The sequence below is a fragment of the Erysipelatoclostridium sp. MSK.7.34 genome (assembly GCF_019041935.1).
Classification (GTDB): Bacteria; Bacillota_I; Bacilli_A; order Erysipelotrichales; family Coprobacillaceae; genus Thomasclavelia; species Thomasclavelia ramosa.
On the sequence record NZ_JAHPYJ010000001.1, the window covers coordinates 230,686 to 320,093 of the forward strand.

80 protein-coding genes and 1 tRNA gene (1 of these 81 running past the window's edge) are annotated in these 89,408 nt (G+C 31.8%); 16 read left to right on the forward strand and 65 right to left on the reverse strand.

The features are described from left to right. Together KTF99_RS01170 and KTF99_RS01175 are read left to right on the forward strand one after the other, a co-directional pair. A protein-coding gene (locus tag KTF99_RS01170) for a class D sortase (RefSeq protein ID WP_008791392.1) crosses the window boundary here: on the forward strand, positions 1-473 show its 3' portion. Its footprint begins 166 nt before the window's first position; the window shows 473 of its 639 coding nt (coding positions 167-639); its start codon lies beyond the left edge, outside the window; it ends in the stop codon at positions 471-473. A 1-nt stretch (position 474) separates the two neighbouring features. Then, entirely contained in the window at positions 475-1,302 is an 828-nt protein-coding gene (locus KTF99_RS01175) for a hypothetical protein (RefSeq protein WP_008791391.1), read from the forward strand. An 80-nt stretch (positions 1,303-1,382) separates the two neighbouring features. On the opposite strand, the gene KTF99_RS01180 is transcribed toward KTF99_RS01175, so the two are convergent. The 8 genes from KTF99_RS01180 to gpr all read right to left on the reverse strand — a co-directional run bounded on the left by KTF99_RS01180 (position 1,383) and on the right by gpr (position 7,327). Beyond that, a complete protein-coding gene (locus tag KTF99_RS01180) occupies positions 1,383-1,703 on the reverse strand; it encodes a helix-turn-helix domain-containing protein (RefSeq protein ID WP_008791390.1) in 321 nt (106 codons plus the stop codon). A gap of 27 nt (positions 1,704-1,730) precedes the next feature. Beyond that, positions 1,731-2,570: a Cof-type HAD-IIB family hydrolase gene (locus KTF99_RS01185; RefSeq protein ID WP_003536433.1), complete on the reverse strand. Its 840-nt coding sequence runs from the start codon at positions 2,568-2,570 to the stop codon at positions 1,731-1,733. 23 nt (positions 2,571-2,593) lie between these two features. Next, positions 2,594-3,895, reverse strand: coding sequence for a pyrimidine-nucleoside phosphorylase (locus KTF99_RS01190; protein WP_003536432.1), 1,302 nt, complete (start codon positions 3,893-3,895; stop codon positions 2,594-2,596). Positions 3,896-3,977: 82 nt separating this feature from the next. Further along, positions 3,978-4,238, reverse strand: coding sequence for a heavy metal-binding domain-containing protein (locus KTF99_RS01195; RefSeq protein WP_009300032.1), 261 nt, complete (start codon positions 4,236-4,238; stop codon positions 3,978-3,980). A gap of 70 nt (positions 4,239-4,308) precedes the next feature. Further along, positions 4,309-5,262 (reverse strand): methionyl-tRNA formyltransferase, encoded by a 954-nt coding sequence (fmt, locus tag KTF99_RS01200; protein WP_003536430.1) that lies wholly within the window; start codon positions 5,260-5,262, stop codon positions 4,309-4,311. A 22-nt stretch (positions 5,263-5,284) separates the two neighbouring features. Continuing rightward, positions 5,285-5,569: a hypothetical protein gene (locus tag KTF99_RS01205; protein ID WP_003536429.1), complete on the reverse strand. Its 285-nt coding sequence runs from the start codon at positions 5,567-5,569 to the stop codon at positions 5,285-5,287. Beyond that, positions 5,566-6,315: a stage II sporulation protein P gene (spoIIP, locus tag KTF99_RS01210; protein WP_008791386.1), complete on the reverse strand. Its 750-nt coding sequence runs from the start codon at positions 6,313-6,315 to the stop codon at positions 5,566-5,568. The genes KTF99_RS01205 and spoIIP overlap by 4 nt, the downstream gene beginning before the upstream one ends. A gap of 52 nt (positions 6,316-6,367) precedes the next feature. After that, entirely contained in the window at positions 6,368-7,327 is a 960-nt protein-coding gene (gene gpr, locus KTF99_RS01215) for a GPR endopeptidase (protein WP_009300030.1), read from the reverse strand. A gap of 144 nt (positions 7,328-7,471) precedes the next feature. Between gpr and rpsT the strand changes: the two genes are divergently transcribed. Further along, a complete protein-coding gene (gene rpsT / locus KTF99_RS01220) occupies positions 7,472-7,732 on the forward strand; it encodes a 30S ribosomal protein S20 (protein WP_003536425.1) in 261 nt (86 codons plus the stop codon). A 33-nt stretch (positions 7,733-7,765) separates the two neighbouring features. Beyond that, a complete protein-coding gene (gene pepF, locus KTF99_RS01225) occupies positions 7,766-9,541 on the forward strand; it encodes an oligoendopeptidase F (protein WP_029480529.1) in 1,776 nt (591 codons plus the stop codon). A 28-nt stretch (positions 9,542-9,569) separates the two neighbouring features. On the opposite strand, the gene KTF99_RS01230 is transcribed toward pepF, so the two are convergent. Further along, positions 9,570-10,976 (reverse strand): uracil-xanthine permease family protein, encoded by a 1,407-nt coding sequence (locus KTF99_RS01230; protein ID WP_009009206.1) that lies wholly within the window; start codon positions 10,974-10,976, stop codon positions 9,570-9,572. Between the two features lie 209 nt (positions 10,977-11,185). On the opposite strand from KTF99_RS01230, the gene ispG reads away from it, so the two are divergent. Both ispG and KTF99_RS01240 read left to right on the forward strand, forming a co-directional pair. Further along, entirely contained in the window at positions 11,186-12,241 is a 1,056-nt protein-coding gene (gene ispG, locus KTF99_RS01235) for a flavodoxin-dependent (E)-4-hydroxy-3-methylbut-2-enyl-diphosphate synthase (protein WP_003536420.1), read from the forward strand. A gap of 59 nt (positions 12,242-12,300) precedes the next feature. After that, complete coding sequence (locus KTF99_RS01240) at positions 12,301-12,570, forward strand: hypothetical protein (RefSeq protein WP_008791383.1); 270 nt, start codon at positions 12,301-12,303, stop codon at positions 12,568-12,570. Here the strand turns inward: KTF99_RS01240 and KTF99_RS01245 are convergent. Both KTF99_RS01245 and KTF99_RS01250 read right to left on the reverse strand, forming a co-directional pair. Then, positions 12,543-13,403: a deoxyribonuclease IV gene (locus KTF99_RS01245; RefSeq protein ID WP_003536418.1), complete on the reverse strand. Its 861-nt coding sequence runs from the start codon at positions 13,401-13,403 to the stop codon at positions 12,543-12,545. The genes KTF99_RS01240 and KTF99_RS01245 overlap by 28 nt on opposite strands. Beyond that, positions 13,403-14,773: a DEAD/DEAH box helicase gene (locus tag KTF99_RS01250; RefSeq protein ID WP_009300027.1), complete on the reverse strand. Its 1,371-nt coding sequence runs from the start codon at positions 14,771-14,773 to the stop codon at positions 13,403-13,405. Before KTF99_RS01250 ends, KTF99_RS01245 begins: the two co-directional genes overlap by 1 nt. 304 nt (positions 14,774-15,077) lie before the next feature. Here KTF99_RS01250 and KTF99_RS01255 point away from each other — a divergent pair, with 304 nt between their 5' ends. Further along, positions 15,078-15,431, forward strand: a complete 354-nt coding sequence (locus KTF99_RS01255) for a hypothetical protein (protein ID WP_003536416.1) — start codon at positions 15,078-15,080, stop codon at positions 15,429-15,431. A 15-nt stretch (positions 15,432-15,446) separates the two neighbouring features. Then, complete coding sequence (locus KTF99_RS01260) at positions 15,447-16,358, forward strand: 4-hydroxy-3-methylbut-2-enyl diphosphate reductase (protein ID WP_003536415.1); 912 nt, start codon at positions 15,447-15,449, stop codon at positions 16,356-16,358. 31 nt (positions 16,359-16,389) lie between these two features. Here the strand turns inward: KTF99_RS01260 and KTF99_RS01265 are convergent, their stop codons facing one another. After that, positions 16,390-17,727, reverse strand: a complete 1,338-nt coding sequence (locus tag KTF99_RS01265; protein ID WP_029480532.1) for an MATE family efflux transporter — start codon at positions 17,725-17,727, stop codon at positions 16,390-16,392. A 141-nt stretch (positions 17,728-17,868) separates the two neighbouring features. Between KTF99_RS01265 and KTF99_RS01270 the strand changes: the two genes are divergently transcribed. Further along, positions 17,869-18,660, forward strand: coding sequence for a Cof-type HAD-IIB family hydrolase (locus tag KTF99_RS01270; RefSeq protein WP_254210076.1), 792 nt, complete (start codon positions 17,869-17,871; stop codon positions 18,658-18,660). A 478-nt stretch (positions 18,661-19,138) separates the two neighbouring features. Here the strand turns inward: KTF99_RS01270 and KTF99_RS01275 are convergent, their stop codons facing one another. The 31 genes from KTF99_RS01275 to KTF99_RS16975 all read right to left on the reverse strand — a co-directional run bounded on the left by KTF99_RS01275 (position 19,139) and on the right by KTF99_RS16975 (position 60,331). Next, complete coding sequence (locus tag KTF99_RS01275) at positions 19,139-19,891, reverse strand: Nif3-like dinuclear metal center hexameric protein (protein WP_029480533.1); 753 nt, start codon at positions 19,889-19,891, stop codon at positions 19,139-19,141. Next, complete coding sequence (locus tag KTF99_RS01280) at positions 19,878-20,570, reverse strand: tRNA (adenine(22)-N(1))-methyltransferase (protein ID WP_009300026.1); 693 nt, start codon at positions 20,568-20,570, stop codon at positions 19,878-19,880. Before KTF99_RS01280 ends, KTF99_RS01275 begins: the two co-directional genes overlap by 14 nt. Position 20,571: 1 nt before the next feature. Beyond that, complete coding sequence (gene rpoD / locus KTF99_RS01285) at positions 20,572-21,825, reverse strand: RNA polymerase sigma factor RpoD (RefSeq protein WP_003536408.1); 1,254 nt, start codon at positions 21,823-21,825, stop codon at positions 20,572-20,574. A 3-nt stretch (positions 21,826-21,828) separates the two neighbouring features. Continuing rightward, positions 21,829-23,583: a DNA primase gene (gene dnaG, locus KTF99_RS01290; RefSeq protein WP_003536407.1), complete on the reverse strand. Its 1,755-nt coding sequence runs from the start codon at positions 23,581-23,583 to the stop codon at positions 21,829-21,831. A 15-nt stretch (positions 23,584-23,598) separates the two neighbouring features. Then, positions 23,599-24,972 carry a glycine--tRNA ligase gene (locus KTF99_RS01295; protein ID WP_009009201.1) on the reverse strand — a complete coding sequence of 458 codons (1,374 nt, stop codon included), beginning with the start codon at positions 24,970-24,972 and terminating at the stop codon, positions 23,599-23,601. 158 nt (positions 24,973-25,130) lie between these two features. Continuing rightward, on the reverse strand, positions 25,131-26,045 hold the full coding sequence (locus KTF99_RS01300) for an alpha/beta fold hydrolase (protein WP_003536403.1): 915 nt from the start codon (positions 26,043-26,045) through the stop codon (positions 25,131-25,133). Positions 26,046-26,047: 2 nt separating this feature from the next. Beyond that, entirely contained in the window at positions 26,048-27,892 is a 1,845-nt protein-coding gene (locus tag KTF99_RS01305) for a YgiQ family radical SAM protein (RefSeq protein WP_003536395.1), read from the reverse strand. Positions 27,893-27,986: 94 nt separating this feature from the next. Continuing rightward, positions 27,987-28,733, reverse strand: coding sequence for a DNA repair protein RecO (recO, locus tag KTF99_RS01310; RefSeq protein WP_003536393.1), 747 nt, complete (start codon positions 28,731-28,733; stop codon positions 27,987-27,989). Continuing rightward, entirely contained in the window at positions 28,723-29,613 is an 891-nt protein-coding gene (era, locus tag KTF99_RS01315; RefSeq protein WP_003536391.1) for a GTPase Era, read from the reverse strand. Before era ends, recO begins: the two co-directional genes overlap by 11 nt. Next, positions 29,592-30,008: a cytidine deaminase gene (cdd, locus tag KTF99_RS01320; RefSeq protein WP_003536389.1), complete on the reverse strand. Its 417-nt coding sequence runs from the start codon at positions 30,006-30,008 to the stop codon at positions 29,592-29,594. The genes era and cdd overlap by 22 nt, the downstream gene beginning before the upstream one ends. A gap of 77 nt (positions 30,009-30,085) precedes the next feature. Further along, entirely contained in the window at positions 30,086-30,547 is a 462-nt protein-coding gene (gene ybeY / locus KTF99_RS01325; RefSeq protein ID WP_003536388.1) for an rRNA maturation RNase YbeY, read from the reverse strand. Between the two features lie 13 nt (positions 30,548-30,560). After that, positions 30,561-32,603 (reverse strand): cysteine peptidase family C39 domain-containing protein, encoded by a 2,043-nt coding sequence (locus KTF99_RS01330; protein WP_003536385.1) that lies wholly within the window; start codon positions 32,601-32,603, stop codon positions 30,561-30,563. Between the two features lie 54 nt (positions 32,604-32,657). Next, positions 32,658-33,941: an AfsR/SARP family transcriptional regulator gene (locus KTF99_RS01335; protein WP_230321102.1), complete on the reverse strand. Its 1,284-nt coding sequence runs from the start codon at positions 33,939-33,941 to the stop codon at positions 32,658-32,660. Positions 33,942-34,112: 171 nt separating this feature from the next. Beyond that, the gene (locus tag KTF99_RS01340; protein ID WP_009009194.1) at positions 34,113-35,936 is read right to left on the reverse strand and encodes a hypothetical protein; all 1,824 of its coding nucleotides are present in this window, start codon (positions 35,934-35,936) and stop codon (positions 34,113-34,115) included. A 167-nt stretch (positions 35,937-36,103) separates the two neighbouring features. Then, positions 36,104-48,391 (reverse strand): SpaA isopeptide-forming pilin-related protein, encoded by a 12,288-nt coding sequence (locus KTF99_RS01345; protein ID WP_217215408.1) that lies wholly within the window; start codon positions 48,389-48,391, stop codon positions 36,104-36,106. A 22-nt stretch (positions 48,392-48,413) separates the two neighbouring features. Continuing rightward, complete coding sequence (locus KTF99_RS01350) at positions 48,414-49,595, reverse strand: AfsR/SARP family transcriptional regulator (protein WP_008791375.1); 1,182 nt, start codon at positions 49,593-49,595, stop codon at positions 48,414-48,416. 144 nt (positions 49,596-49,739) lie between these two features. Next, positions 49,740-50,795 (reverse strand): type IV pilus twitching motility protein PilT, encoded by a 1,056-nt coding sequence (locus tag KTF99_RS01355; RefSeq protein WP_003536378.1) that lies wholly within the window; start codon positions 50,793-50,795, stop codon positions 49,740-49,742. Position 50,796: 1 nt separating this feature from the next. Continuing rightward, positions 50,797-51,177 (reverse strand): hypothetical protein, encoded by a 381-nt coding sequence (locus tag KTF99_RS01360; RefSeq protein ID WP_003536377.1) that lies wholly within the window; start codon positions 51,175-51,177, stop codon positions 50,797-50,799. After that, positions 51,170-51,538 (reverse strand): hypothetical protein, encoded by a 369-nt coding sequence (locus tag KTF99_RS01365; RefSeq protein ID WP_008791374.1) that lies wholly within the window; start codon positions 51,536-51,538, stop codon positions 51,170-51,172. Before KTF99_RS01365 ends, KTF99_RS01360 begins: the two co-directional genes overlap by 8 nt. A gap of 9 nt (positions 51,539-51,547) precedes the next feature. Then, positions 51,548-51,997, reverse strand: a complete 450-nt coding sequence (locus tag KTF99_RS01370; RefSeq protein ID WP_003536375.1) for a DUF4860 domain-containing protein — start codon at positions 51,995-51,997, stop codon at positions 51,548-51,550. After that, positions 51,990-52,289, reverse strand: coding sequence for a hypothetical protein (locus KTF99_RS01375; protein ID WP_009009192.1), 300 nt, complete (start codon positions 52,287-52,289; stop codon positions 51,990-51,992). The genes KTF99_RS01370 and KTF99_RS01375 overlap by 8 nt, the downstream gene beginning before the upstream one ends. A gap of 10 nt (positions 52,290-52,299) precedes the next feature. After that, entirely contained in the window at positions 52,300-53,328 is a 1,029-nt protein-coding gene (locus KTF99_RS01380; protein WP_029480539.1) for a type II secretion system F family protein, read from the reverse strand. Between the two features lie 11 nt (positions 53,329-53,339). Next, positions 53,340-54,245 carry a transglutaminase-like domain-containing protein gene (locus tag KTF99_RS01385; protein WP_008791371.1) on the reverse strand — a complete coding sequence of 302 codons (906 nt, stop codon included), beginning with the start codon at positions 54,243-54,245 and terminating at the stop codon, positions 53,340-53,342. A gap of 84 nt (positions 54,246-54,329) precedes the next feature. Continuing rightward, complete coding sequence (locus KTF99_RS01390) at positions 54,330-54,890, reverse strand: chromate transporter (protein ID WP_008791370.1); 561 nt, start codon at positions 54,888-54,890, stop codon at positions 54,330-54,332. Further along, positions 54,887-55,450 (reverse strand): chromate transporter, encoded by a 564-nt coding sequence (locus tag KTF99_RS01395; RefSeq protein WP_009009190.1) that lies wholly within the window; start codon positions 55,448-55,450, stop codon positions 54,887-54,889. The genes KTF99_RS01390 and KTF99_RS01395 overlap by 4 nt, the downstream gene beginning before the upstream one ends. Positions 55,451-55,563: 113 nt before the next feature. Then, positions 55,564-56,751, reverse strand: a complete 1,188-nt coding sequence (locus KTF99_RS01400) for an aspartate aminotransferase family protein (RefSeq protein ID WP_003536362.1) — start codon at positions 56,749-56,751, stop codon at positions 55,564-55,566. A 2-nt stretch (positions 56,752-56,753) separates the two neighbouring features. Then, positions 56,754-57,884 carry a M20 metallopeptidase family protein gene (locus KTF99_RS01405; protein WP_029480553.1) on the reverse strand — a complete coding sequence of 377 codons (1,131 nt, stop codon included), beginning with the start codon at positions 57,882-57,884 and terminating at the stop codon, positions 56,754-56,756. Between the two features lie 10 nt (positions 57,885-57,894). Continuing rightward, positions 57,895-58,599, reverse strand: coding sequence for a 2,3,4,5-tetrahydropyridine-2,6-dicarboxylate N-acetyltransferase (gene dapD, locus KTF99_RS01410; protein ID WP_003536358.1), 705 nt, complete (start codon positions 58,597-58,599; stop codon positions 57,895-57,897). Positions 58,600-58,613: 14 nt separating this feature from the next. Beyond that, positions 58,614-59,447, reverse strand: coding sequence for a diaminopimelate epimerase (dapF, locus tag KTF99_RS01415; RefSeq protein WP_029480557.1), 834 nt, complete (start codon positions 59,445-59,447; stop codon positions 58,614-58,616). Positions 59,448-59,546: 99 nt separating this feature from the next. Further along, positions 59,547-59,939, reverse strand: coding sequence for an HAD family hydrolase (locus tag KTF99_RS16970; protein ID WP_254210077.1), 393 nt, complete (start codon positions 59,937-59,939; stop codon positions 59,547-59,549). Beyond that, complete coding sequence (locus tag KTF99_RS16975; RefSeq protein WP_254210078.1) at positions 59,936-60,331, reverse strand: HAD family hydrolase; 396 nt, start codon at positions 60,329-60,331, stop codon at positions 59,936-59,938. The genes KTF99_RS16970 and KTF99_RS16975 overlap by 4 nt, the downstream gene beginning before the upstream one ends. Positions 60,332-60,589: 258 nt before the next feature. Here KTF99_RS16975 and nrdD point away from each other — a divergent pair, with 258 nt between their 5' ends. Further along, positions 60,590-60,868 (forward strand): anaerobic ribonucleoside-triphosphate reductase, encoded by a 279-nt coding sequence (gene nrdD / locus KTF99_RS01425; protein WP_003536351.1) that lies wholly within the window; start codon positions 60,590-60,592, stop codon positions 60,866-60,868. 27 nt (positions 60,869-60,895) lie between these two features. On the opposite strand, the gene KTF99_RS01430 is transcribed toward nrdD, so the two are convergent. From KTF99_RS01430 to KTF99_RS01465, 8 genes are all read right to left on the reverse strand, one after another. Continuing rightward, a complete protein-coding gene (locus tag KTF99_RS01430) occupies positions 60,896-62,758 on the reverse strand; it encodes an ABC transporter ATP-binding protein (RefSeq protein ID WP_003536348.1) in 1,863 nt (620 codons plus the stop codon). Then, on the reverse strand, positions 62,751-64,484 hold the full coding sequence (locus KTF99_RS01435) for an ABC transporter ATP-binding protein (RefSeq protein WP_003536346.1): 1,734 nt from the start codon (positions 64,482-64,484) through the stop codon (positions 62,751-62,753). Before KTF99_RS01435 ends, KTF99_RS01430 begins: the two co-directional genes overlap by 8 nt. Positions 64,485-64,539: 55 nt before the next feature. After that, the gene (locus KTF99_RS01440) at positions 64,540-64,968 is read right to left on the reverse strand and encodes a MarR family winged helix-turn-helix transcriptional regulator (protein ID WP_003536344.1); all 429 of its coding nucleotides are present in this window, start codon (positions 64,966-64,968) and stop codon (positions 64,540-64,542) included. A 127-nt stretch (positions 64,969-65,095) separates the two neighbouring features. Then, complete coding sequence (locus KTF99_RS01445) at positions 65,096-65,857, reverse strand: nitroreductase family protein (protein WP_003536342.1); 762 nt, start codon at positions 65,855-65,857, stop codon at positions 65,096-65,098. A 63-nt stretch (positions 65,858-65,920) separates the two neighbouring features. Further along, positions 65,921-67,516, reverse strand: a complete 1,596-nt coding sequence (locus tag KTF99_RS01450; RefSeq protein ID WP_003536340.1) for an ABC-F family ATP-binding cassette domain-containing protein — start codon at positions 67,514-67,516, stop codon at positions 65,921-65,923. Positions 67,517-68,258: 742 nt separating this feature from the next. Next, entirely contained in the window at positions 68,259-68,873 is a 615-nt protein-coding gene (locus KTF99_RS01455) for a manganese catalase family protein (protein ID WP_008791366.1), read from the reverse strand. After that, positions 68,837-69,118, reverse strand: coding sequence for a spore coat protein CotJB (locus KTF99_RS01460; protein WP_003536321.1), 282 nt, complete (start codon positions 69,116-69,118; stop codon positions 68,837-68,839). The genes KTF99_RS01455 and KTF99_RS01460 overlap by 37 nt, the downstream gene beginning before the upstream one ends. After that, the gene (locus KTF99_RS01465; RefSeq protein WP_003536319.1) at positions 69,115-69,249 is read right to left on the reverse strand and encodes a spore coat associated protein CotJA; all 135 of its coding nucleotides are present in this window, start codon (positions 69,247-69,249) and stop codon (positions 69,115-69,117) included. The genes KTF99_RS01460 and KTF99_RS01465 overlap by 4 nt, the downstream gene beginning before the upstream one ends. 142 nt (positions 69,250-69,391) lie before the next feature. Between KTF99_RS01465 and KTF99_RS01470 the strand changes: the two genes are divergently transcribed. Beyond that, positions 69,392-69,465 (forward strand) — tRNA-Trp (locus KTF99_RS01470). Positions 69,466-69,587: 122 nt separating this feature from the next. Here KTF99_RS01470 and KTF99_RS01475 read toward each other — a convergent pair. The 4 genes from KTF99_RS01475 to KTF99_RS01490 form a co-directional block, all read right to left on the reverse strand. Further along, positions 69,588-70,880 (reverse strand): DUF2812 domain-containing protein, encoded by a 1,293-nt coding sequence (locus KTF99_RS01475; RefSeq protein WP_008791365.1) that lies wholly within the window; start codon positions 70,878-70,880, stop codon positions 69,588-69,590. Between the two features lie 355 nt (positions 70,881-71,235). After that, complete coding sequence (locus KTF99_RS01480; RefSeq protein WP_008791364.1) at positions 71,236-71,553, reverse strand: PadR family transcriptional regulator; 318 nt, start codon at positions 71,551-71,553, stop codon at positions 71,236-71,238. 105 nt (positions 71,554-71,658) lie between these two features. Then, a complete protein-coding gene (locus tag KTF99_RS01485; RefSeq protein WP_008791363.1) occupies positions 71,659-72,696 on the reverse strand; it encodes an NAD(P)H-dependent amine dehydrogenase family protein in 1,038 nt (345 codons plus the stop codon). Positions 72,697-72,768: 72 nt separating this feature from the next. Then, on the reverse strand, positions 72,769-73,599 hold the full coding sequence (locus KTF99_RS01490) for a MerR family transcriptional regulator (protein ID WP_003536311.1): 831 nt from the start codon (positions 73,597-73,599) through the stop codon (positions 72,769-72,771). Positions 73,600-73,716: 117 nt separating this feature from the next. On the opposite strand from KTF99_RS01490, the gene KTF99_RS01495 reads away from it, so the two are divergent. After that, on the forward strand, positions 73,717-75,474 hold the full coding sequence (locus tag KTF99_RS01495; RefSeq protein ID WP_003536309.1) for an ABC-F family ATP-binding cassette domain-containing protein: 1,758 nt from the start codon (positions 73,717-73,719) through the stop codon (positions 75,472-75,474). A 140-nt stretch (positions 75,475-75,614) separates the two neighbouring features. On the opposite strand, the gene KTF99_RS01500 is transcribed toward KTF99_RS01495, so the two are convergent. Genes KTF99_RS01500 through ftsE form a run of 5 tightly spaced genes read right to left on the reverse strand, consistent with a single transcriptional unit; the run spans position 75,615 to position 79,638 of the window. After that, positions 75,615-75,971, reverse strand: a complete 357-nt coding sequence (locus KTF99_RS01500) for a hypothetical protein (protein WP_336244581.1) — start codon at positions 75,969-75,971, stop codon at positions 75,615-75,617. Beyond that, on the reverse strand, positions 75,929-77,299 hold the full coding sequence (locus tag KTF99_RS01505; protein ID WP_008791362.1) for a transglutaminase-like domain-containing protein: 1,371 nt from the start codon (positions 77,297-77,299) through the stop codon (positions 75,929-75,931). The genes KTF99_RS01500 and KTF99_RS01505 overlap by 43 nt, the downstream gene beginning before the upstream one ends. Before the next feature lie 15 nt (positions 77,300-77,314). Continuing rightward, the gene (locus KTF99_RS01510; RefSeq protein ID WP_029480562.1) at positions 77,315-78,004 is read right to left on the reverse strand and encodes a GNAT family N-acetyltransferase; all 690 of its coding nucleotides are present in this window, start codon (positions 78,002-78,004) and stop codon (positions 77,315-77,317) included. Positions 78,005-78,043: 39 nt separating this feature from the next. Continuing rightward, positions 78,044-78,955, reverse strand: a complete 912-nt coding sequence (gene ftsX, locus KTF99_RS01515; RefSeq protein ID WP_008791360.1) for a permease-like cell division protein FtsX — start codon at positions 78,953-78,955, stop codon at positions 78,044-78,046. Then, complete coding sequence (gene ftsE / locus KTF99_RS01520) at positions 78,955-79,638, reverse strand: cell division ATP-binding protein FtsE (protein ID WP_003536299.1); 684 nt, start codon at positions 79,636-79,638, stop codon at positions 78,955-78,957. Before ftsE ends, ftsX begins: the two co-directional genes overlap by 1 nt. Positions 79,639-79,824: 186 nt before the next feature. On the opposite strand from ftsE, the gene KTF99_RS01525 reads away from it, so the two are divergent. Further along, entirely contained in the window at positions 79,825-80,040 is a 216-nt protein-coding gene (locus KTF99_RS01525) for a hypothetical protein (protein WP_003536298.1), read from the forward strand. 45 nt (positions 80,041-80,085) lie between these two features. Here KTF99_RS01525 and KTF99_RS01530 read toward each other — a convergent pair whose 3' ends face one another. From KTF99_RS01530 to KTF99_RS01545, 4 genes are all read right to left on the reverse strand, one after another. Beyond that, complete coding sequence (locus KTF99_RS01530; RefSeq protein ID WP_217215410.1) at positions 80,086-80,943, reverse strand: YitT family protein; 858 nt, start codon at positions 80,941-80,943, stop codon at positions 80,086-80,088. 13 nt (positions 80,944-80,956) lie between these two features. After that, a complete protein-coding gene (gene prfB / locus KTF99_RS01535) occupies positions 80,957-82,054 on the reverse strand; it encodes a peptide chain release factor 2 (RefSeq protein WP_003536296.1) in 1,098 nt (365 codons plus the stop codon). Then, positions 82,054-84,687 (reverse strand): preprotein translocase subunit SecA, encoded by a 2,634-nt coding sequence (gene secA, locus KTF99_RS01540; protein ID WP_003536295.1) that lies wholly within the window; start codon positions 84,685-84,687, stop codon positions 82,054-82,056. Before secA ends, prfB begins: the two co-directional genes overlap by 1 nt. Before the next feature lie 99 nt (positions 84,688-84,786). Continuing rightward, positions 84,787-84,984, reverse strand: a complete 198-nt coding sequence (locus KTF99_RS01545; protein ID WP_003536291.1) for a cold-shock protein — start codon at positions 84,982-84,984, stop codon at positions 84,787-84,789. A 270-nt stretch (positions 84,985-85,254) separates the two neighbouring features. On the opposite strand from KTF99_RS01545, the gene KTF99_RS01550 reads away from it, so the two are divergent. Together KTF99_RS01550 and KTF99_RS17495 are read left to right on the forward strand one after the other, a co-directional pair. Then, positions 85,255-86,358: a DEAD/DEAH box helicase gene (locus KTF99_RS01550; RefSeq protein ID WP_029480565.1), complete on the forward strand. Its 1,104-nt coding sequence runs from the start codon at positions 85,255-85,257 to the stop codon at positions 86,356-86,358. Continuing rightward, complete coding sequence (locus KTF99_RS17495) at positions 86,325-86,954, forward strand: ComF family protein (protein WP_008791358.1); 630 nt, start codon at positions 86,325-86,327, stop codon at positions 86,952-86,954. The genes KTF99_RS01550 and KTF99_RS17495 overlap by 34 nt, the downstream gene beginning before the upstream one ends. Positions 86,955-87,127: 173 nt before the next feature. Here KTF99_RS17495 and KTF99_RS01560 read toward each other — a convergent pair whose 3' ends face one another. Beyond that, positions 87,128-87,583, reverse strand: coding sequence for a MarR family winged helix-turn-helix transcriptional regulator (locus KTF99_RS01560; protein WP_008791357.1), 456 nt, complete (start codon positions 87,581-87,583; stop codon positions 87,128-87,130). A gap of 125 nt (positions 87,584-87,708) precedes the next feature. On the opposite strand from KTF99_RS01560, the gene KTF99_RS01565 reads away from it, so the two are divergent. Continuing rightward, entirely contained in the window at positions 87,709-89,268 is a 1,560-nt protein-coding gene (locus KTF99_RS01565; protein ID WP_003536281.1) for a ClC family H(+)/Cl(-) exchange transporter, read from the forward strand. Positions 89,269-89,408 lie beyond the last annotated feature (140 nt).

Consider the following 89,408-nt stretch of genomic DNA (forward strand, 5'->3'; position numbering starts at 1 on the left):
AACTAGTTAGTTCTGCTACTATTAAAGCTTCAGAAGTAGTAATGCCTTCTTATGGTGACCTATTTGGTAAAATAACCATTGATTCTGTCAACAAGACAATTAACCTATACTATGGTGATGGTAATGATCAGCTTCGTAAAGGCGCTGGATTATTCAACGGTTCATTTTTACCAGGATTTAACCGTACTTCATTAATTGCCGGTCACTCATTGCCTTACTTTGAATGTTTAGGTGATGTCAATGTTGGAGATATTATTAAAATATCTACCCATTATGGTGATTTTGAATATAAAATAACAGATACTAAAATTGGTAAAGCTACTGATGAATCAAATTACGATCTTGCCCAAAGCGAGAAAGAACAATTGATCTTATATACATGTTATCCATTCGAATTGATTGGTTACAAAGCTGACCGTTTATTTGTTTATGCAGATAAAATAAGTGGTCCAACGATCTTGGAGGGACAATAACATGGCAAGAAAAAAATCAAGTAGTCGAACTACATTATCGTATATTTTATCATTATTAATTGCAATCTTTCTAAGTATCTTAGTAGTTCTAACAGTAACTCGTTTTACTGTTATGTCTCCAAGTTTCTTAATTTCTAAAATGGATGGAGCTGATTTTTATAAACAATCAGTTGTATCATTAAATGAAGAAATCCAGCAAGAAACACAGTCAACAGGATTTCCTATAGAAATGTTTGAAAACTATGTTGATGAAGATACTGCTAAAACAGCAATGGAAAAATACATTAATAATGCCTTTGATGGTGGTGAAACCACTATTAACACAACTGAATTTGAAACAAAACTTACCCAGGATATAGATAACTATTTAACAACTAATAATATTATTATTAATAGTGAATCACAAGAAGCAATTAGCGTACTGAAAAGTAACTTGATTGATTTATACAAAAGCTATTTATCATTCCCTTATCTAGCCCTTGTTATTGATGTTATAAATACATATGATGGAATCTTTTTAATTGCGGCAGCAGCTTTAGTTGTTTTAATCGGATTAGCAAGTTTCTTATTATATCGCCTATATAGTCATTATCAAGGTAGAAGACGCTATTTCTCATATGCCCTATCGGCTTCTGGTTTAATGTGTTTCGCTTTACCATTCTTTATCTATATTGGTAAATTTATTGATAAAATCAGTTTATCACCTGCATATTTCTATAATTTCTTTACAAGTACCTTAAACTCTTACATGTTGACATTTGTAATCGTTGGTTTAGTAATGATTGTTTTAGCAAATATTGTAGCGTATATAAAATTTGAACGAAAATAATGCGCTTGTAATTAATACAAGCGTTTTATTTTGCTTATAAAGAAAAAAGGCTCTAACTTAAATTATAGGCCTTTTAACTGTTATGTGTAATTATCAAATATTTGTTCAGCGGTCTTAATTAAAGCTTTTGAAAAAGCCAGCTCAAATACTTCATAATCAAATGAACTTCGTGTAATTCGATTAAACAGTCGATAAAAATCATCATGATTGCTGATAAAATAAGGAATTCCTGCATCAATACCCAAATACTCACAATACTTAAGATAATTATTGGTGTCAATGTTTCCACCTTTTTCAAATCGATAGACAGTACTCTTACTGATTTTCAACACTTTAACAATTTCTTTTTGGGGAATCTGCTTTGTTTTTCTAATTCTTTTTAACACTTTCCCTAATGTCAAGATAAACCTCTTTTACATTACCCCAATTTAAATTAAACCTAATCGCTGCAGACACTTAAAGATTCCATCATCATCAGGCTCTTCAAATGTATCATCCGCAATTGCTTTCAACTTATCAGGAGCTAAATACGATACTACTCCATAAGCTGCCTCGCTAATCATTTGAAAATCATTCATACTGTCACCAAAAGCAATCGTATCTTTCATATCTCCACCTAGATATGCAACTGCTCGTTTCATTGCATCACCTTTAGTACAATTTTTTAAAATAATTTCACCATTAATAAAATCGTCTGTTTCCTTAGAAAAAATAACGATATTAAAAAACTCACTTAAATACTTTACACAATCATAAAATGCCAACTTATCTTCTGCAATAAAACATACTTTTGTTACTTTCGTTTGCAAAATGTTAAATTCACTGATTGGTAAACGTACTTCTTCATTTCTACGCTCTTCTAAAAAACGTGCTAATTCAAGATTTCCTTCAAGAATATTTGCTTGCTTCTTTTCAAAAAAATCTTGGACACCTGGTGTTTGATACAAAGCATCTTTAGTTTCTAAGCTAAATAAAATTTTAGCATTAGTAAATAAAAGCATTACTTCTGATAAAACATACTGGTTAATAAAATTCTCAAAGATGTATTTACCATCAATACTAACAAAACCACCGGCTGAAGAAATTATTCCGTCAAATCCAATATCCCGTATCGATTTCATTATCGACACCGGAGCACGTCCCGTACATAAAAATGTTTTATGACCATTTGCCCGTGCTTTCTTTATTCCTTCTTCAGTATTCTTAGTTACTCGTTTACTTGGACCAATTAAAGTTCCATCAATGTCAAAAAATAAATATTTACCCATCTTTATCCTCCGTTATGACTATATTATACAAGGATTTCATCAATTAGTATCGGTTTTTCAACAAAAAAATCAACAATTTTATAAGCTCCATATAATTCGTTAATTAATTCATCGCTTACTTCATTATTTGCATGGATATAAGCTAATACTTCTCCCACCTTACATTGATCTCCAACTTTTTTATTTAAGATAATCCCTACGCTATGGTCAATAACATCATCCTTAGTCTGACGACCACCGCCTAATTTCATTGAAACTATTCCTAATGTTTTAGCTTCAAGAGTTTGAATATACCCAGCTTGCTTAGCTTTAACCTCAATAATTAGTTTAGCTTTAGTAAACAACTCAGGATTACCAATATACTCATCATTTCCATGTTGATATTTAACCATTTCTTTAAATTTATCTAATGCTTGACCAGTATCAATTACCCGCTTAAGCATTTTTAAAGCGGACTCTTCATTTTTGCATTTTTTGGCCTGTACTAACATATGACTGCCAGCTTCAAGACAAAGATTTAAAAGATCCTCAGGACCACTTCCATTTAATGTATCAATCGCCTCAATTACCTCTAAAGAATTCCCGATTGCTTTTCCTAGCGGTTGATTCATGTTTGAAATAGCTGCTCGAGTATCTTTACCTAGATGTTGTCCAATTTCAATCATTGTTTGTGCCAAGCGCTTAGCTTCCTCTTTAGTTTGCATAAAAGCACCTTCCCCATATTTTACATCTAATAAAATAGTATCGCTGCCAGACGCTAATTTTTTTGACATGATCGATGAAGCAATCAAAGGGATACAATCAACAGTTGCAGTTACATCACGCAGTGCATACATTTTTTGATCAGCCGGTACTAGTGTAGCACTTTGTCCAATAATCGCGATACCGATTTCATTAACTTGTTTAATAAAATCATCTTTACTTATTTGAATTTGCAAACCCGGAATCGACTCTAATTTATCTAATGTTCCCCCTGTATGACCTAAACCACGCCCCGACATCTTAGCAACTTTAACCCCACAAGCTGCAACCATTGGTCCTAAAACTAAAGATGTTTTATCTCCAACACCACCTGTTGAATGTTTATCAACCTTTACACCTGCAATTTCACTTAGATCAATTATTTCCCCACTATGAAGCATTTCATCAGTTAAGATAGCCGTTTCATGTTTAGACAGCCCATTAAAACATATTGCCATTAAAAAAGCACTCATCTGATAATCTGGAATATTGCCATCATTATATCCTTTAATAATAAAATGGATTTGTTCTTTTGTTAACTCATGATTATTTTTCTTTAATTCAATTAAATCAACCATTCTCATACTTACACAACCTCCGTAGTTATATTGTACTACAAACAAAACAAAATATTAATCTAAACAATAATAAATAAAAGACTTAGAATTACTCTAAATCTTCTAAAACAACAGCTGTTCCCATTAAAACCGGTTTATTTGAATCACGCAAATCAAAGCAAACCCCCAATACAGCATTGGCACCTAATTTTTCAGCAGCTTTAGCTAAATTTTCTTGAGCTTTGACAATATATTCTTCCACTCCCATTGTTACTCGAAAAGCTCGTATAGCATCATCATAGCCGACTACTATGCCTAAGTCTTTAACTACTTTTTTATTAGGATAACTGCTTAAAGTTGAAATAATCATTTCTATTTCCTCCTTTGTATCTTCTCTAATTATATCTTTTAATTTATAAAAAAAGCAACCATTAGGCTGCTTATTCGAATTTACTATCAACTTCAAAAATATTATTTCCATTCAAATAATCTTTAACTAACATTCGCTTCTTTCCAGCTAGCTGTAATTCTGTAATTAAATATATTCCTTCACCAGTTTTAACCCCAATTGCATCTTTAAAGATCTTAACGATTGTTCCATTTTCTTGATGAGCGTGGTGCTTAAGGGCATTTTCACATACATGAATTTTACCGGCCCAGATCTTTACAACTTTACCTTGATAAGTGGTATAAGCACCTGGCCATGGATTCATTCCACGTACTTGATTATATACTCGAAGAGCACTCTTACTAAAATCTATTTTTTCTTGTTCATGACTAATTGTTGGTGAATATGTAACTAAACTTTCATCTTGGGCAATTGACTCATTTGTACCAGCAAGTACGCTCGGTAAGGTTTCTAGTAACAACTCTGCTCCAGCAATACTCAAACGCTCATATAATTCTCCCGTTGTTTCCTCTGCTCCAATTGGCACTTCGACTTGAGAAATAATATTTCCAGCATCCATTTTTTTGACCATATACATGATCGTTACCCCTGTAACTTCTTCACCCTCCATGATTGCATAATGTACTGGCGCGCCACCACGATATTTAGGTAATAATGAAGCATGAACATTGATACAACCTATTTTAGGAGCATTTAAAACTGCTTCTGGAACAATTTGTCCATAAGCTGCAGTAATAATTAAATCCGGCTCTAAGGCTATGATTTCCTGATATTCTTCCTTAATTTTTAAAGGCTGATAAACTGGTATCCCAGAAGCCAAAGCAACTTCTTTAACTTCAGGCATTGTTAACACCTTTTTACGACCAACAAAACGATCGGGCTGAGTTACTACAGCAACAACATTATAATTATTTTCCAACAATTTTTCTAAAACCTGTTTAGAAAAACTTGCTGTTCCCATAAATATTATTTTTGCATCTTTCATAATATACACCATCACTTTCTTACTATAAAAGTGTACTAATAATATTGGAAATAATCAATACTAATGTTTCAATAACTTTAATACAAACTTCACTAATCTGTTTAACTACTAATGATAATGTATTTTCTTCATTATCATTAGTAGTTCCATAATCGGTAGTAATTGGTTTTTGTTCTTTAACATCCTCTTCAAACTGAGTAATATTCTTGTCAAATACAGCTTTTTGGATTCCGTAGTCTCCAAATAAACCATTAATCATAAATAACAATAATCCAACTAAACAAAGATCAATTAAAAAATTTTTCATCCTAAATATTCTCCAATCGCTTTAGCAATAATTTCTACTGTCGCTTGAACTTCTTCTTTAGTATTACTTTGAGCGCCAACCTCTATTAGAACCATATTGTCACTAATTCCTTGATTATAGTGAGATTTTTTCACATAAACACCACGGCTGATTTTTGGAACTGTTGCATTAGCTAAATCTGACAGTTTTTGTGAAAGCTGATTAACCGCATCAAATTTACCACTGCTTTTACCTACAACAAACATGATTTTAGCATATGATTTTCCATCATGGCTAATGGTTGACAGCTCTTTAGAAATCGAATCGCGATGAAAATCAATAATTAAGTCATAACCACCACTAAGCTTTAAACTCTCTTCAAGATACATTTTAGATACCGTATATGATTTATTATAAGCTATTTTATGAACCGCTTTATAGCCTTCAAAATCATTTCCTTCAACATCGCACTGGTATCCTTTATTATTTAAACAATCTTTTAAATAATTAGCTCCTTCTACGACATTAAAACCATCATATTCTTCACCCTGGTGAGTATTATAAATATGAATCTTTTTATCTTTCGTGGGAACAAAACTAGTGTTGGTTGGATTGGTTGCCACTGGAGTAGTTGGATTATTTTGTTCATTATTAATTGCATTAATAACTTGGGCATTTGATCCGCTTACTTTAGTTGGAAGATAAACAATTAAACCTACAATAACCGCCAATTTCAATAAAATTAAAAACGTATTTTTAAGTCTCATCTGCATCACCTACTATACTATACAATACAATAGTATGCATGAATTGTAGGATTTAGTACCTTAACGCATTAATACTTTTACTTATTATTTTTGACATAATTTCACACTGTTCATCAATTTGCTTATCACTTAATACAAAATTACAATCAATCGGATTCAATATTTCATTAAATAACAGCTCTAATTCACTATCATCCAATTTTCCTAATTGTCCTAACATCATTTCTTTTTGCTGTTCATTTAAGCTCCCATGATAACGTTCACGCTTTCCTACTTTTAATTTACTTATTGGATTTAAACTATCACCAAAGTAATCTAGCGTATAATTTAAGACATCACTTACTAAACTGCTTGCATAAATAACAGTTGGTATACCAATTGCAATTACCTTAGCACCCACAGTCTCCTCGTTGATTGCCTGACGATAATTACCTATCCCACTACCAGGATTTATCCCTACATCGTTAATTTGGATTACATGAGCTAATTTATGATAATTTTTAGCACAGAGGGCATCTACAACGATTACAAGATCAATATCCTCTTTATCCACTAACGCTTTTACAATCGCTCCAGTTTCCATCCCTGTTTGCACCATCACCCCAGGAGCAATACCTAAAATATCATAATAGTGATTAATTAATTTGTCTTCATCATCAAGAAAATGAGTAATCCGCACATCCCTTAAAGTTCGTGGGCCAATCGCATCATTAGTTAAATATTGATTACCTAACCCTACCATCAAAATCTTAGGATAATCAATCTTATCAATTAATGGCTTTAAATTATTTACAACTTCCTTAATAATAGCAGTTTGTTCCAAATAGTCTTTAAAACTTATTTCGATATAAGTTCCAATCCCCTGATTAATACTTTGATGAGCCTGAAGGATCGAAACTTTTTCAACCTTAACACCATCATTAACATACTCTTCCTTTTGATAATGCTTACCAACTTCTAGTTGCTCTAGCGATTCGGTTGCTAAATCACTACGTATATTACTAAAATTCATCCTATCACCTATTATAAATATCACCAATTATGGAAATTTAATACATATTTGTCCAATAATATCGTATCAATTCAAAAAAAAGTTGCATTTATTGGATTATTTTTATATAATGTAAAAGCAAGAAATGAAGCGAGGTGAAAGATCATGGCAAATATGAAACAACAAATTAAACGGTATAAAAATGATAACCAAAAAAGAGCAAAAAATACTTCATATAAATCAGCATTAAAAACTGCAATCAAAAAAGTATTAGCTGAAGTTGAAGCTGGAAATAAAGATGAAGCAGTAAAAGCTTATAACGAAGTAGCTTCTAAATTAGATGCTTCTGTAGTTAAAGGAATTCATCATAGAAACTATGCTAGCAGACAAAAATCTAGATTAGCTAAATTAGTAAACTCTATCTAATGATAGGGTTTTTATTTTAAAGGAGAAAATTGTATGGAGAGAAAAGATATTGATATTAAAGATACATGGGACTTAAGTACTATCTATAATAGCCATGAAGCTTTCTATCAGGATTTAGAAAAAACTAAATCTTTAATTAATGATTTAATTACTTTCAAAGGTAAAATTTGTAATAGTATTGATAGCTTTTATAATTTTTTAACAACAAAAGATACGGTTGAACGATTAATGAATAAATTATATTGCTATGCTCATTTAAATTGTGATGTCGAACCAAAAAATCAGGAATATCAAACTATGATGGCCACTATAATGGTAGTTTTAGAAGCTTCGTCAGTACAAATATCATTTGTCGATAATGAAATCATTGAGGCTAAAGATAAAGTACTGGAATATTTAAAAGATCCAAAATTAGAAAAATATACTTACAAGATTAATTCATTATTATCATATGAAGCACATATTCTGCCCAAAGAACAAGAAGAATTATTAGCTAAAGTGGAAAGTATTGCTGATACTTCTAGTCAAGTATTCAATGCTCTTCGTCTTGAATATGAAGATGTTGAAGAAGATGGAAAGTTGAAAACATTAAATAATGCTACTTTAAACCAATTCCTAAAGAATAAAGATGAAAAAGTACGTAAACAAGCATATACTAATTTCTTTAAAGAGTATCAGCGCTATGAAAATGTCTTTGCTCAAACATTGGCCGGGGTAATGAAAAAGGATGCTTTTTATGCCGATGTACGTAAATTCAATAGTGCTCTTGAAGCTAGCGTTTTTGATGATGATGTTCCTAGTGAATTATTTTTTAAAGTTTTAGAAAGTGCAAACGTCAAATATCGACACTTATTTCATCGCTATAACCGACTAAAAAAAGAGCTTCTAAAGAAAGATGTTATTTATAATTATGATTTAAATATTCCACTAGTATCTTCAATCAACAAAAAGTATACGATTGATCAGTGTTTTGAAATTATTAATGAATGTCTTAGACCATTTGGTCAAGATTATTTGGACATTATTAATAAAGCTCGAAATGAACGCTGGATTGATTATTATCCTACACCAGGTAAACGAATTGGTGCTTATTCTAGTGGTAGTTATGACACTAATCCTTTTATCTTAATGAATTTTATTGGTGACTATAATTCTCTTTCTACTATGATCCATGAACTTGGTCATAGTGTTCATAGTTATTTATCTAATCATCATCAAGATGCAGTTAACGCTAATTATCGTATTTTTGTTGCTGAAGTTGCTTCAACTGTTAATGAAACGTTACTGATTAATTATATGATCAAAAATGCTAAAAATGATCAAGAAAAAGCATACTTTATTTATGAACAATTAGAAAACTGTGTTGGTTTGATTTTTAGACAGCCAATGTTTGCTGATTTTGAATATAAATTGCACACGATGGCAGAAAATAATGAACCATTATCATCAAAAGTTATTACTGATCTATATGCACGACTTAACCAAGAATATTATGGAAAAGATGTAACTATGGATGAACTAGTTGGCTGGTCATGTTATTATGTACCACATTTCTATTATGATTATTATGTATATAAATATACGTTAGGTATGACCGTTGCCTTAGCCATAGTTAATCGTATTTTAAAAGGTAATCAGCAGCAAGTAACTGACTATTTAAATTTCTTGAAATCTGGAGGCAGCAAAGCACCTGTTGAGCTTTTAAAACAAGCGGGTGTTGATCCTTTAGATGATCAAATTTATGAAGATGCATTTAAATATTTTGAAGAACTATTAAATCAATTTGAAACAATTAAAAAAAATGCTTAGAGAATCAATTATGATTCTTTAAGCATTTTTACTTTTTTGCTTCTTTCTTTTTCGGAAGCACCAAACTTAATAACAAAGATACAACAAATACACCTGCAACAGCATTACCATTAAATATATCTCCCACTACTGGTGGAAAAGCTGCAAAAAAATTACCCGAAGTTTGAGTTAATCCTACCCCAATACAAAAAGCTAATGAAACAATGATCATTGTGCGCTCATCAAACTCATTTTCTTTAAGCATTTTGATTCCTTCATACATGATTGAACCAAACATCATCACTGTACATCCACCTAAAACTGCTTGTGGTAAGGAATTAAAGAATGCTCCTAACGGTGGAAATAGGGATGCTAAAATTAAAATCAATGCCCCTACTAAAATGGTAAAACGATTAATAACTTTTGTCATCGTAACTAATCCCACATTTTGGCTGAAAGATGTTAAAGGAATACAACCAAAACACCCTGAAATTGCGCTAGAAAGGCCATCAACAGCAAGTGAACCTTGTAGTTCCTCCATCTTAATATCACGTTCTAAAGCACCGGTACACACTGCTGTAGTCGCTCCCGTTGTTTCTGCAGCAGATACCAAAAATACGATTACAATAGTGAAGAATGCTCCTAAATCAAAAACTGGTGTATGACTCGTAAAAAAAACTAACTTGGGAATACTAAAAAAACCTACTTCTTGTATTGTTTTTGTTATTCCTGAAAAATCCACCATCGGAGCAATATTTGCGACCGTAAAAATAACAGATAGTAAATATCCAAAAATAAGTCCCACTAAAATATTTAAATTTTTATAAACACCTTTCAGTAAATAACGTGATACTAAACAGACAACTAAAGTGAATGTACCAACTAATAAATGATACCATGACCCAAAATCAGCAGCACCATTTCCACCGCCCCATGAATCCATTCCAACTGATAAAAGTGAAAGTCCAATTGCAATTACTACACAAGCTGATACAACTGGAGTTAAAAAACGTTTCCAGTATTTTGCACTCAATCCGACAATTCCCTCAAAGATCCCACCTAAGATGACCGCTCCGATCATCCCTTCATATCCTAAGTCTGGGTTCGTACAAATTACTAATAAACTTCCTAAAAAAGTGAAACTAACACCCATAACAATAGGTAATTTCGAACCAATCTTCCAAACTGGATAAAGTTGCATGCAGGTTCCAATCCCAGCTACAAACATTGCACATTGCAGCAATTGCGTGATCTCAGCTGAAGTTAAATGTTCTCCTGTTCCTCTTACAAGTGCTGCACCACATACAATCAATACAGGTGCTAAATTCGAAACAAACATCGCTAAAACATGCTGCAACCCAAAAGGAATTGCTTTTTTTAAAGGAACTCTTCCATTTAGCTTGTAAATATTTTCTGTACTTACAGATGTAACCTTTTCTTCTTTACTATTTTCCATCATAATGACCCCTATTTTCTTTTATCTTCTTGAAGTTATAACTGCTATCTATCCAAACAATAATAACTATAAAAAACGATAGAATTTTACCATAAAAATAGACAAATATCTACTCCCTAGTAAGCCTTTTCTTTAATAAAGCCATATAATAGAACATTTATTTTTATTAATAAGGAAGGATATGTTATAATTCTAACGAGGTGAAATTCATGAAGAGAAATGAAACAAGAACTATCAAAGTGGGAAACCTTACTATTGGTGGTAATAACGAAGTAATTATCCAGTCAATGACAAATACTAAAACTAAAAACATTGAAGCAACTGTGAAACAAATAAATGCTCTAGCTGCAACTGGCTGTCAATTAGTGCGACTTGCAGTTTTAAATAATGATGACGCTCTAGCTATTAAAGAAATAAAAAAACATGTTAGTATTCCGCTAGTCGCTGATATTCATTTTGATTATCGTTTAGCATTACAGGCAATTGAATCAGGAATTGATAAAATTAGAATCAACCCTGGTAATATCGGTTCTCCAGAAAAGGTTGAAATGGTTGTAAATGCCTGTAAGAAACATCACGTTCCAATTCGAATCGGAGTCAATAGTGGTTCTTTAGAAAAAGATATTTTAGCTAAATATGGCAAACCTACTGCTGAGGGAATGATTGAAAGTGCGAAAAAGCATGTTGAAATATTAGAAAGCCTAGGTTTCTATGATATCTGTATTTCTTTAAAATCATCAAACACCTTACTTACGATTGCTGCATATCGACTAGCAAGTGAAACTTTTGATTACCCTTTACATATTGGTGTTACAGAAGCCGGTACAAAGCTTGGTGGAACAATTAAATCTAGTTTAGGGATTGGCACGATTCTATATCAAGGAATTGGTAATACAATTCGAGTTTCTTTAAGCGATAGTCCCTTAGAAGAAATCAAAGTAGCAAAAATACTTTTGAAAGAATTAGAGCTAATTGATAATGTCCCAACTCTTGTTTCTTGTCCAACCTGTGGAAGAATTCAGTATGATCTGATTCCCGTAGCCCAAGAAATTGAAGATTTTTTAAATACCATCAACGCTAATATTACCGTAGCTATTATGGGTTGTGCTGTAAATGGTCCCGGTGAAGCTAAACATGCTGATATCGGAATCGCTGGTGGTTTTAAAGAAGGTCTTCTGATCAAAAAAGGTGAGATCATTCGCAAGGTAAAACAAGAAGATATGGTTGAAGAATTAAAAAAAGAAATTTTATTAATGATTAAGTAGTACATTTTAGTACTACTTTTTTACTTTATGCATATAATTGAAAAAAAGGAGGAAACATGATGAGTAACACTAGTTACAATGAATTATTTAATTTAGATTTTAAGATGTTTAAGAAGCTTGTATATGAGCAGGATATTGATATTGACGAAGAGCAATTATTACTAATTTATAATTTAATTCAAAATAATCGCTATGCACTGATCGATAGCCATTATAATGAAGTTCTCTACAATTATATAAGTGAAAAGACAAGTATCTCTACTTGCCTTAAAATTAAAAGTTTTTTATCAAATTGTCCCCATTACTTTAATCTAGGATTAAAAGTTTGAGTTCTAAACATCTCAATTTCTTCCTTATATGGAGCAATTTTTTCAATATATGGTGTTTCTAAAATCTTAGGAACACTTTTTAATTTATCATGATGAACGATCATATTCAATGTATCAAATCCAATATGACCATATCCAATATTTTCATGACGATCTTTACTTGCTCCACACTCATTTTTAGAATCATTTACATGAACAACCAATAACCGTTCCAAACCAATTTTTTGATCAAATTCTGTTAAAATATCATCAAACTTAGTTAAATCAAATCCAGCATCATGAAGATGACAAGTATCCATGCAGACCCCTAAACATTCATTATTATCAACATTTTCAATAATATATTGCAATTCATCGAAAGTTCGACCACATTCACTTCCTTTACCAGCCATTGTCTCTAAAGCAATTTTAACATTACCACAATCTTTTGTTGCTTCATTCAATCCTTCAACGATTCTTTCCAAACCAATCTGACTCCCAGCTCCTACATGGGCACCTGGATGTAAAACTAATCGTGTTGCTCCTATCGCTTTACAACGTTCTATTTCTTGCTTTAAAAAGCTGACTGCTAATTCAAAAGTCTCAGGTTTTGTTGTATTAGCTAGATTGATAATATACGGTGCATGCACAACAACATTATCAATTTCAATTCCATTTTCTTTCATTAATTCTTTTGCTTCTTCAATGCGTAATTGATCAATAGGCTTACGGGCAGTATTCTGGGGAGCTCCAGTGTAAAACATGAAAGTATTAGCCCCGTATGATAATGCCTCTTTGACTGAACCTAATAACATCTCTTTTCCTGACATTGAAACATGACTACCAATAATCATTAATTCTCTTCTCCATTCCTCTTAGCCGCTTGAGCTGCACGAGCTCTTTCTTTCTTTTGTCGGCGAATATCATTTTGAATCATTGCTCGTTTTTGTTTACGAACAACTTGCTCAACTTCTCTTTTACGTTTCTTTTTATAACCAGGTTTTACCTTTTTTGGTTTACGAATAATACTTTGAACTTTCTTTTCTAATTCGGTTTGTTGTTTAGGACGTTTATTTCTTTTTAAACGATCACCCAAATCAACAAATTGACCATTTTTAATCGTCATATTTTTAAAAAGAATTCCTTTACGTTCAAGAACTTTTAAATTTGCTTCATCGGTTGTATCATACATGCTGTAACATATTCCAGTATAATTTCCACGGCCGCAACGACCACTACGATGAATATAAAAATCCGGTTCTTTAGGAAATTCCATATTAATAACATGCGATACTCCATCAATATCAATTCCACGAGCCGCAATATCCGTTGCAACAATAAATTGATATTCATTGTTTTGAATTCGCCGCATCATTTGCTTACGTTCACGAGGTTCTAGATCACCATGAATCTCTCCCACTTTAAATCCGTCTTCTCGTAATTTTTTAGTCGTACTGGCAACATCACTACGAGTATTAGCAAAAATAATACATACATAAGGATCAATCGACTCAATAATCTTTTTTAATACCTCATAACGGTTTTTATGCTTAGTTGCAATTAGAATATGTTCCACATTTTCAGTAGTTACTTTATCATCATCAATCTCTACTAATACTGGTGATTTCATATATTTTTTTAAAAACGGTCTTAACATCTGCGGAATCGTTGCAGAAAAGACCATCATTCTTAAATCGTCACGCATCTTCCCGGCTACGGCATCAATATCTTCCAAATATCCAAATTCAAGCGTCATATCAGCTTCATCAACAATAAAAGTTGAAGCAGTTGTAATTTTTAAAGCTTGTTCATCTAAAGATAAATCTTTAATTCTTCCCGGTGTCCCAATAACAACATGTGGTTGAACTGCTAGTTTATTAACGGTCTTTTGACGATCATTTCCTCCAACGATCAAAGATACTTTGATCTCACTATTATATTTAGTAAATAATTTAGCATTGTTATAGATTTGGGTTGCTAATTCCCGTGTCGGGGCTGTAATTACAGCTTGAACACTATTATTCTTAGGATCGATGCGATCCATTACCGGTAACAAAAAGGCATGAGTTTTTCCTGTACCTGTTTGTGAAATACCAATAATATCACTATTTTTATACACTAAAGGAATTACTTGTTCTTGAATTGGAGTTGGTTTTTGAAAGCCTAATTCTTCAATTGTTTGTAAACAAAATTCCTGCATTTTAAATTTTGTAAATGTACTCATTTTGTACTCCTTTCTTTGATAAATTCAACTAATTTTAACATAACCAAAATAAAAAGCAAATAAAATAAACCTATTCTTTAAATAGATTTAGTATGTTCTATTCTAAGTCCTCAAAGTTAGTTTTAAAGACCTAAATCCCACTTAAAAACAAATAAAATAGTTAAACAACAATAGTTTACCCAAACAATTTTTATCTAGCTATTGCCCTTTGCAAAAATAACCTCTAACTCCAAGCAAAATAACAAGTATTCAATATCACAATTATTAATTATTTGCATACATTATTAATAAAGGAGGGATAAAAATGAACCCATTCTATGATGAAAATTTTTACTACAATAATTTCAATCCCCAAATGAATCCCATGAATCAAGGGTTTCCTGTTAATAGAAAACTAAAAACCCGCGCCAATTTACAAAAAACATTACATTATGCCTCTAAAACTGTTTATACCATTAATCAAGTAATTCCTCTAGTCTATCAAATCCGCCCTATTATCAACAATACTAAAAATGCTTTTAGAGTCATTCAAGCAGTTAATCATATTAACGATATTGACTTTGATGAGGTTGAACAAAATATTACTCCTATCGATCAAGAGAAAAAAGAAACAAAAGAAGAATCAGATGACGTAAAGTTTGAAAATATGGTACAATAACCACGAGGTGATTTAATGAAAGTATATCCAATTACACCCAGAGGATATTGTAAAGGGGTTGTTCGTGCAATCGAATTAGCTAAAAAACAAGCCCATCAAGATGATGTTTATATTCTAGGCATGATTGTCCATAACCAATATATTGTTGATGCTTTAAATAATTTAGGTGTCAAAACGATTGATAAAAAAGGTGCTTCGCGTGAAGAATTATTAGATCAGGTTTCCCAGGGAACGGTTATCATTACTGCTCATGGAGCTAGTCATAATGTTATAAAAAAGGCTCATTCAAAAAATATTCAAGTAATCAATGCTACTTGCCCCGATGTTATTAAGACTCATGACTTAATTAAAAATTATTTAAATCAAGGGATTGAAATTCTTTATATTGGCAAAGCTGGTCATCCGGAATCAGAGGGAGCATTATCAATTGATCCTGCTCATATCCATCTGATTGAAAATAAAACCGATTTTGAAAATCTTGATCCTAATTTAAACTATGTCATTACAAATCAAACGACAATGTCTTTATATGATGTTTATGATTTATGTGAATATGCTAAAACAAAACTAAATAATTTAATTGTTGCTAAAGAAACATGTCAAGCAACAACTGTACGTCAAGAAGCTATTGCAAAAATTAATGATGAAGTTGATGTCATTTTTATCGTTGGTGATCCTCATTCGAACAATACTAAAAAATTAGCTAGTATCGCACATGAAAAAGCTAATAAGGACACTTATATGATTGAAAGTGTTAATGATATTGATATATCTATGTTAAAGGAAAAACATGCTGCAGCTGTTAGCTCAGGGGCATCTACACCAACATACTTGACAAATCAAGTAATTGAATATTTACGTCAATTTGATTATCAAAATGTTTCTACTCATCCTAAACCTAAAATTGATTTAGCTAAAATTATTTAAAAAGCTTAATTTTCTCTCGAAAATTAAGCTTTTATTCATCTGGCAGCCAATTAACTCTTCGATAATAAATTAACAATCCAATTGCACAAATTGCCCAAGTAACAGGCCATCCTGCAAAAACAAAAGCTAGATTATGCGTTAATGGAACGGTAATCATTAAATAGATTTGTCTTAAAATAACAAAACTTCCTACCATAAAATACATTGGTACTTTAGAAAGCCCTGCTCCACGCAATGCACCGTTAAGAATTTGAACAATCGGTAAAATAATATAGCATGGTGCAAAAACATTGATCATTGTCACCCCTGCAGCAATTACGGCTTTATCATTAGTGAAGATTCCAACTAACTCACTACCAAATAATCCCATTGTAATCGAACCAGCTAAGATTACAATTGAACACATTAACCAGGCTGCTTTTACTCCTTGACGAACACGTTGATATTGTTTTGCCCCCATATTTTGACCCACAAAAGTTGTGATTGCCATATTAAAACTTTGCAACGGTAATTGCAAAAATCCATCAATTCTGATCGTTGATGAATATCCAGCCATTGCTGCAGTTCCAAAACTGTTAATATACGATTGTACTATAACATTTGAAAAAGATGTTAAACTTTGCTGAAATGCTGCAGGAAAGCCTACTTGTACGATTTTTCTAACAATATGTTTGTCAAATGAAATCTCATTAATTTGCACTCGATAATCTTCTTTTGTGTGAATCAACTGGTACATTACCATTACCGCACTAATTGCCTGAGCAATTACTGTTGCGATTCCAACTCCAGCGATTCCCCAATTAAAACTACAAACAAATAAAAAATCTAAAGCGATGTTAACAAAACTGGCAACGATCAAATAAATTAAAGGTCGTTTTGAATCACCGATTGCTCTTAAAATTCCTGAACCCATATTATAAACAAGGCCAAAAGAAATACCACAAAAATAAATCATCAAATACATCGATGAATGAGGTAAAACTTCTTGTGGTACTCCAATGGCCTTTAAAAGCGGTTGGGTACACAATAGCCCTACAACCGTAAAAACAACACATAAAACTCCTGTAAGAGCCAGTGATGAATGGACAGCACGCTGCATTTTTTCAATCCGTCGTGCCCCAAAATATTGGGAAATTACAACTCCAGCCCCCGTTGCCAGTCCCATAAAAAAGCCTACAAGCATATTAATTACTGGGGTAGAAGCTCCTACAGCAGCTAATGCATTACTGTTAACATAGTTGCCAACTACATAAGAATCGACTGTGTTGTATAATTGCTGAAATAAATTACCGATCAATAATGGAATTGAAAACCATAAAATTGATTTATAAATACTCCCCTTAATTAAATCCGTACTTTGATCTGCCATAAATCTCCCTCGCTTTAACATGAAAATGATACACCTTATTAACCAGCATTACAAGAATTGCTTAAACAATTCTTGTTCAAAATATGAAAATCAATTATATCTAAATATCACGATGTTATAATTTATACATGGAGAAATTATATGGAAAAAAAGATTATATTTTTTGATGTTGATGGCACACTCGTAAGTGATACCGGCGGGATTGAACATGTACCTGAATCTGCCAAAAGAGCAATTGCTTTAACTAGAGCTAAAGGAAATTTAGTATACTTATGTACTGGGCGCAGCAAGGCTGAAATCTATGATTTCATTCTTGAATGTGGAATTGACGGAGTAATTGGAGCTGGCGGTGGCTATATTGAAATAGGAAATCAAATGCTCTATCATAAAAAAGTGACAAATAAAGCAGTTAATCATATGGTTGACTATTTTGATACTAATAATTTTGATTACTATGTTGAAAGTAATGGCGGTTTATTTGCAAGCAAAAATCTAGTTAAAAGACTTGAAAGAATTATATATGGTGATTATGAAAATGATCCTCAGGCCAAAGCTCGCTATGAAAAAAAAGACAGCCATTTTATTAACGCTCTAATTGAAGGTCAAGAGATGCGTCGTGATGACATTAATAAAGCCTGCTTTTTAGAAAATCCGAATATTCCATTTAATAATATTATTAAAGAATTTGATCGAGAATTCAATGTAATCCATTGTACTGTTCCTGCTTTTGGTGATAACAGTGGCGAATTATCAGTCCCAAACATCCACAAAGCTAATGCTATTGAAACATTGATCAACTACCTAGGAATTGAACGTAAAAATACTTATGCATTTGGTGATGGAATGAATGACAAAGAAATGCTTGAATATGTTAATATTGGAATCGCCGTCGGCAATGCTAAAGAAGGGTTAAAGCAGTTGCTGATGAAATAACTGACAATATAGATAATAACGGTATTTACAATTCTATGAAAAAGCATAATTTGATTTAAACATATAATTGAAATATAATATTATTAATTAAGACTGTATTGCCGTAAAGGAATCGAATCATTGGGTTCCTTTCTTTTTTTATAGTTGATTGATTTTTAGAACATAAAACTATTTTTATTAAATAAAATAAGAGTAAAATTTGAACATATTGTACAAATTTCTAATTCATATAATCGATATCATCACTTAAGTGCCTAACTAGGTTCCCTAAGACCATATCCTAATAAAATTATCCTCAATATCAATATTTTAAACAGTTATTTTAATACAACTAAAAACACACATCCCATTATATGCTTACATCAATAGCTCCAATTATGTTATAGCATAAAAGTCAAAAACCAAGATACCTACTTTATGTAAATATCTTGGCTATAATTACTTACATTCAACTTTATGACATGCATCAAAATACTTTTTAATAATATGAATAATAATCCTGACTATTCGCTTCTTTTACAGTAATCCCAAGATTACTCAATAAACTAGCAAGTCGCTTTTCCATAATTACTTCAAGATGATGAGGAACATCGATTAAGACAATATCATGATCCAATGCATATTTAGCATGACGATGTTTACTATCACCCGTTATATATGCATCCACTCGACCAGCTAGCTGTTCAAGATCATCGGCCCCACTACCACCACAAATAGCAATTGTTTTAATCTCTACTTCTTTACCAGCAAGACGTACTGGTACATTAAAAGTATCTTTAACTTTCTTAATTAACTCGCTAGTCATACAAGGCTGATTTAAAAGTGCCATTTTCCCCACTTGAAATTCATCATAACAGCTAACATCATGAACACCTAAAGCATTAATAAGCCAATCATTCATCGAAATACCATCTTTGCCTCGATCAAGACAAGTATGTAGGCTATAAACAAGAATATTGTTTTTTATTGCCATTTCAATAAACTTTCCATGATGATTATGGAAATCAAGATTCATTATTTCTTCTAGCAAAAATGGATGGTGTGTAACTAACATTTGACAATTTTGATTAATTGCCTTTTGAAGACTTTCTATATCAGCATTTAATGCAACCATTATACTTGTTACTTGTTGATTACAGTCACCTACTTGAATTCCACATTTATCCCACGACATTTGTAAGTTAAGTGGAAAGATTGATTCCAAATAATTAATTATTTTAACGGCATTCATGGAGCACCTCTTCAATCATTTTCATTTTATCAGCAATTTCATGATAACGCGGATGATCATGTGGTAATGTATTTTGAATCTTTTCATAAACTTGATACTGTTTTTGCCATTTTTCTTTAAACAATGGACTTTGATTGTTGATTAAAATTGGTCCAAACTCTTCATCCTTACGATTATATGTAATTGCTTTATTCTGTCTCGCTGTAACTACCATCACCTCATATATATGCCCAGCATCCTTAACCATCTGTTCATCAATGATGATCCAATCATTAGCAAATAAATATTTACGTAAATGATCATTATTGGCATTAGCTTGTAAAAACATCAGTTTAACATTTCTTAAATACTCACGATGCTCTTCAAGAATCTCACTAATTAAATAAGATCCCATTCCAGCAATACTGATCATATCCACTTCACGATCAAGAATTGGGTTCAGCCCGTTTCCCAATAGTGCAAAAACTTTATCTTCTAATCCATATTGTTTGATTGTCTCTTTTGCGGAATCTAATGGTCCCTGTGCTACATCACAAGCGTAAGCACAAGTTATAATCTTATTTTTAACTAAGTAGCATGGCAAATAGCCATGATCACTTCCAATATCTGCTAAAACACTTCCTTGTTTATATTTACTAATTACATCAGCAATTAGCTGTAATCTTTTTGATAGTTTCATTTTAACGATCTAAGAAGTCTTTTAATCTTTTTGAACGTGAAGGATGTTTTAATTTACGAAGTGCCTTAGCTTCGATTTGACGAATTCTTTCCCGGGTTACACTAAATTCTTTCCCTACTTCTTCAAGCGTTCTAGTTCTTCCATCATCTAAACCAAATCTTAAGCGTAATACTTTTTCTTCACGATCAGTTAATTCTAATAAGACTTCATTCAATTCATCTTTTAGAAGTTCATTAGCAGCATAATCATCTGGCGACATTGCACCTTCATCTTCGATAAAATCTCCTAAATGAGAATCATCTTCTTCACCTATTGGTGTTTCCAAAGATACTGGTTCTAAAGAAATTTTTTGTATTTCACGAACTTTTTCTGGTGTCATTCCATCCATTTTTTCAGCAATTTCTTCGGCACTAGGTTCACGCCCTAATTCTTGAATCAATTGACGCTGAATTCTTGTCAATTTATTAATTGTTTCTACCATATGTACAGGAATACGAATTGTTCTAGCTTGGTCAGCAATAGCTCTTGTAATAGCTTGACGAATCCACCATGTTGCATAAGTTGAAAATTTAAATCCCTTAGTATAATCAAATTTCTCGACTGCTTTGATTAAACCCATGTTACCTTCTTGAATCAAATCTAAAAATAACATTCCTCTTCCAACATATCTTTTAGCAATCGATACAACTAAACGTAAGTTAGCAGCAGCGAGTTCCTTTTTTGCATCTTCATCTCCTTCTAAAATCTTTTTAGCAAGGTCTATCTCCTCATCATGAGTAAGCAGTTCAACGCGTCCAATCTCTTTTAAATACATTTTAACTGGATCATTGATCTTGACATTACTTCCTAATTGATTTTGATCTAATTCCGCATCAGCATCAGCAACTTGATACATATGAATCGTATCACCTGTCATCATATCGAAATCACCAGCAAAATCTAAATCTGGAGTATCACCATCTAATCCTAAATCATCATCTAGTCCTAAATCATCATCTAATTCAGCAGGTACACCAGCTAATAATACTTCGTCTTCTACATCTAAATCATCTAATCCATCATCAGAAATAACAATATCATTATTTCCAATAAATTCTAATAGTTCCTCTGCAAGATCATCATTTAAATCATATGTAGATAAATAATTATCAATTTGATCTTGTGTTAATACACCATCTTCTTTTTTAGCATCATTTAAAACAATTTGCTTTAAATCATCAAATGATACTGCAGTTACATTTTTCTTTTTCTTCATATATTACTCCTTGTCTTTTAATGCTATGATTTCTTTTAATATTTGCGCCTTTTGTTTAGGATCAAAAGTATCTGCCAATGCTTTTGTTAATTCTTCTTTTTTTACCATTACAGTTTTTTCTTTAATTGTTTCAATATAATCATCAATGGCTTTAGTATCTTTTAACTTAGGTAATCCTAATTGCGATATCTCAATTATATTTTGAACCAAGTTTTCATCTTCAATACTACTGATTAAATCAGCAACCTCTAATACAACTTCTTGACGATAATAATCAATAATATAAGAAGCAATGATTCGATAAATATCATTAAACATAAAACCTGCTTTTGCCTCATACATCATTGCGACATTTTTATCATTCATCATATAGTATAATAAATCACGTTCCGCTCTTATATATTTATCCAATAATCGCTGATTTTGAAATTTTGGTATTTTAGGTGGCTCTGCTGTCTCAATTCTTACAGCTGTATTTTGATTAATTAACTGGTCAATAATGTTTCTTGAAAAACCTGATTTTTTTTCTAATTGCTGGATATAATGATCTTGATCAATAATATCATCTAATCTACTGATTTCTCTGGCAATTGTTTCTAAATAAGATTTACGATCTTCATAATTATCCATGTTTGTCATTTCATAATAATAATTCATCTTAAAATCTAATGAAGATAATGGTCTTTTTATTACAGCGTTTAATTCTTCTATACCACGCTTATCCAAAATTTCATCAGGATCCAAATTATCTGGTAAATCAACTACCTTAACGATGAAACCAGCACTCAATAATATATCAATGCTTTTAATTGTAGCATTTCTCCCAGCTTGATCACCATCTAAACATAAATATACGGTTTTACTTAAACGTTTTAATAAATTTAAATGCCCATGTGTCAAGGCGGTTCCCATAATTGCTACTGCATTTTTTATTCCAGCCTTGTATAATGCAATAACATCCATAAATCCTTCAGTAATAATGATATAACCCGCTTGTCGTGCTTCTTCGCCAACGCGGTGATAATTATATAAAGTATCACCCTTAATAAAAATTGATGACTCGGGCGAATTCATATACTTAGATTCATTTTGGCTTTGTTTATAGATTCGACCGCTAAACCCAACGACACGACCACTAGCATCATGTAGTGGAAACATGATCCTGTCTGTAAAACGATCATATCCATTTGAAGCTTCAATAATCAAACCAGACTCAAACATTGAAACCTTATTAAAATTCATTTTTTCAAACGCCTTTAATAGTACATGATTATTAGGGGCGTATCCAATTTCAAAGGTTTCAATAATTTCATCCGTAATTTTACGATTATTTAAATATTCTTTAGCTTGAATTGCTAACTTAGTATTCAAGTAATGATTATAAATTTTATTGGCTTCATCATGCATACGATACAGTGGTTCTAATTTTTGATCGACCGGCTTAACTCGACTCTCTAAATTATATTTACTTATATCAACGTTACCAATATTAGCAACCATCTTGACGGCTTCAATATATGGTATTTTCAAATAATCCTTTAAAAAAGTAAAAACATTTCCCCCATGATGACAGACAAAACACATAAATATTTGTCGTTCTGGTGAAATTGACATCGATGGATGGCTGTCATCATGGAAAGGACATATCGCTACATAATTACGGCCTTTTTTTTCTAAGGGAAGATACGTGCCAATGACATCAACAATATCAACACTTTGCCTAATTTCATTAATTTTCTCTGATGATAGTCTCGGCATTAATGTTCCTCCTTATTAGAATGTGATCTTTTTACTAATATAATCAACTAATTGATTAATTGGTAAACGAATTTGTTCCATTGTGTCACGGTCACGTACAGTTACTGTCTCGTCTTCCATTGTATCAAAATCAACAGTTACACAGTAAGGTGTTCCAATTGCATCTTGACGTCGATAACGTTTTCCAATTTGTCCAGCAACATCATATTCACAATTAAAATATTTTGCTAACTGACTATAAATTTCAGTTGCTTTATCACTTTGTTTTTTGGTTAATGGCAAGATAGCAACTTTAAACGGTGCCACACTTGGATGTAATTTCATTACAACTCTAGTTTCACCATCTTCTAAAATTTCTTCCTCATAACTATCACAAAGTACTGATAAGAAAAGACGATCAGCACCTACCGAAGGTTCAATAACATAAGGAATATATTTTTCATTAGTTGTTGGATCTAAATATTCTAAAGATTTTTTAGAATGATTTTGATGTTGGGTTAAATCGTAATTAGTTCGATCAGCAATTCCCCATAATTCACCCCAACCAAATGGGAAATTATATTCAACATCACAAGTGGCTTTAGAATAGAAGGAAAGTTCCTCTTTTTCATGATCTCTAAATCTTAAATTTTCTTCTTTTAATCCTAAATCAAATAAAAACTTTTGACAATATGATTTCCAATAATCAAACCACTCTAAATCAGTATCTGGTTTACAGAAAAATTCTAATTCCATTTGTTCAAATTCACGCATTCTAAAAATGAAGTTTCCTGGTGTAATTTCATTTCTAAAAGCTTTCCCGATTTGACCAATTCCAAATGGCACTTTTTTACGTGATGTTCTTTGAATGTTTTTAAAGTTAACAAAGATACCTTGAGCTGTTTCTGGTCTTAAATAAACCACATCTTTTGCATCTTCGACTACACCCATTTGAGTTTCGAACATTAATTTGAATTGTCTTACATCAGTGAAGTTGCTTTTCCCACAATTAGGACAAACAATATTGTGATCCTTGATATATTTTACTGTCTCTTCACTAGACCATCCTTCACTATGAACACTCGGATCATAAGCTTCGATTAATTTATCCGCACGATGACGGGTCTTACATTCCTTACAATCAATCAAAGGGTCAGAGAATCCACCAACATGTCCACTCGCTTCCCATACCCGCGGATTCATAAAAATAGCTGAATCTAATCCTACATTATATGGTGATTCTTGAATAAAACGTTTCCACCACAATTGTTTAATATTGTTTTTCATTTCAACACCTAAAGGACCATAATCCCATGTGTTTGCTAAGCCATCATAGATTTCAGAACCCTGATATACAAATCCTGAAGTTTTTGCATGACTTACTAATTTATCCATATCTTTGCTTGCCATAATTTACTCCTTATATTCATGTTATTTTAGATATATAAACAATGAATGACTTGAACACAGTCAAGTCAAATAAAGGCAATAATTTGTTTAATATCTATTTTTTCGTGCACATATAAAATACCCTTATAGTAGTTATTTGTCAACCAACTATAAGGGTATCAAACAAAGGTTCGCTGATTCAACCAATCAAGTACATCTTTATACACTTCAAGACGCTGTTGATCGTGTAATAAATCATGATGACTACGATCATAGAGCGATAAAGTAATATCTTTAACTCCTTGATGACTAAGCGCTTCATATAACCATTTAGGCCCTACGCCAAATTTGCCAAAAGGATCCTTAGCACCAGAAATTATCAAAACTGATAAATATTCAGGTATTTTTTTTATGTTTTGGATAGTAGAAACTTTTTTTATTAAGCCAAACACTTCTTCATAAGCGTTATTAGTATATGTAAAATCAGTAAACGGATCTTGCTGGTACTGTTCTAACTCTCGAGCATCACCAGTAACATAAGTTGCATTTTTAGTACGAGAAATTAATTGATTGATAACATTTTTACGAACCGTTTTGGAACGATGCATATGTCCTTTAAGCATTGCATCCCCCTTAATAATTAGTTTTCCAATCAATGCAAAATGAGGTTTGCCACAGGTTCCCATTAATATAGCACCTTGGATAAAGTCCCCATATTGTGCCATATATTGTCGTAATACTAATGAACCAAGTTGATTGCCAATCATAAAATATGGTAAATCTGGATACCGAGATGCCATAATATTTCGCAAGCGATGCATATCTTCAACTAATGTCTTTGTTGCATCACCAATCCCAAAATAACCCTGCTCATAATTATATAATGAAGTCCCATGACCCGGAAAATCACTAACAACGACAACAAAACCATCGTGAGCTAAATATTCAGCAAACCGTTCATAGCGCCCTGAATGCTCTCCCATTGCATGATGAATCTGGATAATAGCCTTATAGCGAATCATTACAGTCGGTAAATATATATCAAAATTGACATGTGTTGCCGTTGCTGATGTAAATTTTTCACTATATTTCATAGCTAATTTCTCCTTTTCTTTTGATAGTTATTTTTAGCCTGATAAGAGCGCTGATTATTATTGCGACGAGGTCGAATTAAACAATTCTTTCCAAACCCAATTAAATCTTTTCGGTTTGCCTGCACTAAAGCTTCATACACTAAATCATAATTCTTTGGATTACGATATTGTATCAATGCCCTTTGCATTGCTTTCTCTTTTGCCGTCTTTGGAACGTATACCTCAGACATATCACGAGGATCTAAACCAGTATAATACATTGTCGTAGATAAAGTTCCAGGAGTCGGATAAAAATCTTGAACCTGTTCTGGCTGATGATGAATATCCCGTAAATATTCTGCTAATTCAATCGCATCATCAAGTGTACACCCAGGATGTGATGACATTAGATACGGAACTAAAAATTGTTTTTTGTTGTATTCTTCATTTAATTGATAATATTTATCAACAAATTTCTCATATAGTCCTCTCCGAGGTTTTCCCATCTTATCTAATACCTGATCACTAATATGTTCCGGAGCTACTTTTAACTGACCACTAATATGATTTTGAACTAACTCCTTAAAAAAAGTATCATCTTTATCATACATTAGATAATCATATCTAATTCCTGAACGAACAAAAACCTTTTTTACGTTTGGTAATACTCTTAGTTTCCTCAATAATTCTAAATAATCCTGATGACTTACTTCTAGATTATTACAAGCTTTAGGCCATAAACACTGTTTAGTCGGACATGCACCATGTTTATTTTGCTTAGAACAAGCAGGCCCTCTAAAGTTTGCAGTAGGTCCTCCAACATCATGAATATATCCTTTAAATTCAGGATCCCAAACCATTTTGCTAGCTTCACTAATAATTGATTCATGCGAACGCGCTTGAACAATTCTTCCCTGATGAAAAGCCAATGCACAAAAGTTACAAGAACCAAAGCATCCTCGATTACTAATTAAAGAAAACTTAACCTCATCAATTGCAGGAACATGCTGCTTATAACTAGGATGACTATCACGGTTATAATCATATGAATAAGCACGATCAAACTCTCTTTGCTTCAACGGACGATTAGGCCTATTTTGAACAACATACCATCCTTGATACGGTTCTACTAAAGTTTTTGCATTAAAATGATCAGTATTTAAATACTGAATATGAAAAGATTTTGCATAAGCTTTTTTATTATTACAAATTTCCTCATAGCTTGGCAACATAACTGGCTCGTGAGCATCATCGAGATTTTTCGTTTTAAAAACAGTTCCATCTAAATAAGTTAAATATTTTATTTCCAAGCCGTTATCAAGTGCTTCAGCTACTTCAATAATGCTATTTTCACCCATTCCATACAATAATAAATCTGCATTAGCATCAATAATTATCGATTTACGTACTTTGTTGTCCCAATAATCATAATGTCCTAAACGTCTTAAACTAGCCTCAATCCCACCAATAATAATATTAGCATCTTTATAAGCTTGGCGTGCCATTTGACTATACACGATTACAGCGCGATCTGGTCTTTTAAAGCCTTCACTTCCGGGTGTATATAAATCTTTATGACGACGTTTTTTAGCTACTGTATAATGATTAACCATTGAGTCAATATTTCCTGATGAAATCAAAAAACCTAATCGTGGTTTGCCAAATTGTCTAAATTCTTCAACATTATGCCAATCCGGCTGTGCTAAAAAACATACTTTAAACCCGTGACTCTCTAAAGTTCGGCAAATTATTGCTGCACCAAATGAAGGATGATCAACATAAGCATCCCCACATATATATACAAAATCTGGTTGTTGCCAACCCCTTGCTTCCATTTCTTCTCGATTTATTGGTAAAAATTCACTCATGATCATTCCTCTTTCTTTATTTACATATTATATACACAATTTTACAAAAAATAAATAAAATCGACAAAAGTTGATAAAGTTTTGTCGATTATTTCTATAGATTATTGAATTGACGAATAAACTTACGACTTTGAAACGTAATCCCCGTAAATTCATCAATATAAGCCTCCATAATAGGCATCAATTCATCGATTATATTTTCTTCTAGATGAAGCATATCAATATTTTCTAATTGCCATTTATTAATATAGCGAAAACCTTTTAAAACATCAACTGTTAATTTTTGATCATACATTCCAATACATTCTTGACAGACAAATCCACCACTATGAATTGAAACTCCAGAAATATGGTCAAGGCGCCCACAACTGACACATTGATCAACTTCTAAACTTGAACCTGTTTTTTCCATAATAAAGGCATTAAATAATAAATAGACCAATTTAGGATTATATCCGGTCTGTAATGAACGTAATGCTAATAACAGCGTATTATATATAGTCTCATCAGGATCATTATCCTTAGTAAATTTATAAACAAACTCACAAAAATAACTTGCATAAGCTTCTAATTCAATATCCTCTTTAATATAGCGAAAATATTCAACTGGAGCGCCTTTGATCAAATTTGATAAACCACTTCTAGGAATAAAAGTAAATTCTGACAAAGTGATAGTTTGACAAGAAGGGGCATTTTTACTTTTTAACTTCTTTACCCCTTTCGCTATTAATGCCAATTTGCCATAATCATGAGTATAGATCCATAGCAGCATATCATTTTCTTTATAAGGCTTATTTTTTAAAACTAGTCCAGTAATATTTTCTTCACCATTAATAATCATCTTCGTTATATCCAAATTCTTTTAAATATTTTTGTTTGTTGCGCCAATTATTTTCAACCTTAACAAACAACTCTAAATGAACTGGTACTTGTAAAAAACGTTTCATCTCGCGTTGAGCATTCTGGCGAATCTTTTTGATCATCGTCCCTTGTTTACCTACAATAATTCCCTTCTGACTTTTACGATCACAAACAATTGTTGCAATAATTTCTACACCCGCTTCATCTTCCAGCATTCTTTCTATCACAATTGCAACACTATGTGGTACTTCTTCTTTAGTAAAATAAAGAATTTTTTCACGAATAAATTCAGCCATTACAAAACGCTCTGGGTGATCTGTTAAATGATCTTGAGGATAATACATATTCCCTTCTGGCAAATATGCTTTTACCGTTTTAAGTAATAAATCAATATTATCATTAGTAGTTGCACTAATTGGAATAATTTCTTTAAAATCAAATAATTCCTGCCACTCCTGTAATTTTTTAATCAGCTCTTCTTTTGAAACAGTATCAATTTTACTTAATACTAAAAACACCGGCCCATCGGCTTCCTTTAAGCGCTCAATAATAAATTTATCTCCACGTCCAATTTTTTCATTAGCCGGTGCTAAAAATAAAACTAGGTCAACGCCAAAAATGCTATTTAAAGCGGTTGTATTCATAAATGTTCCCAAACGATCTTGCGGTTTATGAATACCTGGTGTATCCATAAAAATTATTTGGGCTTCATCATCGGTATGAATTCCTTGAATTGTATTTCTAGTTGTTTGAGCAACATCAGACATGATAGCTAATTTTGTCTCTAAAATACTATTTAATAGTGTCGATTTTCCAACATTAGGACGACCAACGATACTTACAAATCCTGATTTGAACATGTTAAACTTTCTCCTATAAATGCCCGCGGCAATAATTCTTTCATTGTTGTTATTTCATAACTTTCACGATTAGCCAAAATCACTGGACAATCTTGTGGTAATAGTTCCATCAATACTTGGCGACATGCTCCACATGGTGAAACAATCTCATCACTACCTGCCACAATTGCCAGCTGTTTGATATCAGCTTTACCATAGCCATTGCTATACGCACCATAAACAGCATTACGTTCTGCGCACATAGTTGAACCAAACGCTGCATTTTCAATATTAGTACCTAAAAAGTAATTTCCATCTCTCATCTCAATACATGCCCCTACTTTGAATTTTGAGTATGGACTATAAGAATTTTTCGCTGCTTCAAAAGCCTTTTCAATTATTGTTTTTACATCCATAAAACCACTTCTACTCAACTTAAATCATGATATTGAGTATTTATCCTTTCTAAGTCTATAAATTAGCAATAAACTACTTATCGTCTTGTGATATTTAAAGCATCTAAAATTGATTTTTGCATTGCAATCATCTGTATTTCGTCTTCTTCTATCATGTGATCAAACCCTAAAAGATGTAATAATCCATGGGTAAATAAAAAACACATTTCACGCTTTAAATCATGACCATATTCTTCAGCTTGGACTTTAGCATGATCAACAGAAATAAAAATATCTCCGATACTTCTTGGCATCCCTGGGACATAAAACTGCTCATTATCTTCTAATGCAAAACTAATTACATCTGTGGCCCGATCTATTTTACGATATTCTTTATTTATTTCGTGAATTTTAGAATCATCTACCAAGATGCATGATAATTCTAAATCTTCTTCAATTCCCAATTGTTTTGCAGCTTCATTGATTATTGAACGATAATCATCAGTATAATCTTCATTAAAACCAGCTGCTTCATTTATCAATGCAAAATCGATTTCCATACAATTACCTCATTTACTTATATATTTTTCCATCTCTAATTATAGCACAGTCAAATAATTCATTCACTAATTTTGTTTGATGCGCTACGATTATCATAATCGTATTTGGCAAATTATCATGTATGTAGCTTATAATTTTCTTAGCTTTATAATCATCTATATTGCACAATGCTTCATCCAAAATAAGAACTTCTGGTTTTTTTATGATAGCTCTGATAAGCATTACTATCTGGGCTTGACCTGACGATAAAGGCTGACCATCTGTTTCAATAATCAAATCAAGACGGTCAAGATAGTAATTTAACCCAAATATCTTTAACAATTTTTCCATCAGTTCCTCCTCTTTACTATTCAAAATCAAGTTAAATCGCAATGATTCATGATAAAAAACAGGTTTTCGATCTAAATAAATAATCTTTCGATACAAAGAATTAGTATCAATATTCATTAAATCGATCCCATTAATATAAATATGCCCCTTTAATAACTCATCATACTTCATCAGTAATTTAAGTAAGGTTGATTTTCCCACCCCAGTATCACCTTTTAACCATAATGAACGTTCAATCTGAAGATCCAAATGTTGAAGAATCGGCTTACTATAACCGTAACTATAGCTAATATGATCAAAACTAATCTTACTGATTCGCCCCCTTATTTTTTGCTTTTTTTCACTTCTATTAGGAATAATCTCTTTATAACGCTCATATAAAATTAAAATTTCATCTTTCTTAATAATAAAAGCAATAACATTAAACATTGGTTCAATCATATACGATACCAGCATATAGAAAAAGATAATATCACCAACACTAATACTTCCTTTTTTATAATGAAAACTAGCCAATAATACAACGCCAAAAGATAATAATTGAATTAATGTTTCACTAATAAAATTCAACTTATTTAATTCACTGTCCCGTTGATAAAGGCTATAATTATATTCCTCAAATAAATAATTAAGCTTTTCTTTAATAAATTTTTTCAAAAAAAACTGATGGCTATTATAAATATTTTTCAAATACTCAAGATGTCCTTGATTCATTATTTCTTGGTTTACAACAATTTGTTTATTTAAACCATTAACTATTTTAAGCCATTTAATTGTAACGATAGTAATAATACTTAAAAAAGCTATTACAACCAAAGCTAAATTCATTGAAAATAGTATTAAGGCACTTAACAAACCAATAATTAAAATTAAATCAACAAATAGAGCCATATAAAAATGAATAAAAAAATCACTTAGCTGAAACAAATTTTGAACTTTTGTAAGAAGAACTCCTTCTTGATTTCGATAATAATAACTAAAGGGAAGATACAGCATATTTACGACACTTTTATTTACATATTCTTGATTTAAATATCGCTGAATTTCTATTTCCAATTGTTTCCTTTGAAAATTGATCATGATTCTAATCCCACTTATTATCATAAAAACACCTGTAAAAATTAAAATCATAATATAATTCATCCCATTGATTTGATCTACTAACCCTTGGAAATAATATGATCCTAAAACACTACAGCAAGAAATCAAAATAGCTTTAGCAACAAGTCTGATAATATAACAGTAATTATTTTTTAAATGAAGTATTATGAAACTAATAAAACTTTGTTCCTGATGTCGACTAGAAACTCTGTATCTTCCAACATGATGAATGCAGATACAAATTCCTGTATAATCTTTTTCAATCGACTCTTTTGTTCTTTTGGTTAACCCATGGGCAGGATCACCAATTAATAAGTATTTTTTTGTTGCCCGATATAACACCACATAATGTGTTAGTTCACCATTTAAAAGATGAATTATACAAGGTGATTTTGTCTCCTTTAGTAATGTATTTAAATCACTTTGATAAGCTTTAGCATCTAAATGATACGATTCAAAACATTTGATTATTCCATAAACACTAATTCCCTCATTAGTCACTTTACAACGTTCTTTGATTTCTTTGATTTCAATATCTAAATGATAATATTTTAAAATCATTTTAATGCAGTATGCTCCACAACTATAATTATTATCTTGTTTGTATATTGGGTATTTAAACATAATAAAAAACCTCCTATTATCATTTACTAACTAAGGAGGAAAATTACTTCTTTTTTATTGAAGTTTTAAGATATCTTCATCATCTATATGCATTTTTGCTACTGCAATCGCTGCATAACTATAATCTATACTAACTCGTTCATATTTATCCTGAGCTAAAAAATCCTTCTTAATGCGATTAATCGCTTTTACTACTCCATTTTCATCACAATCAAGCAAAATCAAAAATTGTTTCATACTATATTTACAAACAATATCACCTAATCTTAATGAATTTAAAATAACTTTTTCTAAAATATTGGATGTTTCTTCTAAAACAAGATTATAAATTTCTAAATTATTTTTAATATAATTTTTAGGTGTAATAGTCAATACTGCTAACGTCTTTTTAGTTCTATTACGAATTGATTTTCGTGCTTCCAAACGATATGACTTTTTAAAAAAATCATAATCGCAACTATATGCACCTCTCGTCTTTGTTTCAATCAAGTCATCTTGAATAGAAAAAATATTTCTTTCTTCAGCATTATTGACATTATAATTTAAATAATACTTCATTTTCCTAATCGTTGCATTTCCCAAATCATCTTTTAAAGCGGAAGTGACTTTATTATAGTGTTCTTTAGCTAAAGTTATCTTATCTTGTTTAACTAATGCAAGAACTAAAATAGCATTAATGTTCTCATCAAGATAATTATCAGCTAAATTTTTCATACAAATTTCTTCAATAATTCCATACTCTTCCTTTTTTAAATAAAATTCAATCAAGAATCGTGATACATTTAAAAATTGTGAGTTCAAAAAACCTCTAATAATCGATAACTTTTCCACATTTTCTATCATTGGCAAAAATTCACCACTATATCGATAATAAGCTTTCATATAATATTTAGCTCTTATTTCCTCATCATGAATCTCATTTCGTCCTAAACGATGATACAAGGTAAAGTCATCTACATCAAAAATCATCTCTATTTCAGGATTCCAATAATATGTTCCTTGTGAAGATAAAATATAATCATACTCACCTAAATTATTTTTTAAAATGGTTCTCAAACGATAAATCAAAGCCTTTAACGCATTAGCTGGATTATTTGATTCACCTGAAGCAAACATTAATTCTTGTAAATCATTAGAACTTAATTTACGACGATGATGATAAATAATATAAGCTAATAATTTAGCCAACTTGGGTGAATTAATTATATTAAAATCTAGCCAATGATCTTCATCCAATTTAATCACATAGGCATTAAAAAAATCAACCTTAAGTTTCACTAAATCACCCCCACTAATAATATTATAATTAATAATTTCTAAAATTATCAAAATTAACATAAATAACATAATTTTATTATTTATTTTTTAACCCGCAAACTCTTCTTAACATTATAACAATCACCCTAATATATGTCCATTAAATTAAACTATGTTTCTTAGTAATAATTAAATGTAAAAAGCAATCCAATTAAGAATTGCTTTTACTAAGGATAGGAATGATCAAATTATTTATGCCTGTTGAGCCTTTTTCTTTTTGATTACAAAAGCAACGATTCCAGCGATTATTGCAACAGTTGCAAAACCTCCACCGATTACATAAGCAGTATTATTACTAGTTGACTTATCACCCTTTGCCAATGGTGTTTCATTTTCATCAACTACTTCAGTTTGTGGTTCCTCATATGGAACGATTTGTCCATCTTGATCTACTGTTGTAACTGTTCCATCTGGATTAGTAATCATTGGATTACCAGTTCCACCATCGATTGTAAAATTAGTTCCTCCTGGAGTAGTAGCAGCCAAATCCGTCCCAGTTTCACCAGGAATAAATTCTATTTCATTTTGTGTATCATTAACATCACGATAAACCATTACATAGTTTCTTCTTGTTGAATAAAAATCATGTGAATAACTAGTTGCTTGTCCGCTCATTAATACATACGTTGTTCCATTAGCCTCATATTGTGCAGGAACTTCAATATTTAGTTCTTGACCAACATTGGCTTCTAATTTAGTTGTGTATAATGTATCTTCTCCTACATATGTGTTTGAAACATTCATATATGTTACAGATACTTCATATTTATCAACTTCTAAACCTTTTTCATTAAAATAAACATTGTATTCTGTAGTTTCCTCACCAAATTTATGAGTAATTGTACTTTCTTGATTTGGACTTAAAACATAAGTCTTACCATCAATTTCAACAGTTGTGTCAACTTCAATTGTTTTTGTTTTTCCAGGATCAACTGTATATTGATGAATTTGTAAATCTTCTCCAGTTGCTAAATCAACATAATTTACTTGAATTGGTTGTGGTGTATTTTCATCAGTAATAACTTGTTTATATTCTACTTGGTATGTTTTTGTTGCATCACCAAAAGTATGAGTGATTTTAGCTCCATCAACTACCTCGTATTGTTTTCCACCCTTCATAAATGTTTTAGATGGTGTATGATCAACAGTCTTATCTTTTTCTACTAACAATTTTTTCGTTAAAATTGCACTACCAGTAGCCTTATCTACATATTGAATATAGATATTATATGGCTTACTAGCTACATCATCTTGAACTTGATAGCGAACAATTGATCTCATTTGACCTTGTGCATAAGTTTGACTTACTGTTGCTTTTTGCCCAGCAATTCTTTTATAAGTTCTACCATTGATTGTTGAAACGAACGTTTCTGGTGTATTAACAGAACCACCATTAGCTTCTGTTACTTGATAAGAAAGTATCTTATGCTCAACACCATCTTGATCAATCAAAGCAACTGTACTAGTATATGGTGTTTGTGCTCTTTTTGTATACTTAAAATCAATTGAACGTGTTCCATAAGGAACAGATATATAGTTATTACCATTAATATCATAAACACTGCTTCCAAGTGTGATCGTACTTGGTGCAGTATAGGTTCCATTATTGTTATAAGTACAAGTTACTGTTTTAGCACTCATTAATTCTGTCCCATCAACTGTACTAAATGTTACATTAATATAGTATTGATTTAAACTAGCAATTTCTTGAACGGCCGCAGCATCTTGTGCTAATACTGTCAAATGTGAACTACCATTTACAGCAGGTACTTCAATTCGCTTAGTTTCACCTCTTGCAATACTAACACCGTTAGTCTCACCTGTTCCAGTTGCCTCCCATGCAAATGTAGTTGCTTCTCCATTGTTTTTTACTGTGAAAACTCTAGTATCAGGATTGTTAGAAACAGCTGTCCCTAACATTAAATTTGAAGCAGCTTCAGCATTGATCATCACTCCTGTAACTGGCATAACAATCATCGCTAGAACCACTAATAATCTGAATAATTTCTTTTTCATAGGTCATTCCCCCTTTAAATCTTTCAATCCATTTCCTTTTTACACACTTATAATAGCATTCGAGTATCACACTCTTATCACAAAAAACAATAAAATTAGCAAATAGTCAAAAAACTTTAATTTATCATACAAAGAGGCAGGTTTTAATCTGCCTCTTTATAAATTAGCTAGATTTTCTCAGCTTTTTTAGCTTTTCTTTTTTTATTTGATACAAAGTATACTGCTCCTAAAGCCAATATTGAACTAAATCCTAAGACAACATATCCATTTATATCAGAACTATCACCAGTTGCAGTGCTGCCTGTTTTAGTTAATTTTGTATCTGTCGGGTCATATACTCCACAATCCCATGTCATATCATATCCATCTTGATCTAAATAGAATGAACGGGTATAATACCAAACTCCATCTTCGCTATAAATACCATCACTATCTTCAGCACTATCTTCTCCTTGAGTAGACAATGTAACTTTGTATTTTGATGGAATTTCAAATTTAACTCGATAATATCCTTCTGATAGCTCATTGAAAATATAATATCCTTGGCTATTTGTATAAGTTGTACCTACTTCTTGCCAATCATTTTCATCAGCAATATTACCTGTTAAATTAGTTTCTAAAATAACTTTAATACCTTCAATACCTGTTCCATTTTCATCTTGAATGCCATTGACATTTGTATCATACCAAACATAATCACCCACAGAACCTTTTGATTGAACGATTCCAGCATCCCATGTTAAATCTACTGTATTATATGCTAAATCAATAGTTTGAGTTGGGAAACCAAGTCCTGGTACATATTCATTTAAAGCATTAGAATCTAGTTCTGGATCATCCCCAGCATATGGAACTGTCAATTTTGTAGTAAGTGGTAAATCAAAGATTACACGATATTCAATACCAGTATAAGTTGAACCCTTTAAGTTATCAAAACGATATCTACCATCTTGATCAGTTATTGTATTTGCAATTGATGTCCATACTTCTTCACCTTTTTGTCTAGCAAACAAATATACTGGTACATCCGGCATCACGATATCTGTTTCATCTTGAAGACCATCAGCATTAACATCTTTGAAAACATAGTCTCCTAAACTGCTATACAATCTTGCACCACCATCAACATTATCAACTCTTGTATTGACAGGAATATTAATAACTCCTGTATATCCCGACATCCTATTCTCATTAGTCTCAATATGATAAGCCACATCACTATCAAGCGTATCATCATCACCAACATCTGCTTCAATAACCTTATATCCTTCAGGATATGTGAATTTAACAACATATGTTCCAGAATCTAAATAATCAAATAAATAGCTTCCATCTTCACCAACTACAGTAGATGCGACTAATTCTGTTGGGATATTATTTTCAATTCCAAATTCTTCATCAACCCGATATAATTCAACAATCGTACCAGGTAATTTGATATCAACATCTTTACCATCACTATCTTGATAATTTTGAATATCAGAATAATCACGATCTTCAAATGCAACACCAGATATTGCACTATAAACTGTTAACCCAGCATCAATTGTCATATCACTTGTATGATAAGCTAAATCAATTACTTCACTACGAGCAATTAAAGTATTCTTATTTTCATCAGTAATAGTTGGATTAGAATCAATTGCACTATCTGTTGTTCCACCATTTTTAGTAAAGTAGAAACGTTCCGCGTGTCCACCACCCATTGTTGGTTTAACACCACGAATATCAAATTCAACAACATAACTTCCATCTTCTAAATCAGTAAATAAATAGTAACCATTTTCATCAGTTCTAGTAGTTTTTTCTGGAGTACCACTAACCTCACCATTAGTTACTGTATAAAGATTTACAATCACATCTTTTACACCAGTTTCTTCTGGATCTTGAATACCATTTTTATTTTCATCAAACCAGACAAAATCTCCTAGAGATCCTAATGCAACGTATCCTGCATCTAATGTTAAATTAGTTTCTCCTACTAAGCTGCCATCAGCTTGTTTAGTTGCGGTCAAAGTAAATAATTCTGTCTTACAATAATCATCCTTATTAAGATCATTTCCAATATTAGAATCAGCTTCAATTTGTGGTTTTCCATCAACATCTTGAGCGTATTTTTGAGTTGGCTCATATTTATATAAAGACTCATCTTCTGGAATAGCAAATTCAACTTGATACTGATAATACTTGTTACCAACATAATCATTTGGATTAGTTGATGATGAATCCGTCTTACCATCTTTTAAAACATTACAATCTTGATTTGTAAATTCATATTTACCACTGGCATCAGTCAAAGTTGTTTCTGAATCTAATTCTTTAGTTACTTTTCCTTCATTTTGATTAATCGTTGTAACAAATTTATGCAATGTTACATTTAAACCTTGAACCGGTAAATCATTGCTATCTTGTAAACCATCACGGTTCATATCATAGAATGCATAATCACCGATTGTTCCTTTAGGTAATGCAATTTCAGCTTTAACTTCAAGATTTTCAACAATATCACTGTCATTTACAGTATCTAGACCAGTACGTTTAACTGCAACTAAAGCAGAGTTAGACATTAACTTACCAGATACTTTCTCTAAATCTGAAGTACTGTACTCAGGAGCAGACATGTTGACATGCAATTCAATTGACTGATTAGGTTCTAATGGCGCATTAGAGAAATCAAATTCAACAGCAATAGCACTAACTAGTCTTAAATCAATATCATTTGATGCTTCTATCCATTGATGAGCGCCGCTTGTCCAATCATCATCATCCATATTACCATATACAATTGGCAATTCTTCTGAAGCAGTTTTACTTGTACGGGCATCTTGTTTCCATTCATCCCATTTAGTATCTTCACTTTCACCAACACAATAGTAGACTTTATAAGAAACACCTGGTGTTAAACAATCTACATAATTTAAAATTGGTGATTTATCAAGATTTGTAACCCTTGCAGTATAGTTATCATTTGTACGATTAACTAACGAGTCACCTTCAAATGGTAAAATATCTACAACACGCGCCTTACTAACAGCACGATCTGATTTTTCACCATTTTTAAATACAATCTTATAATCCAAATCTTCGCCAGGAGCTGTTTTAGCAATCTGATTATTATTTAAATAATCATCATCATAAATACCTTTAACTTGTTTATAGATTGATAAATAATTTTGTTCATTGATTTTAATGATTCCGTTACTATTTGGATACTTTAATCCATCACCGGTTTCATCTGGTTTATTAGTAATTTCATCTAGCACACTGTCAGCAACAAGTGTATTGTAACTAGAACCTGTAGCGGATTCGACAGTAAAACTATTTCCATAAGGATTTTCAGCTGACAAAGCAATAATTTTTCCACTAGTAAAGTATGCTGGTGCCCATAATGTTGTGCTAGTATCATTAATTGAACTAGTTCCTTTATAACTAATCTGTATCTTCATTCCAGGTTTAAATTTAAAATCTTCACCTAAATCAATTGTTATCTTCTTAGTTTTTGATGTCGTTTCAACTAATTGATTATTTTCAACAACACGAGCAGGAACATCATTAGTATAAGTAACAGTATATTCATCTGGTTCTAATGCTTTACCTGAGGTATCTCCATCATGTTCAAATACTATTACTTGGAACCTAGTTTGTAAATCTCCTATACTATAACTATTATTATTTAGTGACATACCGATAGGTAAATCAAAACTAATAATTGGTTGTTCAATAATTTCATTTTCCTTAGTTGATTCATTTTTAACAGTAATTACACTTTCAATAGTTTCACCTGGCTTATAAGTTTTATCCTTCTCACCAGAAACAATTCCTAGTGAAACTCGAGGAGTTACTGATTCTTTTAAAGGATAATATAGATTTACTATATCTGAAACTTTTGTATACTGCGCATTTTGATCATTACCTTCATTATCTTTAAGTGTATAGTTATATGTTACACTTGTTTGGTTTGAAACTCTTCTAACTTCATGAACAGTCGCATCTGAAGGACGTTTATTAAATGTCACATTCACATCAATTCCTGTAGCATTAAAATTCTCTGCAATTAAGTCCTTGCTAACAACATTTGTATATACTACTTTGATTTTTAATGCATTTAAACCTTCTAAACTAATTCCTTGACTATTCGTTGAGACATCAGCAACTAAACTATTATTAGTCGTCCATTCATCACTACCAGCTGTTTGATAGTATACTCGAGCTTGAATCTTATTACCATTTTTATCAGTTGCACTATGAACTGTTACAGTATTAACTACATAAGGTGCATCTGGCATATATTCAACCGAATTACCATTAGCATCATAATAATACATTTTAATTAAACTATCTTCCACTTCAACACTTCTTACTGGTACATCATTTTTAGCTTGAGCATATTCTCTCAATAAGAATGTTTCTGTATCCGCAGCATCTAATAATGGTGTTTCAACAGTCTTTGCAGTTAATAAAGTGTTATTATCACCATCAATATACTTTATGATCTTACCATCAATATCCATAATATCAGATTGCTTTTTATTCTTAAATTCAAGATAGTTTTTACTCTGTTCTGATAAAATAACTGTTTCATCTTGGACTGGATATACTTTTACAGATTGTTCGATGTCATGATACTTGTCATCAAGAGTATAACCATCAGGCGCTTTAATTTCTGTAACTACATAAGTTGTACCTTCTTTATTAGCTGGCAGTAATTCTGTTTTAGCTATTCCATCTTCATTTGTAGTAATAATAATTGGTACAAAACCACTATCGTTAGGATTAGTTATTTTAAATACTGCCCCTGCTAAGTTTTCATTAGCATCACTTGTCTTTTTAACAACTATTTTACCCATATTAGAATGGTTGATTATTTTACCATCTGTATTTGGTAAGTATTCTTTTACTGTACTTTGTCCTGATTCAACAGTAACAGGATACACAGTAGTATCAAGTTCAAAACCGTCTAAAGTCGCAACTTCTTTTACATAATAATTTCCAGCAGGAACATCAGTCCATATAATTTTACCATCTTTACCAGTAGTTTTTACTGTTTGAACTAAGTCACCAGATTCTTGGTACAATCCAAATTCAACACCTTCTAAGACTTTATTTCCCACATTTGAATAGTTACTGCGATCATCATATTTAGTAATAACCACTTTACCAAGGGCTTGATTAACCACTGTATTTGCATCTTTAGAAGTAACTGTTGTCACTTTGCCGGCTTCAATCGTAAATTCAATTGGCTGCATAATCTCGAAATTGTCTGGCGCAGTGATTTCTACTAACTGATATTTACCAGTTTCAATTACCGAAGATTCAAATTTACCATCTGTATTTTCTATCGTAAATGAATCCAAATAATTCTCATAATCTCCATCTGTATTCTTTTTCATCAATTGGAAAGTAGCTCCACTTAAACCTTTTCCTTCAGGATCAGTTTTAGTAAATGTAAACTTACCAGCTGTTGTCGTATTAATAATAGGACCATGATTTTGAGCATCATCTGTTTTTCCAGCTTCGGTATAAACAATATTTTGTTCTCCTTCAGTTACCTCAACAGCATATACATCATTCATAACTGTTTCATCATAACCATCAGGAACCTTCGTTTCAACAAATAAATATTTTCCTTTTTCTAAATTATCAAAGATGACAATTCCTAAAGTATCACTATTTTTTACTATTCCATTAACCTTTTCATCATCTTGCAGTTTACTATCACCATTTACATCTTTATATAAAGTAAATTCAGCTCCAGCTAATGGGAAACGTGTAGTCTTACTATCATTTGCTCCATAAATAGACCATTCTGATATCTTTTCGATTTTAATACTTCCTAAAGGTTCATTTTCAACTTCAATAGTTGTTACTTCTCCATTAGTTTTGGTTGTAACTTTAATTCGATTAGAATCTTTGATTACATAACCATTTGGTGATATATCTTCTTGTAAATAATAAGTAGTGTTCGGGCGTAAATTATCAAAAACAATTCCTTTATCTTTTTGATACGTTGCAGTAGCAACTAAATTCCCATCCGTTTGAGCATCATATAAACTAAATGTTGTACCGTCTAACTTATCAATTTCTTTTCCAGTATGACTATCTTTTTTAATTACTTTAAGTGATTGTTTCATCATATTAGTAATTTCAATTTTTCCATCAGTACCAGTAACTTTTAGAGCCTCTACTGTGTAAGGACCATAAAGAGTATCATTTAAGAAATAATCGTTATTAGTAGATTTTTCTTTTAGTGTATATTCCCCAGCCGGTAATAATTTTGTTCTAGCAACACCATTTTTATTTGTTTTAATTGTATCGACTAAGATTCCGGATTCATTAAACACTTCAAAAACAACATCAGCTAATTTCTTTGTTTTATCATAATGATCAACTTTCGTAATTTCTAATTTGCCATAAGATGAAGTATTACTGATAACATTATCGGCTTTACCTGATTCATTACCATTTTCGTCAACTTTGACAATCTCTTTTGTAATATCTCCAGGTGTAATGGTAAACTTACCAAGATATGCATAATCCGCAAAACCATTATTTTTATTTGTAGTACCTACAGTAGTTTCTTGTAAGATGTAATCACCTGCTTCTAACCACTTTTTACTAGTAACATCAGTTCCATTAACTTTGAACTGAAGCTTACCATTAGATTGTGATACTGCTGTTCCAACTAAATTAGTAGACGATAAATCTAGGGTACCGTCAGCTAATTTAACTGATTTATATACATTAAAGTTTACTCCACTTAAAGCAACCGGATTAGTTAGACCATTAGCATCTAGATAGGTTCCTTGTTTTGTTAATTCAACACTACCCTTTGGTACATTTGTTACAACCAATGGGTTCTTGACAGCATCTGAAACCGTAGTATAAACGCTACCATCTAAACCAGTAACTTTATCTGCTTCGATTGTAAATTCACGTGGTGTTGGATTCAATACATACCCATCAGTACTAATCAAACTTTCAACCAGCACATAATTTCCAGGTTTCAAATAGTCTGTCAATACAGCATTTTGATTACCATTTGTCGTGATAGTTGAAATTGGTGTATCTTTACTATAATCATGTCCAGCCTCGTCATTTTTAGCATAAATATTGAATTTCGCTTTTATATAAGTATTTGAATTAGTACTAGACACCTTATTCAATGCTAATTTACCATAATTACTAGTATTAACAATCACATTAGAAGCATCTGCTTGATCTGAATAGAGATCCGTATTATCGGTATCAAAACCTAAATTAACTAAATATTTAGTAGTATCTGGTGCAACGACATGCTCTGGTAATGAAGTTATATCTTCTTCAACTACATATAATCCAGCTGGAGAAGGAGCTGTCATAAAGCTGCCTGTTTTCCCTGAAGAAATAGTACCAGTTGTATAAGTTACTTCTTCTCCCGTTTTAATATACCACTTATCACCTATTTTAAATGCATCAGCAACGCTTTCATTCGATTCTACAACTGGATATACTTTGAAATTAATTCCTGTTAATGCTGATTGTTCACCTGCAAATTTTAAAACTTTACTAACCCAGATCTGACGATATTTATAATTTATAAATATAACCGTTTCATTAGTATCAGCATCCTTTAAAAAATACACCTTACCATTGACTTCAACAGTCACTTTACGAATATCTGTGTTTTTATTATAGCCAGCTGGCTGTTTTAATTCAGTAACATAATAAGTTTGAGTAGAATCAATATTTTCAAACTTGAAGTACTTATCAGTAGATACAGCTGTACTTACCAAATCATATTCTGCCCATTTTTCTGAATCAGCAATTACCTCATCTATTTCAGTTTGACTTAACTTATTCAATCTATCTGCACCAGTTTCAGTACTAAACAATCCCATGGTAGCACCAGCAAGTAATTTTTCTGCCTCATCGTATTTATAACCGATTGGATTAGTCAATAAATAGTTCTGTACTTCGATTTCGCTAATATGTTGTGCTTTGATTTCACCAACATACCACCATTCGTGGATTATTCCATAATAGTCTGGAGCTCTTACTTCTTGTAATACTACTTCTTTACCTGGATCAAGGAAAACTGAATAACCAACCCCAGGATCTTTTGAGGATTTACCATTTGCATCATATAAAACAGCTGTTCCCGAAATAATCTTTGTTGAAATCCCACTATCACTTACAGTATATTTTTTACCATCATTAGCAGTAATTGTTTGGCTTCCATTGCTATCAACGTAATAAATTTTAAACTCTGCTCCATCTAATAGAACTGTCTTATCTTCATTTGTTTTAGTTAATTTTATTTTTCCTTTTTTAGGTGTGTTTTCAAATGTAACATGCGTTGTTTTACCAGCCTCAAGTTCAACTACTTTTGATGGTTGGTGTTCATAATCATTTTGCTGCTCAGCAGTTAAGTTTTCTTCAACAATATAGAATCCCGGCTCTAATCCTGAAACCGTCTTCTCTACAACATCACTTTCAATCGTTGCTAAAGCATTACCATCTTTAACATACCATTTATCATCTTTACTAATTGCGCCATCTTCATCTGATGATACTTCTTTTGCTTTATAGACACTAAATTTTATTCCTGCTAGCGGTTCACTAACATCTTTATTATCCTTATCTAACCATTTAGCTGTTTTAACTAAACCAAGGCTGCTGTATGGCACATTTTCAATTGGATTTTCAACATAAACTTTATTTGTTTTACCTTCAACAATCTCAAATTCATGTGAAGTTGGATCAATTGTATAGTTTCCAACCACAGCTTTTTCAATTAATACATATTTCCCCGGTGCTAAGAATTCACTAGTAACCACATTACCATCAGCTTTTGTCGTAAGTACATACACTGGATCACCAGTATAATTTCCTGTTTCATTCCATTTATAAACATTAAATGTCGCTGCTACTCCAGTATCACTGTCAACTGAGCTGACCTTTTTAACTGCCACCTTACCTTTGATCAAACGGTTGACTACATCAACATTTGATACTAATTTATCATCAGTATTTGAGCCAGGCTTTACAGTTACGACCTTTGCATTACCACCTTCAACTTCAAATTCTGATTTAACATTTTTTTCAACAACCCAATATTCTCCAGCATCTATTATTTTTGAAGTAGCGATACCATCATTATTAGTTGTAACTGTTAAAAGCGTCTTATTAGTATCAGCAATTTTACGGTCCTCATCAATATTCGTACTTAACTTAGGAAAATATTCAAACGTTATATTTCCCGCTGGTTTAGCGATAGTTTCATCAATATTAAATGAAGTCTTTGTAATTGTAAACTTACCTTTAGGAACATTTTCAACAATCTCTTTGCTCTCATAAACTAATGAATTATTTGTATCATTAACTTGTGGTGCGGTAAATGAATATTCAGTCGTATTTAATGTATATCCATCCGGTGCTTTGGTTTCAACGTAATAATATGTTGCTCCAGGTGTTAATCCAGTAAAGATTACATACCCTTGACCATTAGATTCAATTCCTTCATCAATTACCTTTTTATCAGCATCTAATAATTTAAATTCCGCTTTATATAAGCCAGTATTATGATCTAAAGATGACACTTTTCTAATCATATATCCAACTAACGGATCGTTAGAAACAGTTTTACTAGTTTCTTTATTATTTTCAATCTTAAAATCAATATTTTTCGTATTAACAGCATAGCCAGTTAACTTCGAAGTTTCCTTTAAGTAGTATTCACCAGCTTCTAAAAACTTAGTTTTAGCTTTACCATCACTATCTGTTTTAATTGTATCAACTTTAGTATCATTATCTTTACGGTAAACATCAAATGTTACATTGGCAAGTGGCTCCTTTGTTTTAGAATCTATTTTAGTCACTTCTAAATATCCTAATGTAGTTGATTCATTCATGATCTCTTTAGTAGCTGTTTTTCCAGATTGAATTTCGACTGTAATTACATCTGTTAATTGATTATAGCCACTAGGCGCTTCAAATTCTTTTAAATAATATGTTCCAGCAGCTAACTCAACTTTATTAGAATTTGAACTACTTGAAACCGAATTGTTAGATTCAATTACAATTGGATTACCCGCATCATCTTTTACAAGGCTATCATCTGTAGCATTTTTATTTGTATAAACATGGAATTTAGCTCCAGCTAAATTAACCGTAATAGTTGGATAATCTTTTAATGATCCTTTTTTCAAGATTTGTAAATATCCTAATTCTTCATTTTTTACTGTAACTTCATTTAATGTTTGCGTTTTTAATTCTGTCACATAATAATTTTCATCAAGTTTATAATGATTGGGTGCTTTAGTTTCTTGATATACATAAAAACCTTTAACTAAAGCTTTTGATTCCTCATTACCATTTAAAGTAAAACTGTCCACACTACTGAAATCTTCAGACTCAATAGCTATATTAGCGGTTTCTTTAGATTCAAAAGGCCCATAAACAGTAAATTCAGCACCATTTAATTTTTTTGTTTCTGTCAATGCATCAACTTTATTAATAATTAATTTACCTTTGTTCGAACTATTTACAACATATGGCACCCCAGTATTGTGATCTTGTAGCATTAAAGATGGATAGTTTACTTTATTTGCTTCAACTTTAACGTCCCATTTATAAACATCCGGTTTATCATATTCTGCACTTGAAAAATCTTCCTCAACAGTATAATCACCTGCAATAATTCCTTCAAATAAGACTAATCCTTTATCATTTGAAACAGTTTCATATTTATCTCCAGTTACTTTATTGGTCAAAATAAATTTTACTCCCGCAAGCGGTCCATGCTGGCTATTCGTTGCACTTGTTCCCACTTTATTAAATGCAACATAACCAAATCCTTGAGCAGTTGTAAGATTATTTATTTCTAATTTTCCATTTTCAATTTCCTTACCATCCAAATAAACTACAGCTTTATTATTTTCATTTTTAACTTCAATTTTATAAATCGTTTCACCATTAGCACTATCAACACCATCTCCAATAAATGGTAAATTGCCAACAGTTTCTTTCAAATAATATGTTCCTTCAGAAATTTTAGCAAAATTTACTTTACCATCCTTATCAATAACTTTGCTATTACCAACTGTGTTACCATCAATATCAGTCGCAGCATTTTGACACGCTTCATCAGTATACAGTCCAAACGCTATACGTGAATCAGTATTTTGATAATAACAATCTTGTTTTTCTTGATCAAAAATAAATTTATTATCACCAACAATATTGTTGTCACCATTAACAGTAACATATTTGGTAATATCCAAATTTGTTGTTGGCGCATTTTCATCTACCCAGCCAACATTTACAGGAGCATTAGCACTTACATACTTAGGCGTATTTTCTCCCAAAGGAAGATATTTCAACTCAACCTTATTATCCAAAATAAACGGAATATCATCTTTTTCATTTGGTAAGACACGATAAGCATCTTTGCTATAATTCGCATTAATCGTATAAGTAGTTAGCATTGCAGCACCATCTGGTACATAATTAGTATCATCCGGGTTGCTTTCGTAAGTACTTATATAATAAATTTTAATTGCTTTTACAGTACCATTTTCATTTAAAACTAATTCATAATCTTTATCAGCACCTTCTTCTAGTACTTTATCTCCCACTTTGATAGAGATATTAGCAGCTCCCCCATCTTCACGTCCTGCTGGAGCAACCGGTAAAGTATCCACTAATTCAAATGTCGTACAGTTAAGCCGACCATAATTATTACCTAAATCCGTAAGATTACTACCTGGAGCGGCAGTTACTTTGTAATCGACACTATAATAGTCTTTCCCATCTATTGATTTAATCGTGTAATTATTACCATCTGCTTGCTGAATAACATTTTTCCCTACAGTCCATTCTTGACTGGCTTTTGCGGTAACTGAAGCATCAGGTACAGAGACTGGGTTAATTGTATAACTTCCATTTTCATTAACCATAGAACCTGTCATTTTCATATCAACAAACTTAGCAGTTGTGCCATTCTTAGTTGTCATATTCTTAAAATGCATTTTTAAATATAACGTACCTGATTGTCCAGCCGCCAATTCTTTACTTTTAATTGATAGAATATTTTTCCCTAGTGATGTTCTTTGTTCAATTGAATCAAAACCAGTATTACTAATATCTGTTGTTTCATCGAACTCAATATCGTTTGGCAACGTGATACTCAACGTACACTCAGTATACTTGGAAGCATCTGTACTTGCTGAAACAGCATAATAAATTGCCAAAAAGAATGAATCTCCTGAATCAGCTTGTGAAACATCAACATCCTGTCCATTGACTTTTTCTACGATTCGTGAGTTAAATGTAATGTTCGCATCAGCATTACCATCAACCGCATTAATTATGGTTCCATTTGACATCACCCCAATTAACATAGCCAATACTAACGATAAAATTCCAAACTGTTTAACCATTTTGGTTTTCTTGAGTTTTTTCATTAAATTACCCATTCTCTAATTCTCCCCCTTTTATTTATCTGATTTTCTTCAAATCATTTGTTAAAATAATCTCATCGTGTTTCTTCTTTTCATTATAACGATTAGTAATGCGATCAACCGCTATTTTTGCGCCATCTAAATCCGGTGAGGCAAGAATCAATGAATATTGTGTCATATTAAACTTTGAATAAACATCATTTTTTCTCAAACTATTTGAAATCACTTCTCTTAAAATATCTGCTTCTTGGCGAATCGCCTTTTCGTCTAAACAACCACTTGTATCAACGATCGTAAGTAAAGTTAAAATTCGTGCTTTCATCGAACGTCTTGCTGAACGAACATTGATTTGATAAATATTTTTAAAAACGTCAAAATCACAATAAAATGTATTATCATTGTTATCATCAACTGTTAGACTCTTTTCCAATTCTTCAACATCAATTTGTGTCGCAGGAGAAGTATCTAGAATCATTTCATAAATTTCTTTCAGTCGCTGTGACACTTCAATTCCATATTTACTATAGTAATAATCTACGATTTGACGATAAAATGATAATGCAAGATCTGTTTTACCTGTCTTATAATAAGCATAAAGCTTCATTTCATATAATCGTGTATCCATTATTTTTTGACTGTTTTGGTGATTACAAATTTGTAAAACCTGTTCATATAAGTTATTGTTAGCTAAAATCGTTAAAGTTTTTAAAATTGCCTCTAAACAATTACGTTCTAACAAATTATTTATTTCTAAGATCCAGTCATTATAATTAAACTCTGGTAAAACCTCTCCATGATATTTGTTGATCATTTCTAAACAGCGTTCATGCTTGCGGTAAGGATCATCTTCCTGTTCAACACGACGACAAAGTTTCAACATCTCCTCATAATCAACTCGACATTCAACTTCAGGATTCCAATAATAACTTCGTCCCTTAGATTTAATACAATCAACTTCTTTAAAAAACTGTTTCATTTCCTTTCGAGCTCGATAAATCAGATTTCTTAATGCTCCTTCCGGTTTATCAGCATTTCCATCTGGCCAAAGAAAATCAATCAGTTGTGGATTAGTTATATTAGCATTTCGATTAAGAATTAAATATACAATCAACAACTCAACTTGGGCACTTCGTTTCTTTTCTTGAGGAAATTCATTTTCCCCATCAGTGATATGCAGTCTACCTAAGGTCTTGATTTTTAATACTAATTTTTTATCCATAAAAATCACTCCCTTGTTTACATGTTTCAACATCATAATTATACTATATTCCAATTATGATATTTTCTTATTCAAAAAAATAAATCGTCTTTTTTCAAGACTTTAAATAAAATATAACCGTTTTGTAACCAAAATAATATATAATTAAAATTTTCTTTCAATCAAATTCGGATTTGATGCATACATGACTGCTGTCTCTTTTGTAATCTTATTTTGTTTATATAAATCAACGATCGCATCATCCATAGTAACCATACCAATTTGGCGATTAGTAGATATAGCATTATCAATTTGGTGCGTTTTACCATCACGAATCAATGTTCTAATTGCTTGATTACAAATCATGATTTCAAATACGGGTATCATTTTACCATCAATACCTGGTACTAATTGTTGGGAGATGACTGCATTAAGTACCATTGCCAGCTGAACTCGAATTTGCTGCTGCTGTGAAGGAGGAAACACATCAATCATTCGATCAATCGTATTAGCAGCACCAACTGTATGCAAACTTGAAAAAACCAAATGCCCCGTCTCAGCTGCCGTAACTGCAATATCAATAGTTTCTAAGTCACGCATTTCACCAACTAAAATAACTTCTGGCGCCTCCCGTAAAGCTGCTCTTAACGCAGAAACATAGTCATGGGTATCGTGATAAACTTCTCGTTGTGAAACGATACTTTTGTCATGACTATGCAAATATTCAATAGGATCTTCAATTGTAATAATGTGTGTATTTCGATTACGATTGATCTGATCAATAATACAGGCTAATGTCGTAGATTTACCGCTTCCTGCCGGGCCGGTTACTAAGACCATTCCTTTCTTTTGATTAGCTAGGTCAGTAATTACTTTTGGAATATGCATTACTTCAGGATCAGGAAGTTGAAAACTAACAACACGTAATACTGCGGCACAAGAGTTTCTTTGACGATAAGCATTGACCCGAAACCGCCCTACATTAGGAATAGAAAAAGAAAAATCATCATCGCCACTTCTCATAAATTCTTCAATTCCAGCGTTATTAGCAATTTCATAAATATCACGAATCATCCGCTCAGTATCATGTGGTGTCAAACGTTCATCGCTATATTTTGAAATTCTCCCATCTATCTTAATAGCACAAGGCGAACCTGCAACAATAAAGATATCAGAAGCCCCTTTAGTTACTACTTCTTCTAATAATTTTTTTATTTCCATTTTATTCCTCCAGATTAATTGTTTTTAAACTAATTATTTTGAGACTATCATTTTCTTGCACAAATGACAGCTGTAAAACTTGAGAATCATTTATTTTATCTTCAAGCATATATAAATCATCTTCTTTTTGATACTCGATTTGAAGATTTTCTAAACTATATTCTAAATTTTGACTATCTAATTGATAATATTTGGTTAACAGCCGTGACTCACTTTCGTAATATTGACTAGTAATATTAGCTTGGCGAACGCTTGACTCATAATAAGAATTAGCTCGCAAATATGATAATATTGCCAGTACACACATAACTAAAATCACAAAAATCATAAAAATTGATGGCGCCCCAATTCCCAAACGCATTGAAGTATGTTTCTTATTCATCGTGATTACCTCCTAATACAAAAGGCAATTCACTGATAACTTCGTTTTTATTCTTTATCATTATTTTTCCTTGAGTAATCATATCTCTATCTATTTCAATAAAAATATTATCTTTTTGATAATGATTCTCATCGATTTTTTCTACTTCCAATAATTGTTCTAAATCAGCCTGCGGATAAGCTTGCATTGTTTCAATCATACTTTGCGCCTCAATTAATGCATTTTGCAAATTAGTCCCTTGTACTTGTTTATTTTTAGCTTGCACTATAAATGAGGCACATACTGTTGTTGAAGCAGCAAAAAAGAGGATAACTATGATTAATTCCATTAAAAACGAAAATGACTGTACTTTTGATTTCATACTTTCCTCCTATCCATGTAAATAAATTGAAATACTTTTGCTAACTTGATCACGTGTAACTGTAAATTTAAATAAACGGTCTTTTTGTTCTATTTTAAAATCATCTAATGCAAATAACTTACTACCCTCTTGTAACCCCGCATGATAGTCATTACTTGTATATAATTCCTTGAGATAACCATCTTGACAATAAATATAAGTAACCGTCTTAGCAGTTTTAATTTCTAAACATTGCGTATTATCTATTTCAACAATTTTAGTCGAATCGTCACTATCATTTGCTTTTAACTTCGTGTTTAAATAAGCCAAAGGCACAATTAAATCATCTTCTTGTTGACACGTATCATTAATAACTTGATATCCTTTTATTTCATAAGTAACAATAAAGAAAGACCCAATTACAAAAAGCAAGAACAATGACAGCGAAAATAATACATGTATATTACGATGTTTATTCATAGTTCTTCTCCTTTTTAAATACCTCGATTCGTGGTTGTAAATTATCTCCTTCATAATAATAAATAACCTGATAATCTTCATCATTTAAAAGCAACCCATAATTTTCCTTCAAATACTCAATATCTTTAGGATATTTGCCTTCAATACTATAACATTTTAAACTAAGTTGATTAATTGTATCACTAACCCGTTTTAGATCCTCATTTGATGAATATGTTGAAGTAGAATTGAAAGCATAAATGCTTACCATGATTATAACTATCAGTAAGATTATCTTTAACATATTTTTCATAAATAACCTCCTATAAAGAGGACATGATACTAATTAATGGCAACATTACCGACATCAAGACTGTTCCCACTACTAAAGATAACAAAGTTACAATCGTTGGTTCTATGATATTTAAAAATTGATCTATCGCACGACTAACTTCTTCTTGAAAACTATTTGATAATTGTTTCATGATTATATCAACCTGTCCAGTTTTAAAACCGACCTGAATCATATTTAACTGCATTCCTTGATAAATTTGATATTTTTTGATAACTTCAACGAAACTATCACCATTTATGAGATCTTCATTGCATTTTTCTAAATTAGCCCTAAGCTGTTTATCATCAACTAATTTTGGTACAAACTTCATTGCCTCTTGTAAATCATAACCACTAGAAATAAACAATGACAAAGCATAAGTAATTTGAGCTTTATTTAATGCTCTTGACAATTTCCTTGTTAAAAAAGATTTCTGCACTACGTTTGACAAGACATTTACATGGGTAACGCGCTGATATAAATATCCAGCAATAATTACTATCACCAGCACTAACAAGACCGCAAAACATATCAATGAAAAAATTTGACCAAATTCCATAAAACTATTAGCATACGATGATAAATCACTGCCTAGTCCATTTAAAACATCTTTAAAAATTGGTAATACTTTAAATACAATGATTCCTACAACCACCACCATCATAATAATTAAAATGATTGGATAAGTTAAAGCCTGTTTCAGTTTATTTGTTATATCATCAATTCGAGCATAATATTCACTTAATGATTGCATAACATCATCTAAATTACCGCTCGTTTCACCCACTTTGACTAAATTAACCATATAGTCATCAAAAGCTTTAGTTAGATCGATTGCTTCACTAAAACTTACTTGTTCATCTAAATATTTAGCAACTTCTTGAAGAACCCCTTTAATGTTTTTATCATCCATTTCTTCATATACCATCGTAACCCCTTGATTAAGACTAAATCCCGATTCTAAGATCATTGCCATCTGGTTACAAAACATATATTTTTCACTCATCGTCAATTTCATCGTTTTTCTCCTTAATAACGTGCTGTTTCAACGTATTTTCCCTCATAATCATACTTAGTGCTTGCGAAAGTCGGATCCATAATCGTCCATGTATCTTTATCCATAAAAATATCCGGATTGACCCAACCCTGCCCTTTAACATAAACTTCTAACCAAGAATGATATTCATCTTTATCAGTCCCCCCACAAATCAGTCGGGCTGGAATATGATTGATTCTTAACATTGCCGTCATCATTGAAGCATAATCAAAACATATGCCCTTTTTATTGTTAATTATTTCATCTAAATTTGGAATCAAATACTGCTGTTTTGCTAAAGCTACTTTATCATCGTCATAGTTTATGTAATTAGCCACAAATTCATAGACTTTTTTTATTCGTTTTAAATCATTATCTTCATCCTTCACTTCATCAATAGCTAACGTCGTAATCGCATCACCCGGTTTATAATTAACCAAGATATTAGGATATAAAAAGGGGAGCAGTTCGTTATCTAAAATAACATCAACTTCCACACTTTTTTTTATTGCATATTGGGTACCCTCAATATTTTCTAAAATTTTAATCAAATATTTTCCATTTCCCAACTGGAGTGGATAACTCACTCCTTGTTCATCCGTTAAATCATAATTTAGTTTTTGTTCATCTTTACTAATTTGAATTTTTATTCGTTTACTAACACCTGGTTTTAAAAAGGCCATTACATATCCTTGATTAGTATTAGAATAATCAACCTTCGCTACATCACTATCTAAAACCAGTGCCCCTGATGCTTCAGGATAAAGAATCTCATCAACTGTATAACTTTTTGATGTTGGATAATCACTTGGGTATTCTTGATTACTGTTATTATCACTTGAACATCCAGTAAGAAGACATGATAATACAGTGACTACCACTAGTATTCGCTTGTACATTACCATTATCCTCCTTAATTTTAATTATACACCGAAATATCTGGGATTGAAAAGAAAAAGGCAAAAAGAAAAACTCTCTCTACCTTAACTAATTCCTATATAATATAAACCAATCTGTATGATTCCAGCTATTACCATCACTGTAATCGGGTTCATTTTCTGTTTCCTTAATAAAACCAGAGCAACTATAAATATGGCTACAGAACCAAATTTCAAATTTGCAAAGTTTACTGTATCTCCAAAAAAACAGCTAACAATAATCAATAGTCCTGAAACTGCAATCAGCGACACTACAGCCGGACGAATATATTTTAAAATATTTTGAATAATTGACATTTGCTGATATTTTAAATAAATATAAGCAATCAGCGATACAATAATACATGAAGGTAAAATGCATCCCAATGTCGCTACTATAGCCCCATAAAAACTATCTATCTTTAATCCAACAAATGTTGCCGCATTAATTGCAATCGGTCCAGGTGTCATCTGGGATATCGTTATTAAATCTGTTAACTCATTCATCGTCAACCAATGATATAAATCAACTACTTGATGCTGAATCAGCGGTAAAGCAGCATATCCTCCTCCAAAACTAAATGCACCAATTTGAAGAAAACTGAAAAACAAAGTTAAAAGTTTCATTGTCTTTCCCTCCATCTGCTTACCATATTTTGTATAATTCCAATAAATCCACAACTTAAGATTACGTAAATAACATTTACATTAAAAAGATATGTTGCAATAAAAGCACATACCATAATTATAATTGGTAAGATTTCTTTTTCTTTAACAACCCCTACTGCCATATCATAAGCAACTGAAGCAATTACTGCCCCAACTCCAGCCTGCATTCCAGAAAGCATTAAGGCAATTATCTCATTGCTTTTAAAAATTTCATAAAACACTGACACTAATGATAAAATTACAAACGGTGGCAAAATCGTCGCTAAAATAGAAACTATCGCACCTTTGATTCCCGCTAATTTAAAACCAACTACAATTGCACCATTTACCGCAATTGCCCCTGGGGCAGATTGGGCAATGGCAATCAAGTCAAGCATTTCTTTTTCATCGATCCAGTTGAACTCATCAACATATTTTTTCTTCATCAATGTCACAATTACATAGCCACCGCCAAATGTAAAAGCACTTAAATAAAGATTTGTTACAAAAAGCTTCAACAACATTCCTTTTTTCATCATATCACCTTCCCTATAGTATAGTGCTAAATTATGATGATGTAAAACAAAAGATAACATTACTATTGCAATGTTATCTTAAACAATTCCTTTTTTCTATCTTTTAAAAGTAAAGATTAACTATTAATTTCATCAATAACTTCAGTAAATATACTAATCATCTCATCAACATCTTTTTCTTCAATGATGAATGGCGGCAACATTCTAATTACATTTGTTCCCGCAGTAATCAACACTAGACCTTTATCGAGAGCTTTTTGAATATATGGTTTGACTGGATGATCAAATTCTAAGCCAAGCATTAGTCCTAAACCGCGACGTTCCTTAATAAAATCATATTTTTCAACTAGTTCATCTAATTTAGTAATCAAATATTCACTGACATCTTGAACATGATCAAGCATTTGCGTTTCTTCTAAAATCTTAAAGACTGTCTTACAAGCTTTTCCAGCCATAGGGTTACCACCATAAGTAGATCCATGATCACCAGGTTTTAAAGCATCTCCGATTTTTTTATTTGCTACAAACGCTCCCATTGGGAAACCAGCCCCAATTCCTTTAGCTAGACAAACAATATCAGGCATGATTCCATATTGGAAATATGTCATGATCGTTCCTGTTCGTCCCATCCCACATTGAACTTCATCAAGAATCATTACAATCTCATGCTTATCACATAATTGTCGAATTCCCTTCATAAATTCTTGGGTGCAAACATGGATCCCCCCTTCCCCTTGAACAGGTTCTAAAATAATCGCAGCTGTTCTTGGGGTGATTAACTTAGCCACTGAATCCAAATCATTAATATCGCCATATTTTACACCCGTAATTAATGGTCCAAATGCAGTTTGATATGCAGGAGTTCCTGTTAATGTAACCGCTCCTGTAGAACGTCCATGAAAAGAATGATTCAAACTAATAATTTCACTATCAGCCTTTCCATGTTTTTCATAATAATATTTACGCGCTAACTTCAACGCCCCTTCGGTCGCTTCTGTCCCACTATTAGTAAAAAATACTTGATCAAGTTGTGTTGCTTTAATTACCGCTTCAGCAGCCTCAATTGTTTCAACACTATTAAAATAATTTGATATGTGCATTAAACGGTGCATCTGTTGACACATTGCATCTGTATACAGCTGATAATCATAGCCAAATGAATTAACACCTATTCCAGAATAAAAATCCAAATACTTTTTACCGTTTGTATCATATAAATAAACTCCATTACCGTGATCAAAAGTAACATCAAATCTACCATAAGCTTTCATAAAAGCATTATTAGCTCTATCAAAATAATCCATTTTTAGTCCCCCAATTTAATCTTATCTGCTAGACGATAATATAATTCTACTGCCTGCATCAAGACTTCTTCATCAAAATTAAATGTTTCTGTGTGTAAACCGCTAAAATATTTTGGTGTTTTAGTTCCTACATAAAAGAATATTCCTGGTACCTCTTTTTGATAGAAAGAAAAATCTTCAGCTAACATTAACGGCTCTTTTAATTCCTCATAATTCTCATCAGTTAATCTAACAAATTGCCGATATAGATCATAATCATTTAAAACCGGTGGATACATTGGCGGGCAACTAAATTCAATGGTACAGCCATAGGTTTGCTCCATCCCATGATTAATTGCCTCCATCGTATCTGTAATTTTTTTAAAAACTGTCTCGCTGTAAGTTCTAACTGTTCCTTTAAAAGTTGTTTGATCAGCAACGATATTTCGCACAGTTCCCCCCTGAATTTCTCCAATATTAATTACGCAGCTTTCAACAGGTGCTATTACTCGAGAAATAATACTTTGATATTGACAAATTATTTGACTAGCAATCATGATTGAATCAATTCCTAAATGATATAACCCTGCATGAGCACTTTTGCCAGTTATTGTCACATCAAGTTCACCATTTTGAGCCATCAATGGTCCCGGTCGACAAGCAATCTTTCCTGCTTCGATTGTCGGCATTAAATGTAAACCAAATATTGCTCTTACATTATACTGCTTTAAAATCCCAGCTTCAACAATTAACTTTGCACCACCTGGTGATTCTTCTGCCGGCTGAAATATCAATAAGATATTATGCTTCCACTTTAAAGGCTGCTCTTTTAGTTTTTTAGCTAATCCAAGTAAAGCAGCCATATGACCATCATGACCACATGCGTGCATATAACCATTATGACATGATTTAAAACTACAATTAGTTTGTTCGGATATTTTCAATGCATCCATATCACTACGAAAAGCCAAGGTTTTATCTTGATGATTATCAAGATAAACAAGAACCCCTGTATCCAAGATTGAAATTGGTTCATATCCCATCTTAGTTAATTCATCTTTAAGATATTTTGAAGTCTTAAATTCTTGTAAACCTAGCTCAGGGATTTGATGTAATTCCTGACGCCATCTTTTAATTTCATTTAAAGCGTCCATAACTGATCTCCTAAATTTTTCTTAAATCATCCATTAACTGAGTTTTACCTTCAGTTGTTTCATCTTTTTGTTCTTTAATAATTCGAGCTGGATTTCCAACTACCACAGCCCCTGCCGGAACATCACTTGTAACAATCGAACCAGCACCAACAACTGCACCTTTACCAATGTGTACTCCTTCAATAACTACAGCATTAGCTCCAATCAATACATCATCTTCTAATATTACTGGTGAAGCACTAGGTGGTTCAATAACTCCAGCTAAAACTGCTCCAGCACCAACATGACAACGTTTCCCAACTTCTACACGACCACCTAAAACAGCTCCCATATCGATCATAGTTCCTTCACCAATCTTGACTCCAATATTTATAACTGCACCCATCATAATTACAGCATTATCGCCAATCGTTACATGTTCGCGAATAAAACATCCAGGTTCAATACGAGCATTAATATTAGTCATATCTAACATTGGAATTGCACTATTACGACGATCTTGTTCTAAATAAGAATCAACAATAACCTCTTTATTTACCTCCATATAAGCTTTAATAGCCTCTAAATCACCAATACATACTTTACTATCTTCTCCACCAAACATTTTAAATTCAGTTGCTTCTGGTAAGTTTTTCCCTTTTAAATAAACTTTTACCGGTGTTTGTTTTTTAGCATCACCAATATATTTAATTATCTCTTCTGCACTATTTAACATATCTATCTCCTTTTCTATATCTCTATTGTTCCATTAAAAACATTTGTTGCAGGTCCAGACATCATGATCGTTTCATCTACATATTCAATTTCCAAACAACCACCTAATAATTCCACTGTTACCTTACTATCCGTATAATGATTTAAATAGCATGCATACATAACTGCACAAGCACCAGTACCACAAGCCATAGTTTCACCCGAACCGCGTTCCCAAACACGCATCTTAACATAACTTTTGTTAATGATTTGAACAAATTCAGTATTAACAGACGCAGGAAACAATTGATGGTGCTCAAATTTAGGACCTATTGTTTTTAAATCCAAAGTATCTAAATCAGAAACAAAAGTCACAGTATGAGGATTCCCCATTGAAATAGTAGTTAAACGGTATTCTCGCCCACCAATTTCTACCGGTTCATCAATCATTTTCTCTTTAGCATATGTACAAGGAATATCTTGACAAGTTAGGACGGGTTTGCCCATATTAACCTTTGCTCCAATACACTCATCGCCATCAAATAATAATTCTACTGTTCGTAATCCTGATTTAGTTTCAATTTTCAATACATGTTTATCACTCAATTTATGATCATAGATAAATTTAGCAAAACAGCGGATTCCATTTCCACACATCATTGCTTCACTTCCATCTAGATTAAACATTCGCATTTTAAAATCATACTGATCCGATGGTAAAATCACGATCATTCCATCACTTCCAATACCGAAATGACGATCACTTATTTTCATGATAAATTCTTTATCCATGGGAATCTCCTGATTTATTCCATCAAAGTAAATATAATCATTACCAATGCCTTCCATTTTTGTAAAATGCAGCTGCATAATTCCCCTCCTTTTCATGTATTTACAAGATTTTATCAAATTGACTAATATTTTTCAATTCCAAGATTATATTTATTTAAAAAAGAACCTTTGCACATTTTAAAGGTTCTCTTCAGCCAATATTTCCATTACTTTCAAATACGCTCCATCAGCTTCAACCGGCTGACAAATTGTCCCATATTGATATAGTTCAGGAGCCGCATTTTCCATCACATAAGAATGCCCCACCATATTAAAAATTTCCACATCATTAAATCCATCACCAAAAAAATATGTGTTTTCTGTTTCAATTTCTAAGCGTGTTAAAATTGACTTTAGCCCACTTGCTTTAGAATGGTACTTATTTCTAATTTCAATCAGATCATAATCATCCTCAAAAGCTAAATTAAAACAGCCAAATTGTTCAATAATCTCATTTTGTTTTTTCTTTTGACAATGAATATATAATTTAAATACCTGATCATCATATTTTTCATAATTAATTTTGTTCATATCAAAGTTAGCTTTTTTAGAAATGGTGCAATTACCCCATCTTTTTGTAAATAAGCCCCATCTTTAAACAATAAACCATACTCTAAAGTTAATGATCGTGCTAATGAAATAGTTCGTTCAACATCACCATGATCTAAAGGCTCTTTAATAATCTCTTCACCATTTAAAATAACATGCGCTCCATCACTTAAAAGATATCCATCAAATTCAAATCCTCGAAGAGGTACTGTGATCAAAGGTAACAATCGTCCTGAAGCAATCATTACTAAAAAACCATGTTCGCGTAATTTTTGAAAAGCTTCAAACATTTGTTTAGTTGGCTTATCGATTCCCTGGCGCCAGTCAATTAATGTTCCATCCATGTCAAATAAAATTAATTTTTTCTTTTTCATTTTATCACCAGCGTCATTATAACAGTTATCTTCTCAATAAGGAATTAACATTTGTCATATTATTTCATGTTAAATATTAATAAATCAAACATATATTATAATGGTGATAGTATGAGATACATGTTTAAACGAGTTAATCGCGTATTAACTATTATTCTTTCAACTCTTATTTTCATGATAATTTGTTATTGGTGGTAATAGTGCATATTTAATGCTAGTAAAAATAGAAACCGTTATAATGATATTGAGGTGATAACCATGGAAGACATTAATAACGTTGCAGTTGAAGTTAAAAACGGTGAAATGGACGAAGAAGAAATAATTGCTTATATCAAATACTTAGAAAAAAAGTTTCCTGATGAAACACTTAAATCATTATCAATTAAAATTGACGGTGATGAGGTTGATTTAGATTATACTTTTTATCCTTTGGGTTTTGAAAGAATCCGTCGAATCACTGGATATTTAGTAGGTACTTTAGATCGGTTCAATGATGCTAAAGCTGCTGAAGAAAAAGATCGGGTCAAACATGCATAAAAAAGCAGCTCAAATCGAGCTGCTTTTTTAATCTAATTCTAAGCCACCAGTGTATAACTGATAATAAGTTCCTTTTTCTTTAATCAATTTATCATGGTCACCACGTTCAATGATCCTTCCTTGATCAAGTACCATGATGGCATCAGAATTTTTAATTGTTGATAAACGATGAGCAATAACAAAAACCGTTCGTCCTTCCATCAGTTTATCCATTCCACTTTGAACAATACTTTCTGTTCTCGTATCAATACTTGATGTTGCTTCATCTAAGATCAATACCGGTGGATTAGCAACCGCAGCCCGAGCAATAGCTAGCAGCTGACATTGTCCTTGTGATAAACTTGAACCATCACCACTCAAAATAGTTTGATACCCATGTTCTAAATGCATAATAAATTCATGAGCATTGGCTAGTTTTGCAGCTTCTATACACTCCTCATCAGTAGCATCAAGTTTACCATAACGAATATTATCCATTACTGTACCAGTAAATAAATGTGTATCTTGCAAAACAATTCCTAACGATCTTCTCAAATCTGCCTTTTTAATTAATTTAATATCAATTCCATCATAAGTTATTGAACCTTTTTGAATATCATAAAAACGGTTGATCAAATTCGTAATAGTTGTTTTACCAGCTCCTGTAGCTCCAACAAAAGCAAGCTTTTCACCAGGTTTAGCAAATAAATTCATATCATACAAAATTGTTTTATTTTCATTATATCCAAATGTAACATCATGAAAACGAACATCACCAGCTAAACGGACATATTCGATTGAACCGTCTGGTCGCTTATGCTCCCAAGCCCAAAGTCCAGTACGTTCTTTAACTGGAGATAATGTACCATCAGCATTTTCTTTAGCATTAACTAAAGAAACATGACCAAGATCATCTTCAACCTCTTCATCCATTAATGCAAAGATTCTTTCTGCACCTGCCAATGCCATCAACACCATATTTATTTGTTGAGAAATTTGTCCAATTGGCTGATTAAAAGAGCGGTTTAATTGTAGAAAGGCAGCTAATGTCCCTACCGTTAAATCCATATAGCCATTAATCGCAAGAACACCACCTACAACCGCAACTAACACATAACTTACGTATCCTAAGTTTCCAATTAACGGCATTAAAATATTAGCATATTTATTTGCTTGATATGCACTTTCAAATAATTCTTCATTGACTTTATCAAAATCAAATTTAGCTTCTTCTTCATGAGTGAAGACTTTAACAACTTTTTGTCCTTCCATCATTTCTTCAATAAAACCATTAACTTTACCTAAATTAGTTTGTTGAGCAAAGAAATACCGCCCACTACGATTAGTTACATGTTTAGAAACTAATAACATTACACAAACCATCAAAACACTAATTATCGTCATTGGAATAGACATTACAATCATTGAAACAAGAACACAAACGATCGTTGTTGCTGAAACAATAACCTGAGGTACACTTTGCGAAATCATCTGTCTTAAAGTATCAGTATCATTAGTATAGATTGACATGATATCCCCATGGTTATGAGTATCAAAATAACGAATCGGTAATTTTTCCATATGTTCAAACATCGTATCACGAATTTCTTTTAACGATCCCTGAGTCACTTTAATTAAGAGCTTATTATAACTAAAAGTAGCAATTACTCCTACTGCATAAATTGCAATCATTTTCAAAATCGCATTCGTCAACGGTCCAAAATCAGGATTTGCCATATTAATATATGGTGTAATATAATCATCGATTAAGCTTTTGATAAAGATTGTTCCCATAACACTAGCAATACTACTAACAATGATTAATAACAATATTGCAAAGCAGGTCTTTTTATGTCTTTTAACAACAAATTTAAACAATCTTTTCATTGTTTTTCCCCGACTATTACTCACTTAAAGTTCCTCCCTTCTTTTGTGTTTCATAAATTTCTTTATAAATTGCACTAGACTCCAATAGTTCATCATTAGTACCCATAGCACTGATCTGACCATCATCTAAAACAATGATTAAATCAGCATCTTCAACTGAACTAATTCTTTGAGCAATAATTAATTTTGTTGTTCCAGGGATAACTTTTTTAAACGCACTACGAATCAATGCATCTGTTTTAGTATCAACTGCACTAGTTGAATCATCTAAAATTAAAATTTTGGGTTTCTTTAGCAATGCACGAGCAATACACAATCTTTGCTTTTGCCCTCCAGAAACATTAGTTCCGCCTTGTTCTATATAGGTATCATATTTATCTGGGAAACGTTGAATAAACTCATCTGCCTGAGCTAATTTACAAGCCTCCACAATTTCTTCATCACTAGCTTCTTTATTACCCCAGCGTAAGTTTTCTTTAATTGTTCCAGAAAACAAAACATTTTTTTGTAATACCATTGCAACTTCATTTCGCAATGTTTCCAAATCGTATTTTCTAACATCTTTACCGCCAACTAAAACTTCTCCTTTAGTTACATCATATAACCGTGGAATAAGCTGAACAAAAGTTGATTTAGCACTACCGGTTCCACCAATAATCCCGATTGTTTGTCCAGATTTAATATGAACATTGATATCACGTAAATTAATTTCTTCTTGATCATCAAAATATGAGAAATTAACATTATTAAAATCAATTGAACCATCTTTAATTTCATAATCAGGCTCAGCAGGATTATGCAGCGTTGATTTTTCATTGATTACTTCACTAATACGTTGGGCTGAAGCAATTGACATAACTACCATGACAAATACCATTGAAAACATCATTAAACTCATTAAAATCATCATTACATAGGTAAATAAACTAGTTAATTCTCCAGTAGTAAGATTTCCCCCGACAATTAAGTGTGCTCCAAACCAAGAAATTCCAATAATACATCCATATACAGTTAACTGCATTAGCGGCATATTAAAAACTAAATAGTTTTCTGCCTTTACAAATAGTTTATAAATCAAAGTTGATGTCTTTTTAAATTTCTCGTCTTCATGTTCTTCACGAACATAAGCTTTAACAACCCGAATTCCATTAACATTTTCTTGAACTGAAGCGTTTAAATCATCATATGTGTTGAATACTCTTTTAAAATACGGATGAGCTCTAGTCATAAAGAAAACTAAAAGAACTCCTAAAAAGATAATTGCCACTAAAAAAACCATAGCAATCTGAGCATTGATCGTAAAAGCCATGATCATGGCACTAACCATCATCAATGGGGCACGGATACAAGCTCTTATTAACATTTGAAAAGCATTTTGGACATTAGTAACATCCGTCATCATTCTTGTAACCAATCCAGCAGTTGAATATTTATCAATATTAGCAAAAGAAAAATCTTGAATATTGTAATACATTGCCTTTCTTAGATTTTTAGCAAAACCTGTTGAGGCCTTAGCGGCATATTTACCAGCCAAACCTCCTGCCGCTAAAGAAATAAAGGAAGCGAGCAATGTAATGATTCCTAATTTAACAACCATATTCATATCTCTAACTTCTATTCCCTTATCAATGATCATCGCCATTAAAAGTGGAATTACAACTTCCAAAATAACTTCAACCACAACAAGTACAGGTGTTAAGATCGTATCTTTTTTATACTCTTTTATTTGGGCTAAAAGTGTTTTTAACATTTATATACCTCCCTAAAAATTAAATAGCGTGCTATGAATAACAGTAAAATAAATATTAAGAATTACTTCTTAATATCTTAATCAAATAACTTTGTAAATTGTCTATTTCTTCTTTTGATAATGATTCAACTAATTTTTCATCAGACTGTTGGAAAACAATCCGTAGCTGTTTATCCAGTTCTAAGGCCTTTTCAGTTACTTCAATATTTTTAGCACGAGCATCATGACGACACGGTACCCGGGTAATTAATCCCTTTACTTCTAAACGATTCAAAATTCCAGTAACTGTAGGATTAGAAATATCTAATTCTTTTTCAATATCTTTTTGATTCACACTAATTCCTTTGTCGTGAGATTTAAACAAATAAATTAATGTAAATGTCTGTGAAGCAGTTAATCCAAATTTACTAAATTGTTTATTTAAATGCTGTTCATGTAAATAAAAAACTTGTTTGATTAAAAATCCAATTTTTTTATTTGGCATTTTACCACCTCCAAAATAAATAGCACGCTATATATTATATGCAAATATTAGCAAATGTCAACTATCTTTCAATAATTATTTATCATCTTTATAAGAGCTGATAAACGATAAAAAGCTAAGAATCATCTTAGCTTTCTTCATCCTCTTTTCCCCATTGTTCAATCCATAATTTAGATGAACGAGACATTTCTTCAATAAATGGATCAGTCCATTTGCGATTATAAATATCATCGACAAAACTTCGTCCCCCACTGCTGCGATTAGCTAAAACTGCTCGATCATCAAACATTTTTACTAACTTTTCATCATCAAATTTTTCATAACGATCAACACTAACAACATATTTAGAATCAAAACGAGCAGGCTTAGTTCGATGTTGCTGCTGTTCTGTCGGATAACCCATTACAAGCATCCCCACTGGAGCTGTATATTGAGGTAAATTTAATAATTCACGATGTACTTCATACTGCTCAATGATATCACCGATAAAACAACTTCCTATTCCTAAACTTTCAGCTGCAACAACGGCATTTTGAGCTGCAATCAAAGTATCACTAAATGCTAATAAAAAATCACCATATGATGGCGAACGCATCTGTTCTTCACCATGATAATATTTAAATGCATCATACCATTTTTGATAATCAGCAACAAAGATTAAAACTAGGGGTGCTTTTGCAATAAACGGCTGATTATCACACGTCTTCGCTAATTTTTCTTTAATAGCCTGATCTTGTATATCAATAATCGAATATAATGTCATATTCCCTGCAGTCGGAGCCTGAATGGCTGCATTAAAAATTAATTGTTTTTCTTTAGCCTCAATTGGTTTATCTTGATATACACGAACCGATTTACGCTCAAATAACTGCTTAATTGTATTATTCATAATTTTCCTCCTGAAATCCCTATTGTCTATATTATACACAAAAGAAAAGTAGATACCTAGTATCTACTTGTTATTTTCTTTATATTCTAAATATTCATCATATGTTGATAAACGATCTAAAATACCATTTTCATTAAATTCAATAATTCGATCAGCAATTGTTTGAACAAACTGATGGTCATGGCTGGTAAATAAAATATTCTCCTTAAAATTAATAAGTCCTTGGTTTAGGGCTTGAATTGATTCCAAATCAAGGTGATTAGTTGGTTCATCTAAAACTAAAACATTAGCTTCGGCCATCATCATCTTAGCCAGCATACAACGAACCTTTTCGCCTCCTGATAATACCGAAGCTTTTTTTAGCGCTTCTTCACCAGAAAACAACATTCTTCCTAGCCAGCCCCGAAGATCTTGCTCATATTCATCTTTAACCGAGAATTGACGCAACCAGTCTACTAAAGTTAAATCACAGTTATTAAAAAACTCGGAATTATCTTTAGGAAAATATGATTGTGACGTCGTTACTCCCCATTGGAAAGTTCCTTCATCCGGTTCAATTTCACCCATAATGATTTTAAAGAATGTCTCTGTTGCTTTAACATCGCCGACGAAAGCTACTTTTTCTTTAGGATTAATTGAGAAACTAACATTATTTAATAATTTAATACCATCAACTGTTTTTGATAATCCTTCTACTTTTAAAACAATATTTCCAACTTCTCGACCTGGTTTAAAAGCGATAAACGGATAACGACGAAGAGAAGGCTTAATATCAACCATTTCTAAGTTATCTAATAATTTTTTTCTTGAAGTTGCCTGCTTAGCTTTAGAAGCATTAGCACTGAACCGCGCAATGAATTCTTCCAATTCTTTTTTCTTAGCTTCTGCCTTTTTATTTACTTCTTTAGCTTGTTGTAATTGTAATTGGCTATATTCATACCAAAAATCGTAATTACCAACATATAATTGAATTCGCGAGTAATCAATATCAGCAATATGTGTACAAACTTTGTTTAAGAAATAACGGTCATGGCTGACAACAATAACAGTATTTTTAAAATTCAATAAGAAGTTTTCTAACCAGCGAATACTGTCTAGATCAAGGTGGTTAGTTGGTTCATCTAATAATAAAACATCAGGATTCCCAAATAATGCCTGAGCAAGCAAAACTTTTACTTTTTGGTTTCCATCTAATTCTTTCATTTTTAAATTATGTAACTCTTCACCAATCCCTAAACCATTAAGCATGATTTCTGCATCTACTTCGGCATTCCATCCATCCATTTCTGCGAATTCACCTTCAAGTTCAGCTAACTTGATTCCGTCTTCATCATTGAAATCAGGTTTAGAATATAATACTTCTTTTTCTTGCATAATTTCATAAAGACGTTTATTACCCATGATAACAGTTTCTACAACACCATTTTCATCATAAGCAAAATGATCTTGCTTCAAGACCGATAAACGTTTATGTGGTTCTAAAATTACTTCACCTTTATTAGGCTCAATTTCTCCAGCTAAAATTTTTAAAAAAGTACTCTTACCAGCTCCATTAGCACCGATGATTCCATAACAATTACCATCAGTGAATTTAACACTTACATTTTCAAACAAGGCACGATCACCATATTGTAAAGATACATTTTGTGTAGATATCATTAATTAAACTCCTTTTTACTAAGTCACATTATTATGTCATAAAGCAATGATTAAATCAATATAATTTATCATAAGATTGTTCAAATCAAGCTAATTATAACAATCTTAGTATCTATCTTCATCATTATTTATTTTCCATAACAAAAAATAATTTAAATCTCCCATCTAAAATCAATATCAATATTTTAATGATGTAAAAAAAGCCGAGCTAATAAAATCCTTTGCCCAACTGAATTTATTACAACGAAAATCGAACAAATAATAGGATAGAAGAATAAATTCAGTGATCTATTGTCCCTCCCATTGAACCGTATGTACGGGTCTCGTATACGGCTCTACATTTATATCGCTATCACAAACTCTTAAGATAGTAATCGAGGGGATTGACTAAACCTAGTTTGTCTCTTTTCTTTATACCTAAAACTTTTGATGATATTGTAAAATTTACGACATTCATCGCACTTCTTCTATACCATCCTAATCTTGTATTCACACATTTATATATTTCTTCTTCACTAAACCCGCATCGACATGCCTTGTTTAGCTTCATTAAATTTCTATTCGTAACCTCGAAGATTTTGTTACACTACTTCTTTCACCCATAACATCGCTGTTAATGACTTGCGGTTCACTATACTTGGCGGTAAATACCCGTGGTTGGACTTTCACCAACTAGATGTATGCCATGCACGGCACACTTAAAAAAACAATACAATGAAGTATCTCATTGTATTGTTTTAATTTACTTTTTATTGCATTTACCATTTCTAAATGCTGGATTATAGGCATAGTAATTATCACTGTTTAAATGCCCTTTAACGATCTCCAACGCTTCAGCAAATCTTTGATAATGAATAATTTCACGTTCTCTTAAGAAACGAATCGGTTTTTTTATTTCCTCGTCATCAACAAGAGCTAAAATGTTATCATAAGTTGTACGTGCTTTTTGCTCTGCCGCCATGTCCTCCGTTAAATCAGTAATTGGATCGCCTTTAGATTGGAAATAGGCCGCTGTAAAAGGTACATTACTTGCACCTTGTGGATAAATTCCCAAAGTATGATCAACAAAATATTTATCATAACCTTGTGCTTTTATTTGATCAATTGTTAAATCTGTAGTTAATTGATATAAAATGGCACTGATCATTTCAACATGGGCTAATTCTTCAGTACCAATATCTGTCAATAACGCTTGAATTTCTGGATATGGCATTGTATAGCGTTGAGATAAATATCTAAGTGCCGCTCCAAGCTCTCCATCAGGTCCGCCTAATTGGTCAATAATAACTGCCGCTGCTTTTGCATTCGGTTTAGTAATGTTTATAGGGTATTGCAAACGTTTTTCGTACAACCACATTTATGATCACCTACCCATGGCCAAGGTGCAGATAAGTAATCGTTTTGGTAAGCTCCAACTTCTCGATTTACTAAAGCATGACCTTGTTTTTGATATTCTTTTTTTGCTGCTTTTAAACGTGTTGCTGCCTCATTAAAATAATTCATCGCTTCTTTATCACAGGGATGAGTATCAATAAATAATGCAGAATCTTGCACTGCAAAATCCAACATCATGATTTGCATTAATAGATCATCATTTTTCATCGGCATAACTCACCCCATGGCAAATCTAACTCTTCAAAGATAGTTCCAGAGTGAAAAGCTTTAACAATTGGATATATCTTTCTAAATTCTTGGCATTTTATTGATGAAATACCTAACTCTAATTTATTCATTAAATTCCTCCTTCTACTCTAAATTATGAATATTGAAATAATTCGTATAGGTTAACATCACAAAAAACTTATTTATAATATTTATTAATTTTTTATTTACAAGATTTTACAATTATGTTATTATTAATTGGCAGTTGGAAATAGAGGTATAGTTCAATGGTAGAATACCGGTCTCCAAAACCGTTGATGTGGGTTCGACTCCTACTACCTCTGCCAGTAAACAAATAAGTGGCTAATTAAGCCACTTTTTTATTTATTAAAAAGAATTATCTGGAAATTTTATCATCACTTTTTCAATCAATAACTTTATCAACAACTGTTTGAAGTAATGAATCATTTTAAGATAAATAGTACTTTAGAATCTCATCGATTTTGGTATCTTCTTTTTTTACTATTAATAATATTTGTTTATTTTTAATTGCTACAAATGTATTATCAAAATAATAGCATTTATCAGCATACTCAGTTTGAATATACTTAAATTTTTTTATCGCTTGTAAATAATTTAAATATTTTACATCATTAGTAGACCATTCCCCTGTCGTTTCAACAATTGCATCAATTTCTGTTTCATCAGGAATCCTGCTATCTCGCTCCACGCCACAAACTATTTCTTCAAATACCTTATTTGCAATATAATTATTTAAACATTCATATTTACTTTCTAAAAAAATCAATTGCTCTCCTTCATAAGAAGTATTAACATAATTACTAACTAAAATCGACCGCGTTGAAGTGCTCTCAACGTTTATTCCCTTTTGTAAAGGCTGAATAGTTTTAATATTAATATCAAAATCAATATTTTGCATTGCAATCACAAATACTACAACTAATACCATTGCAACAGCAGTCTTCCCTCGTCTAAGTGTACTATTAATTTCATGGTAAGCTTTCTTATTGATATAATAATTATATATTTCAAAACCACCAATTACTATTATCAGGCCGATCAAAACAAACGGGTTATATACTACAATATCAATTATCACTAAAGTTAAGATAAATAATAGAATCAGCCCAATTAACTTTTCAATTATAAAACATAGTTTTATCCATTTTTTTAACGATTTTTTATTTTCTTGTTGGCGATTGATACTTAGCTTCATCAAGAATAGTGCAATACCATCGATAACAAACATTAAAGCTATAAAGATATATAAATAATGACCGAAAAACAGCTTTGTATTAAGAAAGAAACTGCCAAGAGTATATCGAATTACCAATAAATTCATTTTCCATATACTTGAGTTTATAATCAATAATATTAATGCACATCCAATTATTAAAAAAACATGGAAATATTTATATATGTTGCCTAATGCCATTAGCCTTGCTGCTTCATCTGTATGTAGATTCGCTGCATTAATATCTTCATTATAAAAGAATGAAATTTCTCTATAATTGTCAACAAAGCGATAGCCTTCTAAAGTGATCATTTCAAGATAATCAGGTGTTAAAAGATTATAATCCATTTGATATTTAACTTTTCTGGGCGACCGCCGTTCAAATTTAAAAAAAGTTGTTCCCACTTTCACTAAATACCAGCCATCTTGTGCCATTTTTTCTAAATAGGTAATACATTCATCTTCATAAAGTAACAAATCATTGAGCAATCTATATTTAACCTTCACTATGTTCTCCCACTTTCCATAATTTAAAATAAAATTTCCCCATGTAATTTTTATTAAAAAAAGCCATTAAATAAATTAACAATTGCCAATATCAATACGCAAATCAACTACCGCTAAATCTTCGGTATAAAAATTGTGATACATTTATAAATATCTATAAACATATACCAGTTATCAAATCTTTATATTCATCACTATGCAGGTGATAATCAACTTGATATTTTAAATTCTGAGATTTTTCCCTTACAAAAATAAAATTTAATAGTTCTTAAAATCCAGCCATTTCTTGCCTAATAAATTTAATTGACTTAGATATTCCTCCTCATCTATAAACAGCATATCATATCTTTTTATTTTAATTTTTATCTTGATTTACCTCATTCAAAGCTTTTATCTGCATTTCCAGTTTCCGCTTTTCCTCTTGCAGTTTATATTTACCTATTTTTGTAATCTGGTAAATTTTTTTTCGATCAATCTCACTTACTAATTCAATATAACCATCATTTTGAAACCGCGATAAGAGAGTATATAAAGTTCCTGCTCCTACCCTTATCTCATCATTTGTAATTCGCATAATTTCATTCATAATTTCATAGCCGTGTCGAGGAACATTCAATACTACTAAAATATAGAACATTTGAGGCGTGAGTGTCTCAAACTCTTTTCTTGCCATTTTTACCACCCTTATATCGATTATCGATACTCTTCTTACTTTTATTATACACTAACTATGTTGATAATCAATATAGTTAACTAAAAAAAGAATCCCAAAGGATTCTTATTCATCACAATACAAATGCATTGGATATGATAGATATTCTAATTCATCTAATTTTTCAACTGTCATATATCCTGGTGGCGCTAATAAAATAGATGGGATACGATTAACTACGGTTGCACATGTATGTTCAACTGTCGCAGGTTTTTGAACATAGAAACTTACATCAGGTTCACCTTTAATTTTCCAGTCGCACATATCACCATCATCAGGTCCATAGACTTTACCAATACATTGAGTTTCAATGATTGGTCCTTGGAAAGTTTCTGTTGTAACTACCGCAGACATTCCGATACAATTTCCTTTCGGAATTGTTTCACCCAATGTTTCTGAATATAAATCAGTATCATAAAAATATGGTACACATTTTTGTGTTTGCGATTTGATTGTCCATCCCATTTTATTGCACAACGCTTCATTTGAATTCCATACATAAGCTGGTTCTAATGTCTCAGGATGAGCAAGTTCTTTTTCAAATTGTTCAGGACTAAATCCAGCTCCATGAGCTTTAGCAAGTGCTAAACCATAATCTTCAACATTATAAGAAACTGCACCCTCAATTTTATCAATACGTTGACATCCAGCAGCAACTGTTCCAATCATATTGATCCAGTATATATCCTGCATTCCTGAACCAACGATTGTGCACCCTGTTTCTTTAGCTAATTCATCTAATTTATTAGTAAGTTTTGATGAAGTAGTCCATGGATAAATTGCCTCTTCACATGTTGTTACAACATTTATTCCACGGCGAACACATTTTTCAAAATGAGGATAGCAATCTTCCATAAAACTAAATAATGTGACTACTGCAATATCTGGATCACATTCATCTAACACAGCATCTGCATCATCACTGATCGTTACCCCTAGATTAAATCCTAATTCTGCAAATTCACCAATATCCTTGCCTACAACATCAGGATTTACATCGATAGCACCAACAATATCAGCACCTTTTTCATATAGATAACGGATTATATATTTTGCCATTTTTCCGCATCCATACTGTACAACTCTAATTTTTTCTTTATTCATCTTGATTACCTCCATATACTCTAAGTATAAACTTTATTGTTACCATAAGGTCAAGAATTTGTGAAATAATTATCAAATTTTTATTGGAACTTGTAACCTTAAATACATATTTCTTTGTTTATCGTTAAATATCAAAATATCATTCAAACTTTCGCATAGATAATCCCCGACTATTGTATAATTTTTAGATTCAATTTCATCAAAAAGACGATGTGCATATTCCTTTTCTTTAGTAAAATCATCACAATAAATACATAGATACATATTAGCTGGAATTGTTTCTTTTTTTAACGGAATTTCTTTTTTATCATCAATAAAAACAAAAATTTCAGTTGCACAAAATTTTCTTTTCAAAACATATTCCTTACGCAAAATAGTTCCTGGATTAAAAAAGATTGTTGGAGGTAAAGCTTGTTTAATGAGATCATCTTTAAATTCCCTTAATAATTCTTCATAAACATCTAGATCATAATCATAAAAATTTACTTTTTCATCAACATAGAGCATCGTTCTTTTATTTATAAATTCTAATGTGATCATTCCAACTTTTGGGGCAGCTTTAAAAAGTTCAAATGAATCAATTGTTTTTTGAATTGCTGCTTTTTGCTCATTTAATTGAATAATTTGATTGTTAATCTGTAGCTTACTTTCTTCTAGTTTTTCCTGTAATAATTCTAAATTTTTTGAATCAAAAATTTCTTTGATTTCTTTTAAAGTCATTCCCAAATTCTTTAAATACTGAATTATGTCAAGTCGTGCAGACTGACCAATATCATAGAGTCGATATCCGTTATGTTCATCTACATAAGCTGGTTTAAATAAACCCATTTTGTCATATAATCTTAGGGTTTGTTCAGTTACGTTATTTAATTTTGCCATTTTCCCTATTGTATAACGTTTCATTTAAATCACCCATAAACATTATACCAAGAATAAGGTTTTTTGGTAATTGAGATGATAATATTTCGTTTACAAATTTCTATTCCATGATAGAATAGAAGAAGGTTTAAGGAGACGTATATGTTAATAAGTGCAAATAATTTATCAAAAACGAATGGTATTAAAAATATTGTTGATAATGTTACTTTTTCAATTGAAGAAACCGATAAAGTTGCTTTGATTGGAGTTAATGGTACGGGGAAAAGTACCTTGTTGAAAGTCATTGCTGGAAATGAAAATTATCAGGGAGATATTATTAGAAAAAAAGATATGACAATCTCATACTTACCACAAAACCCTGATTTTGATCCTAATAACAGCGTTATTAAACAAGTTTATAAATTAATTGATGCCAGCGAAGTTAATGAATATGAAATCAAAGCAATTTTAAATAAGTTTGGAATTACTAATTATGAACAGTTAATTAAAGAATTATCAGGTGGTCAGCAAAAGCGTATTGCCCTTGCAATCACCTTGCTAAAACCATGTGATCTCTTAATTCTCGATGAACCAACTAATCATCTAGATAACGAAATGATTGAATATTTAGAAAAATATTTAATTAAGTTCAACAAAGCCATTCTAATGGTTACCCATGATCGTTATTTTCTTGAACGAGTTACCAATAAGATCATGGAAATTGATCGTAGCAAAATTTATGAATACACTGCTAACTATTCAAAATTCCTTGATTTAAAAGCACAACGCGAAGAAGCTGATCTAGCTTCCCAAAGAAAAAGAAAATTATTCTTAAAAAAAGAATTAGAGTGGGTTAGAGCTGGAGTTCAGGCTAGAACTACTAAAAGCAAAGAGAGACTTCAACGATTTGAACAGCTCAACAATATTTCTGATATTCAAACTATTAATCAAGTAGAATTAATCAATACTGCTTCTAGACTTGGTAAAAAGACAATTGAGTTGAAAGATTTGAGTATGTGCTACGATGATCATACCTTGTTTAACAACTTTTCTTACTTATTTAAACGAACAGATCGAATTGGAATCCTCGGAATAAATGGTTGTGGTAAAAGCACCCTTCTAAAGATTATCGCTAAAGAGTTAGAACCAAGCAGTGGATCAGTTACTCATGGAGATACAATTAAAATCGGATATTTTAAACAGATGAATGATGGTCTTGATGAAAATATGCGCGTGATTGACTATATCAAACAAACAAGTAATGATTTAAAAACCCTTGAAGGCAGCTTTACTGCTAAACAAATGTGTGAACGTTTCCTTTTTGATTCAAGTTTACAACATACTTATATTGCTCGTTTATCAGGTGGAGAAAAACGTCGTCTATATTTGTTGAATATTTTGATGCAAGCTCCCAATGTACTATTGTTTGATGAGCCAACTAACGATTTAGATATTTCCACTTTAGCTATTCTTGAAGATTATCTTGATAGTTTTAATGGCATAGTCATTACCGTATCTCATGATCGTTATTTTCTTGATCGTATTTGTGATGGCTTATTCGTTTTTAAGAATCAACAAATCACTTATTGTAATGGTGGCTATAGCAGTTATATCGATATTTCTGAACAACAAAATAAGAATAAAAGCGACGGAGCTTTAAAATATAAAGAACAGAAAAAACTTCAAAGTGCTATTCGCTTAAGTTTTAAAGAAAAACAAGAACTTGAAAATATGGAAAAGGTTATTCTTGAGTTTGAACAACAAATCAAAATTATTAATGAACAAATGAATGAGTATCAAAGTAATTATAATAAATTGTCAGAATTATCAAATCAGCGTGACTATTTAAATGAACAACTTGAGATTAAAAATGAACGCTGGTTAGAGCTATTAGAAAAACAAGAACAAAGTCAAAAATAAAATAGCGCCTTATGCGCTATTTTATTTATATTGATTTAAAAAATTATGATAACATCAAAGACCGCTCTAACATAAAAAATTGAACGCTCATGATCAGCTTTAGCAACTTTGCATAAAGTTGCATTATGACCATACTCTTTTTATTTTTGATATAATTCTACTGATTGTTCAAAAGGAACAACATGCTCCTTAGAACCATGCAGAATAAGAATTGGTAGCAAATTCATTTTCGCTTCAAGATAAGATACCGGTGATGCTTCACGATAGAGAACTTCATCATCCTCGCACCAGCACCCCAACAAATCATAAATATTTGTCATTTCTTTTTCATTATATTTACTAAAACCTTGATTGAAAGTTAAAAAGTTAGTCACACCATATAAATCGATCATTCCCTCAACATCTTGGGGATATTCTGGAAAAGTTTGATAACTATAATTTTTAACTTTTATAATTAAACTTTCTTGATCTCTAGTACTTCTAAATGTAAATCGTATTCATCTAAATACAGCCCACGATCTTCAAACTCAGCCTCACCAGTTTGATTATCATATGGATCTTGACGAATAAATTGTTTCGGTGGATAAAGATCGTATTGATATTCACTATTTGCAGGCATTCTAAACGGATCAAGGTGTCCAAAATAATACTGCCATCGTTCCTGATCACCATTACGATAAGCAGAACCTCCAAAAGAACAATCAGCATATAACCAGCCATATGGAGCAATATAAAATCTTGCCCAATCATGATTACCGATATCCTGTGGAGTTACATATAAACCTGCTTGCCAACGGGCAGGAATCCCCACGCAACGACATAAAGTAATAAATAATAGTGCTTGAACACCACAATCACCTTTTCCACCTAAAGCAGCATACTCAGGAATATTGGGAATTGTGTAATAATTCCGAACAAATGAATAGGTTATGTGAGTTGTAATATACTCATATATTAATTTAGCTTTAATTAAATTATTTGTCTCGTCTTTAACTATTTCTTTTGCCAAAGACTTTAAATAAGGGGTAAAAACAATATGCGGTGCTTGTTCATGTAAATAAAAATTAGGTTGACTTTCTAAAACATCTTCGGGTTTAAGTTCTACATATTTCATCTCATTATCATATTCATACTCCACATAAAAATCTTTAACCTGATCAATATTTTCTTCAAAATAGACAGTTCGCTGTGGATGACTTCCGTCATTTAAATATTTGTATTGCGGCATTGTCGCAATTAATTTAAAATTCTTAACTTGACAATCTTCTAACGGCAAAGGAAGATGAATTTTAATTTTTTTATTTGAATCTGATGCCTTGATCTTAATTCCCGTCTTTAAACGAAAATGATATGTTAATTGTCCCTTTGTTTTAATTTCATGTATTGCATTATTAAGCAGTGCAAAATTTGCTTCACGACTTTCAACTTTGCTTTTATCAAACAAACGTGCAGCATAATCATTTCTAGTCTTTAAAATGTTATCAAAAAAATCAGCTCTAAAGTATGGTTGTCCTTCTACAAAAATCCATTCTACCGCATTTTCATCTTGTAATTTTTCTAGTTCCTCATCACTAAAATCATTAAAATTATTATGACAAATTTTTAAAGCTTCTTCATATGATAACGGATATTCTTGAGGTATTCTACGAATAATTTCTTTTTCATGAAGCAGTCGTTTTTTTAAAGCTATTGGAATATCATTAGCTAATTTTGCATCAATTATTCTTTTCATTCTTGTAAAACTACCATGCCATTTTAATTTTAATAATTCCTCTGGCAACGGAATTTGTAAATACTGTAAGTCATCAAAATTATAATTTCCCATTATTCTTTCCTTTCTTTACATATACCAGGTGATAATATCATCAGAACGCTCATAGCCTAATTTTTCATGTAGTCGCATTGATGGATAATTATCTACTTCTACTTGTAAATAAATAATTTCGTTTTCAGCAATTAGTTTTTGCATTAAATACTGTTCTAGAGCCTGAGCTATTCCAAGACGTCGATATTCTTTAATTACTTCAACAAAACCAATTGTTCCCTCTATATGACGCCCAGCAAATCCAACAATCTGCTTTTCAATAAACGCACCCACAAATACATTAGCATCAATTCGTTCAAGCAAATATGCTTCTTCAATCGGAGTAGAATAATTTTCTTTAATAAATTCAAAATATTCCCTCCCAATTTCTTTAATTTCAACGATTGGGTTATTAATTATTCTAACATATTTTTTTAAATAGCCATACTGGTAAGCTACAATTTCTTTATTTAATCTCCATTTTTGATTAATTATATTAAAATATTTATCATTGTGAATTGCTAGCATTGAGCACTTATCTATTTGTTTAAGTGATTGTTCAGCAATTTTTTCATCTTTGAATGCAAGCATATAGATATCCTCAAATTTAAGCATTATTCCTGCCTGATTATAATATTTTATCTTAGCACCATGTTCAAGAGCATATATTAAATCTAAATTATTAAGATAATCTTGTTTAAGAAATTTTAATATCTCATTTTTCATCATTCCTACTCCTATTAAAAAAACAGGCACTGCCTGTTTTTAGAATTTTAAGAATCGTCTAATTGAAACAAAGCTTCCAACCAAACCAACGCCAGCCCCTACAGCAGCAATAACTAGTGAGAAATCGCGGATAAATGGCATTGGTGGTTTTAGTGCTAACATTGCTGACATTAATGCACCATTAGCGTAATCATATACCATTCCATAACCATAAACTAAAACAATAATCGGGATAATTGATCCAATTAGACCAATCAACATTCCTTCAAGCATAAAAGGAATACGGATATACCAGTTACTAGCACCGACCATACGCATAATACTGATTTCAGTTTGACGCGCTGTGATCGTGATTTTAATTGTATTAGCGATCATAAATAATGCAATAATGGCAAGTCCGACAATAAAAATCGATCCTCCAGTTTGAATAGTTTTCAAAGTTTTTACCATATCTTGTGTTGATTGTCCACCATAACTTGTTTTATTGACATTTGGTATTTCTTGAATCTTTTCAGCGATTTTAGCAATATTTGCTGCATCATCAACTTCTACTTCATAAGCCCCACCTAATGGGTTATCTGCTCGGTATGATTCAAATAAAGCAGCACCTTCATCACCTTGAGTTTCAATTAATTTATCTAATTCTTGATCTTTAGTATAATAAGTAATCTTTTTTACTCCAGAAATAGCTTCTATTTGTGGCCCAACTGCTTGTTCAGCAGCTTCGTCTATATATCTATCTAATTTTACATAAATACTAACTCCCTCTTCAATGTTCGAACTAATATCTTGAACATTTAAAGCTAAAACACCAATTACACCAATTAAAACAAGCGTAATCGTAACAGCGAAAATTGATGAAAATGACATTACACCATTACGCCATATATTTTGAACTGCCGTTTTAAAATGTTTAGGCAGATTTTTCATACAACTAATCAACTCGTTCATTAAATATCGTAACCTCCTAAACTAGTGTCCGCATTAACACATCCATTTTCAATCAAAATAGTTCTCTTTTTATGTTCTTGAACAATTTTACTGTCATGAGTAACTACTAGAATAGTAGTATTCTGTTGTTCATTAATTCTCTCTAAAAGATTAATAATTTCTTCAGATGTTTCTGGATCTAAGTTTCCTGTTGGCTCATCAGCAATTAGCACTTTTGGTTTGTTGACAATTGCACGAGCAATTGCTACACGCTGCTGTTGACCACCTGAAAGTTCATGTGGAAAAGCATTGACTTTATCCTCAAGTCCTACTAACTCTAAAGTGGCTCTAACGCGACGACGGATTTCTACACGTGGAGTATCAATTACTTCTAACGCAAACGCAACATTTTCGAAAACTGTCTTTTTTGGTAGAAGTCTAAAATTTTGAAATACAACCCCGATATTACGACGAAAATAAGGAACTTTTCGATTTTTAATTTTTGATACATCGCGCCCTACAACCTCTACTTTCCCTGAAGTTGCTTTTTCTTCGCGATATAAAAGCTTTATAAATGTTGATTTACCAGCACCAGTAGTACCAATAACATAAACAAATTCACCTGGTTCAATCGTAAGATTCATATCATTTAAAGCTCTTACACCAGTTTTATAGATTTTCGTTACATTTGTAAGTTTTATCATATTTATTGCCGTATTCGACTAACCCCTTTCTATTATTGTATTTATATATATTCAATTTTATTATATTCAATTTTCCTAGAGTCCGATTTTACTCCACGCATATTATAGCATACTTTATCGAATAAAGGCACAAATACTATTATTATATCGCAATTTTATGATACAATAAATTAAAGAGGTGACAGTATGAAAAAAGTGTGCCCGGTTTGTCAAACCACGCTTAAAACTAACTGCTTTATTAAGGATAATGGCATTTCTACACTTAGCTATTTAGAACTTATTATTAAAGATGATGATTTCAAAAAAACTAATTATGAATTGAAAAGCTGCTATTGTCCTAACTGCGGTCATGTTGAATTTTTTGTTGATTTAAATAATCCTGAAAAAAATAAAAATGATTGATCACAAAAAGTACAACAAAAAAAAGAAATCTTATGATTTCTTTTTTTATAAATCAATTGGTGGCAACGTGAAACCACGCCCCCTTACACTATGAGTAGCATTACTAATAATAAATGCAGTTGGAGCAATCGCTAAAATCATGTCATTTAATAAATGCAGCTCACGTTTCGACACAACAGCCATTACCGCATATTGATTTTTTTGATGATATCCAGTTGTAACATTTAATAATGTACAGCCACGATTAATATCCTCAAAAACAATTTTTCGGATTTCCTGCCATTTAGGAGAAATAACAGTTACTTGTACTTTAGTTTCCCCCAACATCATAACTTGATCCATCACAATCGTTGTAATAATCACTACTGTAATTCCATATAAAACCTGTTCAATTGTAATTGGACAAAAAATCACCTGAAAAAGCAAAATTGCACAGTCAAATATATTAATCAGCCAGGCAACTGAAAAGCCGGTTTTTTTATTAACAATCAATGGAGGAATGTCCATTCCCCCAGTACTGGCTCCAACTCTTAAAACTAGTCCTAACCCTAAGCCAATACATAATCCGGCATATAGAGTTGATAATAAAGCATCACTAGTAATCGTTGATAAAGCAGGTACGCGTTCTAAAATTGCTAAAAAAGTTGGATATAAAAATGTACTTAACAAGGTTCCAGCTGCAAACTTTTTACCAAAGTAAAAATAACCAACAACAAACATTACAATATTTATTGCATACACAGTATAGGAAATATTTATTCCTGTCAATGATTTGACAGCAATCCCGATACCTGAAGCACCACCTGTAATCAACCCAACCGGGGTAATAAAAGCACAGATTCCTAACGCTAAAATAAAATTACCGACAATAATAATCAGTGTTTCATAAATATGCTTCTTCACGATGTCGTCCTCCTTACAATGCTGATTTTAAATAGGCATATATAAATCCATCAAGATCCCCATCTAAAACAGCTTTGGGATTATTAGATTCATATCCACTACGATTATCTTTCACTAGCGAATACGGATGAAGTACATATGATCTAATTTGTGAACCCCATGCTATTTCTTTTTGCTCTCCTTTTAATTCTTTTAATTCACTAGCTTGTTTTTCCAGCATCAACTGATATAACTTGCTTTTTAACATTACCATTGCTTGTTCACGGTTTTGAATTTGACTTCGCTGGCTTTGACAGGTTACAACAATATTAGTAGGTAAATGTGTAATTCGAACTGCTGAATCAGTTTTGTTGATGTGTTGACCACCGGCTCCACTAGCTCGATAAGTATCTATTTTCAAGTCAGTACTTTGAATCTCAATTTCAATCTCGTTATTAAATTCGGGCATTACATCAACCGATGCGAACGAAGTATGACGGCGTTTTGCTGAATCAAAAGGTGATAAGCGCACTAAACGATGAACTCCCTTTTCTGCCTTTAAATGTCCATATACATTATCCCCTTTTATTAACATTGTAACCGATTTTATTCCTGCCACATCACCATCTAAATAATCTAAAACCTCGACTTTCCAGCCTTTATTAGCAGCATAACGTTGATACATCCTAAATAACATTTCTGCCCAGTCTTGACTCTCTGTTCCACCTGCTCCAGGATGAATTTCAACGATTGCGTTTAAATCGTCATGTTCACCAGACAATAACATCATTGTCTCAAATTTTGATAATTCTTTTTCAAAAACAGTATAATCACTTTCAAGAATTTCCTTAAATTCTTGATCCTCAGTATTCTTTACAAGCTCATATGTTTCATCTAAACTAGTTAATGTCGTTTCTAATAAATCATATTGATCAGTTGTTTTTTTCATCTTATTTAACTTATCATAAGTCACTTTAGCTTTATTAGCATCATCCCAAAATCCCTCTTGTAGTGTGATTACGGTGAGCCCCTCAATCTCTCGACGATATGCTTCAATATCAATTGATTGATAAAACTCCGTCATTAATAAATGGGCTTTAGTAAGCCCATTTTTAATTTCGTATAATTCCATTACTTAAATGTAAGTTCCATCTTTAGATGAGGGATAGTTTGTTCTACTTCACTACCAGGACGGATTCCCATATGGACAATATTACGAGAAATTGCATCTGCAATACTTGATGTCATTTGTTCAAACATGTAGAAAGCTTCTTCTGTATATTCAGCTAAAGGATCTTTTTGCGCATAAGCTCTTAAATAAATACCATTACGTAATTTAGTCATAGCATCAATATGATTGATCCAAGTATAGTCAATTACTCCTAAAAGAATACTTCTTTCATATTGTAATTTCTTTTCTGGCTCTAACTCTTTATTAAAACGACTAATATACTGATTGAAAACTAAATCCGTTAATGTTTCAATTAATTTTTGTGGATCTTTTTGTAATGCTTCACAGTTACTAGCTTCTACTTCAACTAATAACATATAGTTTTTAGCAACAAAATCAACAACTCCAGCAACATCTACAATATCATCTTTTCCATCATGTTTTGTAAATTGGCGGACAGTCATTTCTATTGCTTGATTAAACATTCCTTTAACGATAGCATCCAAATTTTCTTCAGACATAATATCATCACGCTCTTTATACATGATTTCACGTTGTTGACGCATTACATCATCATACTCAAGAATATGTTTACGAGAATCAAAGTTTTGACCTTCAACACGTTTTTGAGCACCTTCAATTGCTTTAGTAACCATTTTATTTTCAATTGCTTGATCATCTTCTAAATAATCTGTAAATGATTTTAATCTTTCTCCAGCGAAACGTTCCATTAAATCATCTTCAAATGATACATAGAAAACCGAATAACCAGGATCTCCTTGACGACCAGAACGTCCTCGCAACTGATTATCAATACGGCGAGATTCATGGCGTTCTGAACCAATTACTGCTAAACCGCCAATTTCAGCAACACCTTCACCTAATTTAATATCGGTACCGCGACCAGCCATGTTGGTGGCGATCGTTACCGCTCCACGTTGTCCAGCTTTTTCAATAATTTCAGCTTCTTTAGCATGATTTTTAGCGTTCAAAACGTTATGTCTTATTTTACGACGATCTAACATTTTTGATAATACTTCAGATGTTTCAACAGAAACAGTCCCAATCAAAATCGGTTGACCATATGAATTACGAGCTTCTACTTCTTCACATAAAGCTTTGAATTTATTAGCTCTAGTAGAATAAATCTTATCATTGCGATCATCACGAATAACTGGACGGTTAGTTGGAATCTCAATAACACGCATATTATAAATCAATCTAAATTCTTCTTCTTCAGTTTTAGCTGTTCCTGTCATCCCTGCTAATTTATTAAATAATCTAAAGAAATTTTGATAAGTAATTGTTGCTCTAGTTTCTGTTTCTTCTTTAATTGGAACACCTTCTTTAGCTTCGATTGCTTGATGTAATCCATCAGAATAAGCACGACCAGGCATAACACGACCTGTAAATTGGTCAATAATCATAATTTTTGCATTACGAATATCACGAGTACCATCTTCTGTAGCAACCATATATTCAACATCGCGAGTCATTGTATAGTTAGCTTTCAAAGCTTGATTAATATGATGCACTAATGCAGTATGTTGTGGGTCATATAGGTTATCCAACTTAAAACCTTTTTCAGCTTTAGCAATTCCATCAGGTGTTAAAGCAACCGTCTTACTTTCGATATCAACTTCATAATCTTTATCTTGTTTCAAAGATTTAACAAAACGGTCAGCTTGTAAATATAACGCTGCTGTATTTTTACGACCACCAGAAATAATTAATGGTGTTCTTGATTCATCGATTAAAATTGAATCGACCTCATCGACAAGGGCATAATTTAACCCTTTTACTAATACTTTATCCTCTAAACGAGTTACCATGTTATCTCTTAAATAATCAAATCCTAATTCGGCATTGGTTGTATACGTAACATCACACCCATGAGCTTCTTGTTTTTGTTCAGGTGTTAGCTCCCGTTTATTCAATCCAACTGTTAATCCCAAAAAGTTAAATACTTTGCCATTATTTACAGCATCACGTCCTGCTAAGTAATCATTAACAGTAACAACGTGAACACCATTACCAGTTAAAGCATTTAAATATACTGGAAAAATCGAAGTTAATGTTTTACCTTCACCAGTCTTCATCTCTGCAATATCACCTTCATGTAATGTGATACCGCCCATCAACTGTACTTTGAAAGCTTTTAGGCCTAATTGACGATAAGCAGCTTCACGAACTGTAGCATAGGCATCAATAATTATGTCATCAAGCGTTTTACCATTAGCTAGAGCCTCTTTGAAAATACTAGTTTGACCCGCTAATTCTTCATCACTCATCGCTGCATATTTTGATTCTAAAGCAATTACTTCGTCAGCCATTTTATCTAATTTTTTTAATTGTTTTCGTTCATCGTCAAAAACACCTTTAATTCTCCCAATAAAGCTTTTTTTTGTTGAATGTGGTGTTGTATTAAATGGAATTACTTCACCATTATAGATTCCTTGGAAATCTTCAACCTTTATATCTTCACCGGTTTGATCTTGCAAATCAACGATATTTGTTACTGCTTCAGGATTTAATCCCTCTTTTTCATTTTTCTTTTTTAACTCTTTTCTTATTTGCTCTTTTCTACTAGCCATGAAATACGCTCCTCTTTAATAGGTTTAGTCTACCGTATTATAACATTTAAATATATTATTTTAAAGTCCAAATTAAAAGACAAGGTTTTATCCCTTGTCTTAGATTTTAACAACATGTTTTGCTTGCATCCCACGGTCACTTTGATAAAGCTCAAATTCTACTAGTTCACCTTCATTTAAAGTCTTATACCCATCTTGAGTTATTTGACTATAATGAACAAATACATCTTTGCCTTCACCACGATCAATGAATCCAAAACCTTTTTCTGCGTTAAACCATTTCACTTTTCCTTGCATCTCATTCACCCCTTTAATAATATGGTCAATGTTAGTATATTATTATTGTTTTCAAAGATGAATTCATTTCACTCGACAAAGTTTGCCAATATAAGAATTTTGTTCTATTTTGATAGAACTGTTGTCGCGTCAAGTATAAATTCGGTAATCAAAGTCGATATATGCTCTATTTTCATTTAAAAAAAATAAAACTTTCTTGAAACAAATTTAGCATCAAGTTGAGACCCTTTTATTAGCATCTTGAGTTACAATATAAGTGGGTGATATAAGATGATTTGTCCACGATGTAAGAATCAAGATTCACAATATTTTTATACTTTCAAAAATATTACTTATTGCCGTAAGTGCGTTAAGATCGGTTCAACTTGTTTTTCTCCTTCACAATTACCTTCTATTATTAAGACAGTTGATTATCAGCTCGACTACGAATTAACACCATTACAAAATAATATTTCCAGACAATTACTTCAACGTTATCAGCAGCATCTCAACACTTCCCTTAAAGCGGTTTGTGGTGCCGGTAAAACAGAAATAACTTATGAGGTCATTAAATATGCACTAAACCAGGGGCAGCGAGTCTGCTTTACTACACCGCGAAAAGAACTAGTAATTGAATTAGCAAAGCGATTGCAAAGTCAATTCAAAAATATTTCAATAACTACTGTTTATGGCGGTCATAGTGAATTGGTAGATGGGCAATTTATTATTTGTACTACTCATCAGTTATATCGCTATCCCCAATATTTTGACTTATTAATTTTAGACGAATTGGATGCTTTCCCTTACGTAAATAACGAAGTCTTAATTGGTCTACTCCAAAACAGCATTAAAGGCAACTATATTTATATGTCTGCAACTCTAACCAATCAACCAGATTTATTAATGACCAAACGATATCATGGTTATCTTCTAGATGTTCCCAAGTGCTATCTAACTTCATCTTTGGTAATGTATCTTTGGGCAATTAAAAAAATTAGAGATTTTGTCAAAAAGAAAAAACCCGTACTTGTTTATGTTCCCACCATACAATTAACAGATACAGTTGCCCGCATCTTTAAACTGTTTAAACTTAAAAGTCATGCTATCAGCTCTAACACTAAAGATATTCAAAAATTTATAGAACGTCTTAGACATCATCAATTAGATGTTTTAGTTACAACGACTATTTTAGAGCGCGGCATCACCATCGATAATGTTCAAGTAATTATTTTATACGGCAATAATCGGATATATACAACTGCTACATTGATTCAAATATGTGGACGAGTAGGTCGTAAAACAGCACATCCCAGTGGAAGTATTAGTATTTTTACTCCATACAAGACCAGGGCAATTAAAGAGTGTCTCAAAACAATCAAGCAGGACAATGCTTAATCTGTTTTAATGATCTCAATAAATCACCTAGCTTATATCATCTTTATTATCATGCTACACTATGTTTTCATTGTCTTAACCAATTTTCAATCTATAATCGAACTCATGACTATCATGGTTACAAACTTACGATTTTATATTACTATAACGATTTCTTTAAACAATTGTTATTTCAATATAAAGGACAAGGTGATTATGCTTTAAAAGATGCTTTTTTGAATGCATATCCTCATTTTAAAACCAAATATCGGCGTCATCTCATCGCGCTTGTTCCCAGCAGCCAACAAGACGATCTAAGACGAGGTTTTAACCCAAATGAAATGATTGTAAGAAGTTTTAGTAATCATATTTTTACTGGTTTATACAAAAATTCCGCCTATAAACAGACCAGCCAAACTGATCGCAGTCAAGTAAGTCAGATTATCAAGATTAAAGATGGTCAGCGGTTATATAATCAAAATGTGATAATTTTTGATGATGTTATTACCTCAGGCAATACTATCATGACTTGTGCAAAAGTTATCAGTTCCTATCAGCCCAAAACAATTAGTATAATCGTTATGGCAAGTAATCAATTAGATAAATTATTTAAATAAATATTACACACTAAAACTTGTGTTTTACCACTAATAATATCGTTTTAAATAACCATTAAATATAGTGTAACGTAAATACTTTTCTACTTAAAGGGCAAGAATTTAATTTCTTGCCCTTTTATTCCTTATTTTTTAATCATATTTATCTTTAAGCAAAAAAAGTGGCTGCCCACTTATTTTTCTTCTAATGCCTTTTTATAATTATCCAAATCCAACTTAATCTTCTTTAACGTATTAAAGACCCAGTCAACTCGATCGTCAGGAATTGCTGATTTGTATAAATCTGCCAATTCATGATGGAACTGTTCATGAATAGCCAATGCTTCATGTCCCTTATCCGTTAACTTTAGATAATAAACTCGTTGGTCTTTACTTGATCTCTCTTTAACTAAAAAACCTTTTTCAACTATTTTCTTTACTGCTGTTGTCAATGTTCCCATCGTTACACTTAATGACTTAGCCACATTAGTCATTGAAGGAAATTCTACCTTATCCACTGCATCAAGGACATGAGTTTCACTCATCGATAATTCCTTAAATTTGCTCTTCTTGAGGTACAATTCTTGTATAACCATTGCTTCATTAAAAACATCAACTACTGTCTCGATTGCATCTGAGCGTTTGTCCATTCCTATCACCTCCTTAATTGTACAATATTTTGTCAATAATTGAAACATTTATTGTTTCTGCTTCAAAACAACCTTTGAATTTTACTACTAATCGTTCTATAATGTCCTAGGAATGGGGAGTAGATATGAAAAATAGATTAATTAAAACATTAAATATCAAAAGATTTAAATTAGTATTATTACTAGAAGGTTTGCTGGTCGGAATATTAGCGGGATTAGTAATTGTTGGATATCGAATTTGTTTAACTAATGGAGCTCTTTGGTTACAGCGAATTTTAGCCTATTGTAAACAATCAATATTCACAATAATTATCTGGTTTGTTATCCTATTTGTGATAGCACTAGTTGTCACAAAATTACTCGATTGGGAATCATTAATTTCTGGAAGCGGGATTCCACAGCTTGAAGGAGAATTGGCAGGTAAGATTGATGCCAAATGGTGGCGAGTTTTGATTGCTAAATTTTTTGGTGGTTTCTTAGCTAATTTTTCTGGTTTAGCCCTTGGTCGTGAAGGTCCTTCAATTCAATTAGGGGCAATGGTTGGTAAAGGAATTGGTAAAGTTTTAAAACGTGGTAAGACTGAGGAACGCTATTTACTTACTTGTGGTGCCAGTGCCGGATTAGCAGCTGCTTTTCATGCCCCGCTGGCAGGAGTAATGTTTGCCCTTGAAGAAGTACATAAACATTTTTCTGCCCCACTATTGATTTCAGTGATGACCTCATCAATTGCCGCCGATTATCTTATGAGTTCTATTTTAGGAATGGCTCCTGTATTTTCTTTCAATATTCATGGAACTCTGCCTACCCAATACTATTGGATGGTTATTATTTTAGGAATCATTTTAGGGCTGCTTGGCGCTTTTTATAATAAAGCCTTACTATTTGTTCAAAGCCTCTATAATCACTCAAAGCATTTAAATAACTATACTAAATTATTAATACCTTTTATTTTGGCAGGAATTTTAGGATTCACTGTTCCTCAGCTATTAGGTAGTGGCGATACTTTGGTCGACTTATTAATCGAAGGAAAATTAACAATGTCCTTAATTCTTCTTTTGCTGGCAGGGAAATTCTTATTTGCAATTACCTGCTTTGGCTCAGGAGCTCCAGGTGGAATTTTCTTCCCACTATTAGTAATTGGCTGTTTGATTGGTGGTGCTTTTGCTAATATCTCCGTCGATTACTTAGGTTTAGATCCTATTTATATTAATAATTTTATTCTACTGGCTATGGCTGGTTATTTTACTGCAATTGTAAGGGCTCCAGTGACAGGAATTATTCTGATTTTTGAAATGACAGGTTCTTTAAATCACCTCTTATCAATTGCTATTGTTACTATCGTTGCTTATGTTGTTGCCGATTTATTAAAATCTAAACCAATTTACGAAAGTTTGTTAGAAAATTTATTAAAGAAAAGAAGTCTTCCAACTCCACAGGGAGTTGGAGAAAAAGTATTATTAGATTTTATGATTTTACATAATTCTCCATTGGATAATCATTTAGTTAAAGAAATTCAATGGCCTAATCACTGCTTGATTGTTTCACTTAGACGTGATGGACAAGAATTCATTCCCCATGGTGACACTTATTTAAAAGCCAGTGATAGTATTATTGTCATGTGTGATAAAATAGATGAAAGCTATATTTATGATACTCTTTCAGCTCTAACAACTGAACAAATTTAATTAATAAAAGATAGTTATAAAATAAAGCGTGAAATCTAAATTAAATGATTTCACGCTAATTTACTATCTCTATTTTTTATTGTCCCAATAATATGACGTGCTACGATGATTCCATTTGCTCCTGCCTGAGCCAGCCCTCT

Bases quoted from the DNA above. Each gene is read 5' to 3' on its own strand.
- KTF99_RS01175 (WP_008791391.1), top strand. From the start codon at position 475: ATGGCAAGAAAAAAATCAAGTAGTCGAACTACATTATCGTATATTTTA.
- KTF99_RS01185 (WP_003536433.1), bottom strand. From the start codon at position 2,570: ATGGGTAAATATTTATTTTTTGACATTGATGGAACTTTAATTGGTCCA.
- KTF99_RS01190 (WP_003536432.1), bottom strand. From the start codon at position 3,895: ATGAGAATGGTTGATTTAATTGAATTAAAGAAAAATAATCATGAGTTA.
- KTF99_RS01195 (WP_009300032.1), bottom strand. From the start codon at position 4,238: ATGATTATTTCAACTTTAAGCAGTTATCCTAATAAAAAAGTAGTTAAA.
- fmt (WP_003536430.1), bottom strand. From the start codon at position 5,262: ATGAAAGATGCAAAAATAATATTTATGGGAACAGCAAGTTTTTCTAAA.
- KTF99_RS01205 (WP_003536429.1), bottom strand. From the start codon at position 5,569: ATGAAAAATTTTTTAATTGATCTTTGTTTAGTTGGATTATTGTTATTT.
- spoIIP (WP_008791386.1), bottom strand. From the start codon at position 6,315: ATGAGACTTAAAAATACGTTTTTAATTTTATTGAAATTGGCGGTTATT.
- gpr (WP_009300030.1), bottom strand. From the start codon at position 7,327: ATGAATTTTAGTAATATACGTAGTGATTTAGCAACCGAATCGCTAGAG.
- rpsT (WP_003536425.1), top strand. From the start codon at position 7,472: ATGGCAAATATGAAACAACAAATTAAACGGTATAAAAATGATAACCAA.
- pepF (WP_029480529.1), top strand. From the start codon at position 7,766: ATGGAGAGAAAAGATATTGATATTAAAGATACATGGGACTTAAGTACT.
- KTF99_RS01230 (WP_009009206.1), bottom strand. From the start codon at position 10,976: ATGGAAAATAGTAAAGAAGAAAAGGTTACATCTGTAAGTACAGAAAAT.
- ispG (WP_003536420.1), top strand. From the start codon at position 11,186: ATGAAGAGAAATGAAACAAGAACTATCAAAGTGGGAAACCTTACTATT.
- KTF99_RS01240 (WP_008791383.1), top strand. From the start codon at position 12,301: ATGAGTAACACTAGTTACAATGAATTATTTAATTTAGATTTTAAGATG.
- KTF99_RS01245 (WP_003536418.1), bottom strand. From the start codon at position 13,403: ATGATTATTGGTAGTCATGTTTCAATGTCAGGAAAAGAGATGTTATTA.
- KTF99_RS01250 (WP_009300027.1), bottom strand. From the start codon at position 14,773: ATGAGTACATTTACAAAATTTAAAATGCAGGAATTTTGTTTACAAACA.
- KTF99_RS01255 (WP_003536416.1), top strand. From the start codon at position 15,078: ATGAACCCATTCTATGATGAAAATTTTTACTACAATAATTTCAATCCC.
- KTF99_RS01260 (WP_003536415.1), top strand. From the start codon at position 15,447: ATGAAAGTATATCCAATTACACCCAGAGGATATTGTAAAGGGGTTGTT.
- KTF99_RS01265 (WP_029480532.1), bottom strand. From the start codon at position 17,727: ATGGCAGATCAAAGTACGGATTTAATTAAGGGGAGTATTTATAAATCA.
- KTF99_RS01270 (WP_254210076.1), top strand. From the start codon at position 17,869: ATGGAAAAAAAGATTATATTTTTTGATGTTGATGGCACACTCGTAAGT.
- KTF99_RS01275 (WP_029480533.1), bottom strand. From the start codon at position 19,891: ATGAATGCCGTTAAAATAATTAATTATTTGGAATCAATCTTTCCACTT.
- KTF99_RS01280 (WP_009300026.1), bottom strand. From the start codon at position 20,570: ATGAAACTATCAAAAAGATTACAGCTAATTGCTGATGTAATTAGTAAA.
- rpoD (WP_003536408.1), bottom strand. From the start codon at position 21,825: ATGAAGAAAAAGAAAAATGTAACTGCAGTATCATTTGATGATTTAAAG.
- dnaG (WP_003536407.1), bottom strand. From the start codon at position 23,583: ATGCCGAGACTATCATCAGAGAAAATTAATGAAATTAGGCAAAGTGTT.
- KTF99_RS01295 (WP_009009201.1), bottom strand. From the start codon at position 24,972: ATGGCAAGCAAAGATATGGATAAATTAGTAAGTCATGCAAAAACTTCA.
- KTF99_RS01300 (WP_003536403.1), bottom strand. From the start codon at position 26,045: ATGAAATATAGTGAAAAATTTACATCAGCAACGGCAACACATGTCAAT.
- KTF99_RS01305 (WP_003536395.1), bottom strand. From the start codon at position 27,892: ATGAGTGAATTTTTACCAATAAATCGAGAAGAAATGGAAGCAAGGGGT.
- recO (WP_003536393.1), bottom strand. From the start codon at position 28,733: ATGATTATTAATGGTGAAGAAAATATTACTGGACTAGTTTTAAAAAAT.
- era (WP_003536391.1), bottom strand. From the start codon at position 29,613: ATGTTCAAATCAGGATTTGTAAGTATCGTTGGTCGTCCTAATGTTGGA.
- cdd (WP_003536389.1), bottom strand. From the start codon at position 30,008: ATGGATGTAAAAACAATAATTGAAAAGGCTTTTGAAGCAGCGAAAAAT.
- ybeY (WP_003536388.1), bottom strand. From the start codon at position 30,547: ATGGAAATCGATTTTGCATTGATAAATGAAGCAGCTGGTTTTAATGAA.
- KTF99_RS01330 (WP_003536385.1), bottom strand. From the start codon at position 32,603: ATGTTTAAATACCCAATATACAAACAAGATAATAATTATAGTTGTGGA.
- KTF99_RS01335 (WP_230321102.1), bottom strand. From the start codon at position 33,941: ATGTTAATTTTGATAATTTTAGAAATTATTAATTATAATATTATTAGT.
- KTF99_RS01340 (WP_009009194.1), bottom strand. From the start codon at position 35,936: ATGAAAAAGAAATTATTCAGATTATTAGTGGTTCTAGCGATGATTGTT.
- KTF99_RS01345 (WP_217215408.1), bottom strand. From the start codon at position 48,391: ATGGGTAATTTAATGAAAAAACTCAAGAAAACCAAAATGGTTAAACAG.
- KTF99_RS01350 (WP_008791375.1), bottom strand. From the start codon at position 49,595: ATGGATAAAAAATTAGTATTAAAAATCAAGACCTTAGGTAGACTGCAT.
- KTF99_RS01355 (WP_003536378.1), bottom strand. From the start codon at position 50,795: ATGGAAATAAAAAAATTATTAGAAGAAGTAGTAACTAAAGGGGCTTCT.
- KTF99_RS01360 (WP_003536377.1), bottom strand. From the start codon at position 51,177: ATGAATAAGAAACATACTTCAATGCGTTTGGGAATTGGGGCGCCATCA.
- KTF99_RS01365 (WP_008791374.1), bottom strand. From the start codon at position 51,538: ATGAAATCAAAAGTACAGTCATTTTCGTTTTTAATGGAATTAATCATA.
- KTF99_RS01370 (WP_003536375.1), bottom strand. From the start codon at position 51,997: ATGAATAAACATCGTAATATACATGTATTATTTTCGCTGTCATTGTTC.
- KTF99_RS01375 (WP_009009192.1), bottom strand. From the start codon at position 52,289: ATGAAAAATATGTTAAAGATAATCTTACTGATAGTTATAATCATGGTA.
- KTF99_RS01380 (WP_029480539.1), bottom strand. From the start codon at position 53,328: ATGAAATTGACGATGAGTGAAAAATATATGTTTTGTAACCAGATGGCA.
- KTF99_RS01385 (WP_008791371.1), bottom strand. From the start codon at position 54,245: ATGTACAAGCGAATACTAGTGGTAGTCACTGTATTATCATGTCTTCTT.
- KTF99_RS01390 (WP_008791370.1), bottom strand. From the start codon at position 54,890: ATGAAACTTTTAACTTTGTTTTTCAGTTTTCTTCAAATTGGTGCATTT.
- KTF99_RS01395 (WP_009009190.1), bottom strand. From the start codon at position 55,450: ATGATGAAAAAAGGAATGTTGTTGAAGCTTTTTGTAACAAATCTTTAT.
- KTF99_RS01400 (WP_003536362.1), bottom strand. From the start codon at position 56,751: ATGGATTATTTTGATAGAGCTAATAATGCTTTTATGAAAGCTTATGGT.
- KTF99_RS01405 (WP_029480553.1), bottom strand. From the start codon at position 57,884: ATGGACGCTTTAAATGAAATTAAAAGATGGCGTCAGGAATTACATCAA.
- dapD (WP_003536358.1), bottom strand. From the start codon at position 58,599: ATGTTAAATAGTGCAGAAGAGATAATTAAATATATTGGTGATGCTAAA.
- dapF (WP_029480557.1), bottom strand. From the start codon at position 59,447: ATGCAGCTGCATTTTACAAAAATGGAAGGCATTGGTAATGATTATATT.
- KTF99_RS16970 (WP_254210077.1), bottom strand. From the start codon at position 59,939: ATGAACAAAATTAATTATGAAAAATATGATGATCAGGTATTTAAATTA.
- KTF99_RS16975 (WP_254210078.1), bottom strand. From the start codon at position 60,331: ATGAAAAAGAAAAAATTAATTTTATTTGACATGGATGGAACATTAATT.
- nrdD (WP_003536351.1), top strand. From the start codon at position 60,590: ATGGAAGACATTAATAACGTTGCAGTTGAAGTTAAAAACGGTGAAATG.
- KTF99_RS01435 (WP_003536346.1), bottom strand. From the start codon at position 64,484: ATGTTAAAAACACTTTTAGCCCAAATAAAAGAGTATAAAAAAGATACG.
- KTF99_RS01440 (WP_003536344.1), bottom strand. From the start codon at position 64,968: ATGCCAAATAAAAAAATTGGATTTTTAATCAAACAAGTTTTTTATTTA.
- KTF99_RS01445 (WP_003536342.1), bottom strand. From the start codon at position 65,857: ATGAATAATACAATTAAGCAGTTATTTGAGCGTAAATCGGTTCGTGTA.
- KTF99_RS01450 (WP_003536340.1), bottom strand. From the start codon at position 67,516: ATGATATCTACACAAAATGTATCTTTACAATATGGTGATCGTGCCTTG.
- KTF99_RS01455 (WP_008791366.1), bottom strand. From the start codon at position 68,873: ATGTGGTTGTACGAAAAACGTTTGCAATACCCTATAAACATTACTAAA.
- KTF99_RS01460 (WP_003536321.1), bottom strand. From the start codon at position 69,118: ATGAAAAATGATGATCTATTAATGCAAATCATGATGTTGGATTTTGCA.
- KTF99_RS01465 (WP_003536319.1), bottom strand. From the start codon at position 69,249: ATGAATAAATTAGAGTTAGGTATTTCATCAATAAAATGCCAAGAATTT.
- KTF99_RS01480 (WP_008791364.1), bottom strand. From the start codon at position 71,553: ATGGCAAGAAAAGAGTTTGAGACACTCACGCCTCAAATGTTCTATATT.
- KTF99_RS01485 (WP_008791363.1), bottom strand. From the start codon at position 72,696: ATGAATAAAGAAAAAATTAGAGTTGTACAGTATGGATGCGGAAAAATG.
- KTF99_RS01490 (WP_003536311.1), bottom strand. From the start codon at position 73,599: ATGAAACGTTATACAATAGGGAAAATGGCAAAATTAAATAACGTAACT.
- KTF99_RS01495 (WP_003536309.1), top strand. From the start codon at position 73,717: ATGTTAATAAGTGCAAATAATTTATCAAAAACGAATGGTATTAAAAAT.
- KTF99_RS01505 (WP_008791362.1), bottom strand. From the start codon at position 77,299: ATGGGAAATTATAATTTTGATGACTTACAGTATTTACAAATTCCGTTG.
- KTF99_RS01510 (WP_029480562.1), bottom strand. From the start codon at position 78,004: ATGAAAAATGAGATATTAAAATTTCTTAAACAAGATTATCTTAATAAT.
- ftsX (WP_008791360.1), bottom strand. From the start codon at position 78,955: ATGAACGAGTTGATTAGTTGTATGAAAAATCTGCCTAAACATTTTAAA.
- ftsE (WP_003536299.1), bottom strand. From the start codon at position 79,638: ATGATAAAACTTACAAATGTAACGAAAATCTATAAAACTGGTGTAAGA.
- KTF99_RS01525 (WP_003536298.1), top strand. From the start codon at position 79,825: ATGAAAAAAGTGTGCCCGGTTTGTCAAACCACGCTTAAAACTAACTGC.
- prfB (WP_003536296.1), bottom strand. From the start codon at position 82,054: ATGGAATTATACGAAATTAAAAATGGGCTTACTAAAGCCCATTTATTA.
- secA (WP_003536295.1), bottom strand. From the start codon at position 84,687: ATGGCTAGTAGAAAAGAGCAAATAAGAAAAGAGTTAAAAAAGAAAAAT.
- KTF99_RS01545 (WP_003536291.1), bottom strand. From the start codon at position 84,984: ATGCAAGGAAAAGTGAAATGGTTTAACGCAGAAAAAGGTTTTGGATTC.
- KTF99_RS01550 (WP_029480565.1), top strand. From the start codon at position 85,255: ATGATTTGTCCACGATGTAAGAATCAAGATTCACAATATTTTTATACT.
- KTF99_RS01560 (WP_008791357.1), bottom strand. From the start codon at position 87,583: ATGGACAAACGCTCAGATGCAATCGAGACAGTAGTTGATGTTTTTAAT.
- KTF99_RS01565 (WP_003536281.1), top strand. From the start codon at position 87,709: ATGAAAAATAGATTAATTAAAACATTAAATATCAAAAGATTTAAATTA.